The following is a 115,343-nucleotide window of genomic DNA, read 5'->3' on the forward strand; positions in this document are numbered from 1 at the left end:
TCCCTCGAGTTGGCGGTGCTGTCGGAGCACGCGAAGGCCGGCAGCCCGTCTGAGTTCTCGCATGAGGGTGTGACGGTGACGGTTCCGGAGCCGCGTCCGTCGACGCCGCGGTTCACTCCGGCGAAGAACGTCGTCGAGCTGGTGCGCGGCATGGCTCAGCGTGGCGAGTTCTCGTTCACGTCCCTCCTCGAGATCGGGGAGCGACCATGAGCGACCACCCCACCGTCCACGAAGCGTTCTCCGCGGTTATGGCCGAAGTGCAGGGCATCGGCAAGAACGACCGCAACTCGCAGCAGGGATTCAACTTCCGGGGCATCGACGCCACCATGAACACAGTCGGCCCCGCGCTGCGGAAGCACGGAGTGGTGATCGTCCCCGAGGCCCTGTCGATTGAGTCGGAGCGTTACACCACCGCTAAGGGTGGGCAGATGCGCAACGCCACGGTGCACATGAAGTACACGGTATTCGGACCCGCAGGTGACAGTTTCACGGGGTCCACCTACGGAGAGGCCGCGGACGCCGGCGACAAGGCGGTGTCGAAGGCGCAGTCGGTGGCGTACCGCACGTTCCTTCTGCAAGGACTGACGGTGCCGACGCAAGAACGCGACCCGGACGCCGATGCGCATGATCGGGTCGATCCGGCGCAACAGGCCCGCTTGAAGCTCGCTCAGGTACTGAAGGCCCGGAACATCGACCCGCAGGAGGCCGCGAAGCGGTTCCGGTCGGACTACGACGAAGCCTTGGGGAAGTCCACCAACGCTGCGGCGATTCTTGAGTTGGTCGCCTTCTATGAGCGGGGGAAGTGATGAACCCTGTTGCGATCGAGGAGGCGATCCGGGAGTGCGCGAACAGGATCGCGAAGGGCGTCTCAGTCGTGTCCAACGCGTATGCCGCGTTCCTCGCAGCTGACCGTGAGTACGACCAGGCCGTCGCGCGCGCCTACATCGAAGCGGGTGGGGCCGCGCACGAGCGGAAGCACATCGCGGAGCTCGCCACCGTCGAGGAGCGCGAGAAGAAGGACATCGCCGACGCCGCGTACCGGTACGCGGATCGCACCGCGAAGGCGCTCGAAGCTGAGTTGCGGGCACTTCAGTCTGTCGGTGCGTCTGTCCGCGGCATGTACAGCGTCGCAGGTAGGGGTGAGGGGGCATGAGTCGTAAGACTGGCCCATCCGAGACGCAGGCGGATCTCGTGTCCGCCCGCGCGGACGGGAACTGCGAAGCGATCTTCGTCGAGGACTGCAACGGCCGCGCGGAGCAGATGCATCACCGCCGGCCCCGGGGAGCTGGCGGAACGAAGCGGAAGGACGCGAACTCTCCCGCCAACCTTCTCTTCATCTGCCTTCCCTGCCATAACTCGATCGAGTCGTTCCGGCATGTGGCTCGTGAGCGTGGATTCCTGATTTCCCAGCACAACGTGTCCCCGGCGTCGCACATCGGCGTGTGGCGCCGGGGGGAGCTGGTGTTGCTCGACGATTTCGGTGGCGTGATCAGCCAGGAGGTGCCGTTTTGATCATCACCTGCCCCGTGTGCCTTCGCCGAGTGTCGATTACCGATCACGGGCGTGTGAGGCGGCACAACGACACGGCCAACAACCTGTGCGTGATGTTCGGCCACCACTACCCACTCGAGTACGAAAGGGAGGCCTCTTGATGGCTGTATCCAAACGACTCAGGTACGAGATCCTGCGGCGCGACAACCACGCGTGCCGATACTGCGGCGCAACCGCCCCTGAGGTGAAATTGACAGTCGATCATGTCACCCCCATCGCATTGGGCGGCAGCGACGAACCATCAAACCTGGTGACCGCGTGCGTCGACTGCAATTCGGGCAAGTCTTCCTCGTCCGCGGACTCGCCGATAGTCGAGGACGTCGACTACAAGGCCGCACTCTGGGGGCATGCGCGTGAGCTCGTGGCCCGTCGAATGCTGGTCGACCTGGACGAACGAAGTCGGATGGAAGAGCACTTCTTCGACGAGTGGGAAGCAGCTCGCCCCAATGCGTGGCGGAGTAGTGATCTGCCGGTTGATTTCGTGAATTCGATCGAACAGTTCGTAAGAAGTGGCCTTCCTTATGAGGTGCTTCTCGACTTGGTTCACGTGTCGATGGATAACCGTGTCGTGTCGGAAAAGTGGAGGTATTTCTGCGGCTGCGCATGGACGCGCATTCGGCAGTTGAATGAGGATGCGGCAGCTCTCATCAGTAGGTGGGAGGCAGACAGTGCCACGTGAACACGGACGGATCCTGTCGAAGATCTGGAGGGACCCGGATTTCCGGGCGCTGAGTGAGTCAGCGCAACGTCTCTATCTTCTCCTGCTCTCTCAGCCGAATGTGAGCAATGCGGGCACCCTGCCGCTGCAGATCAGTAAATGGTCGAAGGGCTGCGACAGTACGGATGATGACGACATCCGGCGGTCTATGGCCGAGCTCGCACACCGCGATTTCGCTTACTTCGATGCCGATACTGAGGAGGCACTCATTCGTTCGTACATTCGCAATGACGGGGTGTTGAAGCAGCCGAACATCATGAAGAATGCGTTGCGGTGCGCACGGGCGATCGAGAGTGAATATCTAAGGCTTGCGATGGCGATCGAGCTTCGGAAGATCGGCCGGGATGACTCGCGTGAGGTGGCTGATGAGATCGCCTCAAAGGCAACTGCTTCGGAAGACTTCGCGAAGGCTCACGAAAGGGCACTCGAATACTTCCCGAACCCTTTCGAAACCCTTCCGGAAGGCATCCAGAAAAACGGAAGGGTTTCGAAACCCCTCTCGAACCCTGCGGGGAGGGGGAAGGGGAGGGGGGAATCTCTCGTAAGTAGTTACTCACCTTCTAAAGATGAAAAACCGCACGCGCCGACAAAGTCGGACGCCGCCAAGACGCCCGAACAGCTCGCCACGACAAACGCATACGAGCGAGTCGGCAAAGCCTTCAAGTACGTCGCCGTCCTCCAGATCGCAAAGTGGGCAATTCACGACCGCGGTGAAGACACCAAGACTGTCGAGGACGCCATCGTCGCGATCTACGAAATGGGCAAGCCGATCACGAAGCAGCTCGTCGGTCAGTACCTCGACGGTCATCTCGCTCGACCAGGTCTCCGACCAGTCGAGGGCGGCATGTCCAGAGCTGACCAGAAAGTCCAAGGCTGGCTCGACATCGGCGCCCGACTCACCAACCACAACGAACCGAAGGGAATCGCATGATCACCGACCAGTACATCGCGACCGCCACGAAGGTGCTGGCGAAGTGTTCGGCGAACGACCCCTGGTTCCCGAACGGCGGAGAAGCGACCGTCATGGCATGGGCGGAATGCTTCGCTGATTCCCGCCTCTCCGAAGAAGATCTGCTCGCTGGCGTCGCTCGGGCGTACCGCACCGCAGAAGAAGGTTTCAAACCGTTGCCGGCCGCGATCGTCAAGCATGCACGCGCCGCCTACTTCGAGCAGTTGGAAGCGCTACCTCGGGAACGCCGCCTGATGATGGAGGAGGCGACGCACATTCTTCAGGACATGGGAATCCCGGCCCCTGACGCACACAGGTTCGCACGAAGAGTTGCTCTCGGTAGGTCGACACCGTTTCGGTTGACGGACGAGCAGGACGCGGAGTTCCGCCGTCTCATGGTTGAGCGCCGCGAGCTGACCGAAGACCCACGTAAGGCGATCGTCGGCAGTTACTGGTTCAAGGGGCTGAAATGACCCGCACCCGAAAGTCGGCCCGCCAGGCCGGCGCCCGCTTCGAAAGATTGATTTCCGACGCTCTCGCCCAGCACGTCGACGACCGCATCGACCGCCGGGTTCGCACAGGCGCGAAGGACTGTGGCGACATCGCCGGTCTACGGCTCTCAGACGGCTCGAAAGTGGTCGCCGAGCTAAAGGACTACGGAGGAGCCCTGAAAGTCGGTCCCTGGCTCAATGAGGCCGCAAAAGAACGCATCAACGATCAAGCGCTGGCCGCGATTGTCGTAGCGAAGCGCCGCGGCACCACCAATCCGCTCGACCAGATCGTGTTCTGCACCCTCGCCGACCTCATCGCGATCATCACCCACCACCGACCCGAGGAGACCCAGCCATGAACGACAACATCGGAGACCGACCATGAAACCCACCTGTCGTGTCCTCGGACTCGTCGTGTTCTGCGCTGCTGGTTGGTTGACGGCCGCGGCGATGCTCACCGACTACGCCGGCCAAGCACTCACACACCTCGGGAGCAACGCATGAGCCTCTACCGCGTCACCCTCACCATGCCCCTCAACGCCACCATCACCGTCGAGGCGGACGGCCCGACCGAGGCCGAGGACCTCGCGTTGGAGATGGCACCCACCGGTCTCTGCCACCACTGCTCCGAACGCTGGAACGAGACCGATCCGGACGTCATCACTGAACTGACCGAGGAGTCTTCCGATGAGCGTTGAACCGACCACCACCGAAGGCCGAGTCGCGATCGGGACGTGGGCCAAGCTCGGGCACGACATCCCCGGCCACAAGGTGCTCGCACTCCTCGACGCACTCGACGAGGCGGAAGCATCCGCGACTCGATCCAACAAGCACGCCAACGACGTCGAAGACCGAGTGCTGGGACTGATCGAACGCGCCGAGAAGGCGGAGACGGCCCTCGACCGCGTGCGTGACCTCGCAGATACGCAGCAGACTGTCGGATCCGGAGACATCATCGACGCAATATCTGGCGACAGGGGGAGTCGTGACTCCGCCGCGTGACCTCGCCGACGCACAAAACCGCCTCGACCGCGTACGCGACTACGCGCTCGAACAGCACCGGTGCGCCGAGTACCTCCGGTCTCTCGGGACCGAGGCGGGTCGATACCACGCACTCCCGTACGAGAACTCGGCCCGCACCCTCGAACGCATCATCGGAGGCGAACAGTGACCACACCCCGTAAGCACACACTCACCCTCTACCGCGATCGCGCCGGACAGTGGCGCTGGAACCGCAAAGCCAGCAACGGCCAGATCATCTCCGACAGCGCCGAAGCCTACGTCGACCGACGAGACGCCATCCACGGCATGCACATTGCTAACCCCGACTTCCGTGAACTCCGGCTCGTCGACGACGCCGACAATCTCGCACTCACCACCAACGACATCGACGACGAGGAGACCGAGCGACCATGACCGACGGATACTTCCTCCCGAAGCACGAGCAAGACCAGCTCGTCGAACTCCTCGACCAGATCCCGCCGTTGATAGAAGACCTGACGATTGCCCTCACCCGACAAGACCGCATCACCACCGGCGGCCCCCGCGTCCGCAGCGGATCGGATGAGCAGCCACTCCCCATCGGAATCGCAGCCATGGACGCATCCGACCTACTCCACGACACCCTCACCGGATGGGTTCGCCTCGTGTGCGACGTACGCGCCTACGGATACCCCGGAGACTCCACACTCACCCTCACCCGCTGGCTCAAAACGCACATCATCGCCCTAGCACTCACACCCGGAGCCGAAGAGTCACTAGACGAAATCCAGCACGCCATCCGCAAAGCACGCCAAGCAGTCGACAAGCCACGGGAGAAAGACCGAGACGTCAACCCCATCGATGTACTCGAAGCCACCTTCGTCCGACTCAACGCCGCAGGCATCGCCAAACTCGCAGGAGAACTCGGACCCCACTACCGCGGCCTCAACGAACGACGCGTCGCCACACTCCTCAAAGCCAAGGCCATCACCGTCATCGACACCGTCGACGGCCTCGACCTCTACCGAGTAGGAGACGTACTCACCGCACACCTCGCATACCCAACCCGCAAACGCAAGGCTGCCTGACCAGGCTCGACCCTCTTACGTCGGTAGCGTTTGATATGCTCACGCGGAGCGCGACTATCCACCCCCCGGATGGTCGCGCTTTCGCATACCTCGGGCACCCACCAAAGCCGACCATGACTGCCGGCCAAGGTGGGGCGGCCACACGATCACGCTTCCCCCAGCGACCGTGTGGCCGCAGCCCGACCTCTTCGAGCGGAGGCAGCGTGGCACTCAAACCCTGGCTCACATGGATCCTCCACACACTCAGATACCGGAGGTAACCCATGCTGCACCCCAGCATCGAAGCCCGCCTCTGCGACCTCCGAGACCAACTACGCACAGCCCGATTCGACAACGACAACGAACGCATCGTGGTGATCGGACACGCCATCGACCGCGAACTCGACAGAGCCAACGGGCACACCAACGACGAAGCACGCATGGACAAACGCCGACAGAAGAACGCAGCCATCCACAGCAAAAACAACGGCATCCAATGATGGCAAGACAACCACGCAACACCACAACCAGAGACAAACACCGCAGCTACCTACGCCGCACCAAACCACCCTGCGCACTCTGCAACGAACCCATCGACTACAGCCTCCACTACCGAAACCCCATGGCCTACGTCGTCGACCACATCATCCCCATCGCCCGCGGCGGCGAAGACCACCTCGACAACATCCAAGCCGCACACCGCACCTGCAACGAATCCAAAGGCGCCCGCCTCCACGACGAACTCGTGGCCGCGACAGCTCCACGCACCTACGTCACCGCCCGCAGCTGGTGAGCCCCAGGGGGAGGTGACCCCAGGGTGGCCCAACTTGCCACCTCCGGCATACGCAGCCGCCCCCTCTGCCGTTTTCCCCACCACTCTCAGCGCCCGAAGGAGGTCGCCCATGGCTACGAATCGCCTCCGCGCGGTCGCCCCGGACGAGAAGCCGGCACGCGCCACGCGACGAAAGACTGTGTCTCAGGCCGCGGCGTCTGGAACTCATCGGGATCTGCTCGTGGCTTTGCGTGATCGGATCGCGAAGACCGTGGAGAATGCCGAAACTCCGGCTCGTGATCTGGCTGCGCTGACTCGTCGGCTACAGGACATCGCGAAGGAGATCGCGGCGATCGACCTTGCGGAGAGCGAAGAGAAGTCGGTGGTGGCGAACAGTGACGACGAAGAGTGGGACTCCTCGGCTATCTGACGTTGCTCGGCATGTGATCTCGCCGAAGAAGATCGCGTCGACTGGCTGGCCGGCTGTTCGCGATACGTGCGAGCGGTTGGGTTGGGGCTTCGATGGTTGGCAGGACGGTGCGGGCCGGCTGATCCTCGCGAAACGCAAGGATGGCCTGTACGCGGCGGACCAGATCCTCGTGTCGATTCCACGTCAGGTGGGTAAGACGTACCTGTTCGGTGCGATCGTGTTCGCGCTGTGCCTGCTGTTCCCGAACCTGACGGTGATCTGGACGGCGCATCGGGTGAAGACGGCGAAGGAAACGTTCGGGTCGATGTCGGGGATGGCGGCTCAGCCTCGTGTGGCGCCGCACATCACGAACGTGGTGCGGGCGCGCGGGGATGAGGCGATCGTTTTCGCGAACGGTTCACGAATTTTGTTCGGTGCGCGTGAGCAGGGTTTCGGTCGTGGCTTCACGAAGGTGGACATCCTGGTCTTCGACGAGGCACAGATCCTGACGGAGTCGGCGCTCGAGGACATGATCGCTGCACAGAACGTGGCGGAGAATCCGCTGACGATCCTGACGGGTACGCCTCCGCGGCCGAAGGATCCGGGTGAGGTGTTCACTCTGGCGCGGCAGGAAGCGTTGGACGGTGAGACGGACGAGACGTTGTACATCGAGTTGTCCGCTGACCGTAGTGGTGATCTGAACGATCGGGAGCAGTGGCGTAAGGCGAACCCGAGTTTCCCGCATCGCACGTCGGAGCGGGCGATGTTGCGCATGAAGAAGAACTTGTCGGAGGACAGCTTCCGTCGTGAGGCGCTGGGTGTGTGGGATGAGACGTTGCGGCACAAGGCGGCGTTCACTCGCGCGCAGTGGGATGCGATGTCCGATGTCGGCCCGGAGGACGGGACGCGGCCGCACGCGTTGGCGGTGGACATGTCGGCTGAGGGTGAGATCTCGGTGCATGCGTGCTGGATCGAGGGCGAGTCCGCTCACGTCGAGGAGGTGTGGGCTGGTGTTGACTCTCAGGCTGCGTTGTCGTGGATCGCGGCTCGTACGCGGCGTCGGACTCCGGTGATGGTGTACGGCACATCCCCGGCGGCCGCGCTGATTCCGCAGTTGCGGGCTCGGAAGGTGATGGTCAACCAGGCGACCCGAGGTGACATGGCGAAGGCGTGTGGGCTTTTGGTGAACCGGGCGAAGGCGGGGACGTTGACGAACGGCGGACAGGCTGCGGTGTACGACTCCATGGCTATCGCGCGGCGTGTGGGTATTGGCACTGCCGGCGGGTGGGGTTGGGATCTGAGCGACGAGACGTTGAACATTGCCCCGATTGTGAGTATGACGTTTGCGCTTCTGGCGGCGACGGTGACGAAGAAGGTTCCGAACGCTGGCCGGTCTGGCCGGTCGAATGTGGGTCGCGGTTCGCGATCGAGTCGAGGTAGGGAGGCGGTGGTGATATGACCGAGCGGAAGATCTACCTCCCCGGTGTCGACGACGACGAGAACAACCTTCTGAACCATCTTCTCGATGAGCTCGCGAAGAAGAACCCGCGGAATCGTCTGCGTGCCACGTACTACGACGGTAAGCGCATGGCGCGGCAGATCACTCAGGTGGTGCCCCCGACCTATTACCGGCTGGGTATCACGCTCGGCTGGACGGCGAAGGCCGTCGACGATCTCGCCCGCATCTGCAACTTGGACGGCTTCGTGTGGCCGGACGGCGACCTCGACGCGCTGGGTGTGGAAGAAGTATGGGAGGACAACTTCTTCGGCGCGGAGATGAACTCCGCAGCCGTGTCCTCCTTGATTCATGGCGTCTCGTTCCTCGTGAACACTGAGGGCGAGGATGACGAACCAGGATCGCTGATTCACGTGAAGGATGCACTGTCGGCGACGGGCGATTGGAACCGTCGTCGTCGTCGGCTGGACAATCTGCTGTCGATCACGGACCGCGACGCTGAGGGGCATCCGTCGGCGTTGGCGCTCTACCTGGATGGCGAGACGATCACGGCGGAACGTGACGGCGGAAAGTGGACTGTCGATCGGACGACGCATCCGTGGGGTATGCCTGCGGAGGCGTTGGTCTACAAGTATCGGGTCGGCCGCGAGTTCGGTTCGTCTCGGATCTCCCGTCCGTTGATGTCACTGCAGGATCTAGCGGTCCGGTCGGTGATCCGACTCGAGGGTCATGCGGACGTGTATTCGTTCCCTGAGCTGTGGATGCTCGGAGCGGACGAGTCGATCTTCAAGAACGCGGATGGTTCACAGAAGGCGTCGTGGCAGGTGATGCTCGGCCGGATTAAGGGCATCCCGGATGACGATGATGCGGAGAACCCGCGGGCTCAGGTGCAGCAGTTCGCTGCCCAGTCCCCGGCGCCCGGTATCGACATGCTCAAGCAGTGGGCGAATCTGTTCGCTGGCGAAGCGCACCTTCCGGTGACGGCGCTCGGCGTGCAGGCGGAGACGAACTCGACGACGGTGGACGGTTCGGACAACGCGAAGGATCGTCTCGTTGCGGAGGCTGAGGGCGCGACCGACGATTGGTCTCCTGCGGTGCGGCGCACGATGATGCGCGCGTTGGCGATCGCGAACGATCTCGATGAGGTGCCGGACGAGTGGCGGACGTTGACGACGAAGTGGCGGAATCCTCGCCACATGTCGCGGGCCGCGCAGGCGGACGCCGGGGCGAAGCAGCTGGGCACTGTGCCGTGGCTCGCTGAGACCGAGGTCGGCCTCGAACTGCTGGGCTTGGATGAGGTGCAGATCAAGCGTGCGATGGCTGAGAAGCGTCGCTCGGGTGTGTCTCAGCTGGCGTCGGCGTTGGTGGCGCAGCGTGCCCAGCAGGTGAATCCTCCGGCTACTCCACCGCAGGGTGAGGTTGTTGCTCCTGAGGTGGTGAACGATGGCGACGCCGAGTGAGCAGTACCAGCTGATGCAAGAGCTGGCGCGACTCGCCGGCGTTGACCTGGCGGCACTGTGGGAGTTGGCGCTCCTCGAGGATGACCCGTTCGCGTTCGTTCTCGATCTGTATCCGGAGATCGCGGCGCAGTACGCGACGATCGCCGCCGAGATGTCGGCGGTGTGGTACGAGGAGCAGGCACCGGAGCTGGACTTCACGGCCACTCCTGCGGCGCTTCCTGCGCTTGCTGTGTATCGCGAGAACGCGGCGTGGGCTCTCGGATCCGGGCTCGGTCTCGAAGATCGTGAGGCGGCGCTCGCGAAGCTGACGGGCGCTCTACAGAAGGGCGTGTGGGATGCGGATCGCGAGACGATGACGCAGAACGCGGAGGCGGAGGGTGGTGCGCGTTGGGTGCGTGAGGCTGGCCCTTCGTCGTGCCCGTTCTGCAAGATGCTTGCGACGCGGTCACTGTCAGCGAATCCGACCTACTACTCGTCGCGTGAGGCTGCGGGATCCGTGGTCGGTCGCGGTAAGGAGATGACCGTGTCGGATCGTCGCGCCCGTGCGCGCGGTGAGACTCGCTCGTCGGGTCGGTTCCTTGCAGGAGGTCGGCGTACTCGTCGTCCTGAAGGCCGTGCTCTCGGGAAGTCGTACCACGACAACTGTGATTGCCGCGTCGTCGCTGTGCGCCCAGGACGCGAATACAACCCACCTGAACATGTCCTCCAATTCGAGCAGGAGTACATCGACGCTTCACGTGCCGCACCCGGGGCGGGTGCCGGGAACGTGAAGGACATCATGGCCGCTTGGCGGCAGCTCGAAACCCAATAGACCTCCCTGGCCGAAACGGTTGGGGCTTACCCGAAACGGGGATCACGCATGTCCGAACAGAACGCCGAGGCAACCGAAACGGGCGCCGAGGGAACAGAACAGCAGTCGCAGCAGCCGGAGTCGCAGGACCTTCCTTCCGATCACCCTCTGGTGAAGACTCTGGCGGCGCAGAAGGCGACGATCAAGGAGTTGAAGTCGAAGGCCTCGCGCCTCGATGAGCTCGAGGAGTCGCAGAAGTCGGAAGCCGAAAAGGCGGCCGATCGAATCTCGAAGGCGGAAGCCGAGGCGGCGAGTGTTCCGGCGAAAGTGTCGGACGCTCTCAAGGCTCACCTCGTGGCGCTCCACAGTATCGACGCCGATGACGCTGAATTGTTCCTGACGGCGACCGACCCGGAACTCCTGCTCAAGCAGGTGTCTCGACTGGTTGAGCAACCGGGCAAGCGGAAGAGGAACCACGTACCCCGTGAGGGTGCGAATCCCAATTCATCTGCGGAGAACGGCGAAATGCGTGACTTTACGCGTGGGCTGTTCGGTCGCGACACCTAACACGAAGGAGGCCAACCATGGCCACGTTCACCACCTCGGGGTTGTCCATCCCGAATCAGATCCTCGACCCCTGGCTCGGAAAGGTTACGCACGGCTCGGTCGTCGCAACCCTGGCCGGCGCAATCCCGATGAAGTTCGGCGTCGGCGAATCCTTCACCTTCAGCATCGGTGAAGCTGAGTACGTCGGAGAAGGCGCGAACAAGGGTGGGTCGACGATCACCCCGACCGTGAAGACGGTGAAGCCCTTCAAGTTCCACAAGACAGTGCGCTGGACCGAAGAGGTCAAGTGGGCTGACGAGGATCACCAGCTCGGTGTGATCGAGCAGATCCTCAACGAGATCCAGCCGGCGCTCTCCCGTGCCCTGGATTACGGCGTACTCCACGGCATCAACCCTGCCGACGGTACCGCTGTCACGGCGATGACGGACGTCCTGTCCGGTACGACGAACACGGTCGAGATCGGCGCGAGCGACAAGCCGTACGCCAACCTGGATGCCGCGGACACCCTCGTGCTCGCGGACGGGTACATGCCCCGCGATGTCGCCCTCGACCCCTCGTTCGCATCCGTATTCGGTGGGCTGCGCAACTCGACATCCGAACAGAAGCTATACCCGGACCTCTCGTACGCGACAGCTCCGGCCGGTCGTCTGGAGAACCATAACTCGTCGGTGTCGAACACCGTCGGAGCGGTCACTGTCGCGGATGCTGCCACGAACGTGAAGGCGTTCGTCGGCGACTTCTCTGCGATCCGCTGGGGGATTCAGAAGCAGCTCGGTCTCGAGATGATCGAGTACGGCGATCCAGACGGTGGCGGCGATCTCAAGCGCAACAACCAGGTCGCATTCCGCGCCGAGGTTGTGTATGGCTGGGGTATCGCGGACCTGAATGCGTTCGCGAAGATCATCGATGCGGTGGCGTGATGCCTGTCTATCGGCTCAATTCCGGGGTGACTGTAGAGATCCCCGAGGAGAAAGCGGCGCGTCTCGGGCTGCGACCCGTTGAGGAGTCGAAGCCGACTCGTCGGACGACGCGCAAGAAGGTTGATTCCGACGACGAGTAGGAGGTGACCCATGGCCGCTGTAGCTATCACGGTCGATGACCTCCTTCCCTTCGCTCCGGACATCGACGAGGCGAAAGCCACGGCGATGATCGAGGATGCACTCGCGCTCGCCGCGGTGATCGCGCCGTGCATCCTCGATGCGGAGTTCGAGAATCCGGGCGCAGCGAAAGCGATCCTGCGTGGCGCGGTGTTGCGCTGGAACGACTCTGGCAGCGGCGCGATTGTGTCGCAGGCCGCGGGCCCGTTCTCCCGAACGGTCGACACATCGAATCCCCGAAAGTCACTGTTCTGGCCATCGGAGATCGAGCAGCTACAGAAGCTGTGTCAGTCGGCCAGCGCAGGTGTGTTCACCATCGACACCGTTCCTGGATCGGGGGTGGCAAACCACGCCGACATTTGCTCACTGAACTTCGGTGCCACGTACTGCTCATGCGGCGCGTGGCTCACCGGCGGCGAGCCTCTGTGGGAGGTGTGATGGAAACCATCACACGCCTACGTACCGGTGGCGGCTGGGATGAGAACGGCGATCCGATCGTCGTCGCCACTCCCGAACTCACCCTAACTCCCATCGCGATAGCTCCCGGCGCCACGAACGAAGTGGATGCTGTGGGCCGCGATGGGGAGCAGGTGGAGTTCACGGTGTTCCTCGAGCACGGTTCGGATGTGCTCGACGGTGACGAGCTCGTGATCCGGGAGCGGACGTACCGCGCGCGCGTGCGCGTGTGGAAGCCGCAGTGGGATCCCGCGTTCGGCGGCATGGAAGTCGTTGCTACCTCGAGAGTGGGGTGATCAATCATGGCTACTCCCCCGCGGCCTGGTCAGGTTCGCCTGAATCATGCGGGTATCGCGAAACTGTTGAAGTCTGCTGAGTTCCGTGAGATGACGAACCGTGAGGCTCGCGCGCTCGGGCAGGCAGCGGGCGGCTCGTCGAAGGGTGTAAAGGTCGACGAGTACACGACGGACCGGTCTGCTGCGTCGGTGAAGGTTCCGGCGGCGCGGCAGGCGAAGTCGGGTGCGCTCACGCGGGCGGCCGCGCAACGCGGCCTGCGTGTCAGGCAGAAGCCGTGAGGATTCCGGACGACACAGCGCGGAGAGTCAAGGATTTCCTCGCTGGTCGTCTCACTGAATCCGTCGGTCTCGCACTGCCGTCGGGCTGGTCGCCGAAGAGTCCACCGCATGTCGTTGTGTTCGACGACGGCGGGCCGTCCGAGTGGCCGATTCTGACGGAGCCTCGTATCCGCGTGACGGTGTGGGCGGCGGGACGCACAGCATCCCGTGATCTCGCGGCGCTGTGCATTGGACTGCTGATGACCTACGACGTCCCCGACGTGGCGCACGTGCGGGACCCTTCGTCGATCATCGAGGCCCGCGATGACAACGGCGGAATCATGGCGTCGTTCACGGTCGCCGCGAAGTCGCGCACCATCGTCGCACCCTAGTCGCCCACCTCGGGCGCACCTTCTTTCAATCCAACCCGAAAGGGAGATTTTGTCATGGCACGTTCACCTGAGAACGTCAATATCTGGCAGGACGCCCGCGTGTGGCTGTCCCTCGCCGCCACACGTCCGGACCTCCCCACCGACGCGGACACCGCTGTCACGGAAACCGACTTCACTACCGGCTGGGGAGAGTTCGGCATCCTCGACGGCGAGGCCGGTTTCGGCGAGGAGCGCTCGTTCGACGAGACCGAGCATTTCGGTTGGGGCATCGGTCTGATCAAGATCGGCACCCGCAACTACAAGCTGAACCGCACCCTGTCTGCGCTCGAGGACAACGAGGCTACCCGCGCGGTCCTGTGGCCCGGCTCGACGGCGACGAAGCTGTACATGCCGAAGCCGGTCAACGCGTTCCTCGGTTTCGAGACCACCTCGGATCTCGGCAACGTGGAGCGTTTGTTCACAGTTCTTCCGGCACGTCTGACGACTCCGAACAACAACCGGAACGAGTCGGACATCACGCGCGTGGAGATCACCGCGAACATCTTCGGTAAGCCCGTCGGAGACAAGATCGAGGTCTTCGATCGCCAGGCCTCCGCGGTGACGCCGTGATCGAGGTTCAGTTCACGAAGGACCACGGGCGGTTCACCAAGGGTGAGCACCGTTGGTACGACGACAATTCCGCCGACAATCTCGTCAAGGCGAAGGTTGCGCGTCGCGTGAACCACACCGACTCCCCGGAAGTGGAGACCGTCGACACTGTCACGGCCCCCGCTCCGGAGGAATGAAACGTCGGGGGCGCGGCCACCTCGCGGGTTCCGCCGCGCCCTCGACTTCATCTCACTCATGGAACCCGCGCATCTTCACCACGGAAGGAACCCGCACATCATGACCACCCCCCGCACCCGCAAGGCCAACGCCCCGGCGATGGACAACGCACCGCAGCCGCAGGACCACAAGAGCCCAGCGCGGCGTGAAGCCGAAGGCGACGAGAACGTCACCATCACGTTCCGCGGCCACGACTTCATCATCCCCGCAGACCAGGAGGACTGGCCGATCATCGCGGTGCAGGCGTTCTCGAACGGTCGCAACATCGACGCGATCCAACACCTGCTCGGCCCCCGCCAGTGGGCGGTGTACTCGACCAAGTTCCCGAAGAGCCGCGACTTCAACGAGTTCGCTGAAGTGATCGCTGAGAGCTTCGGGTTCGGCAACACGGGAAACTGATCACCCTCTACCGGCTACTCGAGGAGAATGCGGACCTCGTGGAGGCGGACTTACGTCGCGTTCATGGGGTTCGTTACTCGGACCGGTGGAGGTTCGATTCGGACGGCACCCGGAAACTGACACTCCGTGAGATCTGGGTGATGATCCAAGACTTACCGGGTGATGCCCGAATTGTGAAGCACTTCAACGATGGTCGCCCCCGGTGGGATGACGACACCTTCCTGCTGGCGGACCTCATTCATGTGATGTCCGGCAAGCCTCACCCCGCGCGGCCGAAGCCGAAGTCCGGTGTGGATCGCAGGGAAACACCCCGGCGTGCGGCGATCAGGCGGAAGCGCGTCGCAGAGAAGCGGCGCCGGGAGATGGCGCGGAAGGCGGCGGAGTCCGCGGAATAGGAGGCCCTCGTGGCGGAAACCGTGGGATACGCGTCGCTGCAAATCATCCCGGTACTTCAAGGATTGCAGGGCAACCTCCAGCAGATGATGCGCCCGCTCCTGAGTCAGTCTCAGCAGCTCGGCGTGCAGATGGGCAACAACGTCGCCCAAGGATTGCAGGGTGCTGAGGGGCGCGTTCGGCAGGCGTCGCAGCGTATGGCGCAGGCGCGCAATGCGGAGACTGACGCAGCCGGGCGCGCGCGCCTAGCAGAAGCGGAACTCAACGAGACTCGCGCCCGCGGCGACGCGTCCACCTCAGACCTGATTCGCGCCGAAGAACGGCTGCGGATCGCACAACGAGACGCGGCAGATGCGTCCCGTCAGCGAGAGCGTGCCGTCGACGAGCTCACGCGCGCCCAGGCGGATCTGGCGAACTCCACCGACGAGGTGGACGAGTCGACCGATCAGGCAGCGGGCGGGTTCGGACGGTTCGGCGACGCGGCATCTGGTGCGGCCGGGAAGTTGGCTGGCCTCGCAACCGCGGTGGTCGGCATCGGCTCGGCGATCGAGCTCGGAATGCAGGGCATCGAGAACCAGCAGATCACCAACAAGCTTGCCGCGCAGATGGGCGCAACAGGCGATCTGGCAGCTGAGTACGGCCAGGAGGCCGGCGCCTTGTACCGTGCCGGGTTCGGTGAGTCCATGGAGGAGGCTGCCGACACGATCGGCATGGTTGCCAACAGCTTTCGGACTGCAGGGTTCGAGGGCGAGAAGACGATGGAGGAGATCGGCCAGAGCGCCCTCAACTTCTCCACGATCTTCGACCAGGATGTCGGCACCTCGATCCAGACCGCGTCACTGCTCGTCACAAACGGCCTCGCCAAGGATTCCACCGAAGCGTTCGACCTCATGACAGCTTCGTTCCAGCGTGTCCCAGCGGCGATGCGTGAGGAGCTCCCGGAGATCCTGCAGGAATACGGAACCAACTTCCGCGCCCTGGGACTGGGTGGCGAGGAGTCGTTCTCGCTGCTTGTGTCCGCTGCGGAGCAAGGCAAGTTCGCGCTCGACAAGACCGGCGACGCGCTCAAGGAGTTCACGATCCGCGGCGCGGACATGTCGACGGCGTCGACGGACGCGTACAAGGCGATCGGTCTCGACGCTGTCGCCATGTCGAATGCAGTCGCTGCCGGTGGGGAGGGTGCACGGGACGCGCTGCAGCAAACGGCTGCAGGGTTGCTCGCGATCGAGGATCCTGCTGATCGCGCGAACCAGGCGATCGCCTTGTTCGGTACCCCACTCGAGGACTTGTCGGTCGACCAGATCCCTGCCTTCCTCGAAGGGATCACGGGCGCCGAGAACAACATGGCAGGGTTCGCGGGGTCTGCGGAAGAGGCTGGGAACACCCTCAACTCCGGCGTCGGGGTGGCGTTCGAGACGTTCAAACGACAGATCACCGGCGAACTCCTCGACGGCCTGAACAGCATGGCCGACTTCCTGATGCGCAACGCCGACACCCTCAAAACTGTCGGCGCGGTGCTACTTCCCCTGGTTGCCGGGTTTGGTACATACGCGCTAGTGATGGGGACTGCAGCTAAGGCACAAGCCATCTATGCATCCGTGACAAAGGGTGCCGGCATAGCTCAATGGGCACTCAATGCGGCAATGTCCGCGAACCCCATCGGGCTCATCATCGCCGGTGTCGTCGCTCTCGGCGCGGCGCTGGTGCTCGCCTACAACAAGTCGGAGACATTCCGAAATATCGTGCAGGGCGCCTGGGAGGGCATCAAGAACACAGCCTCCGCGGCGTGGGAGGGCTTCCTCAAGCCCGCGATCGACGGCATCGTTACCGGCTTCCAGTGGGTTGGAGACAAGGCGAGCTGGCTATGGACGTCGGTGATCTCACCAGTGTTCAGTTTCATCGGTGACGCGGCGCGCGTACTCATTGCCGTCGTGACGACCGTCCTGGTTACCCCGCTAATTCTGGCGTGGCAGGCGATCTCGGCGACGATTCAGTTCGCGTGGGACAACGTCATCAGCCCGTACTGGGAGATGATGAAAGCCGGTCTCGGGCTACTGGGGCAGGCGTTCTCGTGGGCGTACAACTCGGTGATCAAGCCGGTCTGGGATGCCCTGGGTGCGGCGATCTCCTGGGTATGGAACTCGGTGATCTCACCGACGTGGGATGCGATCAAGGCCGGCCTGGTGATGGTTCAGGATGCCTTCGCCTGGGCATGGAATTCGGTGATCAAGCCGACGTGGGACGCGCTGGGCGCCGGGATTTCCTGGGTCTGGAACAGTGTTGTCTCGCCCGTGTGGGACGCCTTGAAGGCTGGGCTCACCGCAGTGCAGGACGCCTTCTCGTGGGCATGGAACAACGTCATCAAGCCTGTATGGGATGCGCTCGGTAACGGCATCAAGTGGGTGTGGGACACCGTCATCTCGCCGGTATGGGAAGCCCTCAAGGGCGGGTTGACCACGCTGCAGTCGTCGTTCGAGTCGGCTGTCGGATTCATCGGCCAGGTGTGGGATCGGATCAAGTCGATCGTCGCCGCGCCGGTGAAGTTCGTTGTGGAGACCGTCTACAACAACGGCATCCGGCAGGCATGGAACAAGGTTGCCGGATTCCTCGGGCTCGATGAGCTGCAGCCTGTCGATCTCGGACTGCTCGGCGCCTACGCATCGGGTGGCGTCATCCCTGGTTACACGCCCGGGCGCGACACCGGTCTGATCGCGGTCGGCGGCGGCGAGGCTGTGATGCGTCCCGAGTGGACGAAGGCGGTTGGCCCCGGCTATGTCGACGCGGCGAATGCGGCGGCGCGCAACGGCGGCGTCGGCGCGGTCAAGAAGTTCATGGGTGCCTACGCGAACGGCGGCATCGTCCAGGCCGGCGCGGAAATCACCACTGATATTCAGCGATCCATGTGGGATGCGGTGCGCACAGCGTTCCCGAATGCGAGTCTCAACTCCGGCACTCGATACTCGGATGTGGGTTCGGGCTACGACTTCCATATGGCGGGTCAGGCCATCGACCTCGGTGGCCCGATGCAGCAGATCGCCAACTGGATCGCATCGACCTACCCGAACGCGCTCGAACTGTTCTGGGATCCGGGCCCGAATATCGACGAGGGTCGCCCGACCGGCGCGATTGGTGGGCACTCGGATCACGTGCACTGGGCAATGGCTCAGATGGTCGACTCCGCAGGGAAGTTGATTTCCGCAGAGGCGGGCAGCTCCGGTGGCGGCGGTGGGCCCGGGTTCTTCCGGCGCATGATCGCAGGATTGTTCGACGGCGTGATGGATCCGATTGGCGGCATGATCCCGTCGTTCGGCGGCTCGCAGATCGGGCAGCTCCCGAAGTTGATGTTCGACAAGTTCAAGACTTCGGTGCGTGACTGGATCCTCGGACAGGCCGGTCAGCAAGGTGGCGTGTCGGGTGGGTCGTTCGACGTCGCCCCCGGATCAGGGCCCGTGGTCGATCAGGTGCGCGAAGCATTCGCCGCCTACGGTTGGGGCGAAGGCCCGCAATGGGACGCCGCCCAGTGGATCGTCGGCAAGGAATCGAGCTGGGATCCGACCGCGCGCAACCCCGATTCGGGCGCGTTCGGTCTGTTCCAGTTCCTCGGCGGGACGAAGGATCAGTACCTGCCGGACGAGAACCCGAACCCGAAGGTTCAGGGCGACGCGGGCGCGCGCTACATGCGAGACCGCTACGGCGACCCACTGGCGGCCAAGGCGTTCTGGGAACAGAACGGCTGGTACGACCAGGGCGGTCTCGCGTCGGGTATGGGTGTGATGCTCAAGAAGGTCATCCAACCGGAACGTGTTCTGTCACCGGAGATGACCAAGCACTTCGAGCGCCTCGTCGACACCCTCGAAAAACCGGAGTTCATCGACGCACTCAAGCAGGCGGCACCGGCTCAGGCCGACCCCACTGCAGCGTCGAACGGGCAGGCATTCCCGGGAGCCGGCAACACCACCCCGACGATCGGAGGTACTGGAGTGGAGGACACCTACACCTCGACCGAAGACAAGTGGGCGGAGTGGAACAAGAACGCGAGCGAACGGTTCACCAACGCTGGGAATGCGTTCGTCGAGGGTCAACTCGAAGGCCTGCCGTTCGGCAATCACCTTCGCGGCATGAGGGATCGGGGATCGCAGATCAACGTCATCGTGCAGGACATGTACGAGGCGATCGAGAAGATCCGCCAGGAGGAGCGCCGGAATACCGTCGCGAACGGAAGTAGGTTCTAGATGGGCGCTCTCGTCGAACTGTTCGGTGTCGACGAGTCGCATCACGTCCTGTCCGGGGAGGGTGTCGAGAACATCTATCTCGGCACCTCCCCGCAGGGCCTGTACGACTCACCGGTGGAGACGAACTACAAGTCGGGTGCGTTCGAGATCGGCGGCAAGCTGGCGAAGGTAACTCGCCGATACCGGAATCTGATGCTCCCGCTCGGTGCGTATGCGTACGACTCCGAGGGGTGGGCCGAGGCGGATAGCGCGATCCGCAAGGCGTTCGACTACGAACTCGATCCGTGGGATCCGGACGCGCAACCCGCCCGGTTGCGGATCACTACAGATCGGTCGGGCCCGCGCGAGCTGGGCGTGTTCATGTCCGAGTCTCCCGTGATGGAGATGGAGACCGACCCGTGGGACTACGAGCACTCCCTACTTCCAGTGGCGCTGATCGCGCCGCAGCCGGACTGGGAGTCCCCTGCTGAGGTGTCGGCGTGCACGTTCACTGGCACGTCGGGTGAGCAGTTCGTGACCCTGTCTAATCCGACTCCACTGCCGATGATGCACACCTGGATCATCGCCGGTCGCGGCACAGTCGCGCTGCCCGACTTCTCATGGACCGGGCCGAAGTATGCGCGCGTGCCGGGTGTCGATCAGGCATCAGGCAAGGATCACTCGGAGCGGATGCTCACCATCGACGTCCTCGCCGAGGATGGCGGCGGCATCACTGCCGAGGTCGATCGGATGAAGATCCCGTTCCGCAATGTCGTGAACTCGATGCGTCCGACCGCGGCGATGCGCGGTAACCGGCTGCTGTACAAGATTCCGCCGTACACGCCACCGACACAGTTGCCTGTGTGGGTGACTGGTGCACTGCCGGGATTGAAGGTGTCGTGCATTCAGCCACGGTTGTGGCCCAGGCCGTGGGGAGGCGAGTGATGACTACTTGGTTCGCTCTTCCTGCGTCAAGTACCCCGCTTCGACTGCGTTCGTAATCCATCGCCTGACGGTGGGTAGGGACACTCCCAAGTGTTCCGCGAGTGCGGCAGACGGTTTACCCTCCCGGAGCCGGATCCATCGATAAGCCTGCGCGAGTCCTGCGAGGTCGTCGCTCTTGAGGTCAGAGAGGTCCGGCGGGGGTGTCTCGACGGTCTCGGCGGCAGCTCTCAGATAGGGCTCGACGGATATCTTCGCGAGCTCTCCGCGGTGGATTGCAACTCCGTCATGGGGTGCGTGCACAACTAGAGAGACGACCGAGTACTTGCCGTTTCCCGCCCGGACTGTGGCTTCCACTTCATAGGGGTGTCCATTGAATCCGGTCGTTGATGCAACCCGCACGGTCCGGTACCCGGCAATCCCGGGAGCAACTTCGCCGGGGTCTGTTCGTTCGGTGACCTTCAAGGTCGCCTCCATGTAGATAGGGCGTTGCATGACTCGATCAATTCTACCTGAACGGGGTGCACAATGACCGCTCCTGTTCTCGATCGGCCTCTGTCCGACGAGTGTGCCGCGATCTGGCAGGCGACACTCGACCAGGAGCGACGCGAGAAAATCGCACGCCTGCAACCACCACTGGTGCGTGTGTGGGACGGTGCGTGGAACTGGCAGGGAGAGATCGCCGCCGAATATCAGGGCACGTTCGGGTGGGTGTCCAACGACACCGGTGCCGGCGAAATCGAGCTGCCATTCGACCACTACGTCGCCCGCTGGATTTGGGATGAACGCGGCCGCATGGAGCGCGGCGAATACCGCAACGTGCACATCACCGTCGATAAGGACGGCGCCCGCTGGGGTGGTCGCCTCGAGGACGTCGCGGTCGACAAGCGCTCGGACGGCTCGATCGTCCTGGTAGCCCGATTTCTGCATGATTACGAGAACCTGAAGTGGTATCAGGTTCCCCCGAACCCGTTCCTGCCGATCAACCTGATCCAGTTCCCGCGTGTGTTCATGCTCGCCGGTGGAGCCCGCTGGGCGCTGCTGACGACGCTGTTCTTCCAGATCATGCGCGAACAGACGTCGCTGTGGAGCTTCCCAGACGACCCACTGGCAGCCAGCGGGAGTGGCCCGAATCAGTCGAACTGGTCGGTGGTCGTCAAGCCGCACTCGTTCATGGACGACATGAACGACGGGATCCTGTGGGCGTTCGTTGCTTCCCGGTTTCAGACGTGGCATGACATCGCAAAGCCGATCCTCGAAGACGCCGAACTGTCTGTCGTGTGTCGTCGCTACCTCGATGGGGACGAGCCTCCATGGGAGGGCGCGAACCTGCGGCACGGCTGCCTGGTCATCGACATCGTCGATAAATCCGGCTACTACATGGGCACGTCGAACGGTGGCACGATCTGGGACGGTCTGCGCCAGACGGTCGCGAACTTCACCTCCGACTTCATCGACACCACCGAATCACTGATCAACGACACCGACATTCCGTCGGAGTACTACCAGGCGAACTGGATGGGCACGATGAAGCGCCTCCCGGTCGTCATCTACCCCGAGGGTGACGAGACCGGTATCCAGACGTCGCGATTCACCCGTATTCCCACGAAGGGCGTGCAGGTCAACGCGGGCGGTAAGTCGATGCCCGGCGTGAACGAGTTGATCTCGGCGGCGATCCAGACCGTGGGTGACCTCACGGCCATGATTCCATTTGCACCACCAATCGGCGGTGCGCTCGACGCAGTGCTCGAACCGTTCTACACCGACACCATCCTCGCATGGCACTCGATCAAAAGTGTTCAGCGAGCGAACAATTCGGGATGGTCCCGGTATTACGAGTACTTCCAAGTCGGTGCAAACCGCGCCTACACCCTGTCCGCGCTCATGGTGTTGCGCGCCGGATTCTGGGCCACTCGCGGCCGGGTCGCGCATGAGCTGACCGTGGTCGACGGTGCGCCGTGGCTGATCGGTGACAACGGTCAAGGCCATTTCTTCATCGACGACCGGATCGGCGCCACGATCGCTGGCGACTGGACCGGCGAGGTGCACGTCGACCGCGTCCGTGAACTAACCCTGTCCTGGACTCGCGATAGCGGCGCGGAATGGATGCCGGTGATCGGAGACAGGTCCGCATTGAAGGATCCCGCCGAACGCGCCATGGAGAAGATCGAACACATGCTGTCGATGATCTCCACTCTCGGCGTGTTCTGACACGAGAAGGAACCCGCACATGGCCGTACCTGTCGGCGAACTGCCTACCCAGGAGAACTGCGACCCGAACGATCCGGAGGAAGCGTTCCTCTGGATGCTCATCGCGATGCCCGGAATGAAAGGTGCCCCGGTCCCGTTCCCGATCGAGTACCTCCGTGAGGTCTCGAAGCGGATCTGGAACTGCGGCGCCCGGCCCGGGATCGAACCGCAGGCCGAGTGGTACCACCCACCGCAGTCCGGGGATATCTCACCGATGTTCGCGGCCGGTGAATGGAAACCGGAACCTCCGGTACACGAACGCCCGGACATCGACATCACGAAGTTGTCGAAGGTGATGCAGGACGAGATCCGCCGCCAGGCGCTCGAGCTCGAAGGCGAACCGGCTCCGCAGCAGTCGCCCGTGCAGATCATGGATGAGCCGACGTGGCCGGAGAAGTTGCGCGTACACGAGCTGGCGAAGCGGATCGGTGCGACCTCGAAGGAGGTAGTGGCTGTGGCGCAGGAGATCGGGCTACCGACAAAGAGCGCGCAGTCCCGGATCCCGGGTGATCGGTGCGCGGCGATCCGCGACCAGGTGCGCATCAAGCGCGCGATGGCGTATCGGAGGCGACTATGACGTCCCCTGACATGAAGCTCGCCGACGAGATTGCCGAGCACTTCGGTGTATCGGTCGGGGTCATTCTTGGCGCATGCGCGGAACTCGGCATCGACGCGACAGATGGTGTGCATCACTCGTACACCGAATCGATCCGGCAGGTGATCCTGCAGTGGAATCGGGAGGGGAGGATCTGATGTCACGTGACGAATACGCCCGTGAGGTGTTGCGTGCTGGTCGTGACATGGGAATCGAACCGCGAGGGATCGTGATCGCGTTCGCCACAGTTTCGGTCGAGTGCAACTGGGTGATGTATGCCAACCGATCAGACCCGGAGTCGCTGAACTTCCCGCACGAACGCGTCGGATCCGACGCGAACAGCGTGGGCCTGTTCCAGCAGCGTGCCCCCTGGTGGGGCACCGTCGCCCAGCGGATGGATCCGTACGAGTCCGCGAAAATGTTCTTCGCTGAACTCGACAAACTCAACTACCTCGACCCGGCGCGCAGCCCCGGCTGGTATGCGCAGGCCGTCCAGAAGTCCGCGTACCCAGACCGCTACGACCAGCGGATGGGCGAGGCGCAGCAACTCTACGACCGAATCGCGGGATCTACCCCATCGGTGCCGTCTCGTATCGCACAGGAGGTGCACACCGTGGGTGATCCCGTTTGGCTCGCCGACGTCCTACGTGAAGCTGGTCTCGAGTGCGACATCTACCCGGGTGCGTTCGAGCGTGGGCACGGCGACTTCGGCGCGATCTGGGGGATCGTCGCGCACCACACCGGAGCGACTGGAAGCCCCGGCCCTGGCGTGATCGCGAAGCATCCCACGCTTGGGCTTGCCTCACAGCTACACCTCGACCGCAACGGCAAGTACACCCTGTGTGGTGTCGGCATCGCCTGGCATGCCGGACAAGGAGCCTGGCCCGGGCTGCCGACGAACGACGCGAATCGCCTCACGATCGGCATCGAGGCGGAGAACAACGGCACCGAGGGATGGTCTCCGGCGCAGTACGACGCGTACACGCGCGGCTGCGCAGCGATCCTCCGCAAGCTCGGCCACGATTCCTCGCACGTGATCGGACACAAGGAGTGGGCTGGTCCGTCACAGGGCAAGTGGGATCCGGGCGGCATTGACATGGACTCGTTCCGCCGGGACGTCCAGGACCACATCGAAACCCAAGACCAGGGAGGTCTGTTCGACATGTTGCCTCAGCACGAGCAAGAAGAGATGCGCGACAAGATCCGCGACCTGTGGAACTTCCTGATCAAAGCGGAACCGTCGATGGTCGACGGCACCCCATTCTCGGCCGCGACCCTGATCCGCACAGGCGACTTCCACTCACACACCGCGGCTCGGAACACCGCGAAGATCCTCGACGTCCTCGAGAATCGGGAGGGCAAGGCATGAGCAACCTCGCCAAGTACTGGCCCACCATCCGCCAGGTCGTCTACGGCATCCTCGCCGCAGCGCTCGCGCTCGCCGCCGGCGCCGGGTGGATCACTCAGGACAACGCCGACCAGTGGCTCGCCCAGGCTGTGACACTCCTCGGTGCGATCGGGTTCGTGGTTGCTGGCCTGTTCGTCGACAAGACGTCGACCGCGCAGGAGCAGAAGATCGAGCAGGCCGTGCAGGTCGGTGTTGAGCGTGCCACCCAGGTCGCCGCGCCCGTGGTTGCGCAGGCTCAGGAGCAGATCCAGTACCACGTGTCGAATGTCGAGGAGTCGGTCCGTGAAGCCCAGGCTGTCCGCGACCGTCTCCGAGCGGAGGCTGACCGGTACCTCGGGCGGTGACGTCGCCCGCACGATCCCAAACAGTGAGGTAATAGATGGAATCACTGGGAAGCCTTGTCGGCAGCTCGAATATCGGCCCCGTCGGGCTTCTCACCGTCGCCGTCCTCTTGATCATGTTCGGTGGGCTTATCCCCCGCTGGCAGTACCGGTCGATGCTCGCCGAAAAAAACCAGCAACTCGCCGAACACCGGGAAGACAAAAAGAACCAGCAGACGGTCATCGATGAGTTGTCGAAGCAGAACACATTGTTGATCGGCAAGGTGGAGCTCTCCCTACACATCGCCGACTCCATCAAGAAGATGGGCGAGGAGGCGAGAACGTGAAGTGTGGCCTGTTCAGGCGTAAGCGCAAGCACGATTCGACTGAGGTGATGCACGCGAAAGCGGAACGCGTCGAGTCGGAGAAACAGTTGGAAGAGGTTCGGCGGCAGTGGCCCAAGATTCACGCGTTGTCGAACGAAGTCGATCGGGTGTTGCGGGTGAACGGTTTCGGCGAGGACGCCGCCCGTGCGATGAAGCGGAGGCACGCATGAATATGCGACGTGTGATGTTGGGTGTGGCGGCCCTGCTGTGCCTTGTCGTGGTGTTGATGTTCGGCGCTCAGACGGAAGCGCGAGTGCTGATCGGCGCGATGACGTTGTTCGCGTTGATGTTCGCTGCACTGTACGGCTTTCGGTCACCGTGGCGGTCGACTGAGGCCGGGAAGACGTTGATGTTCACGGCGTTGGCGTTGGCTGCGATCGGGTTGCAGCAACTGTCAGTGTGGTGGTTCGGCGATTATGTGCTGCGCAATGAGGTGCGGGCGTTGACGATCACCGCGCTGGTGTTGGCGATGCTGCACCGGATTCTCGTGTTGCGGGAGTCGCAGCGAGCGGCGCGGGAGGCTGAGTTGTGACTACACCGAATCAGTCCACTCCTGATGGTTCTCTCGGTACTGGTGATTTCGCGTCGTGGCAGGCGATGACCGAAGCTGATGCGAAGAACAAGATGAAGATCCCGTTGGGTGCGTGGAATAGCGCGCAGGATGGGATGCAGAACGGGTTCGCTGGTACCCCGTTTGTGCAGCATGAAGTTGATCGTCTCGACAACCGTATCGATGAGTTCGCCGGTGAGACTGGCACGACGTACATCGCAACAATGTCGACGTCGGGGTGGTGGACTAAGCCGCCTGGGGCGTCGCGGGTGACGGTGCACAAGATGGCCGGATCGTCTGGCGGTGGCCGATCGAACCGACCTGGTGACGGCTCATATCCGCGCGGTATAGGTGGTTTCTCTGGCGGCTGGGTAGTTGAGGAGTACAACGCTGAGGATCTTCCGTCGTCGGTGTGGGTGACGATCGGCCCCGGCGGGGCGGGCGGAACCTCGGTCAACACATCGGGCGCCCCTGGTGGGGATACGACGTTCGGTACGTACGGGCAGGTGGCGCCTGGGGCTTCGTCGAACGCGTACGGCACGGGGAACAAGACGTTCCGTATGCGCGGCGGCGACGGGGCGCAAATCACCTCCGGAGCTCTCGCTACAAACGGCTCGGCTGGCTCCTACACTCGCGGCGGCTATGGATCGGCCGACTATGGCGGGCAAGGCGAGAACGGTTTCAGCCTCACTGGAGCTCAGATCGCGGCCGGTCAGGTCGGCATGGGATCTGCGGGCGGCGGCGGCGGCCCCGCGAACTCGTCGGGTAACACGATGGGTGGTCGTGGCGGTCAGGGTGGATGGCCTTCAGGTCCAGGCGGTGGTGGTGGTGCTGGCGTTAGCGCACTCTTCGGGTCTATCCCCTCGGGAAATGGCGGCAATGCAGGTTCCGGTGCGTGCATCATCTTCACGTACACGAACGATGAGAAGCTGTCCGGACCCACGACGCCCACTAATCTGACCGCGTCGAACGTCACTGAAACGTCGGCGACGATCACGTGGACAGCTGCGACCGATGATGTTGCGGTCACCGAGTACGAGATCTTTGTGAACGGGTTGTTGCATGGTTCGACAGGGACGATCACATTCGATCTGACTGGTCTGCAGTCCGGTATTACGTACGCGATTGTTGTTGCCGCGGTGGATGCGAACGGTAACCGCGCTGATTCGGCGACACTGCCACTCACGACTGGTGGTGAGAACCTTCCACCCGAGGTGGTGGGTTCGGCGACCGGCGGCTATGTGTCCGGTGTTCAGAACTTCTACGACATCCCCGTACCAGCACATCAGCCGTTGGATCTTCTCGTCGCGATCGTCGGCACCCGCAACAACGCCACCATGGCTACACCGTCGGGGTGGACACGGCAACTCGTCGCGTTCGGTGCGAACTCACCGCAACGTGTGTATGTGTTCACGAAGGTTGCGTCAGCGAGCGAGCCTGCTGTGGTGGGTATGTCCGCGTCGGAAGCGCAGAAGTGGCAAGCCGCGATCATCGCGGTCCGCTACGCGCAAGGCGTCGACGTCACCGCTGGGGTGACTGCCGCCACCGCGACGACACGAACCCTTCCGGCTGTCACGACGACGGTGCCCGCGACGCTGATACTGCATGCTGCCGTCACCTCGGCCTCCTCGTACTACGCGAAGACGTGGAATGGGGCAACGGAAGTCACCGACCACGGTGATGGATCGTCGGTGGAGGCGGGGGTGAGCCTGTCGACCGCTCGACGCTCCCAGGCGACAGTAGGCACCACTCCGCCAGTGACGGTATCCGACTCCGGTGGCACCGCGGCGCTCGCGACCATCGCATTCCAATGACGGGAGTTTCATGCCTACTGCAGTGATGGTCGCGGACAATGTGGGTGGTCTCCCTGGTCCCGCGACTTTGTATCGTATCGACCCGCCTCTCAAGGGCACTGATCATGTGTTGGTGTTCTTTCAGCCGCCGATGTTTGGGCAGGATGGGCAGCTTGTTGTTGTTCTGGCGACGCAGTATGGGGCGGTGTTCGGGGCTGATGTGCGACCGCAGCAAGGGTCGCATGTCACGGACTCGCCGAACCATCCACTCGCGCTGCAGCTCGCCGGTGGGTATTCACTCCTCGAAGAGGAAGTGGCCCCAGCTGCCGACGCCCCGGTGGAGTCGTCGCAACAGTACGACCCGTCCGCGCACACCGTCGATGAGGTGAACACCTATCTCGCCACCGTCGATCCGGCGGAGGTGGTGCGCGTCCTCGAGGCGGAACGCAACGGTAAGGCCCGCAAGGGCATTCTCGGAGAGGAAGTGACCTGATGCCCACCATCACCGGAGCTGTGGAGGATGTTGCGGGGCGTCCCGCGCACGGCACCCTCCGTATCCGCGCCCTCTCAGTGCGCCGCAATGCTGATGCTGATGCGGTCGTCGACGAACGCACCTACGACATTCCCGTCGTCGCTGGTGTCATCACCGGCAGTCCCGTCGTCGACCCCGGCCCCGTCCAGGTCTCCCTGTCGACGGGTGGCCGATTCCGGTCGTGGGAAGCGATGGTCCCGTCCGGTACATCGGTGGACTTGTGGGATCTGATCGAGTCCGTCGTCACCCCACCACCGGCGGCAACCTATTTCAAGATGCCGACAGGTGGCACGGACGGGCAGGTGCTCGCCAAGTCGGGGGGAGCACTCGCCTGGACCGATCCCGCGGCCGGTGGTGGGGGTGGGTCGTTGGTGGAGGATCCTCCCGGCTCCGGTCTGTATTCCCCGTCGTCGGCGGGTCTGACCGAAGATCCTGCCAATCCTGGCCTGTACCTGATCTGATTGGAGGCCATCGTGGCCAAGAAATTGATTTCGTTCGACGATGCGGCGCCTTCGGGAAGTCGTCTGCCGGCCGCGGTGGATGCAGACCTTAAATCGACTTATGTGCGGCCACCTGGCACCCGTGTCGGGATGCTGCCGTTCTCCGCGCCGAACTCCATCACCCCTGCCGCCGTCACCGACCTGACACAGCGCAGCCTCGTGCAGCTCCCGTTCCCCGCGCTCGAATGGCGTATCGGCTTCCGCAACCGCAGCAACCGATCGGCGACCGTCCCCACCACGCCGTGCACGATCACTGGTGTGTGGACCGGAGCGCCGCAGCGCACCACGGGGAGCATGACCGGGCAACGGTGGAACGGCAATATCGAGGGCACGGTCAGCCAGGTGCATGGGCAGTTCACGGTACCCACTGACGGCTCGTTCGCCTGGTCCGACTGGATCGGTGATGACCCGATCGTCGCGGGCGTCGACAAGGTTGTTTCGTGGGGGCTGACCACACCGAACGAGGGCACCGGCACCGCGTCAGGCAACGCCCTACAGGGCGTGGTCGCCACCGGTTCGGCCCAGGCGAGCCAGGCGGTGCTGACCAGTCCTGTGATCAACCGCAACTCGATCCGGCTCGACGTCATCGTGCAGTACCGGTTCGACGAGTCCGTGCAGCACGGTCTATATGTCGGCGACTCGCGCACCATCTCCTACTCGCAGAGCCGCCTGCCGCTGCCTGCCCTGATCACCGACGTTCCGGTCTCTGCGCTTCCACATGAGTCGTGGCCGATGACCGCCGCAGCAATGTCCGGGGCCGCAGCCTCGAACCTCGGTATCGGCTCGGCGACCCTGGCGGACTGGGCGGTGAACAACCTTCAGATGTGGGATCGCGCCGTCGCGGGCGAGGAGTACGACTTCGCTGTCGTGTCACTGGGCATCAACGGCGTCGCGGGTGGCCTCAATGGGTTCTCCACTCACATGCAGACGATCAACGCGAAGTTGCGGGCAATGGGTATCGGCCGGATCTGGTGGACGACGATTGCCCCGGCAGGGTTCGCCGATCAGTACGCCAAGCTTTCCGAGCCCGCGACCGCTGGGGCCACCACGGTCTCACTCGCAGCGTCACCACCGGCGGGCACGGTCATGATCGGCTCGGGCTACACGACCGAGGACGTCACCGTGTCCTCCGTATCCGGCACCGGCCCGTATACGGCCACGCTCTCGGCGGGCACTACATACGATCACGCGGCCAACGAGGACGCGACGTGGACCAGCGAGCGCTGGCGCCGGGTCATCAACAACGTGTTGCGTCAGCTTCCCGACGGCATCGCGGGGTGTGTGGACTTCGAACGCATTCTCGAGGCGACACCGGGCAGTCCGGTCGGTGATCCTCGTCTGGTTGATTCGGACGGGCTCCACTACACGCGGGCCGCGTCGGTGGAGATGGCGCGTTCGGTCGCTGCAGTGTCGTCGCGCCCGCTGTTCGCCTGACCCCGCCCGTAACGCATCCACATGGTCCGTTACGAAACCATCCACAAACCCAGCCCCAACCCAGGGGAGGTGTCGCCATGTGGCGACTGATCGAGGCCGCAGCACTCGCCGCGGTCGTAGTAGCAACAGGAAGGTGGACCATCATGTCCAACCAGGACAAGATCAACGCCATCGCGGACCAGCTCGACAAGGCCCGCGTCGAAATCGTCGGCGGTATCGCTGACCTGAAGGCTCAGGTCGAGGCGGGCGAGGATCTGGACTTCTCACGCCTCGAGGCGGGGGCTCAGGCCCTCGACGATCTGCACGAGGACGCTGTGCCCGAGCCGGAGACCCCGGAGGTTCCGGTCGAGGACGTCGAACCCGACCAGCCTGCCTGACCTACACATGACTGCGGCCCCACCCTTCTTGATGAGGGTGGGGCCGTTTTTGTCGTTGGGAGTCAGTCTAGACCCCGCTGATGTCCCACTCGAACGCCTGCCGCGTATCCGGATCCCGATACCCCAACCACTCCGCCTCGACCGGCACCATGAACGTCTCGACGCGCTCGTACGACGAGTTCGAGAACGGCTGCTTGAGATCTGTCCGGCCGCTGACACCTCCGGAGCATGAGTATTCGCCGCCGACGTTGGGTACGGTTGCGACTCGATTTCCGGTGACGCTGTAGAACTCGAGCGGCATCAGATAGTGGCTCGGAAGCGGAGCGGAGGAGGTTTCGAACAGGAACTCGGCGACGATCAGTTTGTCGCCGGTGTCGGCGGGGGATCGTTCCTCCCCGTAGGTGTCGCAATCGGTTCGTTCGGTGACGTTGGTGAGGGTGAGGGTGTAGCCGCCGTCGGCGCGCTGTACGGGCTCTCCGATGCTGGCTTGTGCGGCTCCGCGGCCTTCCTGTGCGGGGGTGGTGACAGCGGGTTCGCTGGGGGCGGGTTCCGGGTCGCTTCCGGAGGAGCATGCCGCGAGGAGTAGTGCGGCCGGTACGAGTGCGAATGCTGCACGAAGTCTCATAGCTTGATCATCCATTCTGATTGTTGTCCTGTTACGGGATTCGGGACGGTCCCGGCCTGGTCCCGGTCCAGCCGCTCTAGCGCCTGTAACCATCACACGCATCACACACACCGAACAGCCACTGACCTGCATCGGAACGAAACCCGCAGCACCGCTCCCCCGCTCGCGAAGATCACCCAGATCTTCGAGGGCACGAACCAGATTCAGCGCCTCGTGATTGCCCGGTCGCTGGCCGGTTGACCTGCGCTGCAGCCCCGTCGGACAGGAGTTCACGGAACGAGACAGCCCGCCTCCCTCCAGATTTCGACGCGACCGAGGATTGATGCCGCCAAAGCGGGGTATGTCTGTGGTGGGCGACCGAGGCCCTCACCCCCATCGGGGGCCGAGGTCGCCCCCTCAGGTCCGGAACCGGGCCGAGGCTCACCGAACGAAGGAGAAGACCATGGTTCTCGGATCACTCGGCGCCACCCTGCTCACTCTGCTCGCCGGTCTGGGCATCCTCCTCTGAGGGCTCACCACAACTCCTACCCGCTCGGGCATGAGTATTGCTCACACGAGCACGATTCATCCTCCAGACAGGACTGTCTCGGCACACGGGCCAGCACCGATGACAGCTGACAGCCGCGTCCTTCTCCCCCTGTGAATGACGCACCCCGTGACCGGAGCCGAAAGTCGGCGTCCTGCTGTGGGATTCGCATTCTGCCCTGACACGGACAGCGGCGTGTCGCCTCATCCCGCGAGGTGACACGCCGCTGCGTGCGGGCCACAGGGTCGAGAACACCGGTGAACGGGCGAGCGTGTCAGGCGCTCATGGCCTCCGAGAGCAGGGGCCAGGATTCATGCAGCGCGTCTTGCCAATATCCCCACGTGTGGGTTCCCTCGACACGGGTCGAATAGGTCGCCTCGATCCCGAGCGCATCCAGCTCGGTGCGCAGCCTGTCCGTGCACCTACTCACCGCGGTCTCGATCACCCCGAGCAGCGCTATGTCCGGTATGACTGCGGGTCCGTGTTCATCCCACGCGCGGGCTTCGTGCACACCGGGCAGTCCTCCGCTCGACGACACGAACACCGCAGTTCCCCGCAGCCGCTCGGCATTGCGGATCACATCCCGCTCCATCCAGTACGGACCATCGATCGGCCCCCACATGTTCTCGACGTCACCACCGCCGAGGCCCACCACCATCTCGACGTAGCGGCTGCCCTCGACCGTCGCAGTCTCGGCACAACCGCTGTACGACGCGACGGCCGCGTACAGATTCGGCGCGTGCTCGGCGAGCGCGAGCGCCGATGTCGCCGACATGGACACACCCGCGATCGCATTTCGCCCGCTCGCGCCGAGGGCAGCGTCGACTATCGGCGGCGCTTCTTCGGTGAGGAAGGTCGTCCACTTGTTGCGACCCAGCTCCGGATCGTCTGCAAGCCAATCGGTGTAATAACTGAACGCGCCGCCTACCGGGGTGACGACATTGACATCCTTGTCGCCGAAGAAATCCATGACATCGGTCTGTTTGCGCCAGGTGGCCTCGTCGACACCACCACCGGCACCGTTGAGCAGATACAGCACCGGACGCGCGGCGCTGGTGTCGGCGGGACGGATCACCTGAAGCTCGATCGTGCGCTCCATCGCTGCGGAGTAGACGAACAGTGACCAGTCACGGTCGGAACGCCGGTCCACACGCTCGAGTGTGGCGACACCGTATTCGGCGGTCCCGGTCTCCGTTGCGGGCGGAGTCTCGGCACGGACGGTGCCGGGGGCGGGTCCGCCTGTCATCGCGACGACCGTGACCGCAACAGCCGCTGCGAACGCATACCGTGAGCCAGCCAAAGTCGTTCCCCTCATCCGCAGCAGCCACGGGCAATCGGCCCGCGCGTCTCCCGTGTCTCCGAATTGCGTGCAGCAAGATCCTCATCAGCAGGGTAGTCGACGCGAACGAGTGAGAGACCGTGTGCGGGAGCGACTGCGACAGACGCGGCGCGCTGACGTTCGTCGAGGAGAGCGGTCATCCATTCGACCGACCGGCGCCCCTCTCCCACCGCGAGCGCCGCGCCGACGAGACTGCGAACCATCGACCAGCAGAACGCGTCGGCGCTCACATGCGCGGTGAGAATGTCACCGGAACGGATCCAGTCGTAGCGCTGGAGTTCGCGAACCGTGGTCGCGCCTTCGCGCCGCTTGCAGAATGCTGCGAAGTCGTGAAGCCCCAACAATGACCGGGACGCGCTCTGCATCGCGTCGAGGTCGACGTTCTTCGGCCAGGCAACGGTGTCGCGGGCACGTAGCGGGTCGGCTCCGTACACGGCCGTTGTCACGCGGTACTCGTAATGACGGCGGACCGCGGAGAAACGCGCATCGAAATGCTCCGGGGCAACCGATATCCCCGTGACTCGGACATCGCGTGGGAGGAACCGCGCGAGACGACGGATCCAACGCGACGGGTCGTCGGGCAGCGCCTCGGTGGGCACGTCGACGTGGGCAACCTGACCCCTCGCATGTACACCTGCATCGGTGCGTCCGGCAACGGTGAGGAGCAGAGGGGCCCGCACGATGGCCGACAGCTTCTCTTCGATCTCACCGCACACCGTGCGGCGGCCGGGCTGACGAGCCCAACCCGAGAAATCGGTTCCGTCGTACGAGATGTCGAGCCGAAGGCGCGTGAGGTGCTCGCCGGGAGTGTCCGATGCGACGAGCCCGCCGCCCCTGAACGGGGCGACGGGCTCGTTCGATTCAGCTGGTGCCGAAACCAAGTGGACTAGTCCTTCTTGGCCTCGTCCGCCTCGGTCGCGTCAGCGGCCGTTGCGGTGGTGTCTTCGATCCCCTCGACGACAGCATCAGCGTTCTCGACCTCGGCGTCGGTGGCGTCGGCCGTGGTGGCCTCCACCACGTTCTCCTCGGCAGCCGGTGCAGCCTGCGAAGCCGCCACGCGCCGAGCGCGATCGGCTTCGGACGAGACCGTCTTCTCGCGCACGAGCTCGATGATCGCCATGGGCGCATTGTCGCCCTTGCGCGGCATCGTCTTGATGATGCGCGTGTATCCGCCGTTGCGGTCCTCGAACGAGGGACCGATCTCCGCGAAGAGGGCGTGCACGACGTCCTTGTTGCGGATGACTTTCAGCACCTCACGACGCGAAGCCAGCGTGCCGGTCTTTGCGTGCGTGACGAGCTTCTCGGCGTACGGGCGCAGGGCCTTGGCCTTGGCCTCGGTGGTGGTGATGCGGCCGTGCTCGAAGAGCGCGGTGGCCAGGTTGGCGAAGATCGCCTTCTGGTGCGAGGCCGACCCGCCGAAGCGGGCGCCCTTCTTGGGCTTGGGCATGATTTTCTCCTAGTAACGGACCGTGAGCTGCTACAGCTGCTCGGTCTCGGCGTAGTCCTCGTTGCCGTCGGTGTCGCCGAACCCGGCGTCGGTGTCGCTCCAGGTACCGGTGGCGGCGTCATAGCCGGCAACACTGCTGGGATCGAAGGACGCGGGGCTGTCCTTCAGCGACAGGCCGAGCGAGTGCAGCTTGACCTTGACCTCGTCGATGGACTTCTGGCCGAAGTTGCGGATGTCGAGCAGGTCGGATTCCGTGCGTGCCACCAGCTCACCGACGGTGTGAACGCCTTCGCGCTTGAGGCAGTTGTAGGACCGGACCGTCAGGTCCAGATCCTCGATCGGAAGTCCGAAGGAGGCGATGTGGTCGGCCTCGGCAGGCGAGGGACCGATCTCGATGCCTTCTGCTTCGACGTTCAGCTCACGAGCCAGACCGAAGAGCTCGACAAGGGTCTTGCCCGCGGACGCGAGTGCATCGCGTGCGGCGATCGAGTTCTTGGTCTCCACATCGAGGATCAGCCGATCGAAGTCGGTGCGCTGCTCGACGCGGGTGGCCTCCACCTTGTACGTCACCTTGAGTACCGGCGAGTAGATCGAGTCGACCGGAATACGGCCGATCTCGGCACCGGATGCCTTGTTCTGGACGGCGGGGACGTAGCCGCGACCGCGCTCGACGACGAGCTCGACCTCCAGCTTGCCCTTGTCGTTCAGGGTGGCGATGTGCAGATCGGGATTGTGGATCTCGACACCGGCCGGCGGAACGATGTCCGCTGCGGTGACGACGCCCGGGCCCTGCTTACGGACGTACATGGTGACCGGCTCGTCCTCTTCCGAGCTGACCACGAGGCCCTTGAGATTCAGGATGATGTCGGTGACATCTTCCTTGACACCGGGAACCGTGGTGAACTCGTGGAGCACACCGTCGATGCGAATGCTGGTGACGGCGGCACCGGGGATCGAGGAGAGCAGGGTGCGACGAAGCGAGTTGCCGAGCGTGTAGCCGAAGCCGGGCTCGAGCGGCTCGATGACGAACTTCGACCGATTGTCGGCGAGGACCTCTTCGGTCAGCGTGGGTCGCTGCGAGATGAGCATGAGTTGCCTCCTTGTGGGCGTCCGCTATTTGACGCCCTAGTGGTGGTGTGGTGTCCTCCCGCCCGAGAAGGCAAGGAGGACACCACGGCACGAAGTGGCTTACTTCGAGTAGTACTCGACGATGAGCTGTTCCTGCAGCGGGATCTCGATCTGCGCGCGCTCGGGCAGCTGGTGGACCAGCACCCGCAGACGCGGACCGACGACCTGCAGCCACGCAGCGACCGGGCGCTCGCCCTGGGTCTCACGCGCGATCTGGAACGGCAGCGTGCTCAGCGACTTCTCACGAACATCGATGATGTCGTACTGGGAGACGCGGTAGCTCGGGATGTCGACCTTCTTGCCGTTGACCAGGAAGTGTCCGTGGGACACCAGCTGGCGGGCCTGGCGGCGGGTGCGCGCGAGGCCGGCACGGTAGACGACGTTGTCCAGGCGCGACTCGAGGATGGTCAGCAGAACCTCACCGGTCTTACCCGGGCGGCTGGCTGCTTCCTCGTAGTAACGACGGAACTGCTTCTCCATGATGCCGTACGAGAAGCGTGCCTTCTGCTTCTCCTGCAGCTGGAGCAGGTACTCGCTCTCCTTGATCCGCGCGCGGCCGTGCTGGCCGGGCGGGTAGGGGCGACGCTCGAAGGCCTGGTCGCCTCCGACCAGGTCGACGCGGAGACGACGCGACTTACGGGTAACGGGACCGGTATAACGTGCCATGACTTAGAACCTTTTCCTTTCCCGTTGTTAGACGCGACGACGCTTGGGAGGGCGGCAGCCGTTGTGCGGCTGGGGCGTGACGTCGGAGATGGTGCCGACCTCGAGGCCTGCGGCCTGGAGGGAGCGGATCGCGGTCTCGCGGCCCGAACCCGGACCCTTGACGAAGACGTCGACCTTCTTGACGCCGTGCTCCTGCGCCTTGCGGGCAGCGTTCTCGGCGGCGAGCTGCGCGGCGAACGGAGTCGACTTGCGCGAGCCCTTGAAGCCGACGTGGCCCGAGGACGCCCAGGAGATCACGTTGCCCTGAGGATCCGTGATCGAGACGATGGTGTTGTTGAAGGTGCTCTTGATGTGAGCAGCGCCGTGCGGGACGTTCTTCTTGTCCCTGCGCCGTGCCTTCTGGGTCTTCTTCGGACCGGTGGTGCGTGACTTGGGAGGCATTACTTCTTCTTTCCTGCGACGGTGCGCTTCGGGCCCTTGCGGGTACGAGCGTTGGTCTTGGTGCGCTGTCCACGCACGGGCAGACCACGACGGTGTCGCAGGCCCTGGTAGCAGCCGATCTCGATCTTGCGACGGATATCCGCCTGGACCTCGCGACGAAGGTCACCCTCGACCTTGTAGCTCTCCTCGATGTACTCGCGGAGCTTCGAGAGATCCTCGTCGGACAGATCCTTGCTGCGCAGGTCCGGGCTGACGCCGGTTGCCTCGAGGATCTCCTTGGAGCGGGTACGGCCGATGCCGTAGATGTAGGTCAGTGCGATCTCCATCCGCTTTTCGCGGGGAAGATCAACACCTGCGAGACGTGCCATGTGGCATTCCTATTCGGTGTGCGGAGGTCTGCTCCCAGCCCGTCCCCTGCGTAAGAAACTGTGTAGTGACAAACGCAGTGGGGCCCCGGCCTCCGAACCGGGGGTATATCGCACAGCTCCGCGACGAATCGTGGATCGTAACCGTGCGACTGGTACTGGAAGGTCTTCTTGCTTGTTGCCAAGCAGATCTTCGCGAGGAAGGTAGATCTAGCCCTGACGCTGCTTGTGACGCAGGTTCTCGCAGATCACCATGACCCGACCGTTACGACGGATCACCTTGCACTTCTCGCAGATCTTCTTGACGCTAGGCTGAACCTTCACGTGCGTCCGATCTCCTGTATGTGCGCCTCCGAATTCGGCGTAGGCCGTTCCGGAGACATGTTTTTCCCCGACCGTCCGGCCGGGGAAGCCTGTTACTTGTAGCGGTAGACGATGCGTCCACGCGTGAGGTCGTAGGGCGAAAGCTCCACGACGACCCGGTCCTCGGGAAGGATACGAATGTAGTGCTGCCGCATCTTGCCGCTGATGTGGGCCAGCACCTTGTGGCCGTTCTCCAGCTCGATGCGGAACATCGCATTGGGAAGCGGTTCGATAACCCGACCCTCGACCTCGATTGCGCCGTCCTTCTTAGCCATATCCTCCGCGATCCGTTGTTCGACGTGTGGTTGCATCGGTATCCGATACCGTGACGCTCGGCATCCCCGGATCTCCGTTGCGAAGACCACGTCGACGCAGACCGACCGGAGCGCAGCGCGCACCACCGATCGATATTACGGGAACTTTCTCACCTGGCCAAATGGCAATGATGTAAGGAGGCACACGTGCGTGCGCTGATTCAACGGGTCACCACTGCATCCGTCGCGGTCGACGGAGCGGAGGTCGCGCGGATCACGCCCCCGGACGGTGGTCACGGTCTGCTCGTCCTCGTCGGCGTCACCCACGACGACGACGCAGCGAAGGCCGCGACACTCGCACGCAAGGTCTGGTCGATGCGGATTCTCGAAGACGAGAAGTCGGCCTCGGACCTGAATGCTCCGCTGCTGGTCGTAAGCCAGTTCACCCTTATGGCAGATACACGGAAGAGTCGGCGTCCGTCGTGGTCGGCGGCAGCGCCCAGGCCCGTGGCCGAACCTTTGATCGACGAGTTCATCTCGGCGCTGCGCACCCTCGGTGCACATGTCGAATCGGGAGTGTTCGGTGCCCACATGGAAGTGACTCTCGTCAACGACGGCCCGGTCACCCTGCTCGTCGAGGTGTGACTACTCCGCGCGAAGAGTCAGGATACGAGGACCGTCCTCGGTGACAGCCACGGTGTGCTCCCAGTGCGCCGCACGGCTGCCGTCGGTGGTCACCACGGTCCACTCGTCCTCGAGGACGACGGTCTCGTGGGTGCCGAGGGTGAGCATCGGCTCGATCGCGAGCACCGAACCCACCACGAGCTGCGGACCCTTGCCGGGCTTGCCCTCGTTCGGGAGGAATGGGTCCATGTGCATCTCGCGGCCGATGGCGTGTCCACCGTAGCCGTCCACGATGCCGTACGGACGACCGTGCAGACGCTCTGCGGCGTGTGTGCCCTCTTCGATCGCGTGGGATACGTCGGTGAGGCGGTTACCCGCGATCATCGCGGCGATGCCCGCTTCCATCGACAGGCGCGTCGCGTCGCTGAGGTCGGAGTCGGCAGCGGACAGCTCCCCCACCCCGAAGCTCCAGGCCGAATCGCCGTGCCATCCGTCGAGGATCGCTCCGCAGTCGATCGACACCAGGTCGCCCTCGGCAAGGATCTCGTCTTCCGAGGGGATGCCGTGCACCACGCGATCGTTGACCGACGAACAGATCGAGCCGGTGAACCCGTGGTACCCCAGGAACGACGGAACGGCACCCGCATCACGGATCACCGCTTCCGCCACCCGGTCGAGCTCCAGGGTGCTCACGCCCGGCTTCGCCGCATCTCGCACCGCGACGAGCGCGGCGCCCACGATGGCACCAGCGGCCGCCATCGCGTCGAGCTCGCCGGAAGTGCGGAACGGAACCACTTTGCGCTTGCGCCCGAAACCCATACCGAAAATTCCTGTGTCTACTTGCCGAGCGCCGCGAGTGCGCGCGCGTTGATCTCGTCGACCTCGCCGACGGCGTCGACCGTGATGAGGACATCTGCATAGTGGTCGAGCAACGGCGCGGTCTCTTCCCGGTAGACCCGGAGACGGTTGCGGATGACGTCTTCGGTGTCATCGGCACGACCGCGAGCGAGCATGCGCTCGACGACGACATCCTCGTCGATGACGAACGACAGCACACCGTCGAGAGAGGTGGACAGGTTCTTCAGGATGTTGCCGAGTTCCTCGGCCTGCTCGACGCTACGAGGGAACCCGTCGAGAAGGAATCCGTTGGCGGCGTCGGGCTCTGCAAGCCGTTCGCGCACCATGTTGTTGGTGATCTCTGCGGGGACGAGATCTCCGGCATCGATGTACTTCTTGGCCTCCAAGCCGAGCGCGGTGCCCTGCCCGATATTGGCGCGGAAGAGATCGCCGGTCGAAATGGCGGGAACGCCGAGCTTCTCGGACAGGATTGCGGCCTGTGTGCCTTTGCCGGCACCGGGAGGACCGAGGAGTACAAGTCTCACTTGAGGAACCCTTCGTAGTTGCGCTGCATCAATTGACTTTCGATCTGCTTGACAGTGTCCAGCGCGACACTGACGAGAATGAGCACCGCTGCGCCGCCGAAGATACTGCTGGCGGTCTGGCCGCCCGACAAGAAGAAGTTCGGAAGTACTGCGATGAGACCGAGGTAGATCGAGCCGGGAACCGTGATGCGGTTGAGCACGTAGCTGAGGTACTCGGCAGTGGGCCTGCCCGGCCGGATACCGGGGACGAAGCCGCCGTACTTCTTCATCTCGTCGGCGCGTTCTTCCGGATTGAACGTGATGGCGACGTAGAAGAACACGAAGAACACGATCAATCCGAAGTACAACGCGATGTAGACCGGGTTGTTCGGGTTGACGAGATATTCGTTGATGATGCGCTGCCACCAGCTCGGCTCGGGGTTGGTGGTCGCGCCGGTGAGCTGAGCGATCAGGTTGGGCAGATACAGCAACGACGACGCGAAGATTACCGGGATGATGCCGGCCTGGTTGACCTTCAGCGGCAGGTAAGTCGACGAACCACCGTACATACGGCGGCCCACCATCCGCTTGGCGTACTGCACCGGGATACGACGCTGTCCCTGCTCGACGAAGACGACGCCGGTGATGAGGAGCAGCGCAACAACCAGCACGATCGCGAAGACGAGGCCACCTCGGGATTCGAGGATCGTCCGGCCTTCGCTCGGCAGCGCGGACGCAATACCGGCGAAGATCAGGATCGACATGCCGTTGCCGACACCGCGTTCGGTGATCAGTTCGCCGAACCACATCACCACCGCAGCACCCGCAGTCATGACGAGGACGATCACGACCATGCCGAAGACGCTGTCGTCGGCCAGGATCGGTTCGGCACAGCCCTGCAGCAGCTGCCCTCGGGCGGCGAGCGCCACGATTCCGGTCGCCTGCAGGACGGCAAGCGCCACAGCCAGATATCGCGTGTACTGCGTCATCTTGGCCTGACCCGCTTGCCCCTCCTTGCGGAGTTCTTCGAATCTGGGGATCACGACGGTGAGCAGCTGCACGATGATGCTCGCGGTGATGAAAGGCATGATGCCGATAGCGAACACCGACAGCTGAAGGAGGGCACCACCCGAGAACAGATTGATCAGGGAGTAGATGCCGGCCTGTTCACTACCGGCGAGCTGGTCGACACACGCCTGGACGTTTCCGTAGTCGACGCCCGGGGACGGCACCGAGGCGCCGAGACGGTACAGAGCCACCAGCCCGAGGGCGATGAGGATCTTCCGCCTCAGGTCCGGTGTCCTGAGGGCCGAGACGAAGGCGGAAAGCAAGAATCCTCCTGGCAGGCCGATCGGGAGCGACAGGCCGGATAGGCCCGTCGGACAGTAGACAACTCTAGAACTCTAACAGTGCGCACCCCGACAGCCACCGGTCAGGATCATCGGCGGGACGACGCGGAGGACGCAACGCGCTGCAAGTACGTCACAAGCGTACGGCAGCACAGAGATACGCGAACGGCCGCGGCGCAGTCATCGACTGCACCGCGGCCGTTCGTCAGCCGTGATTCATACAGAATCGAACCGGTCAGGCCAGTTCGGTTGCAGTACCACCGGCAGCGGCGATCTTCTCCTTGGCGGAGCCGGAGAACTTGTTCGCGGATACCTGAACGGCAACCGCGATCTCGCCCTCGCCGAGGACCTTCACGAGCTGGTTCTTGCGAACCAGGCCCTTGGCCACGAGCTCGTCGACGCCGATCTGGCCACCCTCCGGGAAGACCCGGGCGATGTCGCTGACGTTGACAACCTGGTACTCGGTGCGGAATGCGTTCTTGAAGCCCTTGAGCTTCGGCAGACGCATGTGCAGGGGCATCTGGCCACCCTCGAAGGCTGCCGAGACGTTCTTACGCGCCTTGGTGCCCTTCGTACCGCGACCAGCGGTCTTGCCCTTCGAACCCTCACCGCGTCCGACGCGGGTCTTGTCCGTCTTCGCGCCCGGAGCGGGGCGCAGGTGATGCAGCTTGATGGTCATTCTCAGACCTCCTCAACGGTCACGAGGTGACGCACCACGTTGATCAAGCCACGGTTCTGCGCGTTGTCCTCGCGGACCACCGACTGGCGGATCTTCCGCAGGCCGAGGGTGCGCAGGCTGTCACGCTGATTCTGCTTGGTACCGATGGTGCTCTTGATCTGGGTGATCTTCAGCTCTGCCATTACTTCACGCTCCCAGCAGCCAGTGCACGGGCGCGAAGCATGCCTGCGGGAGCGACGTCCTCGAGGGGAAGCCCACGGCGAGCCGCAACTTCCTCCGGACGCTGCAGGCCCTTGAGAGCTGCAACCGTCGCGTGCACCACGTTGATGGCATTGTCGGAGCCGAGCGACTTCGACAGGATGTCGGAGATGCCCGCGCACTCCAGCACAGCGCGCACCGCGCCACCGGCGATCACACCGGTACCGGGGGAAGCCGGACGCAGCAGGACGACGCCTGCAGCAGCCTCACCCTGAACCGGGTGGGTGATGGTTCCGCCGATGAGCGGAACGCGGAAGAAGTTCTTGCGAGCTTCCTCGACACCCTTGGTGATGGCCGCGGGAACTTCCTTGGCCTTGCCGTAACCGACGCCGACCACACCGTTGCCGTCTCCGACGATCACCAGCGCGGTGAAGCTGAAGCGACGGCCGCCCTTGACGACCTTCGACACACGGTTGATCGAGACGACACGCTCGATGTGGTTCGACCGCTCGGCAGCGTTGCCGCCGCGCGAGTCGCGATCGCGGCGGTCGCGACCACCACGGTTGTCCCCGGTGTTGGGGCCATTCTGTCCGGCGGGGCCGTTTCCGCCGTCACGCCGCTGACGTCCCGGCATCAGACGTTCCTTCCGTTCGAAAAGATGATCATCAGAACTTCAGCCCGCTCTCGCGTGCTGCGTCCGCGAGGGCCGCGATGCGGCCGCTGTAGGTGTGTCCACCGCGGTCGAAGACCACGGATTCCACGCCGGCAGCCTTCGCGCGCTCGGCGATCAGCTGTCCGACCTTGGCGCCACGCGCCTTCTTGTCGCCCTCGAGCGCACGCACGTCGGCCTCGATGGTCGACGCAGCGGCGACGGTCGTGCCGGTGAGGTCGTTGATGACCTGCACGTGCATGTGGCGCGACGAGCGGTTGACGACGAGACGCGGACGCTCTGCCGTTCCGGCGATCTTCTTGCGGAGGCGGAAATGACGACGCGTCTTCGACAGCCGACGCGTCGTGGACGCATCCTTGCCGCGCGGGATCCGCTTGGCCTTCTGGTTCTCGGTCTGGCTCATGATCACTTACCCGTCTTTCCGACCTTGCGACGGACCTGCTCACCCTCGTAGCGGATGCCCTTGCCCTTGTACGGGTCGGACTTACGCAAACGGCGAATGTTGGCCGCGATCTGGCCGACCTGCTGCTTGTCGATACCCGCAATCGAGAACTTCGTGGGCGCCTCGACGGCAAAGGTGATGCCTTCGGGGGCCTCGATGAGTACCGGGTGGCTGTAGCCGAGCGAGAACTCGAGGTCCTTGCCCTTGAGCGCAACGCGGTAGCCGACGCCGAAGATCTCCATCTTGATGGTGTAACCCTCGGTCACACCGACGATGAGGTTCTGCACCAGGGTCCGCGACAGACCGTGCAGCGCACGGCTGCGACGCTCGTCGTTGGGGCGGTTGATGTTCAGTGCCCCGTCGTCGCCCTTGGCGATGGAGATGGGCTCAGCGATCGTCAGCGACAGGTTGCCCTTGGGGCCCTTCACTGCGACATTCTGGCCAGCGATGTTCACCTCGACACCCGAGGGAACTGCAACGGGGAGTTTTCCGATTCGCGACATTGTGGTGGCCTCCCTTACCAGACGTAGGCGAGGACTTCCCCGCCTACTCCCTGCTTGGCCGCCTGGCGATCGGTGAGCAGACCGGACGACGTGGAGATGATCGCCACGCCGAGTCCGCCCAGGACCTTGGGCAGGTTGGTGGACTTCGCGTACACACGAAGGCCGGGCTTCGACACGCGACGCACGCCGGCGAGGCTGCGCTCACGGGAAGGCCCGTACTTGAGGTCGACGACGAGGGTCTTGCCCACCTCGGCGTCCTCGGTGCGGTAGTCGGAGATGTAGCCCTCGCGCTTGAGGATCTCGGCGATGTTCACCTTGATCTTCGAGGACGGGAGCTTGACCTCGTCGTGGAACGCCGTGTTGGCGTTACGCAGACGCGTCAAGAAGTCTGCGATGGGGTCGGTCATGGTCATGGTCTGACCTGTACACCTTTCTCGGAGCGGTTCCCATGCAACACCGGAGGAATCCGGTCGTGGGCCTGCAGCGAATTTGGTTTCAATGCGAGCCGGCCCGAAATGAGCCGGCCCCTGACAGCGTGACGGTGGGCGGAGGCACGAGGTCTCCGCCCACCCGCTCACGTCACCAGGAGCTCTTGTGAACTCCCGGAAGCTCGCCTGCGTGTGCCATCTCACGGAGGCAGACGCGGCAGAGACCGAACTTGCGGAACACCGCGTGCGGGCGACCGCAACGCTGGCAGCGCGTGTAGGCGCGAACCGCGAACTTCGGCTTCTTGTTGGCCTTGTTGACCAGTGCCTTCTTAGCCATGGGCTCAGTTCTCCTTGAACGGGAAGCCGAGGTGCTTGAGCAGGGCACGGCCTTCTTCGTTGTTGGTAGCGGTGGTCACGACGGTGATGTCCATGCCGCGCGGGCGGTCGATCTTGTCCACGTCGATCTCGTGGAACATCGACTGCTCGTTCAGGCCGAACGTGTAGTTGCCGTTGCCATCGAACTGGTTGCCGTTCAGGCCACGGAAGTCGCGGATACGGGGAAGCGCGATGGACACGAGACGGTCCAGGAACTCCCACATGCGATCGCCGCGGAGCGTGACGCGCGCGCCGATGGGCATACCCTCGCGAAGCTTGAACTGCGCGATGGACTTACGGGCCTTGCGGATCTCCGGCTTCTGACCGGTGATCAACGCGAGGTCGTTGACCGCACCGTTGATGAGCTTCGCGTCGCGGGCCGCGTCGCCGACACCCATGTTGACGACGACCTTGACGACGCCGGGGATCTGCATGACGTTCGCGTAGGCGAACTCCGCGTTCAGCGCGTCACGGATCTCCGCGCGGTAGCGGGTCTTCAGACGCGGCTGGATCTTGTTCTCGGTGGTGGTCATGTCAGATGTCCTTCCCGTTCTTCCGGGAAATCCGAACGCGCTTGCCGGTTTCCTCGTCGGTCCGGTAGCCGATGCGAGTGGCATTTCCGTCCGAGTCGACGACCGCAACGTTGGAAACGTGGATCGGGGCCTCCTGCGTCACGATGCCGCCCGAAGAGGCGCCACGCTCGTTGGCCGAGACCGCGGTGTGCTTCTTGATCCGGTTCACGCCCTCGACGAGGACACGGTTCTCGCGCGGGAAGGCCGCGATGACCTTGCCCTTCGCGCCCTTGTCCTTACCCGAGATGACGAGCACGGTGTCGCCCTTGTGCACCTTCATCACAGCACCTCCGGAGCGAGCGAGACGATCTTCATGAACCGCTTGTCGCGAAGCTCGCGACCGACGGGTCCGAAGATGCGGGTGCCGCGCGGATCGTTGTCACCCTTGATGATGACTGCGGCGTTCTCATCGAACTTGATGTACGAGCCGTCCGGCCGACGGCGCTCCTTGGCGGTGCGCACGATCACGGCCTTGACGACGTCGCCACGCTTGACGTTGCCGCCGGGGATGGCGTCCTTGACGGTGGCGACAATGATGTCGCCGATACCGGCGTAGCGACGGGACGAACCACCGAGAACGCGGATGCAGAGAATCTCCTTGGCACCCGTGTTGTCGGCGACGCGCAGTCGCGACTCCTGCTGGATCACTTACGTCTCCTTGACCTGGATTGGTGTGTACGTCAGATTTCCGACCTGGACGTACGCGGTCGTCGGCTACTCACGGCGCACGCGCGCAAGACACACGGGTCCCGCGAAGCAACCCGTCCAGGGTAGGCCATATACCGTACCCAGGGCAAATTAGCGAACTGTGCGCTCGCTCCCATCCCGGGCCCCGGATGGAAGGCACGAAACTCGGCGCCAGCGCCTGTACTCCGAAGACGACCTCGGCCCGGCGTCCGAAATGGACACCGGGCCGAGGACTTTCGTCACACGAAGTGTGAGAAGACTACTTGGCCTTCTCGAGCACCTCGACCAGACGCCAGCGCTTCGACGCGGACAGCGGACGGGTCTCCATCAGCTGCACGCGGTCGCCGATGCCGGCGAGACCGTTCTCGTCGTGTGCCTTCACCTTGGTCGTACGGCGGATGATCTTGCCGTACAGCGGGTGCTTCACGCGATCCTCGAGCTCGACCACGATGGTCTTTTCCATCTTGTCCGAGACGACGTAGCCGATGCGGACCTTGCGGCTCGCGCGCTCTTCGTTCTGGGTCACTGCCTTTTCCTCACTCATGCCACGTCACCCGCATCCGGGCCGGTGGCCAGACCGAGCTCACGCTCGCGCAGAACCGTGTAGATACGAGCGATCTCGTTACGCACGGTGCGCAGTCGTCGGTTGTTGTCCAGCTGACCGGTAGCCATCTGGAAGCGGAGGTTGAACAGCTCTTCCTTGGACTCGCGAAGCTTCGAGGTCAACTCTTCCTCGGTGAGCTCGCGGAGTTCTGCGGCGGGGGTTTCGGTAGCCATCAGAACTGCTCCTCCCTCGTCACGATCCGGCACTTGCACGGGAGCTTGTGCATCGCGCGGCGCAGGGCCTCACGAGCGGTCTCCTCGTTCGGGTAGCTCATCTCGAACAGCACGCGACCGGGCTTGACGTTCGCGACCCACCACTCGGGCGAACCCTTGCCGGAACCCATGCGGGTTTCGGCAGGCTTCTTGGTGAGCGGGCGATCCGGGAAGATGTTGATCCAGATCTTGCCGCCACGCTTGATGTGCCGGGTCATGGCGATACGAGCGGCTTCGATCTGCCGGTTCGTGATGTAGGCCGGCTCGAGAGCCTGGATGCCGTACTCGCCGAAGGCGACCTGGGTGCCGCCCTTGGCGTTACCCGAACGGCTCGGATGGTGCTGCTTGCGGTGTTTGACCCGCCGGGGGATCAACATTGCGTCAGCCCTCCTTGTTCTCTGCCGAAGCCGGGGCGTCGGCTGCCCGACCCGCTTCGGTGCTCGTCGCGGTGGTGCCCGAGGCGCCGGAACGACGCGGGCGGCTCGGACGCTCACGACGCGGGCGGTCGGCGGGAGCAGCTGCGGCAGCAGCGAGCTCGCGACGGCCACCGACGATGTCGCCCTTGTAGATCCAGACCTTCACGCCGATGCGGCCGAAGGTGGTCTTCGCCTCGTAGAGGCCGTAGTCGATGTCCGCGCGCAGCGTGTGCAGCGGGACGCGACCTTCACGGTAGAACTCCGAACGCGACATCTCTGCGCCACCGAGGCGGCCCGAGCACTGCACGCGGATGCCCTTGACGTTGGGCTGACGCATTGCCGACTGAATGGCCTTGCGCATCGCCCGGCGGAACGCCACGCGGTTCGAGAGCTGCTCTGCGACGCCCTGCGCCACCAGCTGAGCCTCGGACTCGGCGTTCTTGACCTCGAGGATGTTGAGCTGCACCTGCTTGCCGGTCAGCTTCTCGAGCTCGGCGCGGATGCGATCGGCCTCGGCGCCGCGGCGGCCGATGACGATGCCCGGACGCGCGGTGTGGATGTCCACACGCACACGGTCGCGGGTGCGCTCGATCTCGACCTTCGCGATGCCTGCACGCTCGAGGCCGGAGGCCAGGAACTTACGGATCGCGACGTCTTCCTTCACGTAGTCCGCGTACTGCTTGTCTGCGTACCAACGCGACTTCCAGTCGGTGGTGATGCCCAGACGGAAGCCGTGCGGGTTGATCTTCTGGCCCACTACTGAGCTCCCTTCCGGCGGTTGCGAGACGAGTTCGAGCCGACGCTCTCCACGATCACGGTGATGTGGCTCGACCGCTTGCGGATACGGAACGCGCGACCCTGTGCACGCGGCTGGAACCGCTTGAGGGTTGCGCCCTCGTCCACGTACGCCGTCGCGATGACGAGCGTGCTGGGGTCGAGGTTCAGGTTGTTCTGTGCGTTCGCAGCTGCCGAGGCGATCACCTTGGCGACCGGCTCTGCAGCGGCCTGCGGCGCGAACTTCAGAATTGCGAGGGCTTCCTCGACAGACTTTCCGCGAACGATGTCGACGACGCGGCGCGCCTTCATCGGGGTCACACGCACGTGGCGCGCAACAGCCCGAGCGCTCGGGTTTGTGGTTTCAGTACTCATCGACGCTTGCTCTTCCGGTCGTCCTTGATGTGGCCCTTGAACGTACGGGTCGGTGCGAATTCACCGAGCTTGTGGCCGACCATCGAATCCGAGACGAACACCGGAACGTGCTTGCGTCCGTCATGGACTGCAAACGTGTGACCGATGAAATCGGGCAGGATCGTAGAACGGCGCGACCAGGTCTTGATGACCTGCTTGGTGCCCTTTTCGTTCTGGGCGTCCACCTTAGCCAGGAGGTGGTCGTCGACGAACGGGCCTTTCTTGAGGCTGCGTGGCATTCTCTAACTCCCTCCTTGACTAGCGCTTCTTGCCGGTGCGGCGACGACGAACGATGAGCTTGTCGGACGCCTTGTTCTTGCGGGTGCGGCCCTCGGGCTTGCCCCACGGGCTGACCGGATGGCGACCACCGGAGGTCTTGCCCTCACCACCGCCGTGCGGGTGGTCGACCGGGTTCATCACGACACCGCGGACGGTAGGACGCTTGCCCTTCCAGCGCATACGGCCGGCCTTGCCCCAGTTGATGTTCGACTGCTCGGCGTTGCCGACCTCGCCGACGGTTGCGCGGCAGCGCACGTCGACGCGACGGATCTCACCGGACGGCATACGCAGCGTGGCGTAGGTGCCTTCCTTACCGAGGAGCTGGATGCTCGCGCCGGCCGAACGGGCCATCTTGGCTCCGCCACCGGGACGCAGTTCCACCGCGTGAATGGTGGTACCGGTCGGGATGTTGCGCAGCGGCAGGTTGTTGCCCGGCTTGATGTCGGCCGTCGGGCCGGACTCGACCGGGGCGCCCTGCACCAGGCCCTTGGGGGCGATGATGTAGCGCTTCTCGCCGTCCACGTAGTGGAGCAGCGCGATGCGGGCGGTGCGGTTGGGGTCGTACTCGATGTGAGCGACCTTGGCCGGGATGCCGTCCTTGTCGTTGCGACGGAAATCGATCAAGCGGTATGCGCGCTTGTGTCCGCCACCCTTGTGCCGGGTCGTGATACGACCGTGCGCGTTGCGACCACCGCGACCGTGCAGCGGGCGGATCAGCGACTTCTCGGGCGTCGACCGAGTGATCTCGGCGAAGTCCGACACACTGGCGCCACGACGGCCCGGCGTAGTCGGCTTGTACTTACGGATTGCCATGAGTCTTCTCGTCCTCTATCTCTCGCGAGTTCCGGCGCCTAAGCGACCGGGCCTCCGAAGATCTCGATGGGCTTGCTGTCGGCGGTCAGGGTCACGAGCGCGCGCTTGGTGTCCTTGCGCTTGCCGTAACCGAACCGCGTCCGCTTGCGCTTGCCCTGACGGTTGGCGGTGTTGACGCTGCTCACCTTGACGCCGAAGACCTTCTCGACGGCAATCTTGATCTGCGTCTTGTTCGAGTCCGGGTGGACCAGGAAGGTGTAGGTGCCCTCTTCCATCAGCCCGTAGGACTTCTCGGAGACGACGGGAGCCAGCAGGATGTCGCGCGGATCGGCGATCGTGCTCACTTGCTCTCCTCCTTGACTTCCTGAGCCGACTCGGCCGGCCCGTGAATGAACGCGTTGAGCGCCTCGACGCTGAACACGACATCGTCGCTGTAGAGGACGTCGTAGGTGTTCAGCTGATCGGGTGCGAGCGTGTGGACGTTCGGCAGGTTCTGCACGCTCTTCCACGCGGCGACGTCTGCACGTCCGACCACCAGGAGCACGTTCTTACGCTCGGTGAGCTCACCGAGGAAAGCGCGCGCCGACTTCGTCGACGGGGTCTGACCCGCGACGAGCTCGGTGATCACGTGGATGCGCTCGTTGCGCGCCCGGTCGGAGAGGGCACCGCGCAGGGCGGCTGCCTTCATCTTCTTGGGGGTGCGCTGGCTGTAGTCGCGCGGCTGCGGGCCGTGGACGGTGCCGCCACCGACGAACTGCGGTGCGCGGGTCGAGCCCTGACGTGCGCGGCCGGTGCCCTTCTGGCGGTACGGCTTACGACCACCGCCACGGACCTCTCCGCGCGTCTTGGTCGAGTGCGTGCCCTGGCGTGCAGCAGCGAGCTGCGCGACAACCACCTGGTGCAGCAACGCGATGTTGGCCGGGGCGTCGAAGAGCTCCGCGGGGAGATCGACGGTGCCGGTGGACTTGCCACCCGCAGCCTTGACGTCCAGCGTCAGCTTGGTTGCGGTCTCGGTGCTGGTCATGCCCGTGCACCACCCTTCACTGCAGTCTTGACGATCACGAGGCCGCCCTTGCGGCCGGGGATCGCGCCCTTGATAAGCAGCAGACCGTTCTCGGCGTCCACCTTGTGGACGGAGAGGTTCTGCGTCGTGACGCGGTCGCTACCCATACGGCCGGACATGCGCGTGCCCTTGAAGACACGGCCCGGGGTGGCGCAGCCACCGATGGAGCCGGGACGACGGTGCACAGCCTGCGCACCGTGCGAAGCGCCCTGACCGGCGAAGCCGTGACGCTTCATGGTGCCGGCGAAGCCCTTGCCCTTGGAAGTGCCCGTGATGTCGACGAATGCGCCGTCTTCGAACACCTCTGCGGTCAGTTCCTGGCCGACCTCGTACTCCGAGGAGTCCTCGACACGAAGCTCGACGAGGTGGCGGCGCGGGGTCACGCCTGCCTTGTCGAACTGGCCGCGGACCGGCTTGTTGACCTTGCGCGGCGCAATGGCACCGAAGGCGAGCTGCACAGCGTTGTAGCCGTCGCGCTCCTCCGTGCGAATCTGCGTGACCACGTTCGGTCCGGCCTTGACGACGGTCACCGGAACGACCCGGTTGTTCTCGTCGAAGACCTGGGTCATGCCGAGCTTGGTGCCCAGGATTCCCTTGATCTGGTTAGTCATCTGTTCTCTCCGCTGCGTCTTCTACAAGCTCGCTGTAAGTCACTGAATGTTGACGTCGACGCTCGCCGGGAGGTCGATGCGCATGAGTGCGTCGACCGTCTTCGGCGTCGGGTCGAGGATGTCGATCAGCCGCTTGTGAGTACGCATCTCGAAGTGCTCGCGCGAGTCCTTGTACTTGTGCGGCGAGCGAATGACGCAGTACACGTTCTTTTCAGTGGGCAACGGCACCGGGCCGACCACACGGGCACCCGTACGGGTGACCGTCTCGACGATCTTGCGCGCAGATGCGTCGATCGCCTCGTGGTCATAGGCCTTGAGCCTGATGCGGATCTTCTGTCCCGCCACGCTTAGTGTCCTTTTCTTGCCGCGTTTCGTAGCACCCGATCTGATCGGGAACCACCTCGTCTGCACAGTTCCGAACGGAACAGGCGACAGAGAACAGCACTCATACACATCGCGAGCCGGGCTCACCCGATCCGCTGCCGCTGTTCATCTGTCATTGTTCTCCGGTCCACGCGGTCGGGCGTGTCGCTCCGTCGCTCATTCCCCGGCGCCGAAATCTGCATTTCGACACCGCACAGAACGGGACCGGATGCGCTCATACGAGCGCACGCTGGTACTGCTTCCGTCTTGCATGTGGCCGCGACCTGGCCTTAAGGCTCGATCCGCGACTGTCACTACTTTCACCGTTCCGAGCCGCGAAACATCCATGGCCCGGTCAAGGCAACCCGACCAGTATGCAGCAATCCGCCGCCGAGTACAACTCCGCCGAACTCATCCCCCGTCGGGACGGACCTTCAACCTATTGCGTTCATCGGTGGCGTACGCAACGGCGCGGCCGCATCCACGGTGTTGGTCGGGTCGGGGCCGGGACCGGGCGCCACCTGAACCACCTCGGGCGCAACTCCCGGTGCAGGCACCAGAGCGGGCAAGTCCCTCCACACCGGAAGCGTTTCCTGCAGCTCGAGGCCGATCTGGATGATCTGTTCGTCCTGCCACGGCCTCGCGCCGAGCTGCACACCGAACGGCATGCCGGTCGCCACCGACCGCCCCACCGGGAGTGTCACAACCGGCGCACCCGAGTAGTTGGCCCACTTCACCTCGCCCGGTGCGCCTTCTGTCACACTCACCCCGAGAAACTCCTCACGCCGGGCGCCGTCCACCTTTGTGCCGGGGATCATCACCGCGTCGAGATCGTTGTCGGCGAAGAGCTTGTTGTAGTCGTACTGGTATCGCAACCGGTCTCGCTCGAGCATGAGGTAGTCCACGACGGGGACTGCGAGAGACGCCACCGCAGTCCCGACACTGGATACCCGCTCCGGGCGGTACAAACCGATCCGGTCGGCGAATTGCCGGTGATACGAGCCCATTTCGACGACATCGCCGGTCGCAAGAGACGTCGGAGTCGGTGGCATCACCACGGGGACCACCTCCGCGCCGAGCGAACGTGCAAGCTGGACCGCGTCGTCGAAAAGGGTCTGCAACGGCGGTGGAAGATCCGACGGCGGAAGTCCCAGCCGAATCCCGGCCAGCGGCGACGCGCCGCCCTTCGCTGTCAGCGGATAGCCACCTGCCGGAACCGCAGGCCCGAGCGCAGTGATCGGATCGTCGACATCGACGGTCGCGAGGATCGACAACATCAACGATGCGTCGGCAACGCTCCGTCCCATCGGCCCGACGTGGTCGCGGGTCCAGGTCAGCGGAATCATGCCGTGCGAAGTGATTCGGCCGTACGTGGGTTTGATCGACGAGATCCCGCATGCGCTCGCAGGCAACCTCACCGATCCCCCCGTGTCACTGCCGACCGCGAGCGGAGCGAAGCGGGCGGCGAGGACCGCGGCACTGCCACCCGACGACCCACCCGGTGACATCTCGGTGTTCCACGGATTTCCCACCTGCGGCGTCGCGATACCGATTGCGAACTCGTCGGTGTGCGCGTGTCCCATCAGGATTGCCCCGGCGTCTTCGAGCTTGCTCCAGACACCGGAATGACCGGCCGCAATGTTGCCTTCGAGCACTCTGCTCGATGCCGTGAGGGGAAATCCCGACACCGCGAACAAGTCCTTCAACGCAACCGGCAGGCCACAGATGTCGGGGACCGGGATTCCTTCGCTTCGAGCCCTTGTGAGCCGCTCACCCGCGGCGTCCGCACCGGCATACGCGAACTCCGGATACAGCCGGACCCACGCACCGATCGCACCGTCGAACCCCCGGGTTCGCGCAAGACATGCATCGAGCAGTTCCCTCGGATGCAACCGACCGGAGTGCAGGAGGCTCGCGGCCTCGACTGCGCTCAGAAGTGCAGGGTCCGTTGCGTCGACCGCGCCCGGATCCGGAAGTCGCCGCACCGGTCCGGCATGACTACGCTGCGCGGTGGCTGTCCCCAGAAGCAGAGCACCTCCCGCGAGCGAGCCCAACATCCTGCGGCGGGAGAGCGCACTACTCATTTGCCCAGAGAAGCACGAATACTCTGCGAGCGCAGGGTTGACATGCCGCGAACCGACGAGCGGTCGCCGCCATCGGGAGGTTTCACATCACGTGGCGTCGTCCGTACGCGATAATCGCCCGGATCGACGAGTCCACCGTCGACGAAGCCCGGCACCGATGACGAATACAGGAGAAGCCGATGTCCCCGTTCGAGCGGTCCGGCTCTCCCCGCGGCCTTGGGCGGCGGCCCCAGCTGTCGGACGATGTGGCGTCGTTCGTCCGCAACCGCATCATGTCGGGCGACGTGCGGCCGGGCGATTTCGTCCGGCTCGACGAGACCGCCGCCGAACTCGGGGTCAGTGTGACCCCGGTTCGTGAAGCTCTGCTCACCCTTCGCGGCGAAGGCCTCGTCGAACTCGTTCCGCATCGGGGCTACGTCGTCGCACCGCTGACCCGATCCGACATCGACGACGTGTTCTGGCTGCAAGGGCGCATCGCCGAGAAACTCGCCGCGCGCGCCGCGGAGACCATCGGTAGCGACACGATCGCCGAGCTCGACGACATCAACGTCAAGTTCACCGACGCGGTACAGACCGGCGACGGAGCACGAATCGAAGCTCTCGAATTCTCCTTCCACCGGACACTCAACCGGGTCGCCGCCGCACGCAAACTCGCGTGGTTCCTGCACAACGCCACGCGGTACACTCCCGCACATTTCTATTCGTCCGACCCGGAATGGGGGGTCGAGGCCGTCGCGGCACATCGCCGAATTCTCGATGCTCTCCGTGCGCATGATCCGAGCACGGCCGGGACCGAGACCCGGGATCATTTCACCGATGGAGCACGCCGTCTCGTCCGGCATCTGGACGAGATCGGTATCTGGTCCTGATCTCGTCTCGCAACGGCCGTTCGCAGACACCCGGCCGGGAACACCTCGGAGCGGTAGCATCTCGACGAGGGAGGCGGGGACACCCGCTGGACTGGCCATGACCGAGTCCCGACAGGGACCGAGTTCGACGGTGGGGTGCGGATGCGAAGCAACCACGACCATGCAGTCCTCGTGGAGGATGTCCACAAGTCGTTCGGAGATGTTCATGCACTCGCCGGCGTCGATTTCTCGGCTCCGGAAGGCTCGGTCCTCGCGATCCTCGGCCCCAACGGTGCAGGAAAGACCACCATGGTCAAGATCCTGTCGACGCTCATCCACGCCTCGAGCGGCCGTGCCGTCGTTGCAGGTCACGATGTCGAGACCAACCCCGCTGCGGTCCGACGCTCGATCATGATGACCGGACAGTTCGCTGCCCTGGACGACACCCTCACCGGACGCGAGAATCTCGTACTGTTCGGGCGCTTGATGGGGCTCGACAAGACCTCTGCAAAGCTGCGCGCGGACGAGCTCCTCCTCGAGTTCGACCTCGTCGAAGCAGGACGCCGACCGGTCAAGGGTTATTCGGGCGGTATGCGCCGCCGGGTCGACATCGCATGCGGACTCGTGGTCCGGCCCGAGGTCGTGTTCCTCGACGAGCCGACCACCGGACTCGACCCGCGGTCGCGCCAGGGTGTGTGGTCACTGGTCGAGTCCCTGAAGAGACAGGGCATCACGACCCTGTTGACCACTCAGTACCTCGAAGAAGCCGACGTACTGAGCGACAACATCATCGTGATCGACAGAGGAACGGTCATCGCGAGGGGGACGGCGAACGAACTGAAGGCTTCGACCGGGGGCAGCTACTGCGAAATCGTCCCTGTCGACCCTGCGACGGTGCCCGGGATCGTGCACGCACTCGGTCCCCTCGTCCCCGATTCCGTACGTGCCGATCTCTCGTCGCCCGGCGACATCGACCGGGTCTCCATCCCAGCGCCCGATGGAGCAGCTACCCTCACCGAAGCGCTTCGCCTGCTCTCGCCCCTCGACATCGAACTCGCCGATATCGGTTTACGGCGGCCGTCCTTGGACGACGTCTTCCTGCAGCTGACCGGTCACAGCGCGTCGACGGCATCCGCCGAACTCGATGCGGCCACGGCGGGAGAGGGCCCGTGACGGCCCGCACCGAGCGTCTTCCGGCGGGTCGGCCCCCAGGCGACACGAGTGCGAGCCTTCCCGACCGACGGTCGGGCACGCACCGCCGTATCCATCCGAGTTCGGTGTCGCAATGGTCGGCGCTGACCGGACGCACCCTGCGCACGATGGCGCGGTACGGCGAACTGATCGTCGCTGTGATCGCACCGTTCGTCTTCGGTCTCGGGTTCTATCTCCCGCTGAAGTTCGTGATGCAGATGCAGGGCATCGACTACGCGCAGTTCCTGATGCCGATCATCGTCCTTCAATCGATGGCGTTCACCGCTATCTCGGCGGCCCAGATGGCCGCGCAGGAGGCGACAACCGGACTGACGACCCGGTTGAAGACAATGCCCGTCGGCCCGACCGTGCCGCTGCTTTCTCGCATGTCGGCGGGGATGACGAGATCGGTGATTTCCCTGTTCGCCGCGATCGGATTCGGATATCTGATCGGTTTCCGGTTCACCGCCGGACTCGGACAAGCTGTTCTCTTCGGAGTGACGGCACTCGCCATCAGCCTCGTGCTGTGTCTGGGAGCCGACGCGATCGGCAGCCTCTCCAAAAGCCCCGAAGCGACCTCGCAGGCGCTGACACTCCCCCAGCTGATCCTCGGGATGCTGTCGTGCGGTTTCGTTCCCGAGCAAGGTTTTCCCGAATGGATTCGTCCCTTCGTGCGCAATCAGCCGATCTCGCAGTTCTCGTTCGCTATGCGCGACATGGCAGACGGAGGGATCACGTGGGAGGTGTTCTACCCGAGTCTGCTGTGGCTGGTCGGGTTGACCATCGTGTGTCTACCTCTCGCCGTGTGGGCCAATACGAGACGGAGGTGACCGGATGAGTCAGAGCACTGCGCTGGGGACAGGGTCAGGATCGTTCGGGTATCCGGCGCCGAACGCCGTGGTCGCCGAGAACTCTCTCGCCGCGCTGTGGCAGCACAGCCGCCTCCAATGCGGCCGGCTCCTCCTTCGCTGGGCGCGCGATCCGGCGACAATGATCCAAGCGCTGATCTATCCCGCACTGACACTGGTGATGTTCAGGATCGTGCTCGGCGACAGCATCACCGCCGCAACGGGGCAGCCGTCGATATTCGGGACAGTACCGATGATCGTGCTGGTGGGTGCGATGTTCGGTTCCGTCGTCAGTGCAGTCGGGTTGCGCGCCGAACGAGAGTCCGGTCTGCTGAGCCGCTTCTACACGCTGCCGATCCACCGATCAGCGGGGCTGGTGGGACGCCTGATGGCGGAGGCTGTTCGCGTCCTCGTCACCTCGATTGTGATTTTCGCCGCAGGCGTCGTCATGGGCTTCCGGTTCACCCAGGGCGTCCCGGCGACATTGTTGATGTTGGTGGTACCCATCGTGTTCGGGATGGGATTCGCCATGATGGTGACCGTCCTGGCCACCCTGTCGACCAAGATCCCTCTCGTAGAGATGGTGTCGATCGTGTGCACCCTCCTGATGTTCTTCAATTCGGGATTCGTGCCGGTCATGGCCTATCCGACCTGGCTGCAGCCGATCGTCGCGAACCAGCCGATGTCGTGCGCGATCGACACCATGAGGGCACTCGCGATGGGTGGGCCGCTGGCCGAGCCGATGGTCAAGACCCTCGCGTGGTCGGTCGGGATGTTCGCCTTGTTCCTGGTGCCTGCCATCCGCGGCTATCGTCGCGCGGCCCAACAAGGGTGACCTCGAGCTTGCCCGACGATCATGGTTTGCGCTGCTAACCTCACTCCAGACCGATCAGGTACGGATACGCCACGACCCCGGCGGTCCGCACGAGGAGCCTCCATGAATTTTGCGCGCCGGATCGCTGTGGCCACAGCCACCGCTGCCCTTGCTGTCTCGGCGTCGCTGGTCACCACACCGGCGATGGCGTCTGCCCAGCCCACCGTCGACCCACCCTCGAGCGAAACCGCCCCGAGTGACAGCCGTCTGGCCAGTATCCTCGCCACGATGGGGCAGAGCCCCGAGGGAGCGAACGACCTCGACTGTGTGCCGTCGCCGGAACATCCGCGACCGGTGGTACTCGTGCATGGAACCGGGTCGGGAATGATGCAGACGTGGCCGATCGTCGCGCCGCAGCTCGCCGACCTCGGCTATTGCGTATATGCGCTGAACTACGGCGGCGCGAAGGCCGTGTTCGATCCCGACAAGACGATCTGGGGCGTCACCGACATCGAGGAGTCCGCAGTCGAGGTACGGGACTTCGTCGATGCTGTCCTCGAGCACACCGGCAGCGACAAGGTCGATCTGGTCGGACACTCGCAGGGAGGAATGCTGTCGCGGCAGTACCTGAAGTTCGAAGGTGGAGCCGATCTTCTCGTCCCGGCACGTAACAAGGTCGAGAACCTTGTCATGCTCGGTGCAACGAATCACGGCACGTCTTTCAACGGGCTCCAGCAGCTGTACGCGGCGCTGGCGATCTTCGGCCTGACAAACGGCAACGACATCGTCGCGCAGGCACTGTTCGCCGGCACCAATCTCGGTGTCGCCGGGCAGCAACAGCTCATCGGTTCCCGGGTGCTCGCAGCGCTCAACGACGGCCCCGAGACATTGCCTGGAATCACCTACACGTCGATCGCGACGCGCCACGACGGAATCGTGACACCGCCGGAGAGCTCGTTCCTCGAGCCCGACGCTGGCGCCGCGGTCCAGAACAAGTGGGTCCAGGACCTGTGCCCGGCCTCGCCCGCAGATCATTCGACGATGTTGATGCTCCCCGAATCGCTGTACCTGGTGAAGTCCGCCCTCGATCCCGCTTACGCCGACGTCAACGAAGCTCCCTGCACCGTTCCGGAAGCGCCCGACGCCGGGTAGAGATCACCCGAACGACAATGCCCCTCCTGTCATCGACAGGAGGGGCATTTCACTTCATACGCAGGAAGGGACGATCACAGTCCGAGTGCGCGCTGGAGCACCGGCCACGAATCCTTCAGATCGTCCTGCCAATACCCCCACGAGTGGCTACCCGAATCGCGGAAGTTGTAGGTGGCGGGGATGTCCAGTTCGTTCAGTCGGTTCTGCAGGTTGTGCGTGCAGTAGTTCGTCGCCGCCTCGATAACGCCACCGACGACGATCTGATTCGCGAGCACGTCCACCTGGCCGTCGATCTGCGGGCCGTCGAGCGTGTCGTACGGGCCGGGCAGACCGTTACCGTTCGAGATGTACAGCTCGAGGCCGCGCAACTGCTCGGCGTTGAGGTAGGGGTCCTTCTCGCGCCACATCGGGTCGTCGAGCTCGCCCCACATGTTGCGGGTGTCGCCGCCCCCCCAGGTCTCCGTGGTGACCTTCACGAACTGCTGACCGATCGGATCCGAGGTTTGGGCACAGCCACTGTAGGCTGCCACACCCTGGTAGAGGTCGCCGCCTTCAATGGCGAGCTGGAGAACCGATGTGCCCGACGAGGAAAGACCCGCGATCGCGTTGACGCCGTTGGTTCCCAGTGCAGCATCGATCAGCGGCGGGATTTCCTTGGTGAGGAAGGTCTCCCACTTGTTCACACCGAGAACCGGATCCTCGTTCTTCCAGTCAGTGTAGTAACTCCATTTGCCACCGACCGGCGAGACGACGTTGAGGTTCTTGTCTTTGAAGAAGTCGATGGCGTCGGTGCGGAACCGCCACGTCGCGCTGTCCTCACCGCCGCCCGCACCGTTCAACAGGTACAGCGTCGGGCGGGGCTCGCTGGTGTCTGCCGGACGCCACACATCCAGGAGAACTTCCTTGTTCATCGACGCCGAGTGGACGTAGACGAGGAGTTGCTGCTCGCCGTACTGCTCGATACGCGTGATGTAGGAGCCGTTCTCGGACTCGGCGACCTCGAGAGGCTGCTCGCTGTCCCAGACCGGGTCGGCCGCGGCCGTAGCTCCACCGAAGAACAACGGCAGTGCTACGACAGCTGCCGAGAGCGCGGCGAGTCTCGTCCTTCGAGTGCATGTCCGCGACTCGACAACCTTCATTCGCTTGAACCTCCTCAGGCCCGTTTCCGGGACATGATTTTTCAGACCTCGGATGCGTCCGAGGTGCACCGACCGGCGCAGCAATACGTATATCTACAGGTCAGGCATGCACGTTACCGTGGATCGCGCACCCGCGACCGGCCAGTCCTGCGCGAGCACACCCTACCTGGAGATCACCGCGGATCAAGATCGACACGACCAATGCCCAGAGCAGGCACGATGACGTCGAGGGCGAGCGGTTCCATCATCTCCCCGTGTCCTCCCGGCACGAATCGGGTACGAACACGTCCCGTGACGAACGGCACCCACAGGTCCGCGGCGTCCGCTTCGGTCGGGTGCTCCGCAACCGCACTGAAGAACTTCACGTCACCGGCGAACACTGCGGGTTCGTGACGGTTGATCAGATCCGGTGACGTCATCGCGGCAGCGAAGATCCGCTGCACTCTCTCGACATCGAGGTCGATCAGCTCCGCCGGGATCGCGCCCACAAGCGCTTCGGCCGCCGCGCGCGGAAGCTGCCCGTCGAGCGTCACAGGATCCACCTCCACGCCGAGCGTCCGTAGGTTCTCAGAGATCTCCGATTCGAAACGGTCGGTGTCGATCTGCGGGATGCTGTCGATCAGCGCGAGTTCGTCCACACTCAGACCGCGGGACTGGAGTTCGACTGCCACCGCATGCGCAAGCACACCGCCCAAAGACCAGCCGAGCAGGCGGTACGGTCCGTGCGGCTCGGTGGAGACGATCTCGTCGGCGTACCTGCGGGCGAGATCGTCCAGTGACGCCCCGGCAAAATCGGGTTCGGTCAGCGCGGGGGTCTGAATCCCGTACACCGCGCCCCGTCCGTCCAGGCGTGCCGCGAGCGGTGCGTAGGACCAGGCGAGCCCGATCATAGGGTGCAAACAGAACACGGTCCCCGCAGCGTCACCCGCACGCAACGGCAAGATCACCGAGAGGGCAGCGTCCGGTCCCGTGGCCGCTTCGCCGTCGACACCGAGCCGAGCAGCGAGATCTTCCACCACGGGGGACTCGAGGAGCCAGGGGACACGCACGGCTACGCCGGACTCGTCCCGTAGCCGTGCTACCACCTGGGTCGCGATAAGGGAGTTCCCCCCGACGTCGAAGAAGTCGTCGTCCAGTCCGACCCGGTCGATCTCGAGAGCGTCCGCAAACACGCGTGCGACCAGCTCTTCACGATTCGTGCGCGGCGCGCGGTACGGCCGAACCGACGTAGCAGGTTCGGGCAGGGCCGCCCGATCGAGTTTGCCCACCGGAGTCAGTGGTACGCCCTCGAGGACGACAATCGCGTCCGGAATCATGTGCCGAGGCAGCGCGCGCGCAGCCGCACGGAGGAGTTCCTCCGTTTCGACAGCCCGTCCGGGCACCGAGGTCACGTAGGAGACGAGCCGCGCGGTGCCTGCCTCGGACGTCCGGGCGATCGTGACCGAGAAGTCCACCGCTTCGTCACGCCGAAGCACTGCATCGATCTCGTCGAGTTCGATTCGGAACCCACGGATCTTGACCTGAAAGTCCGATCGACCCACGTAGGCGAGGTCGCCGGAATCGGTCCAGCGGACCAGGTCGCCGGTCCGATAGAGCCGGGTCCCCGACCCGAACGGGTCGGCGACGAAACGGTCGGACGTGAGCGCCGCTCTTCCCAGGTACCCACGCGCCAGTTGTATCCCCGACACGTAGAGCTCGCCGGCAACTCCGACCGGGGCGGGTCTCAACCGGGCGTCGAGCACGACGGCACCGACGCCTCGGATCGGTCCGCCGATCGTCACATCGTCGCCGGGAGTCAACGGTGCACTGATGTTGGTCATGATCGTGGTTTCGGTGGGACCGTAACCGTTGTGGAATGCACGCCCGGACGCCCAGCGCGACACCAGTTCGGGCGCCACCATCTCCCCTCCTGCCACGAGGACACGCAGTTCGTCGAGTCCCTCAGGATCGAGCGAGGAGATCGCCGCCGGGGTGATGAACGCGTGTGTGACGCCTTCGGTGCGGATGAAGTCTGCGAGATCGCGACCGCCGTAGATGTTCGGCGGTGCAATCACGAGCGTCCCTCCTGAGGCGAAGGCCATCAACAGCTCCAGAACCGACGCGTCGAAGCTCGGTGATGCGAAATGCAGCGCCCTGGTGTCGACGCCCAGCGTGTACCGATCGCGTTGCTCGGCCGCGAAATTCGCCAGCCCGGAGTGGGTGACGACAACTCCCTTGGGCAGCCCGGTCGAGCCGGACGTGTAGATGATGTACGCGCTGTTGTCAGCGCGTACACGGCGTACGCGCTCGTCCGCCGTGATCGGACCACCCGGCCATGCGTCCATCCGAGCGATGGTCTCGTGCGCCATCAGGTCGATCCATTCGACGTCGTCCGGCAGTTCGACGAGATGCGGCGTCACGGTCAGACCCAGCACCGCCCCTGAGTCCGAAACCATGTGCGTAATTCGGTCAGCAGGGTAGTTCGGATCGATCGGAACGTACGCAGCACCGGTCTTCGCCACCGCCCACACCGCAGCGATCGACTCGATCGAACGCGTAAATCCAAGCGCCACAACATCTTCCGTTCCCATCCCGCGTCCGATCAGCAACCGAGCCAATCGAGAAGAGAACGCGTCGAGCTCCGCGTAGGTCCACTCGCGGCCGTCGTCGACCGCAGCGATGCCGTCGGGGTTGCCCTCGGCGGCGGCCGCAAGAAAGTCTCCGAGCGGAACCGGCGATTCAGCCGCACCGCCGTGCCTGTGAGTCAGACCTTCGAGCTCGGCAGCGTCGAAGTACGGCAGGGCATCGATGCGCGTCGCGGGATCGGCGATGATGCCGTCGAGGATTCGCAGGTACCTGGTGGCGAGCACCGTTACGGTGTCGGCGTCGAGAATGTCACTACGATACTTGAATCCGAGGGCAACCGTGTCTTCGGAAGTAACGGCGACGGTCAGCGGATAGTGCGTGGCGTCGCGAGTATTCACACCCGCAACGACCAGTCCGTCGATCGATCCCGCGTCTGCGATGCCGCTGCGATCCACCGGATACGACTCGTACACGAGCAGAGTGTCGAACAGCGCTCCCAGACCTGTCTGTTGCTGGATCTCGGCGAGGCCCACATGGTGGTGGTCGAGCAGCGACGCCTGATCGATCTGGATGCGCTGGAGTAGGTCCTCGATCGTGGCCGACTCGGACAGCCGTACGCGGACGGGCAACGTATTGATGAACAACCCGACCATCGATTCGACGCCCGGAAGGTCCGCGGGGCGACCCGACACCGTAGTGCCGAACAGGACATCCTCTCGCCCCGTCATGCGGCCGATGAGCGTCGCCCACGCTCCCTGCAACACAGTGTTGACGGTCACAGCGAGCCTCGCTGCGACGTCCGTCAGAGCATCGCTGCGTTCGCGACCGAGATCGACGTGGTGCTCGGCCGAGCTTGCACCGGTGACGTCGGCCTCGGTGCCTGCAAGCAGCGTCGGTTCGTCGACTCCTTCCAGCACTCGAACCCACGCGTCGACCGATTCTCGATGGTCACGACCACTCAGCCACTCGAGATAACCGCGGTAGGACGGCACCCGCCCCAGTACCGCAGCATCACCCGAGGTCGCGTAGAGCACAAGCAGGTCCTTCATCAACAACGGCATGGACCAGCCGTCGAGGAGAATGTGATGGCTCGTGACCGCGAGTGTCCACGAGTCGACTCCGGTCCGGACCATCGTGAAGCGGATCAGGGGCGGCGCCGACAGATCGAAGGCCGTGTCCTGGTCGGCACGCAGCATCGCATCGAGTTCGACGGCATCGGCTGCGCAGGTTCCCTGCCGGGTGAGGTCGAGCTCTCGCCACGGCAGTGCGACATCGTCGACAACGACCTGAACCGGTTCACCGGACTCGGCAGCGACGAAGGCGGTCCGCAAGTTGGGATGCCGGCCGAGGAGCGCAGTGGCAGCGACTCGAAGTCGCGCAGGGTCGACAAGTCCTGCGAGATGGATCAGCACCTGGGTGCTGTAGACATCGGACTGCCCTTCGGCGAGCTGCGCGTGGTAGAGCAGTCCGGATTGCAACGGTGCGAGCGGCCAGACGTCGGAAACGTTGGGGTACTCCGCTTCCCAGGCGGCGATGTCGCGTTGGGTGACGTCGACCAGAGGCAGATCGGTCGGCGTGCGACCGCCTGCGTCGGGGCGAGCCGCGTGGGTGGCGAGCGCTTCGAGTGCGCGCACCCACCATTGTCCGAGTTCCTCGACGTCGTCGCGGCCGAGCAGCCCGGAGGGAAAACCGAGGTTCGCGCCGAGCTCTCCGCCGATCACCACTGCGTTGATATCCACCGAGGTGAGCGCGGGGGCGTCACTGTCGTTGCTGCCGGACAGGTCGCCGAGGTCTCCGACGGGAAGCCAGCCCAGTTCCGCGGCCTGGTCCTGCGACACCTCACCGGCGTCGAGGCGTCCGAGGTAGTTGAAGCTGACCTGGGCGGACGGCAATTGCGCGAGTTGCCCACCCGTGTCGTTGTTGCAGTAGCGGAGCAATCCGTAACCGAGCCCCTTGTGGGGGACAGCACGCAATTGCTCCTTGACGAGTTTGAGCGCGGCGCCCGCAGCCGGACCACCGTCGACGGCGTCATCGAGATCGATACCGAGCAAGTCGAGTCGAACCGGGAACATGGCAGTGAACCAGCCGACGGTGCGTGAGAGGTCGGCCCCGAGGACCAGATCTTCCTCGCGACCGTGCCCTTCAAGTGCGATCAGCGCGGACAACTCGTCGGTGCCGCGGTCGCGACGCCAACCGGCCAGCGCCAACGCAAGCCCCGTGAGCAACACATCGTTGACGCTGCCGTGGTAGAGCTCGGGCAGCGTGGTGAGCAGCGTGTCGGTGACCTCGGCTGCGACTCTGACCTGAACTTTCTCGACGGTCGACGCGAGATCGACTGTGGGATCGAAGGCACGCGCACCCAGCAGCGGATCGGGTCCTGTCAGGATCGACGTCCACAGCGGCAATTCTGCTGCGTGATTGTCGGCGCTGCGAACGAGGGCATCGGCCCAGGTCCGGAACGACGTTCCGACCGATTGCAGCACCACAGGCTGTCCGTGATCGATCTGTGCCCACGCGGTCACGAAATCGGGTACCAGAATTCGCCACGACACGCCGTCGACCACGAGATGATGTCCGACAACGATCAGCCGTCCGTTGCGGCCTGCTCCGGGCGCAGGGTCGAGCCAGACGAACTGCAGGACGATGCCCTGCGACGGATCCAGTCGCCCCTCGGCAGTGTCGAGTTCCTCGGCCGCGATACTGCGCCACTGCGCGTCGTCCGCATCCGCGGACACCTCCACACGGGACACGAGAGAATCGACATCGACAGTTCCTGGCGCGGTTGTCGAGAGCACCCATTCGCGGGCATCGTTGCACCGCAACGATGCCCGCAGAATATCGTGCCGATCGACGACAGCGGCGATGGTCGCGACCACATCCCGTCGCGCGATGTTCTCGGGCAACTCGAGCGCGATTGTCTGGGTGTAACGGTCGAAGGAGCCGCCGCGCTCAACCATGTATCGCAAGATCGGAGTGAGCGGGATCTCGCCGACCCCTCCCCCGTCGAGTTCGGGTAGCGACGGCACCGCGTCGGTCCCGATCCGCGCCACCTCGGCAAGTCCGGCCACGGTGCGCTGCTCGAAGACCTCCCGGGGCGTGAACACGATACCGAGCGCCTTGGCGCGCGAGACCAACTGGATCGACACGATGCTGTCGCCTCCGAGCGCGAAGAACGAGTCGTCGACACCGACCTCGTCGATGCCGAGCACATCGGCGAAGACCTCCGCGATCGTCACCTCCGCCGGTGTCGAGGGCGCACGGAATTTCTTGTCGCCGACAAACACCGGCGCGGGGAGCGCTTTCTTGTCGAGTTTGCCGTTCGGGGTGAGTGGCAACGCATCGAGGATGACGATCGCGTCGGGCACCATATAGCCGGTCAGGAACTGCCCGACCTCCTCGAGCACTTCGACAGGCACAACCCCGGCGCCTGCGCGCGGGACGACGTATCCGACGAGTTTGTCGCCGGTGTGCGAGTCGGTCCGCACCACAGCGACCGCATGCGCAACACCGTCGACTGAGGTCAGGGCGGCCTCGATCTCCCCGAGTTCGACACGGAAACCGCGCAGCTGCACCTGCGAGTCACTGCGTCCGACGTATTCGAGTTGCCCGGAGGCCGACCAGCGCGCGATGTCGCCGGTTCGGTACATGCGGGTTCCCGACGAGCCGAACGGGTCGGCGACGAATCGTCCCGAGGTCAACGCACCGCGGCCGAGATACCCGCGAGTGAGCTGATCACCGCGAACGTACATTTCACCGGGGACCCCGACAGGCACCGGTTGCAGTCGCGGATCCAGGACGTACACGCCGAGTCCGGGGATTGCACGGCCCACGAGGCTCGCTGTGCTCTCACTGTCGGCCGACGACAGTTCGAGGCGGGAGACATGCACCGTGGTCTCGGTGATGCCATACATGTTCACAAGGCGCGGCGCATCGTCGGCATGCCTGCCGTACCAGTCGGTCAGGCGGCGGAGGTCGAGGGCCTCACCGCCGAAAACGACGTACCGCAGCGCGAGTCGGCCCGTGCCCTGGGCCTGCGCAACACGATCGGCCTCGGCAAGTTGATAGAACGCCGACGGTGTCTGGTTGAGGACCGTTACCTGCTCCCGCATGAGGAGGGAACGGAAGTCGTCCGGCGATCGGGACGTGAAGTGGTCGACCACGACGAGCCTGCCACCGTGGAGCAGCGGGCCCCACAATTCCCACACCGAGAAGTCGAAAGCGTACGAGTGGAACAGGGTCCACACGTCGTCGCCGTCGAATTCGAAGGCTCCTCGGGTGTTCTCGAACAACTCGAGGACCGTCCGGTGCGGAACCTGCACCCCTTTGGGGCGCCCGGTGGATCCGGAAGTGTAGATGACGTAGGCGAGGTTGTCGCTGCGCAACGGTGCGGTGCGTTCCTCGTCGCTCACGGGTGCATCGCTGTGCGTCGACAGATCTGTCTCGTCGAGGTCGATTACGGGTATACCAGTGCTGGGCAGTTCGTCGTGGGCGCCCGAGACGAGTACGACGACCGGTGACGCATCGGCGAGCATGAACTCCAAGCGCTCGGCCGGATAGGTGAGGTCGATAGGCAGATATCCGCCGCCGGCCTGCTGCACCGCCAGCAGCGCGACCACGAGGTCGTCGGAGCGGGTCATCGCGACCGCGACCAGGGAGTCAGGTCCGACACCCTGATCGATCAGTACACGTGCGAGCCGGTTCACGCGGGCGGCAAGTTCGCGGTACGTCAGGTGGCGATCACCGAACGTCACGGCAATTGCGTCGGGAGTGAGCGTCGCCTGATCGACGAAGCGCTGTACGAGCGTGTGGTCACTTGCACGAGTACCGGGCTCGTTCCACGCGTCGAGCAGCATCGCGCGTTGTTCATCGGAGAGCAGCGGCACGTCGCCGATCACCACGTCGGGGTCGGCGGCGACAGCGCTGAGCATCCGGCCGAGTCGATCGCCGAATGTGCTCATCGTGCTCTCGTCGAACAGATCCGTGGCGTAGTTGAGCGCCACTGCCATTCCGCCTGGGTCCCCGTCCGGACCGAAGGATTCGACGACGGTGACCTGCAGGTCGAATTTGGCGTCGGTGATCGGGAAATCCACAGGATCGACGGCCAGCTCTGGAAGGTCGAAACGGGAATGCCCCAGATTCTGGAACGTCAGAGCGATCTGGAAGAGCGGATGCCGAGCCTGAGAACGTTCGGGATCGAGTGCCTCGACGAGGCGCTCGAACGGTAGGTCCGCATGCCCGAATGCGCCGAGGTCGGTTTCGCGGACGCGGGCGAGCAGATCGCCGAAGGTGTCGGATGGGTTCACCTCGGTGCGCAGCACCAGTGTGTTGACGAACATCCCGATCATGTCGTCGAGCAGCTGTTCACCGCGGCCCGCGATGGGCGAGCCGACGACGATGTCTCCCGTACCGGACAGCCGGGCCAGCAGCGCCGCCAGTGCACTGTGCACGACCATGAACAGCGTCGTTCCCCTTGTGCGGGCAAGTCGTTCGAGGGCTGTGTGGGTCGACGCGTCGATTTCGAATGCGGTGTTCGCTCCGCGGTACGACGTGACCGCGGGACGGGGTCGATCCGCGGGCAGGTCCAGCTGGTCGGGGATTCCCTTCAGCCTCTCCCGCCAGTAGGCGAGCTGCCGAGAGATCGGCGACTCAGGATCCGATTCGGATCCGAGGACGTCGCGCTGCCACAGCGTGTAGTCCGCGTACTGCACCGGCATCGGTGACCAGTCGGGCTCATGGCCGTCCACACGCGAGGTGTAGGCGAGCATGACGTCCCGGGCGAGCGGCCCCATCGAGAATCCGTCGCCGCTGATGTGGTGCAGTACCACGACGAGCACGTGCTCGTCGTGACCGAGACGCAGCAGACAGATGCGCAGCGGCACCTGCTCAGTGACATCGAAACCTTCTGTCACTGCCGCCTCGACGTGTCGCGACACATCCGCATGGTCGGCGTCGACCACCACGATGTCCGGCACGGCGGACACTGCGGGAAGGATCACCTGCTGTGCAATACCGTCCGATTCGGGGTAGACGGTCCGCAGCGACTCGTGTCGTCGGACGAGGTCTGCGACCGCGGCGCGCAGGGCGTCGACGTCGAGCGCTCCGCGCAGGCGGATCGCGAGTGGCAGGTTGTTCACGGACGAGTCGGGCTCGAACCGGTTCAGGAACCACATCCGCTGCTGCGCCAGCGACAAGGGGATCCGCTCCGGCCTGGTTTGCGCTGCCAAGGGTGCCACGCGCAAGTCGTGGGACATGGACTCTACATGTGCAGCAAGGGTTTCCACGACCGAATACTCGAACAATGCACGTACCGGAACACGAGTGCCCAGAGCAGTGCCGAGGCGCGACACGACCTGGGTCGCCACGAGCGAGTTACCTCCGAGGTCGAAGAAGTCGTCGTCGCGACCCACCCGATCGACGCCGAGGACATCGCCGAAGACACCGGCGACGATCTCCTCGACAGGGGTTTGTGCCGCGCGGAACCCCCGCGATTCGAAAGTAGGTGCGGGCAGCGCTTTCCGGTCAAGCTTGCCACTCGTGTTGAGAGGGAACGCATCGAGCACGACGGTGGCCGACGGCACCATGTACGACGGCAGGGTCTCCCGCACGGCGGCCAGGAGGGCCTGCCGATCGACGGACTCGCCGACCACGTAGGCGACGAGCTGGTCGCCGGTCGACGTGGACGTCACGAGTGCGACAGCTTGGGTGATTCCGGGGTGGGCGAGCAACGCGGTCTCGATCTCGCCGAGTTCGATCCGCTGTCCACGGAATTTGACCTGGAAGTCACTTCGACCCAAGTAGTCGAGCACGACGGTGTCGCTGCCGGTGCGGATCCATCGAACGAGGTCGCCCGTGCGGTACATCCGCTCACCTGCCTGCCCGAGCGGGTTTGCGACAAACCGGTCGGAGGTCAGGTCCGGTCGGCGGACGTATCCGCGCGCGAGCTGGACGCCCCCGAGGTAGAGCTCGCCCGGTGTACCGAGTCCCACCGGCTGCAGACGCGCGTCGAGGACGTACACCTGCACGTTCCATTCAGGTATTCCGATGGGAACGACCCCAGTCGCGTCGTTGGCCGGTCGGTACGTCGCCGAGACTGCAGCTTCGGTGGGACCGTACAGATTGTGCACAGCGGCACTCGTGCCGAGACGACGGAAGGCGGCGACAGTCTCCGGTGGGAGCGCCTCACCGATGACGAACACGTGGCGTAGATCGGCGCAGCTCCCGGCCGGAGCCTGCGCGGCGAACACGGTGAGCATCGATGGCACGAAATCCGTGAGGGTCACACGGTGGCGATCGATCATGTCGGCGACGTACGCCGGGTCGCGGTGCCCGTCGTGGTCGGCGACGATCAGGCGGGCACCGCTGCGCAGCGGCAGGAACCACCCCCACAGCGACACGTCGAAGGTGGTGGCGGTTTTCTGCAGGTACACATCGTCTGCACCGATGGCGTATTCATGGACCATCCAGGCGACCTGGTTGACGATCGCCTCGTGCGACACAGCGACGCCCTTGGGGCGTCCGGTCGAGCCGGATGTGAAGATCACGTACGCGGGGGTGCCCGGCCGAATCGGCCCTCCGAGTTCGCCATCCTGAACTGATTGCACTGCATAAGAATCCAATTCGAGGGTGTCGACCTCGACGGTGTTCGCGTGCGGAGGCAGATCGGCAGCGTCGGCGCCAGTGGTGAGCACGCATACCGGCTGCGCCGTGTCGAGAATGTGCCCGATCCGCTCCGAGGGATGGTCCGGATCGAGTGGGACATACGCGCCCCCAGCGGTGATCACCGCGTAGATCGCCACCACGAGATCCACTGAACGACGGATACCGATCGCGACGAGCGCTTCCGGCCCTACCCCCGTGCCGATGAGATACCGTGCGAGCCGGTTGACCCGCGCGTCGAACTGCGCGTAGGTCAGCATCTCGTCGCCGAAGACGACAGCGGGGGCATCCGGGGTGCGGCGGACCTGGGCGCGGTATTCCGAGAGGAGCGTTCCGCTGTCCACGGCGCGCTCGGTGGCGTTGACAGTGTGGACGAGTGCTCGGCGGGTGGCGGGTGCGAGCAGGTCGACATCACCGACGACGGTGTCGAGATCGGACACCAGTGCCTCGAGCGTCGCGACCAGCCCGTCCGCAAAGCCTCGCACCGTGTTCTCATCGAAGAGGTCGGTGGCATATGTGAACTGCGCGGACATTCCGCACGGTTTACCGGCGTCGAGTCGGGGAGTGACGGTCAGCTGGAGATCGAACTTGGCAACGGCACCCCCGAGGTCGACGGTCTCGATGTCGAGCTCCGGCAACGACAAATCCGGCCGGTCCATGTTCTGAAAGAACAGCGCCACCTGAAACAACGGATGGTGCCCGGTCGAGCGCACAGGGTCGAGGACCTCGACCAGCCGCTCGAAAGGCAACTCGGCGTGCGCGAACGCGTCGATATCACCGGTGCGTACTCGATCGAGCAGCTCGGCGAACGTATCGCCCGGTGCGACAGCAGTGCGCAGCACGAGAGTGTTCACGAACATGCCGATGAGGTCGTCGAGGGCTTGTTCACCTCGACCGGCTACAGGGGTTCCGATCGCGATGTCCGTGGTCGACGACAACCGCGCGAGCAGCGCTGCGAACGCAGCATGCACGACCATGAAGGGTGAGCACCCCGTTGCCTGCCCGATCTCCGCGACCGCCGCGTGCAGGGAGGTGTCGAGTTCGAACACCACGGAGCCACCGTGCCCGGAGGGCTCGCCCGGACGCGGCCGGTCGGTCGGCAGGTCGAGGCGGTCGGGCAGTTCATCGAGGGCTCTCGTCCAGAATTCGATCTCCCGTGCTGCGACCGAGTCGCGGTCCGACTCGTGGCCGAGGACCGCTCGCTGCCACAGCGTGTAATCGGCGTACTGCACCTCGAGTGGTGACCATCCGGGGGCCTGCCCCGCAGCGCGAGCGAAGTATGCGGCGGCGAGGTCGCGTACGAACGGACCGGTAGAAGCGCCATCGGCCGCGATGTGATGCACGACGAGCACCAGGACATGTTCGTCGTCGGTCACCTGCAGCAGTTCCACGCGAAGCGGTACTTCTCGGGCGACGTCGAACCCGGTGGTGACAGCGCGGACGACACGATCGGGTACCGCGGCAGAATCCACGAACTCGGCCTCGACGGCAGGCGCGACCCGAGCTGCATCGAGAATCAACTGACAACCCACACCGTCGCGATCCGGGTAGACGGTGCGCAGTGATTCGTGTCGTTCGATCACGTCGTGGACGGCCGCGCGAAGCGCCGAGATGTCGAGTCTGCCCCTCAGTCGCAGGGCCACGGGGATGTTGTCGGCGGCCGAGGCCGTATCGAAGCGGTTGAGGAACCAGATCCGCTGTTGCGCGGGCGACAGCGGGATCGGATCGGGTCGCAGCCCGGCCACAAGGGGTGTCCTTGCGGTATCACCGGTAAGCGCGTCGATCGACGCGGCAAGTTCCGCCACGGTCGAGCCCTCGAAGACCAGACGAGCGGGCACGCGCGTGTCGAGACGCTCACCGAGCCGAGCGGCGACCCTGGTCGCGACGAGGGAGTTTCCTCCGAGATCGAAGAAATCGTCGTCCAGACCCACCCGCTCGACACCGAGCACATCTGCGAACACCGCAGCGACCGCAACTTCCGTTGCCGACTGCGGCGCCCGGAACTCGGTGACCACCGGCCCAGGATCGGGCAGTGCGTCGCGGTCGAGCTTCCCAGTGGGTGACAGCGGAATGGCCTCTAGCTCGACAATGACGGACGGAACCATATGCGAGGGAAGATGTTCGGATACCTCGCGGGAGATTGCGCGAACATCGAGACGCGTTCCCGCGGCGCCATGTACATACGACACCAGCTGTGTCTCACCAGCCGCAGTCGAATGCCCCACCGTCACCGCAAAATCCACCCCTGCACACGACGACAACGCCGCATCGATCTCACCCAACTCGATACGGAAACCACGCACCTTAACCTGAAAATCGTTGCGCCCCACATACACGATCCCCGACCGCTCATCCCGTGGACCCCGCACCACATCCCCGGTCCGATACATCCGAGCACCGCCCGGGGCCGCCACGAACCGCGACGCCGTCAAACCCGCACGACCGTGATACCCACGCGCCACACCCGGACCCGACAGATACAACTCACCCGCCACACCCACCGGAACCGGATGCAACCGCGAATCCAACACGTGACCGACCGACTTCCGAATCGGCGCGCCGATCGTCACCTGCTCACCAGGCATGAGCGGATCCGACATCGTGATCACGATCGTCGTCTCGGTGGGACCGTACACATTGAAGAACCGGCGACCCGGCGCCCACCGCGCTACCAGTTCCGGCGGACACGCTTCCCCACCGACGGCCACACACTCGAGTACGCCCAACCCCTGTGGATCCACCGACGCCAATGCAGCCGGCGTCACGAAGGCATGGGTAACTCCATGACGCACAATAAGATCTGCAAATTCCACCCCGCCGTACACCGAGGTCGGCGCCACCACCATCGTCGACGATGCACCCACCGCAAGCAGCAGTTCCATCATCGATGCATCGAAACTCGGCGACGCGAAATGCAACGTCCGGGATTCCGGGCCCAATCCGTACCGTTCCACCTGCTCAGCACAGAAATTCGCCAAACCCGAATGTGACACCACCACACCTTTGGGCTTCCCCGTCGACCCGGACGTATAGATCACATACGCCGTATTCTCGAGTCGCAATGCCCGGACACGCTCGTCGAACGACACAGGCTCGGCAGGAAGGCCCGACAGTTCCGCCACCGTGGCAGGATCGTCGAGCGCAATCCAATGCGCCGTCATCGGCAAGGTCGGTGCTGTGTCGGAGAGGGTCAGTCCGAGGACCGCGCCGGAATCCACAGTCATGTGCTCGACCCGGTCGGCAGGGTAGTTGGGGTCGACGGGCACAAAAGCGGCACCGGTTTTGGCGACGGCCCAGGTCGCGACGACCGACTCGAGCGAACGAACGAACGCGAGCGCGACCACGTCCTCCGGTCCGACGCCCTGCCCGATCAGCAGCCGGGCGAGCCTCGAGGACGCCTCGTCGATCTCCGCGTAGGTCAGCGAGCGATCCTCGTGTACGAGCGCGGTGGCCGACGGATCGCGTTCCACCGCAGCGGCGAGCAGCTGCGGGAGCAGGAGCGCGCGAGGTTCGCGACGCCGCGTCGGGCGCTGACGGGTGCGGACGCGTCCGGAAGCCGACGGGCGCTCGCCACGGGGATCATCGAGATTCATCCGTGTATTGTCCCCTTGCTCCGTCCCGTGCTCACGCCAGGCGTCACTCACCACTGTTTTCCTCGCACCTACGTCCATGTCCGGTCCGGCGGGCTACCGGACGGTATCGAGCCCCATTAGACCATCGGGGCACGATTCCTCACGTTACGGGCGAGTCGGGCACAGCAAGGTGGGGTGACCCAGGTTGCGGACCACCCCACCTCAGGAGCTGTTCAGTTGTCGCTGGTCAGGAACGTCCCGTCAGCCAGCGGCCGAGCACCGGACCGATGTGATCCACGGCATCTCGCGAGAGCATCTGCCAATGTGTCGCCGGGACCACCTCCGCGACCACCACTCCGCTCACATGGTGGTGCCAGCTCTCAGCGGCCGACGCGCCCCGATCGTCACCTGCGACGAAGATCAGCAGATCACCGTCGAACTCGCTGGGCCGATGTGAGGCCAGCACGTCGTAAGAGTGGCGCACTCCGTCGAACATCTGCTCGATGCGCCGGGGGGTGAGATCCCCCAGTGGTCCAGGTAAAGATGCGGCCAGGTCCGATGCGGCTTCGGGTGTGAGGTCTGCAATCGACATCGACCCGACGGGCGTTCCGTTCATCGGCCGATCGGCGATGCTGTCGCCGAACATGTCACCTACGGTCGGCGTCGGCTCCTGCCCACCCGTCTTCGTCTCGATCTCGGCGTCTGCGGGATAGGTGTCGAGCACGGCGAGAGTCGAGATCTGTTCGCCCTCACGTTGCAGCGCGACGGCGACGGCGTGGGCGAGCACCCCACCCATCGACCATCCCACCAGGTGGTAGGGACCGTGCGGTGCGATGGTGCGGATGCTCCGTACATATTCGTCTGCCCAGGATTCGATGTCTGCAGGCAGGTCGGCGCCCTCCCTCAGTGCGGGCGACTGCAGGCCGTAGACCGGGCGGTTCTCGCCCAGGTGACGGGCAAGACCCGCGAAGCTCCAGGACAGGCCGGTCACGGGATGGAAGCAGAAGACCGGCGTGCCTGTCCCTCCTGTCTTGAACGGAAGTACGGCGTCGAATGGGCCGGTGGCATCTGTGCCGGCGCCGACCGTCTCGGCGTCGACGCGGGCGGCCAGCTGCTCCACTGTGGGATGCAGGAACAGCCACGGCAGCGGTACCTCGGCGAACAGGTACTCGCGCACGCGCGCGACCACTTTCACCGCGCTGAGCGATGTGCCACCGATGTCGAAGAAGTCGTCGTCGAGGCCGACCTTCCCTGGTGTGTCGAGCACGTCTGCGAAGGCAGCGGCGACGGCAGTCTCGGTCGTGGTACGCGGTGCTCGGTATGCGCGCGGGGCCACCTCAGGTTCCGGGAGTGCCTTTCTGTCGACCTTGCCGTTGATGTTCAAGGGCACCGTGTCCAGCGTCACGAAACCCTGCGGAATCATGTAGGACGGCAGTATCCGGGTGAGTTCCGAGCGCATCGCGGGAATATCCAGCTGGTTCCCGGCGGGTACGACGAATGCGACGATGCGGTCGCCGGACTGCGCGGAGGCCCCCGGCTGTACCGACGCGACGGCTTCACGTACCTGGGGCAGCGAACGCAGGGCGACCTCGATCTCACCGAGTTCGATGCGGAATCCCCGAACCTTGACTTGGAAATCCGCACGTTCGAGGTATTCGAGGGTGCCGGAGCCGTTCTCGTAGTGCGGCCGCCACCGCACGATGTCACCCGTTCGGTACAGCCGGGACCCCGGCTCACCGAACGGATTCGCGACAAAACGTTCGGTGGTCAAGCCGGGCCGTCCGAGGTAGCCACGGGCAAGCTGAGTGCCGGCGAGGTACAGCTCGCCCGGCACCCCCGGCGGCACCGGGTGGAGCCGTTCGTCGAGGACGAACACCTGAGTGTTCGATACGGGCTCGCCGATCGGCACAGACGTCGAAGGCAGCTCGAGAACCTCGTGGGCAGTCACCGAGACCGCAGCCTCCGTCGGGCCGTAGAGATTGACCAGTCCGGCGTCGGACCGAGCGAGGGCCCGCTCGGCGGTATCGATCGGCAGCGCTTCGCCGATCGCCAGGACCCGGCGAAGCGTGTCGGGCAACTCACCGCCGGCATCGTCGAGCAGTGCGTCGAGCATCGACGGAACCACGTGCAAGGTAGTGACGTGTTCACGCCGAATCAGATCGTTGAGGTAGGCGGGGTCGCGATGTCCGTCGGGTGCCGCGATCACGAGCCGTGCGCCTGACGTGAGCGCCGACCAGAATTCCCACACCGACAGGTCGAACGTCGCCGCGGTCTTGAGCAGGACCGCATCGGACGGAGTGAGGGCGAAATGTTCACGCTTCCAGACGAGCTGGTTGACGATCGCGCCGTGGGACACCACGACGCCCTTGGGGCGGCCGGTGGAGCCGGAGGTGAAGATGACGTAGGCAGCGTTGTCGGAGCACAGGGGTGCGAGCCGGTCGGAGTTTCGGATCGGCCGGCCGTCGTATGGATCGAGATCGAGACGATCCAGCTCCAGAACGAAGGGGACGGCCGGTAGGGCGATCCGATCCCGAGAGGTCGTGAGAACACCCACCGGGGACGCCGTGTCGAGGATGTACTCGATGCGTTCGGCCGGATGGTCGGGGTCCAGTGGCAGATACGCTCCACCCGCCTCGGCCACCGCGTACATCGCGACGACCAGATCGGTCGAACGTCGCATGGCGAGAGCCACTACTGTCTCCGGTCCGACTCCGCGATCGATGAGAAGCCGCGCCAGCCGGTTCACGCGTGCCGCGAAATCCCCGTAGGTGATCGTGTCGGCTCCCTCGACAAGGGCCACCGCGTCCGGTGTCGCGCGTGCCTGATCGTCGAACAGGTCGGCCAATGTCCGTCCGGGACCGACGGCACGCTGCTCGGCTTCCCATGCCTGCAGCATGGCTTCGAGTTCCTGCGGATCGTGCAGGTCGATGTCGCCGACCGGAACCGATGCCTCGTCGACCACTGCAGCGAGGATGCGCACATAACGGTCGAGCATCCGCTGAACCGACGGACGATCGAACAATTCTGTGGCAAAGCCGAATTCGATACCGAACCCGCCCTGCCCTCCGCCGGCGCCGTGGTCGACGACGGTCACGTGCAGATCGAACCGGACGGACGTCGATGCGGCTTCGAGCTGCTCGACCTTCAGCCCCGGCAGGGCGAGTGAATCGACGGTGAAGTTCTGGTACGAGAATCCGACCTGGAACACGGGATGCTGCGCGGGCGATCGAACGGGATCGAGCACCTCGACGAGTCGTTCGAACGGGATGTCGGCGTTGTCGAATGCGGCGAGATCCGATGTCCGCACCTGGTCGAGCAGTTCGCTGAATGTGTCGCCGAGATCCACCGGTGTGCGGAGCGCGAGCATGTTGACGAACATCCCGACGACATCGTCGAGTTCGGGTACAGATCGCCCGGACACCGGAGTTCCGACCACCACATCGGCAGTGTCGGACAGTCGCGCAAGGAGGATCGCGAGGGCCGCGTGCATGACCATGAACGGAGTCGCACCGCCTCGACGCGCCAGTTCCGAGATCTTCCGGTACATCTCGGGGTCGAGCATGGCACGCACCCGGTCGCCGGCAGAACCGAGGATCGCAGGACGCGGGCGATCAGTGCAGAGCTCCAGGGTTCCGGGGATTCCCTCCAGGGTCTCGGTCCAGAAGGCACGTTGTCTGCCTGCGACAGACCGTGGGTCCTCGTCGGATCCGAGAAGCTCACGCTGCCAGAGGGTGTAGTCCGCGTACTGGACCGGCATCGGGGCCCAGTCCGGCCGAGTGCCGCTGCTGCGTGCGGTATATGCGGAAACGAGGTCGCGCACGAGCGGCGCCAGCGACGAACCGTCGCCGGCGATGTGGTGCATCACCAGGGCGAGGACGTGTTCGCTCGGTCCGGTCGCGAGAATGCGTGCGCGCACGGGAACCTGAGTCGTGACGTCGAATGCTCCGCCTGCGAGTTCGCCGAGCTTCTGTGGAAGGTCCTCCACCTCAACGTCCTCGACCGCCACATCGAATTCCAGAGCGCCCCACTCGAGGATCCGCTGCTCACCGACACCGTCGTTCTCGGGATAGACCGTACGCAGCGTCTCGTGCCTCGCAACGATGTCGGCGAGCGCAGCGCGCATCGCCGCTACGTCGAGATGTCCGGTGAGCCGTACCGCGAGCGGAACGTTGTAGAGCGGAGACTGTGGTTCGAGTCGGTTGAGGAACCACATGCGTTGCTGAGCGTAGGACAGAGGTAGGTGATCGGGACGAGTTCGCGGGGCGAGCAGCGACGGCCCAGCAGACGGCAACACATCCACACGCGCGGCGAGCGACCCCGCCGTCGGAGCATCGAACAATGCGGCGGCGGTGACGGTGGTGCCGAGCACCGAGCGGAGGTGACCCACCACGCGCGTCGCGAGCAGTGAGTTTCCGCCGAGGTCGAAGAAGTCGTCGTCGAGACCGACCTGTGCAACCCCGAGCGCATCCGCGAACACCGCCGCGACCGCGACTTCCGTCGCCGACTGCGGCGCCCTGTACTCGGTGACCATCAGATCGGGCTCGGGAAGCGCCGAGCGGTCGAGCTTGCCGGACGGAGTGAGCGGAATCCGGTCGAGGGGCACTATCACCGAGGGAACCATGTACGTCGGCAGGAGCTCTGCCGCACGCTCGGCGAGTTCACGAACATCGAGCGAGAGGTCGATGCCGTGCACATACGACACCAATCGGGTTTCGCCGGCTGGAGTCGAGTACCCCGACGTCACCGCGAAATCCACTCCCTGCAACGACGACAGCACCGCATCGATCTCACCCAACTCGATACGGAATCCGCGCACCTTCACCTGAAAATCGTTGCGCCCCACATATACGAACCCCGGCCGAGCATCTCGCGGGCCGCGCACCAGGTCCCCGGTCCGGTATGTCCGCGCACCACCCGCCGCCGCTACGAATCGTGATGCCGTCAGTCCAGGACGACCGTGATATCCCCGCGCCATCCCCGGGCCTGACAGATACAACTCACCCGCTACGCCGACCGGAACCGGATTCAACCGCGAATCCAGCACGTGCCCCGCCGAATTGCGGATCGGCGCGCCGATCGTCACGTCCTCGCCCGGCGTCAACGGATCGGAGATGGTGATCGCGACTGTCACCTCGGTCGGGCCGTACGCATTGAAGAACCGGCGACTCCGTGCCCACCGCGCAACAAGATCGGGTGGACACGCCTCCCCTCCTACGACCACACATTCCAGCACGTCCAACCCCGCGGGATCCATCGAGGCCAACGCAGCCGGCGTGACGAACGCGTGGGTGACCCCTTGTCGAACAATAAGCTCCGCCAGTTCGACACCGCCGAACACAGTTGTCGGCGCGACGACCATCGTCGACGATTCACCCACCGCCAACAGCAATTCCAACACCGATGCATCGAAACTCGGAGACGCGAAGTGCAACGTCCGCGCACCCGGACCCACCCCGTAGCGCTCCACTTGCTCAGCACAGAGGTTCGCCAGCCCCGTATGCGACACCACGACGCCCTTGGGCTTACCTGTGGATCCCGAGGTGTAGATGATGTAGGCCGGATGCTCGAGCCGCAACATCCGAACCCGCTCGTCGAACATCACAGGGTCCGACGGCAGTACCGCAAGCGCCGATTCGGTCTCGGACGCGTCGACGACAACCACATCGGCATCGGTCCTCACCGATTCGGCATGAGCCGACAGGGTCAACACGAGAGCGGACGCGGAGTCGGCGAGCATGTATTCGATTCGGTCGGCAGGGTAGGTCGGGTCGACCGGCACGAATGCCGCACCGGTCTTGACTACTGCCCACGTTGCAAGAATCGACTCGAGCGAGCGAGCCATCAGGATCGCAACGCGGTCTTCCGGCCCGACACCGCGACCGAGCAGCAACCGCGCCAATGTCGACGATGCGGCATCGAGCTCGCGATACGTGAGGACCTTGCCGTCGGACACAATTGCGGGCGCGTCGGGATCACGCTCCACTGCCGCGGCGAGCAGATGGGGTAGCAGGGGAATGGGGGCATGGCGCCTGGTTCGCCCGGAACGACCGTTCCGGCGGATCACCTCACGTCCCGTACTGCTCGTATGTATATCCCCGGACTCGATGACCTCGATCGCCATACCACTCCCCGTTTCACATCGGGGCGGAATGCGGTCGTGGGCAGCACGTTCGGCGATACCCGCGGGCCGAGTGCTGTTGCGTGAACGAGGCCCCCGACAAACCCAGTCACGCACACCGACCGGTTTCGAGTCTTACATGAGAACACCGTCGTTTCCAGTTGAATGACAATTGAACTATTCGATTTCGGCTGAAACAGTGAACAATTCGGACATTTCGTGAATAGCGGTCCAGGCTCCCACGAGCGGACCGAGCACTTTGCACGCATGGGATCCCGTCAGTTCCCAGTGGGACACCTCGACCTCACGGCGGTGCACCTCACCCACCACGAAGGGGGTCCAGTCGAGGCGGGAATGATCCGCTCCCGGTTCCGATCCCCGCGCTGCCACGAAGAGGAGGTCGCCGGCGAACCGTCCGGGCCGATGATGCGCGAGAAGGTCGAACGAACATCCGATTCCGTCGAGGAAATCGATCGTCGCGAGCCCCCCGACCGCGCCCTCATCCAGCTCCCGTGTGATTTCCGCCACCAATCTGTCCGTGTTACCCAGACCTGCACAGACACCGCCCTGCAATGCGGCGAGGGCAACCTGCTCCGCGTCGACGGGGGGATCCGACGGGGCAGGAACCTGCGTGTCGAGCAGTGTCAGCGATGCCACCGTTCCCCCGTCGCGCTGCAGCTGTACGGCCATTTCGTGGGCAATCACCCCGCCCATCGACCAACCCGCGAGGTGGTAGCGCCCGTGGGGCTGGAGACGGCGGATCTCGGACACGTAGAGTCCGGCCCACTCTTCGATCGATCCGGGCATTACGCCGCTACCGGACAATGCGGGAGATTGGAGCCCGTAGACAGGCCGTCCTTTCTCGACGTAGGTCGCCAATTCCGCGAAGCTCCACGCGAGCCCGACCACCGGGTGCACGAAGAAGACCGCTTCGAGCTCTGGATCTCCGGCACGGAGCGGGATGACCATGTCGAATGCACCATCGGTGACGGGCTCATCCGAGCCGACCAGTGTTTCGATTCGGGCAGCCAACTCCTCCACCGACCCCACCTCGAACACCACCGACACCGGCACCCGCACACCCACCACCGACGACAACCGCGCCACCACACGAGTCGCCGCCAACGAATTCCCACCCAAATCCACAAACGAATCATCCAAACCGACCCGCCCCAGACCCAACACCGACGCCACCACCGACGCCACCGACTCCTCCACCACCGACCGCGGCGCCCGAAACTCCCGCACCGCAAACACCGGCTCCGGCAACGCCCCCCGATCCACCTTCCCCACCGGAGTCAACGGCACCTCATCAAGCACCACCACCAACGCCGGCACCATATACCCCGGCAACACCCCCGCCACCCGCTCACGCACCACACCCGACTCGAGCACCACACCCGACTCCGCCACCACATACGACACCAACGCCGACTCACCCGACGCCAACACCGACCCCACCGTCACCGCAAAACCCACCCCCGGCAACGACGACAACACCGCATCGATCTCCCCCAACTCGATACGAAACCCCCGCACCTTCACCTGAAAATCGCTACGCCCCACATACTCCAACACCCCATCACCACCCCGACGCACCAGATCCCCCGTCCGATACATCCGCCCACCCGACAACGAAAACGGATCCGCCACAAAACGAGACGACGTCAACCCCACACGACCGTGATACCCCCGCGCCACCTGCGCCCCCGCCACATACAACTCCCCCACCACACCCTCAGGCACCGGACGCAACCGCTCATCCAGCACAAAACACCCCACCCCCGCAATCGCCGACCCGATCGACACCACCGAACCCGGCACCAACTCCGACGAACTCGTCGCCAAAATCGTCGTCTCCGTCGGACCATACGCATTGAAAAAACGCCGCACACCCGGAACAGACCACCGCCGCACCAACTCCGGCGTAAACGCCTCCCCCGCCACCACCACAGTCGACAACGAATCCAACCCCACCGGATCCATCGACCCCAACGCACCCGGCGTCATGAACACATGCGACACCCGCTCCGCCGCAATCAACTCCGCCAACTCCGGCCCACCACCGACACCCGCCGGAGCCACCACCACCGACGCCCCCGCCGAAAACCCCACCAACAACTCCAACAACGACACATCGAAACTCGGCGAACACACATGCAACACCCGAGACGACCCATCCACCCCGAAATGCTCACGCTCAGCCGAAATCAACGGCGCCACACCAGCATGCGACACCACCACACCCTTAGGCCGCCCCGTCGACCCCGACGTATAAATCATCCACGCCGCATCAACAAGCTCCACCGACCGCACCCGATCCGCATACGACACCGGACGCGACGACAACCCCGCCACCTCCGACACCACACCCGCATCATCGAACACCACCACCGGCACCGCAGGCGGACACGACACCGACACCACATCCACCACCGACGACACCGTCACCACCAACACAGCACCCGAATCGGACACCAGGGACTGCTGCACGGATAGGTGACATCTGAACTGTGGTGCCGTGAGGCACTGCTGGAAGGATGGACCCCGTGCCCAAGCCCTATCCGAAAGAGTTCCGCGACGACGTCGTCCGCGTGGCCCGCAACCGCGAACCAGGTCAGCACCTGCGGCAGATCGCCGCCGACTTCGGCATCAGCGAATCCTGCCTGACCAACTGGCTCAGGAATGCCGACGTCGAGGACGGCACCAAGCCAGGGACGACGAACGAGGAGTCCAGAGAGAACCGCGAGCTGAGAAAGCGGATCCGGTTGCTTGAGCAGGAGAACGAAGTGCTGCGGCGGGCCGCGGCGTATCTATCACAGGCGAATCTTCCGGGAAAATGATGTACCCGCTCGTCCGCGAGCTGGCCGCCGGCGGGATTCCCGTCGCGGTGACGTGCCGGGTTCTGGGGATCGCGCGCCAGCCGTACTACCGGTGGCTCGCCGACCCGGTCACCGACGCCGAACTCGAGGAGGCGTACCGGGCGAACGCCCTGTTCGACGCCCACCGCGAGGACCCGGAGTTCGGCTACCGGTTCCTCGCCGACGAAGCCCGCGATGCGGGCGAGTCGATGTCGGACCGCACGGCGTGGCGGATCTGTTCGACCAACAGGTGGTGGAGTGTGTTCGGCAAGAAACGTGGCTCGAAGAAGGGCCGCTCCGGGCCGCCGGTGCACGATGATCTCGTCGGCCGCGTCTTCACCGCGGATGCTCCAAACACTTTGTGGCTCACCGATATCACCGAACACAGAACCGAGGAAGGCAAGCTCTACCTGTGTGCGGTCAAGGACGTGTACTCGAACCGGATCGTCGGCTACTCGATCAGCGATCGGATGAAATCCCGTCTGGCTGTCACGGCCCTCGAATCGGCAGTGGCACGGCGGGACTCGGTTGCCGGATGTGTGGTTCATTCCGACCGTGGATCGCAATTTCGCAGCCGGAAATTTGTCCGCGCCCTCGCCCGCCACGACCTGGTCGGATCGATGGGTCGGGTGGGTGCGGCCGGCGACAATGCCGCGATGGAATCGTTCTTTGCGCTGCTCCAGAAGAACGTCCTCGACCGGCAGAGATGGGCCACACGCGAGCAGTTGCGCATCGCGATCGTGACTTGGATCGAGCGGACCTATCACCGCCGGCGACGTCAGCTCCGGCTCGGCAGATTGACGCCTGTCGAGTTCGAGACCATCATGACCACACCAGCCACACAGGCTGCGTGACCGAATCTGTCACCGGATCGTGCAGCAGTCCCCCATGAACTCGACACGCTCAGCCGGATACCCCGGATCCACCGGCACAAAAGTCGCCCCCGACTTCACCACCGCCCACAACACCACCACCGACTCGAGCGAACGCGGCACCGCCACCACCACCGCATCCCCCGGACCCACACCCCGAGAAATCAACCACCGAGCCCACCGCGACGACACCTCATCGAGCTCCCGATACGACAACGACCGCCCACCAGCAACCACCGCCACCGCATCACCACACGACTCCACCGCCGACACCAACAACTGCGGCAACACCACACCCCGACCACGCCCACCACGACGTTGTTTCGAAGGATTCTTCCGTCCGGCCCGTGTGCTCCGGCCGCTATGCCGCAGTTCATCCGCTTCGGCCTGCCCAACCGAACGCGTCCCCCGGTCAGCGCTCACCACGAAATCGACTCCTTCCGATCGAACAACCCCGACGCTGCCCGACCGGAAGTAAAGTTACCGAACAGTTACCTTTCGTGCAGTACCCAGGGATCGGCCAGGGTGGCACTCTTGCCTGCCAGGGAGCCTGAAACGCCACCGTTCGCCCCGGCGTGTCGATCGGTGATGATCACAACCTCGAGGTCCTCGGACTCGGACAATGCGGATACCTCAGCGGCCGGAACGAAAGCGTGGCTGATCCACTCTTCGAGAGCGAGTTCGCCGAGATCGTCATCGCGACCTGGAACGACGACCACTGCACCGGCAATTGCCGCGGCCAACACGGCGAAGACCGTCCATCGATCGGCATCCGCGCCGCCAGTGAGGATGCGCGAATCGTAGGTCAGGGCCAGCTGATCTTGCCCCCGACGCAACGCGGCAACTCCTTCACCGTGGCTGAGACACACATCACCGAAGCACAATGCCCGGTCACCGGGACCGAGCACCTCGGGGCGATCGGTGTAGGCGAGTGAACGGCCGGACAGGTCCGCCACTGCCGCATCGACCGCAGGGTCGTCGATCGAGATCCACGCCGTCTCGGCAGCAACCGTCGACTCCGTGAACTCGGCGACCCGGTCACTCGTGGTCAGTCCCCAGCGGGCGGGCACCTCCCGGTCGACCGACACGGCGGCACCCGATTTCGCCACCGCCCACAGTGCGACCACCAGATCGACACCGACCGGAAGGTCCACGGTCACGACATCGGCCGAGGTCGCTCCGCGGGAGATCAGGTACCTCGCCCACTGCGATGAGCGCATCTCGATCTCCCCGAAACTCGACTCCGCGTCGCCGAACACGACGGCCGGAGCATCCGGATCCGATTCGACGGCAACCTGGAGTTCCTGCGCAAGTGTGCGATCCACACTCATCGGCGTCGTCGCCGGCACAGACGGCGCGACACTCGTAGCGACCGAACGTTCACTGTCCGTACGGATGTCGATGTCGCCGACCACCGTGGCGGGGTCGGCCGCTACCGTATCCAGGAGCATCACGAACCTCTCCGCGAGGGTCTCGATCGTGTCCGGGTCGAACAGGTCGGTCGCGTACGTGAACGCGAGTGCCATCCCTCCGGCCCCACCGTCGGCGCCGTCCTCGGGTTCCGCGGTCACCTGCAGGTCGAACTTCGCTGCCAGCTCGCCACCGTCGACAGCTTCGACCGTCAGCCCAGGAAGCTCGAGGCGTGCCGGTTCGATGTTCTGGAACGACAACACCGTCTGGAACACGGGATGCCGCGCCGCCGATCGTGCTGAGACAACCTCATCGACGATTCGCTCGAACGGCACGTCGGCGTTCGCGAACGCCTCGAGGTCCACAGCGCGGGCCGCGTCGAGGACCGAACCGAAGGTGGCGGAAGGGTCGATGTCGGTGCGCAACGCCAGCGTATTGACGAACATGCCGACGACATCGTCGAGCGCGCGAGCACCGCGCCCGGCCACGGGAGTGCCGACGACGATGTCGCGCGAGTTGCTCAACCGCGACAACAACACAGCAAGAGCGGAGTGCACGACCATGAACAGCGTGGACCGGTGCGCCGCACCGAGCTCGTCGAGACGACCGCGGGTCTCTGCAGTCACCCGGGTGATATGAGTGGCGCCACGCAGGCTCGGAGTTGCCGGACGCGGCCGATCGGTGGGCATGTCGAGCAGGTCGGGAACCCCGGCGAGATTCGCACGCCAGTACGCGAGCTGAACGCCAGCAGGCGAGTGTGGGTCCTCGGCGTCACCGAATACTTCCTGCTGCCACAGAGCGAAGTCCGCGTACTGGATCTCGAGAGGGCCGGCAGCGGGAGCCTCCCCCGCGAGGCGAGCCACATACGCCGACATCAGATCGCGGGCGAGCGGCGGCAGGGACGCGCCGTCGGCCGAGATGTGATGAACCACGAGTGCAAGGACGTGGTCGTCGGAGCCGATGCTCACGAGACGACCGCGGACAGGCACCTCGGTGGCCACGTCGAATCCCTGCGAGACCACCTCGACAACGGACGCGACGGCCTCTGCCTCCGAGTCCACGGCGACCGTCTCGAAGGCATCCACCGTGTCGGCGTCCAGAATCCTCTGGTGCGGCCCCTGCTCGTCCTGTGGATATACGGTGCGCAGCGACTCGTGGCGCTCGACGATGTCGTGTACCGCGGCAGCCAGTGCCGCGGTGTCGAGGTCGCCGCGCAACCGGATGGCGAGCGGAATGTTGTATGTCGCCGACCCCGGATCCAGCTGGTTCAGCACCCACATGCGCTGCTGCGCCAGCGACAACGGGATGCGGTCCGGCCGGACCCCGGCAACCAGGTCGGGGAGCGTCCGGCCACCCTGCCCGGAGTCGGCCCGCGCTGCCAGACCTGCAACGGTGGGGTCCTCGAACAATTCACGGATCGCCAGGTTCGAACCCAGTGCCTCGTTGATCCGCGCGATCACCCGTGTCGCGATGAGCGAGTTGCCGCCCAGATCGAAGAACGAGTCGTCCGCTCCGACCTTGTCGACGTCGAGAACCTGCGACAGGATCTGTGCCACTGCGCGTTCGGACTCGGTCGCCGGTTCCCGGTAATCGTCGCCGAGAACATCGATCCGCGGCGCGGGGAGAGCCCGGCGGTCGAGTTTTCCGTTGACCGTCAGGGGCAGTTCGTCGAGCACGGTCACAATGTCGGGCACCATGTAGCCGGTCAGGAACTCCGACACCCGGGCGCGCACATCTGCCGAGACCACGGTCTCACCGGCTCGGGGCACGACGTAGCCTACGAGTCGTTCGCCGAGACCATCGTCGCGAACCATCGCAACGGCGTGGGCAACACCCGATGCCTGCAGCAGAGCCGCCTCGATCTCGCCGAGTTCGATGCGGAAACCACGCAACTGCACCTGGGAGTCACTGCGGCCTGCGTATTCGAGGACTCCGGCCGAGTTCCAGCGAGCGATATCCCCGGTGCGGTACAGCCTGCCCCGGCCGAACGGATCTGCGACGAACCGCACTGCCGTCAGGTCAGGGCGTCCAAGATACCCGCGCGACAACTGGTCGCCGGACACATAGACCTCACCGGGCACACCCTGGGGTACCGGCTGCAACCGTCGATCGAGCACGCGCACCGCGAGTCCGGGCAGGGATCGCCCGATCGCGCTTGCCGCCCCGGCCTGCGCATGGGTGCGCTCGACAGGGTGGAAGGAGACGTGCACTGTCGTCTCCGTGATGCCGTACATGTTTATCAGACGGGGCGTGACGGGATGCCGGTCGAACCAGCCGTCGAGGCGTCCCGGATCGAGCGCCTCGCCGCCGAACACCACGTACCGCAGTCTCGAAGGTGCGGCCTCGACCTCACTCGAGGCGAGGGCACGGTCCGCCTCGTCGAACTGGTAGAAAGCAGATGGCGTCTGGTTGAGGACGGTTACGCCTTCGGTGCGCACGAGACCTGCGAACAGCTCCGGCGACCGCGAGGTCGGGTAGTCGACGACGACGAGCCTGCCACCGTGGAGTAGTGGCCCCCACAATTCCCACACCGAGAAGTCGAATGCGTACGAATGGAACAGGGTCCACACGTCGTCCGATCCGAAACCGAACAACGGGTCCGCATTCTCGAAAAGAGTGAGAACGTTGCGGTGAGTGACACCGACACCTTTCGGACGACCCGTGGAGCCCGAGGTGTAGATGACGTAGGCGAGATCGTCGGGTCGCAGCGGTGCCCGACGGTCCGCATCGGTGAGCGGGTCTGCCGCGAATTCTTCAGCGGTGTCCGCACTGTCGGTGCAAAGGATGTCGATCCCGCTATTCCACAGCACACTGGCACCGTCGTCACGCCCGATCACGTCCGAGGTGACGATCGCCCGGGGGCGCGCATCGTCGAGCATGTACCGGATGCGGTCCTGCGGATAGGTCGGATCGACCGGCAGGTAGGCGCCGCCCGACTCGATCACGGCGATGAGCGCGACAACGAGGTCGATCGAGCGTGGCAAGGCCACCGCCACGAGCGCCCCGGGGCCGACACCGGCGGCGACGAGCCGACGTGCCATCCGGTTGGCCCGAGCCGAGAGTTCGGCGTAGTCGATGGTAGTGCCGCCGAAGGTGACGGCAGGCGCGGAGCCGTGACCGAGCACAGATTCCGACAGACGACCGGTGAGTGTGGCCGGAGTTCGCGCCGGAGAACCGGCGCCGAGTGAACTCCAGGTGGTCAGAATCCGTTCACGCTCGCTCTCGTCGAGGAGCGGCAGATCCGCAATGGCGGTCCGCTCGTCGGAGACCACCGCGCCGAGGATACGGACGAACCTCCCCGCGAGGCTCTCCACCGTGGTGGTGTCGAACAGTTCCGTCGCGTAATTGAATTCGACGGCGAAACCACCGGGTTCACCATCCACCCCAACAGTGTCGGCGACGGTGATCTGGAGGTCGAATTTTGCTGTCGCCGTGTCGAACTCGACGCCAGATATATTCAACCCGGGCAGCTCGAGGTTCGACACCGGCATATTCTGGAACGTCAGCATCACCTGGAACAGCGGGTGACGGGCCTGCGAGCGCGGCGGGTCGAGCACCTCTACAAGACGTTCGAACGGCACGTCCGCATGTACGAATGCATCCAGATCCGCGACCCGCACCCGAGCAAGCAACTCTTCGAACGATCCCCCACCGTCGACCTCGGTACGCAGTACGAGCGTGTTGACGAACATGCCGATCACATCGTCGAGGGCAGCCTCCCCACGCCCGGCCACAGGCGTGCCGATCGCGATGTCCTCGGTACCGCTCATCCGCGCGAGGAGCACTGCGAGCGCAGCGTGGACAACCATGAATTCCGTTGCGCCACTGCGGCGTGCCAGATCAGCGATACCCGCGCGCACGTCGCGGTCGAGGTCTACACGCAGCGAGGCACCGCGGTTGCTCGCCACTGCGGGTCGCGGGCGGTCGACGGGAAGCGGAAGCTCTTCCGGCAGTTCGGCGAGGGCGTGTCGCCAGAACTCCACCTGCTGGGACAGCAGAGACTCAGGGTCGGACTCGTCGCCGAGCACCTCACGCTGCCACAGTGTGTAGTCCGCGTACTGCACTTCGAGTGGAGTCCACGAGGGCGCATTCCCACCGACTCGGGCGTCATAGGCGGTCACCACGTCACGCACGAGTGGGCCGATCGAGTAGCCGTCGGCGGAGATGTGGTGGACGACCACAACCAGCACGTGCTCGCGCTCCGACACCTCGAGCAGACGCACTCGAAGTGGAACCTCACGAGTGACATCGAACCCGGCGGTCACGATCTCCGCGATGCGATCGGGGACCTCGTCTGCAGACAGCGGTTCCGGTGACACAGCGAGCCGGGCATCCGATGCCGGGAGTACCTGCTGGTATCCGATGCCGTCGATCTCCGGATAGACGGTGCGCAGCGATTCGTGCCGGGCAACGACGTCATCCATTGCTGAGCGCAATGCCGCACGATCCAGATCTCCGGAGAGCCTGATAGCCATCGGGATGTTGTCGACGAACGACTCCGGGTGCAGGCGGTTGAGGAACCACATCCGCTGCTGGGCCGACGACAACGGAACACGTTCGGGACGCTCACGGGCCGCCAACAGCACCGAGTCGCTTCCGGACACCAGTGTTTCGATCCGGGCAGCCAACTCCTCCACCGACCCCACCTCGAACACCACCGACACCGGCACCCGCACACCCACCACCGACGACAACCGCGCCACCACACGAGTCGCCGCCAACGAATTCCCACCCAAATCCACAAACGAATCATCCAAACCGACCCGCCCCAGACCCAACACCGACGCCACCACCGACGCCACCGACTCCTCCACCACCGACCGCGGCGCCCGAAACTCCCGCACCGCAAACACCGGCTCCGGCAACGCCCCCCGATCCACCTTCCCCACCGGAGTCAACGGCACCTCATCAAGCACCACCACCAACGCCGGCACCATATACCCCGGCAACACCCCCGCCACCCGCTCACGCACCACACCCGACTCGAGCACCACACCCGACTCCGCCACCACATACGACACCAACGCCGACTCACCCGACGCCAACACCGACCCCACCGTCACCGCAAAACCCACCCCCGGCAACGACGACAACACCGCATCGATCTCCCCCAACTCGATACGAAACCCCCGCACCTTCACCTGAAAATCGCTACGCCCCACATACTCCAACACCCCATCACCACCCCGACGCACCAGATCCCCCGTCCGATACATCCGCCCACCCGACAACGAAAACGGATCCGCCACAAAACGAGACGACGTCAACCCCACACGACCGTGATACCCCCGCGCCACCTGCGCCCCCGCCACATACAACTCCCCCACCACACCCTCAGGCACCGGACGCAACCGCTCATCCAGCACAAAACACCCCACCCCCGCAATCGCCGACCCGATCGACACCACCGAACCCGGCACCAACTCCGACGAACTCGTCGCCAAAATCGTCGTCTCCGTCGGACCATACGCATTGAAAAAACGCCGCACACCCGGAACAGACCACCGCCGCACCAACTCCGGCGTAAACGCCTCCCCCGCCACCACCACAGTCGACAACGAATCCAACCCCACCGGATCCATCGACCCCAACGCACCCGGCGTCATGAACACATGCGACACCCGCTCCGCCGCAATCAACTCCGCCAACTCCGGCCCACCACCGACACCCGCCGGAGCCACCACCACCGACGCCCCCGCCGAAAACCCCACCAACAACTCCAACAACGACACATCGAAACTCGGCGAACACACATGCAACACCCGAGACGACCCATCCACCCCGAAATGCTCACGCTCAGCCGAAATCAACGGCGCCACACCAGCATGCGACACCACCACACCCTTAGGCCGCCCCGTCGACCCCGACGTATAAATCATCCACGCCGCATCAACAAGCTCCACCGACCGCACCCGATCCGCATACGACACCGGACGCGACGACAACCCCGCCACCTCCGACACCACACCCGCATCATCGAACACCACCACCGGCACCGCAGGCGGACACGACACCGACACCACATCCACCACCGACGACACCGTCACCACCAACACAGCACCCGAATCGGACACCATGAACTCGACACGCTCAGCCGGATACCCCGGATCCACCGGCACAAAAGTCGCCCCCGACTTCACCACCGCCCACAACACCACCACCGACTCGAGCGAACGCGGCACCGCCACCACCACCGCATCCCCCGGACCCACACCCCGAGAAATCAACCACCGAGCCCACCGCGACGACACCTCATCGAGCTCCCGATACGACAACGACCGCCCACCAGCAACCACCGCCACCGCATCACCACACGACTCCACCGCCGACACCAACAACTGCGGCAACACCACACCCCGACCACGCCCACCACGACGTTCACCGCGGGCAGGACGCTCCGCGCGGGCAGGCCGGGGTGCCCGAGGTGCCCGAGGGGCACGGGCACCGCTGCGATCGACAGTGCCGCCGCGTACACCGTCGGCCGGATGCTCGGTGCTCGATTCGGGTACCGCCGGCTGTGGCTCGTTCGACTGCGGGGCATTCATCGGAGTAACCCCATCCGAGCCGCCGTCGTGTCGTGAACGCATGTAAAAGCCCACACCCTTCGCTTTCGGTACCTCAAAGCTCGCCTGATGCGAACCGAGCCAGCATAGTCATCCGTACCGGCGAGCTTTCCTTACCCGTTAGTAACCTCTTGGTTAGATCTCTCCGGGCAGCTTCGACGTTACCGTCGGCCGAACTCGACACCTGCAGACGAACGACCGTGGGGCCGCCTCTCGGCGACCCCACGCGCATCAATGCTGGTCAGCAACGATGTGCACTTGATGTGCACTCTGCCACTGCGTGAGCACTCCTGCCGGAGCTTCGTCGACAACCACGACCACCGCGAGGTCTTCGAGACCGGGTTCGAGGGTCTCCAGGGACGCCGCAGGCAGGTGGGCGTGCGTGACCCATTCGTTGTAGAGAAGCCCATCGAGGTCCTCACCACCGAGGATGCCTTCGGGAACGAGCACGACGGCCGCCCCCGTCGCGGTGACGAGCAACTGCTCGAGCGCCAGTGCCGTCGCTCCCGCACCGTTGATCCCCGCACGCGAAACCGCCGCGCTCCGGGACTCGTAGGTCATCGAGTACCGGTCGCGCAGGGTAACGAGCAGATCGACCAGTTCCGCGTTGGAAAGCGTTCGCGAATCGAGGACCACCGCCGGGTCGGACGGCTCGACCGGGCGCACACGATCGGCATATGTGACCGGATCCGCCGGCATCGCTGCACTTTCTCGCGTGAACGCCTCGTCGTCGATCACGAGCCAGTCGCCGGCCGGTGCACTTGCGGTCACCGCCGCAACAGTCAAGCCCAGCACCGCACCCGACGGCAGACTTGTCGTCCACCGCTGAGAGTCGACAATCGCAAGGGCCGCGCCGGTCTTCGCCACGGCCCATTGCGCGACCACCGAAGCCACCGACCTCGGTATCGCGATGGCCACGATGTCCCCCGTTCCCAGACCGCGTGCGATGAGCACACGGGCAAGCTGCGACGACTGCTCGTCGAGTTGCCGGTACGAGAACTCGCGTCCTTCCTCACCGGTGGCGGCGTCCGCAGGTACCGCCAGAGCCGGAGCGGACGGGTCCTCCTCGAGGACCTCACTGAGGACGGTGGCCAGGGTGCGTGCCGCGGATGTGACGACCGGAGTCACCGGTCCCGATTCTTCGACGATGCGAGCCGCCTCGTCGGCACCGAGCAGATCGATGTCACCGACCGGATCACCCGGGTTGTCGACGAACGCGTCGAGTACCCGGACGAACTGCTCGGAAATCCTCGAGATCGCCACCTCGTCGAAGAAGCGCTCGAGGTACTTGAAGGTGAAGTCGATCGCCGTGTCGGCAACGGTGAGCAGCGTGATCGGGTAGTGCGTCGCGTCCTTGACACTCACCCCCGTGATGGTCATCCCGTCGATCGACCCTGCCGCATCGGACAGTGCTTCGCGGTCGATCGGATACGACTCGAAGACCAGCAGCGAATCGAACCCGATCGGGATGCCTGCGCGCTGTTCGATGTCGGACAGGCCGACGTAGTGGTGATCGAGGAGTCCGGCCTGCTCCGCCTGCAGACGCGTAAGCAATGCCTCGACCGACTCGTCCGGTTCGGCGTTCACCCGCACCGGCAGCGTGTTGATGAACAGACCCACCATCGACTCCACGCCGGGCAGGTCTGCGGGACGCCCGGAGACGGTCGCGCCGAACACCACGTCGTTCCGTCCGGTCAGCCGGCCTGCGAGCACTGCCCACGCCGCCTGGACCAGCGTATTGACCGTCACCCCGAGTTGCCCGGCGAACGTGGTCAACCGCGCGGTCCGTTCGGCGTCGTAGAGCACCGACACCGTGGAGATCGTGTCGTTGTCCGCGTCGCGGACGGCCGGTGCCAGGATCGTCGGCTCCTCCATACCGCGGAGGGTGTCCGCCCACGCATCGAGGGAGTCGTTGCGATTCTGCTCCGACAACCAGGACAGGAAGTGGCGGTACGAGCGGACACGCGGCAGCAACGACTGATCTCCGCGCAGCACGTACAGGGCCATCAGGTCCTGCATGAGCAGCGGCATCGACCAGCCGTCGAGCAGTATGTGATGGCTCGTGACTGCGAGGTGGTACCGGCCATCGGATTCCTTGACGAGCAGGAACCGCATCAGCGGAGCGGTCTCCATTTCGAACCGGCGAGCCTGCTCGGCTGCAAGCACCTCCGCAAGCTCCGTCTCGCGACGGTCGGCAGGAAGATCTCCGAGATCGACCTGTTTCCAAGGCAGTTCAACCTCGTCGAGCACCAACTGAACCGAGTCGCCCTTGTCGTCGGTGACGAACGCGGTGCGGAGATTCGGGTACCGGTCGAGCAACGCCTGACCTGCGCCGCGCAGGCGATCCACGTCGACCGCGCCTTCGAGGTCGAGCACAGCCTGCATTGTGTACACGTCGACGTGACTCTCGTCGATCATCGATGCATGGAACAGCAGACCGGACTGCAGAGGTGAGAGCGGCCACACGTCGTCGAGCGCCGGGTAGCGGCGCTCCCAGTGTTCGATCTCGGTCTGATCGAGGTCGACCAGCGGCAGATCCGAGGGGGTGAGTCCACCTGCCTGCGGCCCCGTCGCGTACTCCGCGAGGGCGCTCAGCGCAGCAATCCAGTGCTGGGAGAGTTCGTCGACGTCGTCGCGATCGAGCAGTCCCGCCGGGAACGCGATGTTCGCGCCGAGCTGCGGACCCTCCGGCCCGTCGCTGACCACGGCGTTGATATCGACCGCAGCGTTCGCGGGCATGTCCGCGTCCTGGACCACGTCGAGCTTGCCTAGCGCATCCGTAGGCGCCCACCCGATCGCCGCCAACTCCTCCGGCACATCCGCAGCAGACACACGCCCCAGATAGTTGAAACTGATCTGCGGCGACTTCGCCACCGCACCCAACCGCACCGACGACTGCCCATCCAGATACCGCAACAGGCCATACCCCATGCCCCTGTCCGGAATCGCCAGCAACTGCTCCTTCACAGCCTTGACCGCAGCACCGACCGACACACCACCGGCGAACGCATCATCGACATCGACACCCGCCAGATCCACCCGCACCGGATACGCACTCGTGAACCACCCCACCGTCCGCGACAGATCCGCACCCGGAACCACAGCCTCTTCACGACCGTGACCCTCGAACTTCACCAACGCCGACGATGACTCCACACCACGATCACGACGCCACCGCACCAACGCCAACCCCAACGCCGTCACCAGACCATCGGCGACACCACCACGGAACAACGACGGCACCGACGTCAGCAACGCCTCGGTGTCCGAGGCGGGCACGCTGACGTCGAAACGCTCCACGGTGGACGCGGTGTCCACGGACGGATCGAACGGCCGCTCGCCGAGTAGCGGATCGGGACCCTCGAGAATCTGTTCCCAGAGCCCCAGTTCGTCGCGATGCGACGGTGCCGCCTCGACGAGACCGTGCGCCCAGCGCCGCAACGACGTCCCGACTGCGGCAAGCTCGACCTTCTCCTGGCCGGAGACGATCTGTCCCCACGCAAGACCGAGGTCCGGCAACAGGATTCGCCACGACACTCCGTCGACCACGAGGTGATGGGCAACGACGGCGAGCACCCCGGCACGCCCGGCCGAACCGAAGTCGAACCACACGAACTGCAGCATCGCCCCGGCGAACGGGTCGAGTCGGCCGAGGGCCGCATCGATCTCACGTCCGGCGAGGGCGGTCAGGTCCTCGTCGCTGATGTCTGTGGGAGCCTCGACGCGGGTGAGAAGGGACCCTGCGTCCACGTCACCGGCAACGCGCACGCGGAAGGTGATGCCGGCGTCGTCGCGGTCGAGGATCGACCGAAGCGCATCGTGGTGATCCACCACAGCACCGATCGTCCGCTCGAGCACGTCCGCGGTGATGTCCTGCGGAAGGGTCACGGAGACGAACTGGGAGAACCGGTCGATGCCGCCGGGCCAGCCCAGCACCTCACGCATGATCGGCGTCAACGGAACATCACCGGCACCACCACCGGGTAGTTCGTCGAGCCGCACGAGGCCCTGAGACTCGTCGCTCCGAACAGCAACTTCGGCCAGCCCCGCCACCGAACGCCGCTCGAACACATCCCGCGGCGTGAACACCACACCACGAGCCTTCGCCCGCGACACCAACTGAATCGACACGATCGAATCACCACCGAGCGCGAAGAACGACTCGTCCACACTCACCTTCTCCAAGTGCAGAACCTCCGCGAACACCTCCGCGATGATCTCCTCGACCTCGCTACCGGCACCGCGATACTCACGCTCTTCGAACACCGGCTCCGGCAACGCATCACGATCCAACTTGCCCACCGGCGTCAACGGCACCTCATCGAGCACCACGATCGCCGACGGCACCATATGCGGCGGCAACGACCGAGCCACGAACTCCGTCAACCCCGCCACATCCACAGTCCGGCCCACCGCGGGCAACACATACGACACCAACACCGTCGCACCCGACGCCGTCGAACGGCCGAGGGTTGCGGCAAAATCGACGGTCTCATGTGCCGCCAGGGCTGCGTCGATCTCGCCGAGTTCGATACGGAAACCGCGCACCTTCACCTGGAAGTCGCTGCGCCCCACGAACTCGAGCTCGAGACGCTCCCCGCCGGCCCGCCACCGGACGACGTCGCCCGTGCGGTACATCCGTGAACCGTCCGGACTGTAGGGATTGGCGACGAACATCTCAGCGGTGAGGGCGCTGCGGCCGTGGTAACCGCGGGCAAGCGCCGCACCTGCCATGTACAGCTCACCGGCGACGCCCTCCGGGACGGGACGCATCCGTGCGTCGAGCACGAGCGCGGACACCCCGTGAGTGGGGTGGCCGATCGTGATGGGGCGTCCCGGCTCGAGCCGAGCGAAGGACGAGATGATCGTCGTCTCGGTGGGGCCGTATCCGTTGAAGTACTTGCGGCCCGGTGCCCACTTGGCGAGCAGTTCCGGCGTGGTGACGTCGCCGCCGACCGACGCGACCTCGAGGCTGTCGATCCCCGTCGGATCCATCGTGCCGAGCACCGCAGGGGTGATGATCGTGTGAGTCACCCGCTCGGTGCGCAGGAGGTCCGCGAGATCCGGGCCACCGATGATCGTCGACGGCACGATCACCAGCGTCGCACCACTGGTGAACGCCGCCATCCACTCGAGCACCGACGGGTCGAAGCTCGGCGAGCAGATGTGCAGGAAACGATGTCCGGCACGCAGGTGGTACAGCTCGACGGCGGTGTCGACAACCCCGCCCAGACCCTGGTGTGTGACGACGACGCCCTTGGGACGGCCCGTCGAACCCGAGGTGTAGATGACGTAGGCCGGGTGGAACAGCGACAGCGGACGCACCCGGTCGGAGGCGCCCACCGGCAGCTCCGACTGCCTGTCGAGCTCACTGGTGAACGTCGAATCGTCGAGCACGATCCAGTCGGAGTCCCCGGGTAGTCCGTCCCGATAGGTCGAGGACGTGATACCGAGGACCGCGCCGGAATCGGCCAGCATGTACCGCACACGCTCGACGGGATAGGTGGGGTCGACCGGCAGGTGCGCGGCACCGGCCTTCGCGATCGCCCACACGCTCAGAACCATCTCGTACGACCTCGGATACGACACCGCGACGATGTCCTCCGGGCCGACGCCCTGTCCGATGAGGATGCGCGCGAGCTTCGACGAGGTCTCGTCGAGCTCGCGGTAGCTGATCGAGCGCCCCTCGTAGCGGACCGCGGTGGCGTTCGGATCCAGCGTGACCGCCGCCGTGAGGATATCGGCGAGGGTTCCGCCCGCTCCGACGCGATCCCCGTGGACGTGCGTGAGCCGGCCGAACTCGTCGCCGCCGAGCAGCGGGAGATCCCCGACCGGTGCCTGTGGATCCGCGAGGAGGCCGGAGATCAGCAGTTCGAACCGATGCGCGAACTGTTCGACGGTACCGTGATCGAACAGCGCGCTCGCGTAGGAGAACTCGGCCGATATGCCGGCAGGTGCACCGTCTTGCCCGATGCCTTCGCGCAGCGTGAGCGACAGGTCGAACTTCGCGGTGTCCACATCGAAGGGCACGCCGGACACACTCAGCTCCGGAAGCTCGAAATCCGCGGACGGCAGGTTCTCGAACGACAGGGCCACCTGGAACAGCGGGTGCCGCGCCGTCGACCGCTCGGGCTCGACGATCTCGACGAGCCGCTCGAACGGGATGTCCGCGTGGGCGAACGCCTCGAGATCGATCTCACGGACCCGCGCCAGCAGGTCGGTGAACGGCTCGCCCGCCTCGACACGGCTCCGCAACACCAGGGTGTTGACGAACATGCCGATCAGGTCGTCGAGTTCGGACTCGCCGCGACCCGCGATCGGGGTGCCGATCGCCACGTCGTCGGAGTCGGACATGCGCGCCAGAAAGATCGCCAGCGCGGTGTGGACGACCATGAACATGGTCGTGCCGGTCCGGCGGGCCAACGCAGCCAGTTCACGATGCGTGGACGCATCGAGCGCGAACTCGACCCGGCCACCGGCGAACGACTGCACCGGCGGACGCGGACGGTCCATCGGCAGATTCAGCTCGTCCGGAATGCCGGAGAGCGCACGCTTCCAGTACTGGGCCTGGGTCGACAGCAGACTCTCCGGATCGTCCTCCGAGCCGAGAACCTCACGCTGCCACAACGCGAAGTCCGCGTACTGGACCGGCAGCGGAGCCCAGGCAGGTTCTTCGCCGTTCGTACGGGACACGTAGGCGGCCATGACATCACGGGTGAGCGGTGCCATCGACCAGCCGTCGGCGCTGATGTGGTGGACGACGAATACGAGCACGTGATCAGAGACCGACGCCCCCAGCCTGTACAGCACCGCACGCAATGGAACCTGTGTCGTCACGTCGAACCCAGCGCCCACGATCTCCAGGATCCGTCCGGGCAGGTCCGCTTCGTCGACCTGCACAGCGTCGAGGTTCGGCATCGCCTCGTCCACCGACAGAATCTGCTGGTAGGGACGACCGTCGTCCTCCGGGTAGATCGTGCGGAGCACCTCGTGTCGATCGAGCAGATCACGCACGGCCGCCTGCAGCGCATCCACGTCGAGGGCGCCGGTCAGCCGCACTGCGACGGGGAGGTTGTCGGCGCTCGACGTCGCATCGAAGCGATTGAGGAACCACATGCGCTGCTGTGCAAGCGACAGCGGCACCCGATCCGGGCGCTGCTGCGGCACCAGCGGTGCGCGACGCGTCGACCCCGTGTGCTGCTCTGCCTGCGCGGCGAGGGCATGCACGGTCGAGGACTCGAACAGCACCCGCACCGGAATACGAACATCGAGTGCCGACCCGAGGCGCGCAACGAGTTGCGTCGCGATCAGTGAGTTTCCGCCGAGCGCGAAGAAGTCGTCGTCGAGGCCGACACGTTCGACACCGAGGACATCGGCAAAGGTCGTCGCAACGATCTCCTCGATCGGTGTCGTCGGAGCCCGGAACTCCCGCGCTTCGAACGTCGGAGCGGGAAGCGCCTTGCGGTCGAGCTTGCCAGACGTGTTGAGCGGGAACTCTCCGAGCACGACCAACGCGGACGGCACCATGTACGCGGGCAGCGTCTCCGACACGAACTCGACGAGTTCGCCGGTGTCGATGTTCCGTCCCGGTGCCGGCACGACGTATCCGGCGAGCTGGTCGCCGGTGGGTGTCTGCACCACCAGTACCGCAGCCTGGTTCACCGAATCGTGGGCGAGCAGCGCGGTTTCGATCTCGCCGAGCTCGATGCGCTGGCCACGGAACTTCACCTGGAAGTCGGTGCGGCCGATGTATTCGAGTTCGCCATGCTCGTTCCACGTCACGAGGTCGCCCGTTCGGTACATCCGGTTGCCGGACTCCCCGTACGGATTCGCGACGAACCGGTCCGAGGTGAGGTCCGGGCGGCGCACGTACCCGCGTGCGAGCTGGACACCTGCGAGATAGAGCTCTCCCGGGACACCGACGGGAACGGGGCGGAGCCGGCCGTCGAGGACGTACGCCTGCACGTTCCATTCCGGGACACCGATCGGCACCACGTCGACCGAACCCGCTGCCGGTGCTTGCCAGTAGGTGGCGGACACGGCGGCTTCCGTGGGTCCGTACAGGTTGTCGATGTCCGCAGAGCTGATCCTGCGGACACCGTCGATCGTCTCGGGCGGCAGGGCTTCACCGATCACGAAGATGTCGCGCAGAGTGCGGCATTCTTCGGCGTCGGCGTGGGCGGCGAACACCGTGAGCATCGACGGCACGAAGTCGGTGATCGTGACGCGCTCGCGTGCAATGACTTCGGACAGGTACGCGGGGTCGCGGTGACCGTCCGGGGTGGCGATCACGAGACGGGCACCCACGCTCAAGGGCATGAAGAAGCCCCACAGCGACACGTCGAACGTGGTGGCGGTCTTCTGGAAGTACACGTCGCTCGAGGTCATCTCGAACTCGTGCAGCATCCATTCCGTCTGGTTGACGATTGCGCGGTGCGTCACCGCGACGCCCTTCGGGCGTCCTGTCGAACCGGACGTGAAGATCGCGTAGGCGGTGTTGTCAGGACGCAGCGGTGCGATCCGGTCCGCATCGGTGACCGGTGCGATCGAGGTGTTCGACAAATCGAGCACGTCGATGGCGATCGACCGGATACCGAGATCCGACGGCACCTCGAACTCGTCGCGCGCTGTGGTCACGATGCAGACCGGATCGGCCGTGTCGAGGATGTGCCGGACACGATCGATGGGGTGGTCGGGATCGATCGGCACCCATGCGCCGCCGGCGCGCACGATCGCGTACATACCCACCATGAGGTCGAGAGACCGTCGGATGGCCAAGCCCACCAACGACTCCGGCCCCACACCGTGCGCGATCAGGTGTCGCGCGAGGCGTGTGACGCGAGCGTCGAACTCGGCGTAGGTGAGGGAGTCACCTTCGTAGACGAGTGCGACAGCGTCGGGTGTGTGAGCGGCCTGCGCGTCGAAACGGTCGGTGAGCAGTGCCGACGCGTCGAGTTCGTGCGCCGAGTCGTTCCAGTCGTGGAGGATCCGGTCGAGTTCCGCGGCATCGAGGAGCTCGATGTCACCCACATGATTGTCGGGCCGCGCAGCAAGCGACTCGAGTGCACGCACGAAGCGGGCAACGAGCGTGGACACCTGATCGCGATCGAAAAGTGCACGCTGATAGCGCAGTTCGACTTCCATGCCCGTCTTGATGTGAACGAACAGGCTCAACGGGTAGTGCGTGGCGTCGTGTGTACCGACACCTGTGACGGACATGCCGTCGATCGACGAGGCCTGCTGGGCGAGGCCCTCCTCGTCGAGCGGGTAGGACTCGAACACGGTGAGGGTGTCGAAGGCCACCGCGGGACCCGAGGCCCGCTGGATGTCGGTCAGTCCGAGATGGTGATGTTCGAGCAGCGCGGCTTGTTCGCTCTGCAGACGACCGAGGAACTCGCCGATCGGCTCGTCGGGGTCGAAGGACACCCGCACCGGCAGGGTGTTGATGAACAGACCCACCATCGACTCCACGCCGGGCAGGTCGGCGGGGCGTCCGGACACGGTCGCGCCGAACACCACGTCGTCGCGGCCGGTGAGACGTCCGATCAGCACGCCCCATGCGGCCTGCACGAGAGTGTTCACGGTGACGCCGAGGCGCGCCGCGGCATCGCTGATCGCGGCCAGGCGCTGCGCGTCCAGTTCGATCTTGACGCGGTCGTCGCCCTGCTCCCCCGGATGACGGGGCGACTGCGGGGCGAGCAGTGTCGGTTCGTCGAATCCGTCGAATACGTGTGACCAGGCGTCGCGCGAGGCCTCCAGGTCGCGTGTGCCGACCCATTCGAGGAACGATCGGTACGACCGCGCACGCGGCAGCATCGACGTATCGCCGCGAGTGGCGTACAGGGCCATCAGGTCCTGCATGAGCAGCGGCATCGACCAGCCGTCGACCAGCACGTGGTGCGTGGTCACGCCGAGCTGGTAGCGATCACCGCCGAGCGAGACGAGTACGAACCGCATGAGCGGTCCGGTGTCCATGACGAATCCGCGGGACTCCTCGTCGCGCCAGAACGGGACGGTGGCCGTCACTCCCGAAGACGCGACCTCCGACGACATGTCGACTGTGCGCCACGGCACCTGTACGTCGTCGAGCACCAGCTGGACCGAGTCGCCGTCGTCGTCGGTGACGAAGACGGTGCGCAGATTCGCATGCCGATCGAGCAGCCCCTGAGCAGCCCGGTGCAGACGGTCCGCGTCGACCGCGCCTTCGAGGTCGAGCACCGCCTGCATCGTGTACACGTCGACGTCATCGTCGGCCGTCATCAGCGCGTGGAACAACAGACCGGACTGCAGCGGCGAGAGCGGCCACACATCGGCCACCGGCCGGTACCGCGATTCCCACCGTTCCAGGCCGGACTGGGTCACATTCACCAACGGAACGTCCGACGGTGTCAGCCCGCCGGCGTCGGGTGCGTCGACGTGGGCGACGAGCGCGTCGAGAGCCGCGCGCCAGTGCTGCGCGAACTCGTCGACATCGTCGCGATCCAACAGTCCGGTGGGGAATGCGATGTTCGCGCCGAGCTGCGGACCCTCCGGCCCATCGTTCACGATCGCGTTGATGTCGATCGCGGCACTGGCGGGCATGTCCGCATCGAGCGCGGCGTCGACCTGGCCGAGTGCGCCGGTGGGCGCCCACCCGATCGCCGCCAACTCCTCCGGCACATCCGCAGCAGACACACGCCCCAGATAGTTGAAACTGATCTGCGGCGACTTCGCCACCGCACCCAACCGCACCGACGACTGCCCATCCAGATACCGCAACAGGCCATACCCCATGCCCCTGTCCGGAATCGCCAGCAACTGCTCCTTCACAGCCTTGACCGCAGCACCGACCGACACACCACCGGCGAACGCATCATCGACATCGACACCCGCCAGATCCACCCGCACCGGATACGCACTCGTGAACCACCCCACCGTCCGCGACAGATCCGCACCCGGAACCACAGCCTCTTCACGACCGTGACCCTCGAACTTCACCAACGCCGACGATGACTCCACACCACGATCACGACGCCACCGCACCAACGCCAACCCCAACGCCGCCACCAGACCATCGGCGACACCACCACGGAACAACGACGGCACCGACGTCAGCAACGCCTCGGTCTGCCGTGAATCCAGTGTCAGTTCGATGCGTTCCACCGTGGAGGTGACATCGACCGCGGGGTCGAAGGGACGCTGCGCGAGCAGCGGGTCGGGTTCACCGAGAACCCGCTCCCACAACTCCAGCTCATTTCGATACGACGGCGCCGCCTCGACGAGGCCGTGCGCCCAGCGCCGCAACGACGTCCCGACCTCGGCGAGCTGGACATCCTGCCCTGCGACGATCTGCCCCCACGCAAGACCGAGGTCCGGCAACAGGATTCGCCACGACACACCGTCCATCACCAGGTGATGCGCGACGATCAGCAACACACCCGGCCGGGCGCCGCCGGCGAAGTCGAACCACACGAACTGCAGTACCGACCCCGATACCGGGTCGAGGCGCCCGAGCGCGGAATCGAGTTCGCGCGAGGCGATCTCGGTGAGATCGGCATCGGAGATCTCGGCCGCGACCTCGATCCTGGTGATCAGGGACGACGCGTCGACAGTGCCCGTGGCGCGAATGCGCAGTGTTGCCGCGTCATCACTCCGGTCGAGGATCGACCGCAGCGCATCATGGTGATCCACCACAGCACCGATCGTCCGCTCGAGCACGTCCGCGGTGATGTCCTGCGGAAGGTTGACAGCGATGGTCTGCGAGAATCGGTCGAAGCCACCGGGCCAGCCCAGCACCTCACGCATGATCGGCGTCAACGGAACATCACCGACACCACCACCCGGAAGTTCGGCCAGCTTCTGGGGCGCATCCGCATCCACACGCGAGGCGACCTCCGCCAGCCCCGCCACCGAACGCCGCTCGAACACATCCCGCGGCGTGAACACCACACCACGAGCCTTCGCCCGCGACACCAACTGAATCGACACGATCGAATCACCACCGAGCGCGAAGAACGACTCGTCCACACTCACCTTCTCCAAGTGCAGAACCTCCGCGAACACCTCCGCAATGATCTCCTCGACCTCACTACCGGCACCGCGATACTCACGCTCTTCGAACACCGGCTCCGGCAACGCATCACGATCCAACTTGCCCACCGGCGTCAACGGCACCTCATCGAGCACCACGATCGCCGACGGCACCATATGCGGCGGCAACGACCGAGCCACGAACTCCGTCAACCCCGCCACATCCACAGTCCGGCCCGCCGCAGGCAAGACATACGACACCAACACCGTCGCACCCGACGCCGTCGAACGACCGACCGTGGTTGTCCAGTTGACGGTGTCGTGTGCCGAGAGCACAGCGTCGATCTCGCCGAGTTCGATACGGAAACCGCGCACCTTCACCTGGAAGTCGCTGCGCCCCACGAACTCGAGTTCGAGACGATCCTCGACAGCACGCCACCGCACCACATCACCGGTGCGGTACATGCGTTCGCCGGCTTCGCCGTACGGGTTCGGGACGAATCGTTCGGCGGTGAGAGCGTTGCGTCGGTGGTAACCGCGCGCAAGGGCACGGCCCGCCACGTAGAGCTCACCCGCCATACCGGCCGCGACCGGCCGCAGACGTGAATCGAGCACCAGGGTGGTCATGCCGACGATGGGCTCACCGATCGTGATCGGGCGCTCCGGCACCATCTGCCCGAAGGTCGATACGATCGTGGCCTCGGTGGGCCCGTACGCGTTGACGTAGGTCGTGCGCTTCGACCACTCCGACAGCAGTTCCGGCGTGGTGACATCGCCACCGACCGACAACACTTCGAAGCTGTCGACGCCGTCGGACTCCATGGTCCCGAGCACCACCGGGGTGATGATCGTGTGCGTCACCCGTTCGGTGCGCAGCAGCTCCGCGAGATCCGGGCCACCGATGATCGTCGACGGCACGATCACCAACGTGGCACCGAACGAGAAGGCAGCCATCCATTCGAGTACCGACGGGTCGAAGCTCGGCGAGCAGATCTGCAGGAACCGCGACTCGGACGTCACGCCGTACAGATCGGTGACCATGTCCTTCAAACCGGCCAGACCCGAGTGGGTGACGACGACGCCCTTCGGCTGCCCCGTCGAACCCGAGGTGTAGATCAGGTAGGCGGGCTGGTACACGTGAGTGGGGCGTACGCGATCCGTGTCGCTGATCGGTGTGGACGCACGTGCGTCGACCTCCGCGACGAAGTCGGGGTCGTCGACGAGTAGCCATTCCGCGTCGTCGGGCAGACCGGTGGCGTACTGCGACGACGTGATACCCAGTGCTGCACCGGAATCGGACAGCATGTACCGCACGCGCTCGGCGGGGTACGTGGGGTCCACCGGCACATGTGCGGCGCCGGTCTTCGCGACAGCCATGACGGTGACCGCCATGTCGTACGAACGCGGGAACGAGACGGCAACGAAGTCCTCGGCCCCGATTCCCCGATCGATGAGCATCCGGGCAAGTCTCGACGACGCTTCGTCGATCTCCCGGTAGGTGATCGAACGTCCCTCGTAACGCACTGCGGTGGCGTCGGGATCCATCGTCACACCGAGAGTGAGGAAGTCCGCGAGGGTCTTCGGCTCGGTCAGGACGTCGTGCCCGCGCATGCTGGTGAGCTGCGCGAATTCCTCATCGCCGAGCAGCGGCAGGTCGCCGACCGGTGTAGCTGTTCCGGACAGGATGCCGTTCACGAGCCGGGTGAATCGCTCCGCGAACCGCTCGACCGTATCGTGGTCGAACAGTGCGCTCGCATACGAGAACTCAGCGGACAGGCCGTCCGGATCACCGCCGGCGTCGACGTGTTCACGCAGCGTCAATCCGAGATCGAACTTCGCGATGTCGAGTTCGAACGGCACACCGGACACACTCAGCCTCGGCAGTTCGAGGGCGGTTTCGGGCATGTTCTCGAACGACAGCACCACCTGGAACAGCGGGTGCCGCGCGGTGGACCGCTCGGGCTCGAGTACGTCCACAAGCCGCTCGAACGGAATGTCGGCGTGTGCGAACGCGTCGAGGTCGGCGGCGCGCACCCGCGACAGTAGGTCCTCGAAGGTCTCACCGGTATCGACATGGCTGCGCAACACCAGGGTGTTGACGAACATGCCGATCAGATCATCGAGCTCACGCTCGCCGCGACCCGCGATCGGCGTGCCGATCGTGATGTCGTCGGAGTCGGACATACGCGCGAGGAACACTGCCAACGCCGTGTGCAGGACCATGAACATGGTTGTTCCGGTCCGGCGGGCCAGCGCCGCGAGTTCACGATGAGCGGACGCGTCGAGTGCGAACTCGACCTTTCCTCCGGTGAACGACTGCACCGGAGGGCGCGGGCGATCCATCGGCAGGTTGAGCTCGTCCGGGACGCCGGCGAGGGTGCCCTTCCAGAATTCTGCCTGAGCCGAGAGCACACTCTCCGGATCGTCTTCGCTGCCGAGCACCTCGCGCTGCCACAGTGCGAAGTCCGCGTACTGCACGGGCAGCGGCGCCCAGGCCGGGGCCTCGCCCGCCGCGCGGGACACGTAGGCGGTCATGACGTCGCGCGTGAGCGGTGCCATCGACCAGCCGTCGGCGCTGATGTGGTGCGCGACGAAGACGAGCACATGATCGGTCGCGTTCTCGGCGTCACTTCCGCTGTCCGCCAGTGCGAACAGCGCGACCCTCAACGGAATCTCGGACGTGACGTCGAAACCGGCCGACACGACCTCGCCGACACGGGCGAGGAGGTCGTCCTCGGTGACGGTTTCGGCGACGACCTCGGGTGCGGCCTCGGCTGCGGGAACGATCAACTGGTAGGGATGCCCGTCGATCTCCGGGTAGATCGTGCGCAGCACCTCGTGCCGCACCAGCACGTCCCGCACAGCATCCTGCAGCGCGGACACATCGAGTTCACCGGCCAAACGCACAGCGACCGGAATGTTGTTGACCGACGAGTCGGTGTCGAAGCGATTGAGGAACCACATGCGCTGCTGCGCGAGCGACAGCGGCACCATGTCCGGACGCGACTGCGGTACGAGTGGCGTCCTCGAATCGGTGTCAGCATGCTGCTCCGCAGCGACAGCGAGCGCACCGACATTCGGAGAGTCGAACACGATCCGGACCGGTACACGGGCACCCAACGCTGTACCGATGCGCGAGACCACCTGCGTTGCAAGCAACGAGTTGCCACCGAGTTCGAAGAAGTCGTCGTCGACCCCCACCCTCGACACACCGAGTACGTCCGCGAACACACCCGCGACGATCTCCTCGACCGGCGTACGCGGCGCTCGGAACTCACGCACCTCGAACACCGGCTCCGGCAACGCCTTCCGATCCAGCTTGCCGTTCACATTCAACGGCAACCCATCGAGCACCACGAACGCCGACGGCACCATGTACGACGGAACACGCGAACCCAACACAGACTTCAGCTCGGTCGTATCGAGTTCCACACCCGCCGCCGGCACCACATACGCCACCAACTGCGCACCGGTGCGCTCGTCCTCACGCGCGATCACCGCAACGTCACGGACCTCGTTCTGTTCCCGCAACGCCGACTCGATCTCGCCGAGCTCTATACGGAAACCACGCACCTTCACCTGGAAGTCGGTCCGCGACAGGTAGTCCAGCTCTCCCTGTGCCGTCCACTTCACGAGGTCGCCGGTGCGGTACAGCCGCTCCCCCGACCCGAACGGCGACGCCACGAAACGCTCCGCGGTCAGATCCGCCCGACCGTGGTAACCCCGCGCCAATTGCGCGCCCGCAAGGTAGAGCTCACCCGGAACACCCGCCGGGACGGGATTGAGGCGTTCGTCGAGAACGTAGACCCGGGTATTCCACTCAGGCCCACCGATCGAGATCGACGCCTCGGACAGATCGGTCACGTCACCTGCGGTGACCGACACCGCGGCCTCGGTCGGGCCGTACAGGTTCACCAACCGCGCATCGTTGTGTTCCACGAAGCGTTCCGCGGTCGCGACGGGAAGCGCCTCGCCGATCGCGAGGACCCGACGCAACGTACGAGGCAGCCGGCCGCTGCCGTCGATCATCAGCGCTTCGAGCATCGACGGCACGACGTGCAGCGTCGTCACGGCCTGCTCCGTCATCAATCGGTTCAGGTATGCCGGATCGCGATGGCCGTCCGGCGAGGCGATCACCACACGACCGCCGGAGACCAGCGCCGACCAGAATTCCCACACCGACAGGTCGAACGTCGCGATCGTCTTGAGCAACACAGCATCGTCCACGCCGAGACCGAAGTATTCGCGCTTCCACAGCATCTGGTTCACGATCGCCGCGTGCGGCACCGCCACACCCTTCGGCCGGCCGGTCGAACCCGACGTGAAGATCACGTACGCGGTGTTCGACGACCGCAACGGTGCGCGCCTATCGGCATCCGTCACCGGCTCTGCCGAGAACTCGGACAGATCCGCAGAATCCACCAGAACGGTGGAGACAGGGTTCTCCCCTGGTATGACAAACTCGTCGCGCCCGGTCGTCAGCACAACCGCGGGCGCGGCCGCGTCGACGACGAACGCATTGCGCTCGTCCGGCTGATCCGGATCCACCGGCACATACACACCGCCCGCCTTGGCGACGGCATACATACCCACGAGCAGTTCGATCGAGCGACGCATCGCCAGCACGATCGTCGTCTCAGGCGCGACCCCCATCGAGATCAGCTTCCGGGCAAGCCGGTTGACGCGAGCGTCGAACTCGCCGTAGGTCACCGAGTGGAACTCGCCGTCGGCCACCGAGTGCAACTCGCCGTCGGCCACCAGCGCCGTGGCGGTCGCGTCACGACGCACCTGCTCGTCGAACAGATCCACGAGTGTGGTTGCACCGTCCACCTCGTGCGCGGTGTCGTTCCACGCTTCGAGTACCCGGGTCTTCTCGACCGGGTCGAGCAGCGGCACGTCCCCGACCGGCATCGCCGCGTCGGTGACCACCGCGCGGAGGACCCGGTTGAGTCGTTCGGTGAACCCTGCCACCGTCGACTCGTCGAATAGATCGGTCGCATAGGTGAAGAAGCCGGTGATGCCGGCAGCTCGGCCGTCGGCGTCGTATCGATCGGTGACGATCAGGTGCAGGTCGAACTGCGAGATCGCCATGTCGGCGTCGATTCCCGAGATCGTGAGCCCGGGCAGTTCGAGCGACGACTGGGCGAGGTTCTGGAACGACAGACCCACCTGGAACAGCGGGTGCCGTGCGGTCGAACGAGCCGGGTTCAGGACCTCGACCAGCCGCTCGAACGGCACATCTGCGTTTGCGAATGCGCCGAGATCCGTCTCGCGGGTCTGCTCGAGGAGTTCTGCGAAGCTCAGCTCGCCATCCACAAGGGTGCGGAAGACCAGGGTATTGGCGAACATGCCGATCAGGTCGTCGAGTTCACGCTCGGCACGACCCGCGATCGGCGTACCGATCGCGATGTCCTCGCTCGCCGACATCCGCGCGAGGAAGACCGCGAATGCGGTGTGCAGCACCATGAACAGCGTCGTGTTGGTCTGCCGGCCGAGATCGGTCAGGCGCTGATGCAGGGCGGCGTCGACCGTGAAGTCGACCCGTGCACCGTGGAACGACTGCACTGCGGGGCGCGGGCGATCAGTCGGAAGATCGAGCTGATCCGGGAGCCCCGCGAGGGCCTGCTTCCAGTAGCCGACCTGCTTGGACGCGATCGAGTCGGGATCGTCCTCCGAGCCGAGTACCGTTCGCTGCCAGACGGCGTAGTCCGCGTACTGCACCTCGAGCGCCTCCCATGTGGGGACACCGCCCTCGGAGCGCGCCATATACGCCTGCATCAGGTCGCGGGTCAACGGGCCCATCGACGAGCCGTCCGCCGAGATGTGGTGGACGACGAACGCGAGCACGTAGTCCGTATCGCCGACCTGGAAGAGTGTCGCAGCGAGCGGCACCTCCTCAGTAACATCGAACGTGGTGGCTCCCACAGTGGTGACAGAGTCGATGATCTCGTGCTCTGCCACCCTCACCGGGCGCAGATCCGGGGTGACTTCGGTGGCCGGGACGATCACCTGGACCGGGCCGTCGACGGACTCCGGGTAATAGGTGCGTAGCGATTCGTGGCGTGTGACGACGTCGGCTACAGCAGCCTGTAGCGCGTCCACGTCGAGATCGCCGCTCAGCCGGATGGCCATCGGCACGTTGTACGCGGCCGTGTCGGTGTCGAAGCGGTTGAGGAACCACATGCGTTGCTGAGCCGGCGAGAGCGGGATCCTCTCGGGCCGGTGACCGGCCTCGAGCGGCACGCGGATCTCTGTGTCCTGCGACTCGACCACCGCGGCAAGCGCCTCGACCGTCGGTGTTTCGAACAAGGCGCGCACCGGGACCTTCGTGCCGAGCGCGAAGCTCAACCGCGACGCCACCTGGGTTGCGAGCAGCGAGTTGCCGCCGAGTTCGAAGAAGTCGTCATCAAGACCCACTCGGTCGATTCCGAGTACCTCGGCGAACACCGCCGCCACCGATTCTTCCACCGGCGACACCGGCGCACGGAACTCACGAGCCTCGAACACCGGCGCCGGCAATGCCTTCCGATCCAACTTACCGTTCACGTTCAGCGGCAACGCCTCGAGCACCACAAACGCCGACGGCACCATGTACGACGGCAGTTCGGCCGCCAACGCGGCCTTCACCGACGCCACGTCGATTTCTGTGCCCGACCCCGGCACCGCATACGCCACCAACTGCGCACCGGTCCGGTCGCCTTCACGAGCAACCACCGCCACGTCACGGACACCGTCCACACCACGCAACGCCGACTCGATCTCACCGAGCTCGATCCGGAAACCACGCACCTTCACCTGAAAGTCCGTACGCCCCACATAATCCAACGCACCCTCAGCTGTGAACCGAACGAGATCACCAGTGCGATACAGCCGCTCCCCTACCGCAAACGGGGACGCCACGAAACGATCCGCAGTCAGATCCACCCGACCGTGATAGCCCCGCGCCAACTGCACACCCGCCAGATACAACTCACCCGCAACACCCACCGGCACCGGATGCAACCGGTCATCGAGAACATAGACCCGGGTATTCCACTCCGGCACACCGATCGACACCGACGTACCCGACGGCTCCACCACCTCACCGGCGGTCACCGACACCGCAGCCTCGGTCGGGCCGTACAAGTTCACCAACCGCGCGTCATTGGACGCCACGAACCGCTGCGCCGTCCACGGCGGCAACGCCTCGCCGATCGCCAACACTCGACGCAACGACCGAGGCAAGGCACCCGACGACTCCACCAACAGCGCCTCGAGCATCGACGGCACCACATGCAACGTCGTCACACCCTGCTCGGCGATCAACGCATTCAGATACGCCGGATCACGATGGCCGTCCGGCGAGGCGATCACCACACGGCCACCGGAGACCAAAGCCGACCAGAACTCCCACACCGACAGGTCGAATGTCGCCGCTGTCTTAAGCAACACAGCATCGTCCGCGCCGAGACCGAAATAATCTCGCTTCCACAGCATCTGGTTCACGATCGCCGAATGCGGCACTGCCACACCCTTCGGGCGGCCGGTCGAACCCGACGTGAAGATCACGTACGCAGTGTTCGACGAACGCAGCGGGACAGCACGATCCGCGTCGGTCACCGGCTCCCCTGAAAGCTCGGAGAGCTCCACAGCATCGACCTCGATGATGGAGTCGGAATTCGCCTCGAGTTGCGTGCCTGTGAACCTGTCCCGGGTCGTTGTCAACACCGCAACCGGCGCGGCCGCGTCGAGAATGTACGCGTTGCGCTCGTCCGGTTGAGCAGGGTCCACCGGCACATACGCACCGCCGGCCTTCGTCACGGCGTACATGCCCACCAGCAGTTCCAGCGACCTGCGCATCGCCAGTACGACCGTCGACTCCGGCGTCACACCGAGCCCGATGAGGTGCCGGGCCAGACGGTTGACGCGGGCGTCGAACTCCCCGTAGGTCAGCAACCCACCCTCGAACACCACCGCGGTCGCGCCCGGGTCGACGCGAACCTGCTCGTCGAACAGGTCCACCAGCGTCGCGGAGTCGGTGACCTCGCGTGCGGTGTCGTTCCAGGTCTCGAGCGTACGGGTCTTCTCGACCGGCTCCAGCAGCTCGATATCACCCACCGGAATCGTCGGATCCTCGACCACCGCTTCGAGGACTCGTGCGAAACGTTGCGCGAAGCCGTCGACCGTGGACTCGTCGAACAGATCTGTTGCGTAGGTGAAGGTGGCGTCGATCCGATCCGGCGCGCCATCGTCGTCGTAGTGATCGAAGACGGTGAGCTGCAGATCGGTCTTGGCGAGCTGGAGCTCGAAGTCGGTGGAACTGACCGTCAATCCGGGCAATTCGAGCTCTGTGCGCGCCAGGTTCTGGAACGACAGGCCCACCTGGAACAGCGGGTTGCGCGCGGTGGAACGGACCGGGTTGAGCACCTCGACGAGACGCTCGAAAGGAACATCCGCGTTCGCGAATGCACCGAGATCCGTCTCGCGGGTCTGCTCGAGGAGCTCGGCGAAACTCGTGCTGCCGTCCACCCGGGTGCGGAATACGAGTGTGTTGACGAACATGCCGATCAGGTCGTCGAGCTCGCGCTCGCCGCGGCCAGCAATAGGCGTACCGATCGCGATGTCGTCGGTCCCCGACAACCGCGCCAGCAACGTCGCGAAGGCAGCATTGACCACCATGAACAGGGTGGCGTTCTTCGAACGTGCGAGGCGCTGCAGCCGTCCGTGGAGTTCGGGGGCCAGAGTGAACTGCAGGGATTCGCCGCGGAAACTCTGGCTCGGCGGACGCGGACGATCCGACGGCAGATCGAGCTGATCGGGCAGGCCGTCCAGCGCACGCTTCCAGTGATCGACCTGCTTCGCGGCAAGCGACTCGGGGTCGTCCTCCGAACCGAGAATCTCACGCTGCCACAGCGCGTAGTCCGCGTACTGCACGGGCAGGGGCTCCCACCCGGGGGCCTCCCCCTGCGAACGCGCTGCGTAAGCACGCATGAGGTCGCGGGTCAGTGGACCCACCGATGCTCCATCGGCCGACACGTGATGGACCACGAGCGCGAGAATGTGCTCGTCCTCGCGCACCCGGAAGATACGGACCGAGACCGGAACCTGTTGCGTCACATCGAATGTGGTGGACATGAATGCGACGATCGCGGGTTCGAGCTCGTCGTCGGCCACGTCCTGGATCGCGAGATCCGGCTCCACCTGATCCATCGGGATCACGACCTGGTGTGGTCCGTCCGGCGAATCCGGGTACACCGTGCGCAACGATTCGTGGCGCGCAATCACATCGAGGGCTGCGGCATGAAGGGCCGCGGCATCCAGTTCGCCGAGGAGGCGCACCGCGATCGGGATGTTGTCGACCGCGGACGACGCGGCGTCGAACTGGTTGAGGAACCAGTAGCGCTGCTGAGCCAGGGACAGCGGGATCTGTGCGGGTCGCTCGGTTGCCACCAGCGGACGTCGAGGTCCGGCCGCGTCGCCGTGTTCCAGGCGAGCCGCAAGACATTCGACGGTCGACTCCTCGAACAGCATGCGCAGCGGCACCGTCGAGTCGAGTGCCGCACCGATCCGTGACACGACCTGTGTCGCGATGAGCGAGTTGCCGCCGAGCGCGAAGAAGTCGTCCTCGACGCCGACTCGATCGAGACCGAGGACCTCGGCGAACACGCTTGCGACGACCTCTTCGATCGCCGTGGTGGGCGCCCTGAACTGCTTGACCTCGAACACCGGATCCGGGAGTGCCTTGCGGTCGAGTTTGCCGGACGCGCCGAGAGGCAGCGCGTCGAGCACGATATACGTCGCGGGCACCATGTATGCGGGCAGGACCGACGACAGTTCCCTGCTGACCGCAGCGTCGTCGAAGGTCCGACCTGCGGCGGGAACGGCGTACGCGACGAGCTGATCCTGACGGACCAGCACGACCGCCTGATCGACATCGTCCTGTTCGAGCAGCGCCGACTCGATTTCCCCGAGTTCGATGCGCAGACCGCGCAGCTTGACCTGGAAATCCGTGCGTCCGATGTACTCGAGCTCGCCGGCAGCGATCCACTTGACGAGGTCGCCAGTGCGGTACAGCCGCAGGCCCGATCCGAAGGGCGAGGCAACGAACCGCTCGGCAGTGAGGTCCGGCCGACGGACGTAGCCTCGGGCCAGTTGGACGCCCGACAGATACAGCTCACCCGCGACACCCAGCGGAACCGGTCGGAGCCGGCCGTCGAGGACGAACACCTTCGTATTCCACACGGGAACGCCGATCGGCACCGCGACAGTGTCCGCGGCCGTCACCTCGTGGTAGGTCACATCGACAGCGGCCTCGGTCGGACCGTAGAGGTTGTGAATCTTCACGGTGGGCAGGGTCGCCAGGACCCGGGCGGCGAGTGTCGCCGGCAGAGCCTCACCGGAGGCGAAGATGTACCGCAGCTCCGACAGCTCCGACACCGCCGGTTCGGTCGCGAATACCGCGAGCATCGACGGAACGAAATGCGCCACCGACACCGATTTCTCACGCATCGTCGACACCAGGTATCTCGGATCGCGATGACCATCGGGCACTGCAATGAGCAGGCGCGCACCGACCTGCAGGGGCCAGAAGAACTCCCACACCGACACGTCGAACGTGAAGGGGGTCTTCTGGAACACGACGTCGGCGGGCGTGAGGCCGTATTCGTCCTGCATCCAACGGAGGCGGTTTACGATGGCTTCGTGGGTGACGGCCACGCCCTTCGGACGGCCGGTCGACCCCGACGTGAAGATCACGTATGCGGTACCGGATGCCCGCAGCGACGCGGTGCGTTCCGAATCCGTGATCGGCCCGGGCGCCACCTGCGAGAGATCGACCGCGTCGATCGATACGACAGGGACAGAATTCGCCTCCCGCGGGACCTCGAAGCCGTCACGCTCGGTGGTCAGCACCACCACGGGTGCCGCAGTCCCGAGAATGTAGGCGTTGCGGTCGGCAGGCTGATCGGGATCGAGCGGCACATACGCGCCACCGGCCGTGGTGATCGCATACATGCCGACCAGTAGGTCGACCGAACGCCGGATTGCCAGGCCCACATGAGATTCCGGACCCACTCCGAGCCCGATCAGATGACGCGCAAGACGATGGACACGGTCGGCGAACTGCGCATAGGTCAGCGTCTCGCCGTCGAATTCGAGAGCTATGGCATCCGGCGTGCGCAGTGCCTGAGCCTCGAACAGCTCGACCAGGGTCGAGGAGGTGCCCGACGGGTGGTCCGTGTCGTTCCACTCCTCGACCATCCGGGCGCGCTCGTCGGCGTCGAGCAGGCAGACGTCACCGACCGCCACGGACGAATCGGTGACCACCGCGTCGAGGACCCGCACGAAGCGGTCGGCGACACCGGCGATGGTGGCCTCGTCGAACAGGTCGGTCGCGTAGGTCAGACCCACCGAGTACGTTGCCGACCCTTCAGAATCCGGAGCCTCGGTGACGACGAACTGAAGGTCGAATTTGGCTGTGGTGGTGTCGATCTCGATACCCGACACCACAAGTTCCGGGAGTTCGACGCGCTCGGCCGCAAGATTCTGGAACGAGAGCATCACCTGGAACAACGGATGCCGCGCCGTCGAACGCTCCGGATTCAGCACCTCCACGAGACGCTCGAACGGCACATCCGCGTGCCCGAACGCATCCAGATCGCTACCGCGAACCCGGGAAAGCACCTCGTCGAACGACTCACCACCGTCGATGCGTGCCCGCAACACCAACGTGTTGACGAACATCCCCACCACGTCGTCGAGTGCGGCCTCACCGCGCCCCGCGACCGGCGTCCCGATCGCGACATCATCGGTACCGGCCAACCGTGCCAGCAACACCGACAACGCAGCGTGCACAACCATGAACGGCGTCGCGGCGCGCTCACGAGCAAGACGCAGGATTCCGTCGTGAATCCGTGAGCCCACCGTGAACTCGTACTGGGCACCACCGTTGCTGGCGACGACGGGACGCGGTCGGTCCGCAGGCAGATCCAACTGCTCCGGGATACCCGCGAGCGTGTCGCGCCAGAACGCCACCTGCGACGAGATCACCGAGGCCGGATCGTCCTCCGAACCCAGCACCTCCCGCTGCCACAACGCATAATCCGCATACTGCACGGGCAGTGGTTCCCATACGGGCTCGCCGCCTGCAGCGCGCATCGAGTAGGCCGTGACCACATCGCGCGTCAGCGGACCCATCGAGAAACCGTCGGCGGCGATGTGGTGCACCACCAGGACCAGGACATGTTCGGACGCCGAGAGGGCGAACAGCCGGACGCGGATCGGCACGGTCGCCGACACGTCGAACCCTGCCGAGATAAGCGACTGCACATGCGACACCAGATCGGACTCCGAGACCGCCACCGGCGACAGATCAGGAGCGACCTCCGACACCGGCAACACCCGCTGATACCCGACACCGTCGACGTCCGGATACACCGTCCGCAACG

General features: G+C 64.8%; 93 protein-coding genes and 2 pseudogenes (2 of these 95 only partly in view). 52 read left to right on the top strand and 43 right to left on the bottom strand.

The window, feature by feature from the left end:
* The 31 genes from ACSYG9_RS01410 to ACSYG9_RS01560 all read left to right on the top strand — a co-directional run.
* Positions 1–210, top strand: the 3' end of a protein-coding gene (locus ACSYG9_RS01410; RefSeq protein WP_454840853.1) for a hypothetical protein. The gene continues 294 nt to the left of window position 1, outside the view; the window shows 210 of its 504 coding nt (coding positions 295–504); its start codon lies beyond the left edge, outside the window; its stop codon occupies positions 208–210.
* Positions 207–806, top strand: coding sequence for an ERF family protein (locus ACSYG9_RS01415; protein ID WP_454840855.1), 600 nt, complete (start codon positions 207–209; stop codon positions 804–806). Before ACSYG9_RS01410 ends, ACSYG9_RS01415 begins: the two co-directional genes overlap by 4 nt.
* On the top strand, positions 806–1,153 hold the full coding sequence (locus ACSYG9_RS01420; protein ID WP_454840856.1) for a hypothetical protein: 348 nt from the start codon (positions 806–808) through the stop codon (positions 1,151–1,153). Before ACSYG9_RS01415 ends, ACSYG9_RS01420 begins: the two co-directional genes overlap by 1 nt.
* Positions 1,150–1,512 carry a hypothetical protein gene (locus ACSYG9_RS01425; RefSeq protein ID WP_454840858.1) on the top strand — a complete coding sequence of 121 codons (363 nt, stop codon included), beginning with the start codon at positions 1,150–1,152 and terminating at the stop codon, positions 1,510–1,512. The genes ACSYG9_RS01420 and ACSYG9_RS01425 overlap by 4 nt, the downstream gene beginning before the upstream one ends.
* Positions 1,513–1,651: 139 nt before the next feature.
* Entirely contained in the window at positions 1,652–2,230 is a 579-nt protein-coding gene (locus ACSYG9_RS01430; protein ID WP_454840860.1) for an HNH endonuclease, read from the top strand.
* The gene (locus tag ACSYG9_RS01435; RefSeq protein WP_454840862.1) at positions 2,220–3,200 is read left to right on the top strand and encodes a hypothetical protein; all 981 of its coding nucleotides are present in this window, start codon (positions 2,220–2,222) and stop codon (positions 3,198–3,200) included. The genes ACSYG9_RS01430 and ACSYG9_RS01435 overlap by 11 nt, the downstream gene beginning before the upstream one ends.
* Positions 3,197–3,691 carry a hypothetical protein gene (locus ACSYG9_RS01440; RefSeq protein WP_454840863.1) on the top strand — a complete coding sequence of 165 codons (495 nt, stop codon included), beginning with the start codon at positions 3,197–3,199 and terminating at the stop codon, positions 3,689–3,691. The genes ACSYG9_RS01435 and ACSYG9_RS01440 overlap by 4 nt, the downstream gene beginning before the upstream one ends.
* Positions 3,688–4,068 (top strand): hypothetical protein, encoded by a 381-nt coding sequence (locus ACSYG9_RS01445; RefSeq protein ID WP_454840864.1) that lies wholly within the window; start codon positions 3,688–3,690, stop codon positions 4,066–4,068. The genes ACSYG9_RS01440 and ACSYG9_RS01445 overlap by 4 nt, the downstream gene beginning before the upstream one ends.
* A gap of 22 nt (positions 4,069–4,090) precedes the next feature.
* Complete coding sequence (locus ACSYG9_RS01450; RefSeq protein WP_454840866.1) at positions 4,091–4,213, top strand: hypothetical protein; 123 nt, start codon at positions 4,091–4,093, stop codon at positions 4,211–4,213.
* A complete protein-coding gene (locus ACSYG9_RS01455; RefSeq protein WP_454840868.1) occupies positions 4,210–4,407 on the top strand; it encodes a hypothetical protein in 198 nt (65 codons plus the stop codon). Before ACSYG9_RS01450 ends, ACSYG9_RS01455 begins: the two co-directional genes overlap by 4 nt.
* On the top strand, positions 4,397–4,711 hold the full coding sequence (locus tag ACSYG9_RS01460) for a hypothetical protein (RefSeq protein WP_454840870.1): 315 nt from the start codon (positions 4,397–4,399) through the stop codon (positions 4,709–4,711). The genes ACSYG9_RS01455 and ACSYG9_RS01460 overlap by 11 nt, the downstream gene beginning before the upstream one ends.
* The gene (locus tag ACSYG9_RS01465) at positions 4,695–4,880 is read left to right on the top strand and encodes a hypothetical protein (RefSeq protein ID WP_454840872.1); all 186 of its coding nucleotides are present in this window, start codon (positions 4,695–4,697) and stop codon (positions 4,878–4,880) included. The genes ACSYG9_RS01460 and ACSYG9_RS01465 overlap by 17 nt, the downstream gene beginning before the upstream one ends.
* The gene (locus ACSYG9_RS01470; protein ID WP_454840873.1) at positions 4,877–5,125 is read left to right on the top strand and encodes a YegP family protein; all 249 of its coding nucleotides are present in this window, start codon (positions 4,877–4,879) and stop codon (positions 5,123–5,125) included. The genes ACSYG9_RS01465 and ACSYG9_RS01470 overlap by 4 nt, the downstream gene beginning before the upstream one ends.
* On the top strand, positions 5,122–5,778 hold the full coding sequence (locus ACSYG9_RS01475; RefSeq protein WP_454840875.1) for a hypothetical protein: 657 nt from the start codon (positions 5,122–5,124) through the stop codon (positions 5,776–5,778). The genes ACSYG9_RS01470 and ACSYG9_RS01475 overlap by 4 nt, the downstream gene beginning before the upstream one ends.
* A gap of 263 nt (positions 5,779–6,041) precedes the next feature.
* Entirely contained in the window at positions 6,042–6,257 is a 216-nt protein-coding gene (locus tag ACSYG9_RS01480; RefSeq protein WP_454840876.1) for a hypothetical protein, read from the top strand.
* A gap of 122 nt (positions 6,258–6,379) precedes the next feature.
* Entirely contained in the window at positions 6,380–6,550 is a 171-nt protein-coding gene (locus ACSYG9_RS01485) for an HNH endonuclease (RefSeq protein WP_454840877.1), read from the top strand.
* 109 nt (positions 6,551–6,659) lie between these two features.
* Positions 6,660–6,959, top strand: coding sequence for a hypothetical protein (locus tag ACSYG9_RS01490; RefSeq protein WP_454840878.1), 300 nt, complete (start codon positions 6,660–6,662; stop codon positions 6,957–6,959).
* Positions 6,960–6,972: 13 nt separating this feature from the next.
* Complete coding sequence (locus ACSYG9_RS01495) at positions 6,973–8,397, top strand: terminase large subunit domain-containing protein (RefSeq protein WP_454840880.1); 1,425 nt, start codon at positions 6,973–6,975, stop codon at positions 8,395–8,397.
* Complete coding sequence (locus ACSYG9_RS01500) at positions 8,394–9,854, top strand: phage portal protein (protein ID WP_454840882.1); 1,461 nt, start codon at positions 8,394–8,396, stop codon at positions 9,852–9,854. Before ACSYG9_RS01495 ends, ACSYG9_RS01500 begins: the two co-directional genes overlap by 4 nt.
* Positions 9,838–10,665, top strand: coding sequence for a VG15 protein (locus tag ACSYG9_RS01505; RefSeq protein WP_454840883.1), 828 nt, complete (start codon positions 9,838–9,840; stop codon positions 10,663–10,665). The genes ACSYG9_RS01500 and ACSYG9_RS01505 overlap by 17 nt, the downstream gene beginning before the upstream one ends.
* 48 nt (positions 10,666–10,713) lie before the next feature.
* Entirely contained in the window at positions 10,714–11,211 is a 498-nt protein-coding gene (locus ACSYG9_RS01510; RefSeq protein WP_454840884.1) for a hypothetical protein, read from the top strand.
* A gap of 17 nt (positions 11,212–11,228) precedes the next feature.
* A complete protein-coding gene (locus ACSYG9_RS01515; protein ID WP_454840886.1) occupies positions 11,229–12,131 on the top strand; it encodes a phage major capsid family protein in 903 nt (300 codons plus the stop codon).
* A 150-nt stretch (positions 12,132–12,281) separates the two neighbouring features.
* Positions 12,282–12,746: a hypothetical protein gene (locus tag ACSYG9_RS01520; protein WP_454840888.1), complete on the top strand. Its 465-nt coding sequence runs from the start codon at positions 12,282–12,284 to the stop codon at positions 12,744–12,746.
* Complete coding sequence (locus ACSYG9_RS01525; protein ID WP_454840890.1) at positions 12,746–13,060, top strand: hypothetical protein; 315 nt, start codon at positions 12,746–12,748, stop codon at positions 13,058–13,060. Before ACSYG9_RS01520 ends, ACSYG9_RS01525 begins: the two co-directional genes overlap by 1 nt.
* 6 nt (positions 13,061–13,066) lie before the next feature.
* Positions 13,067–13,339: a hypothetical protein gene (locus tag ACSYG9_RS01530; RefSeq protein ID WP_454840892.1), complete on the top strand. Its 273-nt coding sequence runs from the start codon at positions 13,067–13,069 to the stop codon at positions 13,337–13,339.
* Positions 13,336–13,710, top strand: a complete 375-nt coding sequence (locus ACSYG9_RS01535) for a hypothetical protein (RefSeq protein ID WP_454840893.1) — start codon at positions 13,336–13,338, stop codon at positions 13,708–13,710. Before ACSYG9_RS01530 ends, ACSYG9_RS01535 begins: the two co-directional genes overlap by 4 nt.
* Positions 13,711–13,764: 54 nt before the next feature.
* Positions 13,765–14,319 (top strand): hypothetical protein, encoded by a 555-nt coding sequence (locus tag ACSYG9_RS01540; protein ID WP_454840895.1) that lies wholly within the window; start codon positions 13,765–13,767, stop codon positions 14,317–14,319.
* Complete coding sequence (locus ACSYG9_RS01545; protein WP_454840897.1) at positions 14,316–14,495, top strand: hypothetical protein; 180 nt, start codon at positions 14,316–14,318, stop codon at positions 14,493–14,495. Before ACSYG9_RS01540 ends, ACSYG9_RS01545 begins: the two co-directional genes overlap by 4 nt.
* A 100-nt stretch (positions 14,496–14,595) precedes the next feature.
* Positions 14,596–14,934: a hypothetical protein gene (locus tag ACSYG9_RS01550; protein WP_454840899.1), complete on the top strand. Its 339-nt coding sequence runs from the start codon at positions 14,596–14,598 to the stop codon at positions 14,932–14,934.
* A gap of 404 nt (positions 14,935–15,338) precedes the next feature.
* Positions 15,339–19,559 carry an aggregation-promoting factor C-terminal-like domain-containing protein gene (locus tag ACSYG9_RS01555; RefSeq protein ID WP_454840900.1) on the top strand — a complete coding sequence of 1,407 codons (4,221 nt, stop codon included), beginning with the start codon at positions 15,339–15,341 and terminating at the stop codon, positions 19,557–19,559.
* Positions 19,560–20,483: a hypothetical protein gene (locus tag ACSYG9_RS01560; RefSeq protein ID WP_454840902.1), complete on the top strand. Its 924-nt coding sequence runs from the start codon at positions 19,560–19,562 to the stop codon at positions 20,481–20,483.
* 3 nt (positions 20,484–20,486) lie between these two features.
* On the opposite strand, the gene ACSYG9_RS01565 is transcribed toward ACSYG9_RS01560, so the two are convergent.
* Complete coding sequence (locus ACSYG9_RS01565) at positions 20,487–20,945, bottom strand: helix-turn-helix domain-containing protein (protein ID WP_454840904.1); 459 nt, start codon at positions 20,943–20,945, stop codon at positions 20,487–20,489.
* Positions 20,946–21,008: 63 nt separating this feature from the next.
* On the opposite strand from ACSYG9_RS01565, the gene ACSYG9_RS01570 reads away from it, so the two are divergent.
* The 13 genes from ACSYG9_RS01570 to ACSYG9_RS01630 all read left to right on the top strand — a co-directional run bounded on the left by ACSYG9_RS01570 (position 21,009) and on the right by ACSYG9_RS01630 (position 30,625).
* Positions 21,009–22,691, top strand: coding sequence for a Gp37-like protein (locus tag ACSYG9_RS01570; protein WP_454840905.1), 1,683 nt, complete (start codon positions 21,009–21,011; stop codon positions 22,689–22,691).
* A 19-nt stretch (positions 22,692–22,710) separates the two neighbouring features.
* On the top strand, positions 22,711–23,307 hold the full coding sequence (locus ACSYG9_RS01575) for a translation initiation factor IF-2 N-terminal domain-containing protein (protein WP_454840907.1): 597 nt from the start codon (positions 22,711–22,713) through the stop codon (positions 23,305–23,307).
* Positions 23,304–23,483: a hypothetical protein gene (locus ACSYG9_RS01580; RefSeq protein ID WP_454840908.1), complete on the top strand. Its 180-nt coding sequence runs from the start codon at positions 23,304–23,306 to the stop codon at positions 23,481–23,483. The genes ACSYG9_RS01575 and ACSYG9_RS01580 overlap by 4 nt, the downstream gene beginning before the upstream one ends.
* Positions 23,483–24,694 (top strand): peptidoglycan recognition protein family protein, encoded by a 1,212-nt coding sequence (locus tag ACSYG9_RS01585; protein WP_454840910.1) that lies wholly within the window; start codon positions 23,483–23,485, stop codon positions 24,692–24,694. Before ACSYG9_RS01580 ends, ACSYG9_RS01585 begins: the two co-directional genes overlap by 1 nt.
* Entirely contained in the window at positions 24,691–25,077 is a 387-nt protein-coding gene (locus tag ACSYG9_RS01590) for a hypothetical protein (protein WP_454840912.1), read from the top strand. The genes ACSYG9_RS01585 and ACSYG9_RS01590 overlap by 4 nt, the downstream gene beginning before the upstream one ends.
* Before the next feature lie 35 nt (positions 25,078–25,112).
* On the top strand, positions 25,113–25,400 hold the full coding sequence (locus ACSYG9_RS01595) for a hypothetical protein (RefSeq protein WP_454840913.1): 288 nt from the start codon (positions 25,113–25,115) through the stop codon (positions 25,398–25,400).
* A gap of 47 nt (positions 25,401–25,447) precedes the next feature.
* Complete coding sequence (locus tag ACSYG9_RS01600; RefSeq protein ID WP_454840915.1) at positions 25,448–25,609, top strand: DUF7620 family protein; 162 nt, start codon at positions 25,448–25,450, stop codon at positions 25,607–25,609.
* Complete coding sequence (locus ACSYG9_RS01605) at positions 25,606–25,971, top strand: putative phage holin (RefSeq protein WP_454840916.1); 366 nt, start codon at positions 25,606–25,608, stop codon at positions 25,969–25,971. Before ACSYG9_RS01600 ends, ACSYG9_RS01605 begins: the two co-directional genes overlap by 4 nt.
* Positions 25,968–27,803 carry a fibronectin type III domain-containing protein gene (locus tag ACSYG9_RS01610; RefSeq protein ID WP_454840918.1) on the top strand — a complete coding sequence of 612 codons (1,836 nt, stop codon included), beginning with the start codon at positions 25,968–25,970 and terminating at the stop codon, positions 27,801–27,803. The genes ACSYG9_RS01605 and ACSYG9_RS01610 overlap by 4 nt, the downstream gene beginning before the upstream one ends.
* A 184-nt stretch (positions 27,804–27,987) precedes the next feature.
* Positions 27,988–28,275 carry a hypothetical protein gene (locus tag ACSYG9_RS01615; protein ID WP_454840920.1) on the top strand — a complete coding sequence of 96 codons (288 nt, stop codon included), beginning with the start codon at positions 27,988–27,990 and terminating at the stop codon, positions 28,273–28,275.
* On the top strand, positions 28,275–28,775 hold the full coding sequence (locus tag ACSYG9_RS01620; protein WP_454840921.1) for a hypothetical protein: 501 nt from the start codon (positions 28,275–28,277) through the stop codon (positions 28,773–28,775). The genes ACSYG9_RS01615 and ACSYG9_RS01620 overlap by 1 nt, the downstream gene beginning before the upstream one ends.
* Positions 28,776–28,787: 12 nt before the next feature.
* Positions 28,788–30,248, top strand: a complete 1,461-nt coding sequence (locus ACSYG9_RS01625; protein WP_454840922.1) for a hypothetical protein — start codon at positions 28,788–28,790, stop codon at positions 30,246–30,248.
* A gap of 77 nt (positions 30,249–30,325) precedes the next feature.
* A complete protein-coding gene (locus ACSYG9_RS01630; RefSeq protein WP_454840923.1) occupies positions 30,326–30,625 on the top strand; it encodes a hypothetical protein in 300 nt (99 codons plus the stop codon).
* A 67-nt stretch (positions 30,626–30,692) separates the two neighbouring features.
* On the opposite strand, the gene ACSYG9_RS01635 is transcribed toward ACSYG9_RS01630, so the two are convergent.
* Positions 30,693–31,250: a hypothetical protein gene (locus ACSYG9_RS01635; RefSeq protein ID WP_454840924.1), complete on the bottom strand. Its 558-nt coding sequence runs from the start codon at positions 31,248–31,250 to the stop codon at positions 30,693–30,695.
* Between the two features lie 165 nt (positions 31,251–31,415).
* Between ACSYG9_RS01635 and ACSYG9_RS01640 the strand changes: the two are divergent.
* Positions 31,416–31,490: pseudogene (locus tag ACSYG9_RS01640) on the top strand (acyl-CoA dehydrogenase family protein); the annotation flags it as partial.
* 560 nt (positions 31,491–32,050) lie between these two features.
* Here ACSYG9_RS01640 and ACSYG9_RS01645 read toward each other — a convergent pair.
* From ACSYG9_RS01645 to infA, 9 genes are all read right to left on the bottom strand, one after another.
* A complete protein-coding gene (locus ACSYG9_RS01645; protein WP_454840926.1) occupies positions 32,051–33,022 on the bottom strand; it encodes an alpha/beta hydrolase in 972 nt (323 codons plus the stop codon).
* A 65-nt stretch (positions 33,023–33,087) separates the two neighbouring features.
* Complete coding sequence (truA, locus tag ACSYG9_RS01650) at positions 33,088–33,996, bottom strand: tRNA pseudouridine(38-40) synthase TruA (RefSeq protein ID WP_440125506.1); 909 nt, start codon at positions 33,994–33,996, stop codon at positions 33,088–33,090.
* Between the two features lie 5 nt (positions 33,997–34,001).
* The gene (gene rplQ / locus ACSYG9_RS01655; protein ID WP_440125507.1) at positions 34,002–34,562 is read right to left on the bottom strand and encodes a 50S ribosomal protein L17; all 561 of its coding nucleotides are present in this window, start codon (positions 34,560–34,562) and stop codon (positions 34,002–34,004) included.
* A 30-nt stretch (positions 34,563–34,592) separates the two neighbouring features.
* The gene (locus tag ACSYG9_RS01660) at positions 34,593–35,651 is read right to left on the bottom strand and encodes a DNA-directed RNA polymerase subunit alpha (RefSeq protein ID WP_054715400.1); all 1,059 of its coding nucleotides are present in this window, start codon (positions 35,649–35,651) and stop codon (positions 34,593–34,595) included.
* 99 nt (positions 35,652–35,750) lie between these two features.
* On the bottom strand, positions 35,751–36,356 hold the full coding sequence (gene rpsD / locus ACSYG9_RS01665; protein ID WP_054715397.1) for a 30S ribosomal protein S4: 606 nt from the start codon (positions 36,354–36,356) through the stop codon (positions 35,751–35,753).
* 27 nt (positions 36,357–36,383) lie between these two features.
* A complete protein-coding gene (gene rpsK / locus ACSYG9_RS01670) occupies positions 36,384–36,797 on the bottom strand; it encodes a 30S ribosomal protein S11 (RefSeq protein ID WP_169685554.1) in 414 nt (137 codons plus the stop codon).
* Positions 36,797–37,165: a 30S ribosomal protein S13 gene (gene rpsM, locus ACSYG9_RS01675; RefSeq protein WP_169685552.1), complete on the bottom strand. Its 369-nt coding sequence runs from the start codon at positions 37,163–37,165 to the stop codon at positions 36,797–36,799. The genes rpsK and rpsM overlap by 1 nt, the downstream gene beginning before the upstream one ends.
* 207 nt (positions 37,166–37,372) lie before the next feature.
* Positions 37,373–37,486, bottom strand: a complete 114-nt coding sequence (rpmJ, locus tag ACSYG9_RS01680; protein WP_003938068.1) for a 50S ribosomal protein L36 — start codon at positions 37,484–37,486, stop codon at positions 37,373–37,375.
* Positions 37,487–37,578: 92 nt separating this feature from the next.
* A complete protein-coding gene (gene infA, locus ACSYG9_RS01685; RefSeq protein ID WP_006554587.1) occupies positions 37,579–37,800 on the bottom strand; it encodes a translation initiation factor IF-1 in 222 nt (73 codons plus the stop codon).
* Positions 37,801–37,986: 186 nt separating this feature from the next.
* Here infA and dtd point away from each other — a divergent pair, with 186 nt between their 5' ends.
* On the top strand, positions 37,987–38,424 hold the full coding sequence (dtd, locus tag ACSYG9_RS01690) for a D-aminoacyl-tRNA deacylase (RefSeq protein WP_440125509.1): 438 nt from the start codon (positions 37,987–37,989) through the stop codon (positions 38,422–38,424).
* Here the strand turns inward: dtd and map are convergent, their stop codons facing one another.
* The 25 genes from map to ACSYG9_RS01815 form a co-directional block, all read right to left on the bottom strand.
* Complete coding sequence (map, locus tag ACSYG9_RS01695; RefSeq protein WP_440125510.1) at positions 38,425–39,222, bottom strand: type I methionyl aminopeptidase; 798 nt, start codon at positions 39,220–39,222, stop codon at positions 38,425–38,427.
* A 17-nt stretch (positions 39,223–39,239) separates the two neighbouring features.
* Positions 39,240–39,785: an adenylate kinase gene (locus tag ACSYG9_RS01700; RefSeq protein WP_440125511.1), complete on the bottom strand. Its 546-nt coding sequence runs from the start codon at positions 39,783–39,785 to the stop codon at positions 39,240–39,242.
* Positions 39,782–41,095, bottom strand: a complete 1,314-nt coding sequence (gene secY, locus ACSYG9_RS01705) for a preprotein translocase subunit SecY (protein ID WP_440125512.1) — start codon at positions 41,093–41,095, stop codon at positions 39,782–39,784. Before secY ends, ACSYG9_RS01700 begins: the two co-directional genes overlap by 4 nt.
* A gap of 253 nt (positions 41,096–41,348) precedes the next feature.
* Positions 41,349–41,792 carry a 50S ribosomal protein L15 gene (gene rplO, locus ACSYG9_RS01710; RefSeq protein WP_169685542.1) on the bottom strand — a complete coding sequence of 148 codons (444 nt, stop codon included), beginning with the start codon at positions 41,790–41,792 and terminating at the stop codon, positions 41,349–41,351.
* Positions 41,793–41,794: 2 nt separating this feature from the next.
* Entirely contained in the window at positions 41,795–41,974 is a 180-nt protein-coding gene (gene rpmD, locus ACSYG9_RS01715) for a 50S ribosomal protein L30 (protein WP_054805962.1), read from the bottom strand.
* Positions 41,974–42,624: a 30S ribosomal protein S5 gene (gene rpsE, locus ACSYG9_RS01720; protein WP_169685540.1), complete on the bottom strand. Its 651-nt coding sequence runs from the start codon at positions 42,622–42,624 to the stop codon at positions 41,974–41,976. Before rpsE ends, rpmD begins: the two co-directional genes overlap by 1 nt.
* A gap of 31 nt (positions 42,625–42,655) precedes the next feature.
* Positions 42,656–43,063, bottom strand: a complete 408-nt coding sequence (rplR, locus tag ACSYG9_RS01725; RefSeq protein WP_054716703.1) for a 50S ribosomal protein L18 — start codon at positions 43,061–43,063, stop codon at positions 42,656–42,658.
* 2 nt (positions 43,064–43,065) lie between these two features.
* Complete coding sequence (gene rplF, locus ACSYG9_RS01730) at positions 43,066–43,605, bottom strand: 50S ribosomal protein L6 (protein WP_454840928.1); 540 nt, start codon at positions 43,603–43,605, stop codon at positions 43,066–43,068.
* A gap of 14 nt (positions 43,606–43,619) precedes the next feature.
* Positions 43,620–44,018, bottom strand: coding sequence for a 30S ribosomal protein S8 (gene rpsH / locus ACSYG9_RS01735; RefSeq protein WP_054716682.1), 399 nt, complete (start codon positions 44,016–44,018; stop codon positions 43,620–43,622).
* A 166-nt stretch (positions 44,019–44,184) separates the two neighbouring features.
* Positions 44,185–44,370, bottom strand: a complete 186-nt coding sequence (locus ACSYG9_RS01740; protein ID WP_169685536.1) for a type Z 30S ribosomal protein S14 — start codon at positions 44,368–44,370, stop codon at positions 44,185–44,187.
* Between the two features lie 4 nt (positions 44,371–44,374).
* Positions 44,375–44,941 (bottom strand): 50S ribosomal protein L5, encoded by a 567-nt coding sequence (gene rplE / locus ACSYG9_RS01745; RefSeq protein ID WP_054716688.1) that lies wholly within the window; start codon positions 44,939–44,941, stop codon positions 44,375–44,377.
* A 1-nt stretch (position 44,942) separates the two neighbouring features.
* Positions 44,943–45,260, bottom strand: coding sequence for a 50S ribosomal protein L24 (rplX, locus tag ACSYG9_RS01750; protein ID WP_440125516.1), 318 nt, complete (start codon positions 45,258–45,260; stop codon positions 44,943–44,945).
* Positions 45,260–45,628: a 50S ribosomal protein L14 gene (gene rplN / locus ACSYG9_RS01755; RefSeq protein WP_003938082.1), complete on the bottom strand. Its 369-nt coding sequence runs from the start codon at positions 45,626–45,628 to the stop codon at positions 45,260–45,262. Before rplN ends, rplX begins: the two co-directional genes overlap by 1 nt.
* A gap of 298 nt (positions 45,629–45,926) precedes the next feature.
* A complete protein-coding gene (gene rpsQ, locus ACSYG9_RS01760) occupies positions 45,927–46,211 on the bottom strand; it encodes a 30S ribosomal protein S17 (protein WP_054805954.1) in 285 nt (94 codons plus the stop codon).
* Positions 46,208–46,444: a 50S ribosomal protein L29 gene (gene rpmC / locus ACSYG9_RS01765; protein WP_054716697.1), complete on the bottom strand. Its 237-nt coding sequence runs from the start codon at positions 46,442–46,444 to the stop codon at positions 46,208–46,210. The genes rpsQ and rpmC overlap by 4 nt, the downstream gene beginning before the upstream one ends.
* Positions 46,444–46,860 carry a 50S ribosomal protein L16 gene (rplP, locus tag ACSYG9_RS01770; protein WP_169685532.1) on the bottom strand — a complete coding sequence of 139 codons (417 nt, stop codon included), beginning with the start codon at positions 46,858–46,860 and terminating at the stop codon, positions 46,444–46,446. Before rplP ends, rpmC begins: the two co-directional genes overlap by 1 nt.
* A 4-nt stretch (positions 46,861–46,864) precedes the next feature.
* Entirely contained in the window at positions 46,865–47,656 is a 792-nt protein-coding gene (rpsC, locus tag ACSYG9_RS01775) for a 30S ribosomal protein S3 (protein ID WP_132471069.1), read from the bottom strand.
* The gene (gene rplV, locus ACSYG9_RS01780) at positions 47,656–48,048 is read right to left on the bottom strand and encodes a 50S ribosomal protein L22 (RefSeq protein WP_169685529.1); all 393 of its coding nucleotides are present in this window, start codon (positions 48,046–48,048) and stop codon (positions 47,656–47,658) included. Before rplV ends, rpsC begins: the two co-directional genes overlap by 1 nt.
* Positions 48,045–48,326 (bottom strand): 30S ribosomal protein S19, encoded by a 282-nt coding sequence (rpsS, locus tag ACSYG9_RS01785; RefSeq protein WP_169685527.1) that lies wholly within the window; start codon positions 48,324–48,326, stop codon positions 48,045–48,047. The genes rplV and rpsS overlap by 4 nt, the downstream gene beginning before the upstream one ends.
* A gap of 19 nt (positions 48,327–48,345) precedes the next feature.
* A complete protein-coding gene (gene rplB / locus ACSYG9_RS01790; protein WP_169685525.1) occupies positions 48,346–49,179 on the bottom strand; it encodes a 50S ribosomal protein L2 in 834 nt (277 codons plus the stop codon).
* A gap of 38 nt (positions 49,180–49,217) precedes the next feature.
* Positions 49,218–49,523, bottom strand: a complete 306-nt coding sequence (gene rplW / locus ACSYG9_RS01795) for a 50S ribosomal protein L23 (RefSeq protein WP_169685523.1) — start codon at positions 49,521–49,523, stop codon at positions 49,218–49,220.
* Positions 49,520–50,203 (bottom strand): 50S ribosomal protein L4, encoded by a 684-nt coding sequence (rplD, locus tag ACSYG9_RS01800; RefSeq protein ID WP_440125520.1) that lies wholly within the window; start codon positions 50,201–50,203, stop codon positions 49,520–49,522. Before rplD ends, rplW begins: the two co-directional genes overlap by 4 nt.
* Positions 50,200–50,853: a 50S ribosomal protein L3 gene (gene rplC, locus ACSYG9_RS01805; protein ID WP_169685519.1), complete on the bottom strand. Its 654-nt coding sequence runs from the start codon at positions 50,851–50,853 to the stop codon at positions 50,200–50,202. The genes rplD and rplC overlap by 4 nt, the downstream gene beginning before the upstream one ends.
* 39 nt (positions 50,854–50,892) lie before the next feature.
* A complete protein-coding gene (rpsJ, locus tag ACSYG9_RS01810; RefSeq protein ID WP_003938093.1) occupies positions 50,893–51,198 on the bottom strand; it encodes a 30S ribosomal protein S10 in 306 nt (101 codons plus the stop codon).
* 452 nt (positions 51,199–51,650) lie between these two features.
* Positions 51,651–53,300 carry an amidase family protein gene (locus tag ACSYG9_RS01815; protein WP_440125523.1) on the bottom strand — a complete coding sequence of 550 codons (1,650 nt, stop codon included), beginning with the start codon at positions 53,298–53,300 and terminating at the stop codon, positions 51,651–51,653.
* 179 nt (positions 53,301–53,479) lie between these two features.
* On the opposite strand from ACSYG9_RS01815, the gene ACSYG9_RS01820 reads away from it, so the two are divergent.
* From ACSYG9_RS01820 to ACSYG9_RS01840, 5 genes are all read left to right on the top strand, one after another.
* A complete protein-coding gene (locus tag ACSYG9_RS01820; protein WP_440125525.1) occupies positions 53,480–54,169 on the top strand; it encodes an FCD domain-containing protein in 690 nt (229 codons plus the stop codon).
* 141 nt (positions 54,170–54,310) lie between these two features.
* On the top strand, positions 54,311–55,321 hold the full coding sequence (locus ACSYG9_RS01825; RefSeq protein WP_454840932.1) for an ATP-binding cassette domain-containing protein: 1,011 nt from the start codon (positions 54,311–54,313) through the stop codon (positions 55,319–55,321).
* On the top strand, positions 55,318–56,169 hold the full coding sequence (locus ACSYG9_RS01830; protein ID WP_454840934.1) for an ABC transporter permease: 852 nt from the start codon (positions 55,318–55,320) through the stop codon (positions 56,167–56,169). The genes ACSYG9_RS01825 and ACSYG9_RS01830 overlap by 4 nt, the downstream gene beginning before the upstream one ends.
* Before the next feature lie 4 nt (positions 56,170–56,173).
* Positions 56,174–57,022, top strand: coding sequence for an ABC transporter permease (locus ACSYG9_RS01835; RefSeq protein ID WP_440125530.1), 849 nt, complete (start codon positions 56,174–56,176; stop codon positions 57,020–57,022).
* A 102-nt stretch (positions 57,023–57,124) separates the two neighbouring features.
* A complete protein-coding gene (locus ACSYG9_RS01840) occupies positions 57,125–58,153 on the top strand; it encodes an alpha/beta fold hydrolase (protein ID WP_454840937.1) in 1,029 nt (342 codons plus the stop codon).
* Between the two features lie 74 nt (positions 58,154–58,227).
* Here the strand turns inward: ACSYG9_RS01840 and ACSYG9_RS01845 are convergent, their stop codons facing one another.
* From ACSYG9_RS01845 to ACSYG9_RS01860, 4 genes are all read right to left on the bottom strand, one after another.
* Entirely contained in the window at positions 58,228–59,292 is a 1,065-nt protein-coding gene (locus tag ACSYG9_RS01845; RefSeq protein ID WP_440125534.1) for an alpha/beta hydrolase-fold protein, read from the bottom strand.
* Positions 59,293–59,465: 173 nt separating this feature from the next.
* The gene (locus ACSYG9_RS01850; RefSeq protein ID WP_454840939.1) at positions 59,466–73,106 is read right to left on the bottom strand and encodes an amino acid adenylation domain-containing protein; all 13,641 of its coding nucleotides are present in this window, start codon (positions 73,104–73,106) and stop codon (positions 59,466–59,468) included.
* A gap of 226 nt (positions 73,107–73,332) precedes the next feature.
* A complete protein-coding gene (locus tag ACSYG9_RS01855; protein ID WP_454840941.1) occupies positions 73,333–79,206 on the bottom strand; it encodes an amino acid adenylation domain-containing protein in 5,874 nt (1,957 codons plus the stop codon).
* A 174-nt stretch (positions 79,207–79,380) separates the two neighbouring features.
* A complete protein-coding gene (locus ACSYG9_RS01860) occupies positions 79,381–81,696 on the bottom strand; it encodes an AMP-binding protein (RefSeq protein ID WP_454840943.1) in 2,316 nt (771 codons plus the stop codon).
* A 56-nt stretch (positions 81,697–81,752) separates the two neighbouring features.
* Here ACSYG9_RS01860 and ACSYG9_RS01865 point away from each other — a divergent pair.
* A protein-coding gene (locus tag ACSYG9_RS01865; protein WP_112320133.1) for an IS3 family transposase occupies positions 81,753–82,918 on the top strand; the annotation gives its coding sequence in 2 pieces (ribosomal slippage) (positions 81,753–82,025 and positions 82,028–82,918; 1,164 coding nt in all).
* 33 nt (positions 82,919–82,951) lie between these two features.
* Here the strand turns inward: ACSYG9_RS01865 and ACSYG9_RS01870 are convergent.
* From ACSYG9_RS01870 to ACSYG9_RS01880, 3 genes and pseudogenes are all read right to left on the bottom strand, one after another.
* Positions 82,952–83,362, bottom strand: a pseudogene (locus ACSYG9_RS01870) (AMP-binding protein); the annotation flags it as partial.
* Positions 83,363–83,427: 65 nt separating this feature from the next.
* Positions 83,428–90,891 (bottom strand): amino acid adenylation domain-containing protein, encoded by a 7,464-nt coding sequence (locus ACSYG9_RS01875; RefSeq protein WP_454840944.1) that lies wholly within the window; start codon positions 90,889–90,891, stop codon positions 83,428–83,430.
* Positions 90,892–91,140: 249 nt separating this feature from the next.
* Positions 91,141–115,343, bottom strand: the 3' portion of a protein-coding gene (locus ACSYG9_RS01880) for a non-ribosomal peptide synthase/polyketide synthase (RefSeq protein ID WP_454840946.1). The gene runs 5,434 nt beyond the window's last position; only the last 24,203 of its 29,637 coding nucleotides appear in the window; its start codon lies beyond the right edge, outside the window; it ends in the stop codon at positions 91,141–91,143.

This window comes from Rhodococcus sp. SJ-2 (assembly GCF_053750035.1).

What these genes read in the sequence shown, in the direction of transcription:
- rpsH (WP_054716682.1), bottom strand. Translation starts at nt 44,018, where the DNA reads ATGACCATGACCGACCCCATCGCAGACTTCTTGACGCGTCTGCGTAAC.
- rpsQ (WP_054805954.1), bottom strand. Translation starts at nt 46,211, where the DNA reads ATGAGTGAGGAAAAGGCAGTGACCCAGAACGAAGAGCGCGCGAGCCGC.
- ACSYG9_RS01475 (WP_454840875.1), top strand. Translation starts at nt 5,122, where the DNA reads ATGACCGACGGATACTTCCTCCCGAAGCACGAGCAAGACCAGCTCGTC.
- rplX (WP_440125516.1), bottom strand. Translation starts at nt 45,260, where the DNA reads ATGAAGGTGCACAAGGGCGACACCGTGCTCGTCATCTCGGGTAAGGAC.
- ACSYG9_RS01485 (WP_454840877.1), top strand. Translation starts at nt 6,380, where the DNA reads ATGGCCTACGTCGTCGACCACATCATCCCCATCGCCCGCGGCGGCGAA.
- ACSYG9_RS01645 (WP_454840926.1), bottom strand. Translation starts at nt 33,022, where the DNA reads ATGACAGGCGGACCCGCCCCCGGCACCGTCCGTGCCGAGACTCCGCCC.
- rplP (WP_169685532.1), bottom strand. Translation starts at nt 46,860, where the DNA reads ATGTTGATCCCCCGGCGGGTCAAACACCGCAAGCAGCACCATCCGAGC.
- ACSYG9_RS01530 (WP_454840892.1), top strand. Translation starts at nt 13,067, where the DNA reads ATGGCTACTCCCCCGCGGCCTGGTCAGGTTCGCCTGAATCATGCGGGT.
- ACSYG9_RS01635 (WP_454840924.1), bottom strand. Translation starts at nt 31,250, where the DNA reads ATGAGACTTCGTGCAGCATTCGCACTCGTACCGGCCGCACTACTCCTC.
- ACSYG9_RS01575 (WP_454840907.1), top strand. Translation starts at nt 22,711, where the DNA reads ATGGCCGTACCTGTCGGCGAACTGCCTACCCAGGAGAACTGCGACCCG.
- rpsM (WP_169685552.1), bottom strand. Translation starts at nt 37,165, where the DNA reads ATGGCACGTCTCGCAGGTGTTGATCTTCCCCGCGAAAAGCGGATGGAG.
- ACSYG9_RS01855 (WP_454840941.1), bottom strand. Translation starts at nt 79,206, where the DNA reads ATGGCGATCGAGGTCATCGAGTCCGGGGATATACATACGAGCAGTACG.
- ACSYG9_RS01515 (WP_454840886.1), top strand. Translation starts at nt 11,229, where the DNA reads ATGGCCACGTTCACCACCTCGGGGTTGTCCATCCCGAATCAGATCCTC.
- rplQ (WP_440125507.1), bottom strand. Translation starts at nt 34,562, where the DNA reads ATGCCCAAGCCCAAGAAGGGCGCCCGCTTCGGCGGGTCGGCCTCGCAC.
- ACSYG9_RS01850 (WP_454840939.1), bottom strand. Translation starts at nt 73,106, where the DNA reads ATGAATCTCGATGATCCCCGTGGCGAGCGCCCGTCGGCTTCCGGACGC.
- ACSYG9_RS01510 (WP_454840884.1), top strand. Translation starts at nt 10,714, where the DNA reads ATGTCCGAACAGAACGCCGAGGCAACCGAAACGGGCGCCGAGGGAACA.
- rplE (WP_054716688.1), bottom strand. Translation starts at nt 44,941, where the DNA reads ATGACCACCACCGAGAACAAGATCCAGCCGCGTCTGAAGACCCGCTAC.
- ACSYG9_RS01570 (WP_454840905.1), top strand. Translation starts at nt 21,009, where the DNA reads ATGACCGCTCCTGTTCTCGATCGGCCTCTGTCCGACGAGTGTGCCGCG.
- ACSYG9_RS01595 (WP_454840913.1), top strand. Translation starts at nt 25,113, where the DNA reads ATGGAATCACTGGGAAGCCTTGTCGGCAGCTCGAATATCGGCCCCGTC.
- rpsE (WP_169685540.1), bottom strand. Translation starts at nt 42,624, where the DNA reads ATGCCGGGACGTCAGCGGCGTGACGGCGGAAACGGCCCCGCCGGACAG.
- rpsS (WP_169685527.1), bottom strand. Translation starts at nt 48,326, where the DNA reads ATGCCACGCAGCCTCAAGAAAGGCCCGTTCGTCGACGACCACCTCCTG.
- ACSYG9_RS01585 (WP_454840910.1), top strand. Translation starts at nt 23,483, where the DNA reads ATGTCACGTGACGAATACGCCCGTGAGGTGTTGCGTGCTGGTCGTGAC.
- ACSYG9_RS01630 (WP_454840923.1), top strand. Translation starts at nt 30,326, where the DNA reads ATGTGGCGACTGATCGAGGCCGCAGCACTCGCCGCGGTCGTAGTAGCA.
- map (WP_440125510.1), bottom strand. Translation starts at nt 39,222, where the DNA reads ATGGGTTTCGGGCGCAAGCGCAAAGTGGTTCCGTTCCGCACTTCCGGC.
- infA (WP_006554587.1), bottom strand. Translation starts at nt 37,800, where the DNA reads ATGGCTAAGAAGGACGGCGCAATCGAGGTCGAGGGTCGGGTTATCGAA.
- rpmD (WP_054805962.1), bottom strand. Translation starts at nt 41,974, where the DNA reads ATGGCAGAGCTGAAGATCACCCAGATCAAGAGCACCATCGGTACCAAG.
- ACSYG9_RS01525 (WP_454840890.1), top strand. Translation starts at nt 12,746, where the DNA reads ATGGAAACCATCACACGCCTACGTACCGGTGGCGGCTGGGATGAGAAC.
- rpsK (WP_169685554.1), bottom strand. Translation starts at nt 36,797, where the DNA reads ATGCCTCCCAAGTCACGCACCACCGGTCCGAAGAAGACCCAGAAGGCA.
- ACSYG9_RS01425 (WP_454840858.1), top strand. Translation starts at nt 1,150, where the DNA reads ATGAGTCGTAAGACTGGCCCATCCGAGACGCAGGCGGATCTCGTGTCC.
- ACSYG9_RS01875 (WP_454840944.1), bottom strand. Translation starts at nt 90,891, where the DNA reads ATGAATGCCCCGCAGTCGAACGAGCCACAGCCGGCGGTACCCGAATCG.
- ACSYG9_RS01450 (WP_454840866.1), top strand. Translation starts at nt 4,091, where the DNA reads ATGAAACCCACCTGTCGTGTCCTCGGACTCGTCGTGTTCTGCGCTGCT.
- ACSYG9_RS01660 (WP_054715400.1), bottom strand. Translation starts at nt 35,651, where the DNA reads ATGCTCATCTCGCAGCGACCCACGCTGACCGAAGAGGTCCTCGCCGAC.
- ACSYG9_RS01480 (WP_454840876.1), top strand. Translation starts at nt 6,042, where the DNA reads ATGCTGCACCCCAGCATCGAAGCCCGCCTCTGCGACCTCCGAGACCAA.
- ACSYG9_RS01490 (WP_454840878.1), top strand. Translation starts at nt 6,660, where the DNA reads ATGGCTACGAATCGCCTCCGCGCGGTCGCCCCGGACGAGAAGCCGGCA.
- rplV (WP_169685529.1), bottom strand. Translation starts at nt 48,048, where the DNA reads ATGAGTACTGAAACCACAAACCCGAGCGCTCGGGCTGTTGCGCGCCAC.
- ACSYG9_RS01560 (WP_454840902.1), top strand. Translation starts at nt 19,560, where the DNA reads ATGGGCGCTCTCGTCGAACTGTTCGGTGTCGACGAGTCGCATCACGTC.
- ACSYG9_RS01420 (WP_454840856.1), top strand. Translation starts at nt 806, where the DNA reads ATGAACCCTGTTGCGATCGAGGAGGCGATCCGGGAGTGCGCGAACAGG.
- ACSYG9_RS01825 (WP_454840932.1), top strand. Translation starts at nt 54,311, where the DNA reads ATGCGAAGCAACCACGACCATGCAGTCCTCGTGGAGGATGTCCACAAG.
- ACSYG9_RS01590 (WP_454840912.1), top strand. Translation starts at nt 24,691, where the DNA reads ATGAGCAACCTCGCCAAGTACTGGCCCACCATCCGCCAGGTCGTCTAC.
- rpmC (WP_054716697.1), bottom strand. Translation starts at nt 46,444, where the DNA reads ATGGCTACCGAAACCCCCGCCGCAGAACTCCGCGAGCTCACCGAGGAA.
- ACSYG9_RS01445 (WP_454840864.1), top strand. Translation starts at nt 3,688, where the DNA reads ATGACCCGCACCCGAAAGTCGGCCCGCCAGGCCGGCGCCCGCTTCGAA.
- ACSYG9_RS01440 (WP_454840863.1), top strand. Translation starts at nt 3,197, where the DNA reads ATGATCACCGACCAGTACATCGCGACCGCCACGAAGGTGCTGGCGAAG.
- ACSYG9_RS01820 (WP_440125525.1), top strand. Translation starts at nt 53,480, where the DNA reads ATGTCCCCGTTCGAGCGGTCCGGCTCTCCCCGCGGCCTTGGGCGGCGG.
- ACSYG9_RS01505 (WP_454840883.1), top strand. Translation starts at nt 9,838, where the DNA reads ATGGCGACGCCGAGTGAGCAGTACCAGCTGATGCAAGAGCTGGCGCGA.
- rplC (WP_169685519.1), bottom strand. Translation starts at nt 50,853, where the DNA reads ATGACTAACCAGATCAAGGGAATCCTGGGCACCAAGCTCGGCATGACC.
- ACSYG9_RS01840 (WP_454840937.1), top strand. Translation starts at nt 57,125, where the DNA reads ATGAATTTTGCGCGCCGGATCGCTGTGGCCACAGCCACCGCTGCCCTT.
- ACSYG9_RS01600 (WP_454840915.1), top strand. Translation starts at nt 25,448, where the DNA reads ATGCACGCGAAAGCGGAACGCGTCGAGTCGGAGAAACAGTTGGAAGAG.
- rplO (WP_169685542.1), bottom strand. Translation starts at nt 41,792, where the DNA reads ATGACCATCAAGCTGCATCACCTGCGCCCCGCTCCGGGCGCGAAGACG.
- ACSYG9_RS01455 (WP_454840868.1), top strand. Translation starts at nt 4,210, where the DNA reads ATGAGCCTCTACCGCGTCACCCTCACCATGCCCCTCAACGCCACCATC.
- ACSYG9_RS01520 (WP_454840888.1), top strand. Translation starts at nt 12,282, where the DNA reads ATGGCCGCTGTAGCTATCACGGTCGATGACCTCCTTCCCTTCGCTCCG.
- ACSYG9_RS01415 (WP_454840855.1), top strand. Translation starts at nt 207, where the DNA reads ATGAGCGACCACCCCACCGTCCACGAAGCGTTCTCCGCGGTTATGGCC.
- ACSYG9_RS01835 (WP_440125530.1), top strand. Translation starts at nt 56,174, where the DNA reads ATGAGTCAGAGCACTGCGCTGGGGACAGGGTCAGGATCGTTCGGGTAT.
- ACSYG9_RS01845 (WP_440125534.1), bottom strand. Translation starts at nt 59,292, where the DNA reads ATGAAGGTTGTCGAGTCGCGGACATGCACTCGAAGGACGAGACTCGCC.
- ACSYG9_RS01815 (WP_440125523.1), bottom strand. Translation starts at nt 53,300, where the DNA reads ATGAGTAGTGCGCTCTCCCGCCGCAGGATGTTGGGCTCGCTCGCGGGA.
- rplR (WP_054716703.1), bottom strand. Translation starts at nt 43,063, where the DNA reads ATGAGCCAGACCGAGAACCAGAAGGCCAAGCGGATCCCGCGCGGCAAG.
- ACSYG9_RS01740 (WP_169685536.1), bottom strand. Translation starts at nt 44,370, where the DNA reads ATGGCTAAGAAGGCACTGGTCAACAAGGCCAACAAGAAGCCGAAGTTC.
- rplB (WP_169685525.1), bottom strand. Translation starts at nt 49,179, where the DNA reads ATGGCAATCCGTAAGTACAAGCCGACTACGCCGGGCCGTCGTGGCGCC.
- ACSYG9_RS01460 (WP_454840870.1), top strand. Translation starts at nt 4,397, where the DNA reads ATGAGCGTTGAACCGACCACCACCGAAGGCCGAGTCGCGATCGGGACG.
- rpsD (WP_054715397.1), bottom strand. Translation starts at nt 36,356, where the DNA reads ATGGCACGTTATACCGGTCCCGTTACCCGTAAGTCGCGTCGTCTCCGC.
- ACSYG9_RS01540 (WP_454840895.1), top strand. Translation starts at nt 13,765, where the DNA reads ATGGCACGTTCACCTGAGAACGTCAATATCTGGCAGGACGCCCGCGTG.
- ACSYG9_RS01500 (WP_454840882.1), top strand. Translation starts at nt 8,394, where the DNA reads ATGACCGAGCGGAAGATCTACCTCCCCGGTGTCGACGACGACGAGAAC.
- ACSYG9_RS01605 (WP_454840916.1), top strand. Translation starts at nt 25,606, where the DNA reads ATGAATATGCGACGTGTGATGTTGGGTGTGGCGGCCCTGCTGTGCCTT.
- rplF (WP_454840928.1), bottom strand. Translation starts at nt 43,605, where the DNA reads ATGTCGCGAATCGGAAAACTCCCCGTTGCAGTTCCCTCGGGTGTCGAG.
- ACSYG9_RS01620 (WP_454840921.1), top strand. Translation starts at nt 28,275, where the DNA reads ATGCCCACCATCACCGGAGCTGTGGAGGATGTTGCGGGGCGTCCCGCG.
- ACSYG9_RS01580 (WP_454840908.1), top strand. Translation starts at nt 23,304, where the DNA reads ATGACGTCCCCTGACATGAAGCTCGCCGACGAGATTGCCGAGCACTTC.
- rplD (WP_440125520.1), bottom strand. Translation starts at nt 50,203, where the DNA reads ATGACCAGCACCGAGACCGCAACCAAGCTGACGCTGGACGTCAAGGCT.
- ACSYG9_RS01550 (WP_454840899.1), top strand. Translation starts at nt 14,596, where the DNA reads ATGACCACCCCCCGCACCCGCAAGGCCAACGCCCCGGCGATGGACAAC.
- ACSYG9_RS01430 (WP_454840860.1), top strand. Translation starts at nt 1,652, where the DNA reads ATGGCTGTATCCAAACGACTCAGGTACGAGATCCTGCGGCGCGACAAC.